The following is a 115,343-nucleotide window of genomic DNA, read 5'->3' as shown; positions in this document are numbered from 1 at the left end:
CGTGCGGCCTTCGGAGGCGTACCGCTTCATGATTTTCACCTGCCCTGTGGGCCTGTACTACAGCAAGCCGCTACGCGTGCGCTTCGAGCAGAAGTACGTGCGCTCGGCCGAGGGCGGCGCGGGCTACGCCAAAAACGCCGGCAACTACGGCGCAGCCATGTACCCCACCAAGCTGGCCCAGCAGGAAGGCTACAATCAGCTCATCTGGACCGATGCCTCGGAGCACCGCTACGTGGAAGAATCGGGCACAATGAACGCCATTTTCGTGATTGATGGCCGCGTGATTACGCCTGCCCTCAGCACCAGCATTCTCGACGGTATTACCCGTCGCAGCGTACTGCAGCTGGCCCGCGACTTCGGCCTGACGGTGGAAGAGCGCAAAGTGAGCAGCCGCGAAATTATTGAGGCCCTGGAGGCCGGTACGCTGGAGGAAGCCTTCGGCGTGGGCACGGCCGCGACCATTGCGCCCATTGCCGTTATCGGCTACGAGGGCCACGACTACGAGCTGCCCGCTGTGCGCCCCGATGCCTTCTCGAAGCGCGTGGGGGCCACCCTGGATGCCATCCGCACTGGCGAAGGTGCCGACGTGCACAACTGGGTAGCGCCTGTGTAATGTTCCGTGGACTTTACGAGTCCGCACGTAAATGATATTTAAACGACCCACTCGCGGACTCGCAACAGTCCACGGTACTAAAAAAGCCGCTTCCTACCGAAGCGGCTTTTCTTTTTTGCCCCACCTTTGCAGCGCAATTCACCTACCCACCCATCCGCTAACCCGTCCAATACATGACCGTGTCCCTGAAAACCGTTACCCTCGATAGCAAGCACCGCGAGCTGGGTGCCAAAATGGTGCCCTTCGCCGGCTACGACATGCCGGTGCGCTACTCTTCCGACCTCGACGAGCACCACACCGTACGCCGCGCCGTGGGCATGTTCGACGTGTCGCACATGGGCGAGTTTCGCCTGCGCGGCCCCCAGGCCCTCGACCTCATCCAGCGCGTGACCAGCAACGATGCCAGTAAGCTCGCCGACGGCAAAGCCCAGTATTCCTGCCTGCCCAACAACGACGGTGGCATCGTGGACGACCTGCTGGTGTACAAGCTGGCCGATGAGGATTACCTGTTGGTAGTCAATGCGTCCAACATCGAGAAAGACTGGAATTGGATTAAGCAGCACAACACGCAGGGCGTGGAGATGGAAGACATCTCGGACCGCACCAGCCTGTTGGCCGTGCAGGGCCCGAAGGCGCAGGCCGCCTTGCAGTCGCTGACCGATGTGGATTTGAGCACCATCCCGTACTACTCCTTCGTGCAGGGCACCTTCGCCGGTGCGCCCGATGTCATCATATCGGCCACCGGCTATACCGGTGCGGGTGGCTTCGAGCTGTACATTCCCAACGAAAGCGCCGCGATGGTCTGGGATAAAATCATGCTTGCCGGCCAGCCCTACGGCATCAAGCCCATCGGCCTGGGAGCCCGCGACACCCTGCGTCTCGAAATGGGCTACTGCCTCTACGGCAACGACATCGACGACACGACGTCGCCCCTGGAAGCCGGGCTGGGCTGGATTACCAAGTTCGCCAAGGAATTCACCAACTCGGACAGCCTGAAAAAGCATAAAGAAGCCGGCGTGAGCAAAAAGCTGGTGGGCTTCGTGATGGACGGCACCGGCATCCCGCGCGGCCACTATGAGCTAGTGGATGCCGACGGCCAGAAAATCGGCGACGTAACCAGCGGCACGCAGTCGCCCTCGCTCAGCAAAGGCATCGGCATGGGCTACGTGAAAACCGAGCTGGCAGCCCCCGGCACCCAAATTTTCGTGCAGATTCGCGGCAAAAACCTGCCCGCCACGGTAAGCAAGCTGCCGCTGACCAAAGGCACGGAGGAATAGAGTTAAAAGTTAGGAGTTAAGAGTTGACAAAGGACTCTAAGGTCTCCAACGGTCAACTCTTAACCTTTAACTCCTAACTCTTAACTCAAACAGTGCCCAAACTAGATATTTGTTTTTCGCCCGAACTGCTGCCTTTGTATGACCTGCGCGGCAAAGTGGCTGTTATCGTGGATATTCTGCGGGCTTCCAGTACCATTGTTACGGCGCTGGGCGAAGGGGTTACGCACGTTTTCCCGGTGGCTTCGCTGGAAGAATGTGCTGCCTACGGCCAGCAGCACGGCAGCCTGACCGCCGCCGAGCGCGATGGCCTGGCCGCCCCCGGCTTCGACCTGGGCAACTCGCCCTTCGGCTTTCTGGATGCTGCCCGGCCGGTGCGCGGCCGCTCCCTTACCATCAGTACCACCAACGGCACGGCGGCTCTGCGCCGCTCGCTGGCAGCCGAGGCGGTAGTGGTGGGCAGTTTCCTGAATCTGGCCGCTGTGGCCGGTTTTGCCCGCCGCCAGCAGCGCGATGTGCTGGTGGTGTGCGCCGGCTGGAAAGGCCAGTTTTGCCTCGAAGACACTGTGTATGGTGGCGCGCTGGCCGCGCAGCTGGCCCCGGATTTCGACGTGCACGGCTCTGATGCCACGCTGGCTGCGCTGCACCTGTGGGAGCACGGCAAGGCTGATTTGTCCGCGTACTTGCTGCAGTCGGCCCACGTCCGGCGGCTCAACTCGCTGGAAGCCAGCAAGGATTTTGAATTCTGCCTGCGGATTGATTCCTACGCCGACGTACTGCCCGTGTGGCAGGAGGACCGGTTGGCTAACGCTTAGAGGCACATCGTGCTGAGCGTAGCCGCGAAGCATGACGTTTTTTGTATTCGCTTATACTACTTCAGCTTTTCGTTATTCTGGTGGCGCTGGCTGTCGCGCTGGGTTTTCTTGGCCAGGTTGCGGGTCATGGCCTCGGTGAGGTCGATGCCGGTTTGGTTGGCCAGGCAGATGACGACGAACAGCACATCGGCCAGCTCGTCGCCCAGCTCGCGGCCCTTATCCGATTCCTTGAACGACTGCTCGCCATACTGGCGGGAGATGAGGCGGGCCACTTCGCCCACTTCTTCCGTGAGGATAGCCATGTTGGTCAGCTCGTTGAAGTAACGGACGCCGGTGGTCGTAATCCAGGTATCGACGGTTTTCTGGGCTTCTGCGATGGTCATGGGTGCGGGTTGGGGAAAGAGGTTAAGCCGGGGAATCGAGCACGATGGTTACCGGGCCGTCGTTGAGCAGGCGGACTTTCATATCGGCCCCGAAGATGCCGGTGGGCACGGGCCGGCCCAGCTCGGCGGCCACCATCGCCACAAACTGCTCGTATAGCGGCTCGGCCACGGCGGGCGGGGCCGCTCCAATGTAGCTGGGGCGGTTGCCCTTGCGAGCATCGGCCAGCAGCGTAAACTGGCTCACCACCAGAATTTGCCCGCTGATGTCCTGCACGCTGCGGTTCATCTGGCCGTTGTCGTCGCCAAAAATGCGGAGCTGCACCAGCTTGCGGCACATCCAGGTGAGCGAAGCCGTGTTATCGGTAGGGGCGAAGCCGGCCAGCACCAGCAGGCCGGGGCCAATCTGGCCCGTAACCTGGCCCTCAACGGTGACCGAGGCTTCGCTAACGCGCTGAATAACGAGACGCATATTTTCTAAAGTGAAACGGGTAAAGTGGGAAATGAAGCCGAATGTTGCGCCAGGCGTGCCGACCTTCGCGCCAATCCGCCCATGACTACCTCTGCTCCCGCAAATAACGCCCCCTTATCTGCCAGCCGCTGCTGGTGGCTGCTGGGGGCGTTGCTGCTGGTGGCCATCAGCCGGCTTTGGCGGCTACCCGAAACCGGTGGGCTCGACTTCGATTCGGTACACAACTGGCAGATAATTCAGCGGTTGGCGCACGGCGACTTTTCCGAGTTCTTCCATCACGGCAGCCCGGCATTTTCCCTGGTTTATCTGCCGGTAGTTGGGTTCACGCACCGGTTTTTGGCGTTTCAAACCATCAATGCGCTGCTGGGGATAACGGGGCTGGGCTTCTTTGTGGCCTGGGTGAGCCGGCAAGCTAACCTCTCCGGCCCCGAAACGGCGGGCCTGACGTTGCTGGGCGGCACCTCACTGCTGCTCACGTTCTCGGGGCGTGACTTCACCATGAGCTCCCTCAACCTGATTCTATTCACTGGCCTGCTGCGGAGCCACTTGGCGCGTTTGCAGCGGCCACAGGCTGCCTCGCTGCCGCACGTAGCCGCCTGGCTGGCCCTGGGCCTGAGCGTGGACCACAAATTTCTGCTCACCATTCCCATTCTGGCGGTGCTGGAAGTGTGGCAGCGCGATGGCCTGTGGTGGCGGCCCGGCGTGTGGTGGCGGGTGCTGGGCATTCTGGCGCTGCCTTATGTGCTGCTGTGCACGTTGGGGTGGCTGAATGGCCTTCCATGGTACCGCTGGCCGGCTTTCTATGTACTTATTGCCTTTCCCAACACCCCCAACCTGGCGGGCCGGCAAGCCGCCCTGCACCCCGATTTTACCTACTACCTGCGCTACCTGCTCAGCTTTGAATCGCCGCTCCTGCTGCTGGGGCTGGTGCTGGCGGGCGGATTGGTGCTGCGGCAATGGACAGGCCGGTTGCAGCGCCAGGCGCGCACCTGCACGGTGATGCCCTACCTGCTGGTGTGGGCAGCCTTGCTGCTGGCCGGCATGTCGCTGCTGGTGAAAGCGCCCCGGGGACTGTTTTTTGCCTACCTGCCGCTGGCCGCACTGGCCGTGCTGAGCGGCCGGCGCATGCTGCCCGGCTGGGCGCTGGCCGTGGTGCTGCTGGCTGCAGTGGGCCAGAATATTTTCCGTATTCAGCGCGAGCTTTATGCGCCGCTGCCCACGCACTACCCGCAGGTGGCGGCGTGGCTGCGGCAGCACGGGGCCACTCGCGTAGCCAGCACCGTGAGCCTGGGCCTGGCGCCCTATCTCGATAACCAGCAAACCCTGACCGTTATCACCGACGAGCGCGAGCTGCCGGCCCTGCGCCGCCAGGGTGTGCAATACGTGCTGCTCGATGGCTACCGGCATGTAACGGGGGTGGCCCGGTTCGATTCGCTCCAGGCCCAGCGTCCGGTGGCGGGCTGGTCTGAGCCGGCGCTGCAGCAGCCGCTGCTGTTTCTGGAGCATTCCGAATACACGGGGCTGGGCTACGCCGAAACCCTAGCCGCCTGGCAGGCCGCTCGGGCCGACTCACTGCCCCTGCGACTGTACCGGCTGAAATAGAGTGCTTTTCAGGTTGGTGCAGTACCTCGTTCAATCGGCCATACATCAAGCTGAAAGCTGCTTCGGAATGAGTTGGATGTTGTGCCAACGAAAAATCTCCGTGGTTCGGTCCTCAAAGGAGGGCTTAACCACGGAGATTTTTTCGGCTGAATAAATGGGCTCAACCCGTCGTACCAACGCTATTGTGCCGTTGCCGGCAGCTTGTTCACGTCGATGGCCGGGATTTTGGTGCGGTAGGCGCGGTTGAGGGCGGCGATGATGGTATTGGCCAGCAGCCCATTGCCGCGCGGCGTGAGCGTATAGTAATCCAGCGAAAAGAAATTGCCCCGCACCACCTCAGATGAGTATTGTACGCCGGCCACCGAAATAATACCGGCTACCTGATTAAAAAGCAGTACTTCCGAATCCAGCGTGCTTGTGCTGGCCGAAGGGGTGAGGATGGGCAGCTTGTAGATGGTGCTGGCCAGGCGGTCAAGCTCATTGTTGTAGCTACTCATCACCCCCGCAATCCGGCTCAGCTCTTCGGAGTTATCGAGTACGTCGGCGTCGCGCACCGGATTGCGGCTGTCGCGGCCGTAGGGCAGCATCAGCGTCGCGCCGTTCACTACCACGGGCGTAGGGCGGCCAATGCGTGCAATGGCCGTGGCCAGTACATAGTCGCCATTGGTAATGGGCTGGGCCCCACGCAGGCCAATCGGGTCTTCGATATAAATGCGGGCGGTGTCGCCAAAGCTGGCTTGCAGGCGGGCCTGCAGGCCAAGGCCCTGGCCGGCCCGCAAAAACGGTAGGCTCGTGAGTGCCGGCAGCCGGATGATGACACCCGGCTGGCCTTTGGCCGTGAGGCGGTCGAGCACTTTGCGGGCATTGTTTCGCATAACGGTTATGCTGGGCAGCGCGGCCGCGTTGGCTCCGCACTGGCCGCCGCTGCGCACGTAGGGCATCAGGTCGTCGAGGCCCTGGAAGTAGGTGAAGAAGGTGGCTGTGGCGGCCGCATCGGTCACGGCTTGCAGATAGGTACGGCTGTCGGCGGCCGGCAGCAGGCGCTCAAAATAAGGGTTGAAAGGCGTGCCAGGCTTGGCGTTGACCTCGTTGCCCAGGCCCACTATTTCCAGCTGCGCCAGGGTGATGCCGGGAATGCCCAGGTTTTGGGGCAGGGCACTGGCCGTGGCAGCGCGCGCCAGCAGGCGCGTCGTGTCGGGAGTACCGCAGGTACCGGGAGTGATAATGAGGTTGCCCCGGAAGGCCTGCCCGGCCACGCGGGTGGTGCGCGCCAACCCTGAGGCGATAAAATCGACAAAGTTGAGGTAGCCGGTGCCCGAGCCCGCTTCCAGCAGCGGCTGGGTGAAGGCCGCCCCGGCCGAGATGCCCTGAAACTGCTGTGCCAGCAGGTTCGGGAAAGAATACTGTTGGCTGGCGCGGGTGAGGCCGCCCGCGCTCACACCGGCCGTGTAGGTGTCGCCCACGGCCAGGTAGTGGCTCAGGTCCAGGCCAGCGGTGGGAGTAGGGGTATCCTGAGCCGGAGCGCAGGCATTCAGCAGCAACGCGGTGGCGGCCACATAGGCAGCGCGGCCCGGGAGCGTAAAAGAAAAATGCTTCATCGCGGAAATCGAAATCGAAAATGCAGAATGAGGGGGTGCGGAGCCGATAGCAGGCTTAGAAGGCCACCGCAATGCCCATCGAGGCCGTATTGACGGCCATGCGGTAGGTGCCGGCTACATTGGACACCTTCGCGTTGGTGGGGGCCACGCGGGCGGTGCGCAGCTGGCTGTAGTCGAAGGCATAGGCCGCCTCCAGCGCCAGGCGGGAACTGAGCTGGTAGCTCAGGCCGGCCGATATGCCCAGGCGGTTAGCATCGAGGAACTCAGGGTTGATGTACTCGTCGCGCACGGGCGTCTCGTCGTAGTGAAAGCCGCCGAGCACGGTCAGCTTGGGGTTGACCTGGTACTCGGTACCTACCCGAAAGCTCAGGGCGTCTTCGTAGCGGCGCACGCTGCTTTGGGTGCGGGCGGGGGTGTTGCCCGTGGCGGCCACGCTCAGCTTCAGCGAATCGACCGAGCTCCAGCCGCTCAGCGAGAAATCGAAGGTGAGTAGCAATTTCTTGGTGATGCGGTCGGCGATGCCCACAGAAAGTGTGCTGGGCATGGTAATGCGCGTGGTGAAGGCCGACGCGGCCGGGGCCAGGCCGGCATCGCGGGCGGGCACGCCGGTGGTGGTGAGGGTGCCGTTGTTCATTTTCAGCTGCACGCTGCTGCGGTAGCTGATGCCGAATGACAGTTTGTCGCCGCTGCGGCCGTACAGGCCCGCGTTCACCCCAAACCCCGAGCCGCTGGTGCTAAGCTGGGTCTGGGCCGCTTGGTCGTCGTACTGGCCCAGGGCGCTGCGCTGGCTGTACTTGCCAAACGCGTACACAAAGCCCACGCCGGCGCTAAAGTTGTCGTTGAGCCGGATGCCCACCGTGGGCTGCACAAAGTAGGTATTGAGCTGGCTTTCCTGAATCACGGAGCGGCCTTCCCAGGTGCTGGGCCACTTGGTGTGGTAGCCGTAGGGAGTGGTGACGGCCAGGCCCAGGGCCACGCGCTTGTTTAGGGCGTGGGTGGCGTAGAGGTAGCCGCCGGGCTGCACCACCAGGTCTTGGTCGGTGCGCTGGTAGGTGTCCTGCCCCACAAAGGAAGCGCGCCGTATCTGGCCCATGCCCCCAATGCTGATGCGGGTGAGGGAGTCGGCCCACTGGCCCAGCAGGCCGGGATTGGTGCTCAGGCTGGCAATGCTGTTGATGTAGGCCGTGCTGGCCCCGCCCAGGCCCAGTACCCGGGCACCCTGCGGGCCGCTGTCATATCCGCTGGCCAGGGCCGACGAAGCCGTTAATTCACAGAAGACAGGAATTAGAAAAAGAAGAGGTTGGCGCATACGGGCGGTTTTGCGGAAAATTGGGAAACAAATGTACACAGCCAGCCGGTAGCAGCCCAGCCCCCGGCCTGTGGCCCACATTAAGAAATGAAATGCGACCACCACTGCCACAGTCGCGCCGGGCTGCTCTGCGCAGGTGCTGTGAAGTGCTCAAGCCCAGGGCAGAGTGTTTGGAAGAGCGGGTTTTAGTTCGGCAAAAAGCTGGCTGGCGGCGCAGGGATTTTTTCAGCGCTTCACCCCCAGGCTGTCTAGCCGGTGCTGGTAGCGACGCGCATTGAGCTTGTGCTGGGCGTAGGTTTCGGCGAAGTCGGAGAAGCCGCTGCCGTCGGGCCGGGCGCAGAAGAACAGGTTCTGGTTGTGCGCCGGCTTGAGCACGGCCAGCAGCGAGCCCGGCAGGGGCGTGGTGATGGGGCCGGGCGGCAGGCCTTTGTGCCGGTAGGTGTTGTAGGGTGAGTCCACTTTTTTGTCCACGTTCAGCACGCGCTTGCGGGTGCCCAGGCCGTGCAGGGGCCAGAGCAGGGTGGGGTCGGCCTGCAGGGGCTGGCCGTTGCGCAGGCGGTTGAGGTACACGGCGGCAATGAGGGGCTTGTCGGTGGGCTGGGCCGTTTCGCGCTGCACAATGCTGGCCAGCACGCTCACCTGGGTGCGCGTCATCTTCAGCGAATCGGCCCGGGCCTGCCGCTCCGGCCGCCAGAATCGGCGGTAGCGGGCGGCCACCGAATCAAGAAAAATCGGGGCACTGGTGTTCCACAGCAACCGGTACTGCCCCGGGATAAACATGGTGCGAATGGTGCAGGTGTCGAGATGGTAGCGGCGTTGCAGGCCCTCGTTATCGCCCAGCAGCAGCTCCAGCTTAAAAGAGTCGGTCTCGAGCCGGCCGCATACTTTGCGCGGCAGCTGGTCGAGGTAATGAAAGGGCTTTAGCTCAAACTTCACCGTATCCTGCCGGCCAAACAGCAGCATCTTTACCAGGTCGATATTACCCATGCCGGGGTCCAGCCGGTAGCGGCCGGGCAGTATGTGGGTGGGGTAGTCGTGGTGCTCGGCCACCCAGCGGAAGGTGGTCGGTTCCAGCAGCAGCTCATGCTTTTGCAAAGAGTCAAGCACCGCCGCATAGCCTGTACCGGTGCGGATGTAGAGGTAGGCCGGGCCTTCGGCGAAGGCTGTGACGTTGGGGCGGTAGGCCACGCGCCAGACCGTGTAGCCGGCGGCGGATGCAAGCAGGGCCAGCAGCAGGAAGTAGGGAAGCAGGCGGCGGGAGCGGGGGGGCAAATGCGTCGGGGCGTGGTGAGGGGTAAAGTTAGGGCCTTGACGCCCTCCGCGTCGGCCTCACCCCCTAGCCCCTCTCCACCGGAGAGGGGCTAGGGGGTGAGGCCGACGCGGAGGGCCACCTACCCCGCCACCAGCTCCGCCACGGCCGCCTCAAACGCGGCGCGTTCGGCCAGCCGCACAATTTCCGTCGGGGCCGCCGCGCGCGACTCGCAGTCGACAATCGGGCAGCGCTCGCAGGTCTCGTTCACGATGCGGAAGGGCAGGGCCGGGTCGGCCAGGAAGCGGATGTGGGACTTTAGGTTGTCGTCGCAGCGCAGGCCCACGGTCACGCTTAGGGCCACCTGGGTGGGAGTGCCGGCACGGGCCAGCGTGAAGCAGAGGTACTCATCCTCGGTGCCGAAATAGCGGGATTTTTGCGCGCCGGCCATCGTCACGGGGGCGTCGTCGGTGTCGGGCAGGGGCAGGGCGCGGGCCTCGTCGAGGAGGCGCAGGCTCACCCAGCGGCGGCAGTAGTGCTCATTCAGCTCGTTGCCGTGGGGGTTGTGCAGGCGGGCCAGGTGCAGCTCTTTAGTCAGTTCGTAGGGCGCGGTGGCGTCGGTCTGGTCGAAGCGCAGGAAGAACAGGCTCTGCAGTCCGAAATGCCGCGGCAATAGGGTGGTGAGGCGCTGCATAAACATTTCGGGGCTCACGTCGTACTGCGTCATCAGGTTCAGCAGCAGCTCGGGCTGCCACTTTTTGGCCCCGAAAAACTTCTTCACGTCGCGCAGTAGGCTTTCCTCTTCCATCAGCAGCGCCCCGGCAAAGTAGGAGGCCTTAAAGTTATTCAGGACCTCATCGAAGGAGCTCACCTGCAGGCTACTGCTCACGTAAGGCCGCTCCGTCAGCTTCAGGTAGTTGAAGGCCACTTCGCGGCCTAGTACGAACGCCTGCTGGCCCCGGCTCAGGCCCGGCCGCAGCAGCAGGCGTTTGGTTTTGGGCTGGAAAACCGACCGCAGCCGGGCCTGGGTGGCCACGGCGTGCCGGCCCAGCGTTTCGCGGTCCAGCGTGTAGCCGTATTCCCCGGTTAGCACGCGCTCCAGCTGGCTGAGGTCGAACGGCGCGGCGGTGCTCAGCTGATGGCTGCCCACGAAGGCGCGCACGTCCTGCTCCAGGTCTTCGAAGTAGTTGTCGTGCATCTCCTGAAACGAGCGTAGCGCGGCCAGAAACAGGTGTTCCTGGCGCATCTCGTAGTTGCGCGCAATCTCGAAGATGGTGCTGATGAAGGCATTCATCCGGGCCGGGGCGTTGGCAATCAGCTCGATAATGCGGGTGGGCTCCAGGCCGTACATCTCCAGCGGAAACTCCTTCAGCATCTTGGAGTTCAGCAGCTCACCGATGGGCTCCAGGCGGCGCGGGAGCTCCAGTGAAGTCAGCTGGTCGTAGCGCACGTCCAGGGCCTTGCTTAGGCTCAGAATCTTGTCGGCCTTGGGGTACTTCTTGCCCTTCTCAATCTCGTTGAGGTAGCTCACCGAGACATCGCAGACCCGCGCCAGCTCGGCCGGGCTCAGGCTGCGCTCCTGCCGCAACTCGCGCAGCTTCAGACCAAAAATGAGGCGAACGACCTGGCCGTGATTGAGCATTTTTTGACTTGAAAATGTGGGGATTTGAAAATGCGAGAAATTTCTTTTGGTTGGATTGGCAAACGCCTGCCGCCGTAAAAAGCCGTTTCAAGCCGTTAAGAAACCGTTTCGTGACGAAGCCAGCTTTCTAACAAAGGTAAGCGAGGAAGCAAATTTTCTGATTTTAGCGAATATTCGCTAGATATTTAAATTCGCTTTACTATGTTTGTGTCGGTTGTCATGCACCAGCCGCGAGAGGAAGACTGAACGAAGTCGTTTTCTCATTTCCACCTTCTCACATTAAAAAAATGACCTTCACCGACGTTGCCCCCACCCCAGCGCCCACCTACCTCACTCCCGAGCGGGTGAAAGTCATCGGCGCATACTCACCGGCGTTTGCCGAAATCCTCACGCCCTCGGCCCTGGCCTTCGTGGCCGAGCTGCACCGCCGCTTCGACCACACGCGGCAGGCCCTGCTGGCCCGCCGCACCGAGCGCCAGGCCGATTTTGAGGCCGGCATCCTCCCGGACTTTCTGCCCGAAACCCAGCGCATTCGCGACCAGGACTGGACCGTGGCCCCGTTGCCCGAAGACCTGCTCGACCGCCGCGTGGAAATCACTGGTCCCGTGGAGCGGAAGATGATTATCAATGCGTTGAATTCCGGCGCCAGCGTGTTCATGGCCGACTTAGAGGACTCCAACGCGCCCACCTGGAACAACGTCATCGAGGGTCAGATTAACCTGCGCGATGCCGTGCGCCGCACTATTTCGCTCAGCACGCCTACGAAAGAGTATAGCCTGAACGAGAAAACGGCCGTGCTTATGGTGCGCCCACGGGGCTGGCACCTGGTCGAGAAGCACATCCTAATTGATGGCGAGCCCATCAGCGCCTCGCTGCTCGATTTCGGCCTCTACTATTTCCACAACGCCCACGAGCTGTGCGCCCGGGGTACGGCCCCGTACTTCTACCTGCCCAAGCTCGAAAGCCACCTCGAAGCCCGGCTGTGGAACGACGTGTTCGGCTTCGCGCAATGGTCGATGAAACAGCCGAAATGCGTCATCAAAGCCACTGTTTTGATTGAAACCCTACCGGCCGCCTTCGAGCTGAATGAAATCCTGTACGAGCTGCGCGAGCACAGCGCGGGCCTGAACTGCGGGCGCTGGGACTACATTTTCAGCTACATCAAGCGCTTGGGCCTGAACCCGGATTTCCGCCTGCCCAACCGCGCCGAGGTGACCATGACGGTGCCCTTCATGGCCGCCTACTCGGCGCTGGTGGTGCAAATATGCCACCGCCGGGGCGTGCACGCCATCGGCGGTATGGCCGCCCAGATTCCCATCAAAAACGACCCCGCCGCCAACGATGCGGCCCTGGAAAAGGTGCGGCAGGATAAAATTCGCGAAGCCACCAACGGCCACGACGGTACCTGGGTGGCCCACCCCGGCCTGGTGCCGGTGGCGCTTGAAGTCTTCAACCGCCTCATGCCCGGCCCCAACCAAATCGAGAACAAGCGCCTGGATGTGCACGTAACGGCCGCCGATTTGGTGAAAGCGCCCACCGGCAGCATCACCGAGGATGGTCTGAAGCTGAACATCGACGTGGCCATTCAGTACCTGGCCTCCTGGCTGGGCGGCAACGGCTGCGTGCCGATTTACAACCTGATGGAGGACGCCGCCACGGCCGAAATCAGCCGGGCGCAGGTGTGGCAGTGGCTGCACACGCCGGGTACCGTGCTGGCCGATGGCCGCCCCGTCACCACGGAGCTGTACCGTGGCCTGGTGCCCGGGCAGCTGGAAAAAATCAAGGCGCAGGTAGGGGAGGAGGCCTACTCAACAGGTCATTTCGTGAATGCCGCCCGGCTTTTTGATAAACTGGTGATGAGCGAGCAGTTCATCGAATTCCTGACCGTGCCGGCCTACGAGCAACTGGCGTAAATACGCAGTAGCGTGGACTCGCAAAGTCCACGCTACATCCCACTTCCGAACTCCCAAAAAAGCCGCCCGATGGGCAGCCCAGTACCTCTTTGCCCAAACCCAACCCACCACCAACCTAATCCCAAGCCCCATGAAGACCAAACCCCAACGCGCCGCCGAAATCGCCCTCGACTGGGCCCACAATCCCCGCTGGATTGGCATTCAACGCCCTTATTCGCCCGAGGATGTGGTGAAGCTGCAGGGCTCCGTGCACATCGAATACTCGCTGGCCCGCCAGGGCGCCGAGCGGCTCTGGGACCTGCTGCACACCCGCGAGTACGTGGCCGGGCTGGGCGCGCTCACCGGCAACCAGGCCGTGCAGGAAGTGCAGGCGGGCTTGCTGGCCATCTACCTCAGCGGCTGGCAGGTGGCGGCCGATGCCAACGGTGCCGGCCACATGTACCCCGACCAGAGCCTGTACCCCGTGGACAGCGTGCCGGCCGTGGTGCGCCGCATCAACAACGCCCTGCTGCGCGCTGACCAGATTCAGCACCTCGACGGGCGGAGCGACATTCACTACCTCGCGCCCATCGTGGCTGATGCCGAGGCGGGTTTCGGGGGTAATCTGAATGCTTTCGAACTGATGAAGATGATGATTGAGGCCGGGGCTGCTGGCGTGCATTTCGAAGACCAACTCTCATCGGCCAAGAAGTGCGGGCATTTGGGCGGTAAAGTGCTGGTGCCCACCCAGGAAGCCATCAACAAGCTGGTGGCCGCCCGCCTGGCCGCCGATGTGATGGGCGTGCCCACGCTCATCGTGGCCCGCACCGATGCCGACGCCGCCGACCTGCTCACCGCCGATGTGGACCCCCGCGACCAACCCTTCATCCTGCAGGAAGCCGAGCGCACCAACGAAGGCTTCTACCGCGTTCGCTGCGGTATTGAGGCCGGTATTGCCCGTGGCCTGGCCTATGCGCCCTACGCCGACCTCATCTGGATGGAAACCTCGCACCCCGACCTGGACGATGCCCGCAAGTTTGCCGAAGCCATTCATGCCCAGTTCCCCGGCAAGCTGCTGGCGTACAACTGCTCGCCGTCGTTCAACTGGGCTTCGAAGCTGAGCGTGGAGCAGATGGAAACCTTCCGGGAGGAGTTGGCCGCTATGGGCTACAAGTTCCAGTTCATCACGCTGGCTGGTTTCCACGCCCTCAATACCAGCATGTTCGAGCTGGCCCAGGCCTACCGCCAGCGCGGTATGGCCGGCTATTCGGAGCTGCAGGAGCGCGAATTCGCCCTGGCCAAAGACGGCTACCAGGCTGTCAAGCACCAGTCATTCGTAGGCACTGGCTATTTCGATGCCGTGCAGAACGTGGTGACCAGCAACCAGACCAGCACCGCCGCCTTGGTGGGCAGCACCGAGGAGGCGCAATTCTAAGTACTGGCGCAGAAGTAACCGTATTCGAGTCGGACCGGTTGAAGCACCAGCGATTTCGGTTTAACGACAGCCGGTCCGACCGCCTAGGACGGTCGGACTGGAGAATACGCTTCATAAAAAAGGCTTGCCGTCAGGCAAGCCTTTTTTATGAAAACCTGATTTAAAACTGGCGCGAAAAGACGACTACAAAATCCGTGAAATCCGCTAAAATCCGCGCTAATCCGTGGTCTAGAATAGCTGCTCAATCGACGCGTAATCCTCGCCGTGCTTCTCAGCCGAACCCTTCAGCAGCTGCTGCTGCCAAGGGCGCAGGGCGGCTTCGGTGCCCAGCTCGATGATGTCGGTGATGAGGCGGTTGCTGAGGACCATGTTGGCCATGGTGCTGCCGTGGTCGGTGGTAAGGTGGCCTTTTAGGGCCATAAGCAGGGCTTCGCGGGCATCGGCACGGGCGGCGGCGGGGCCGTTGAGGCGGCGGCGGAACGGAAACTTACGCTGCTCGAGCGGCAGCGGCGCATCGGGCTCCAAGTCGGTGGTGCCGATGGCGAGGAGCTGCTCGGCGTAGGGCGAGCGTTTCAGCTCGGGGTGCAGGCCGTTGGCGGTGCGCAGCTGGAGCGCGGTTTCGAGCGGATTGCGGGCCAGCTCGGCCAGCCGGTCGTTGCTGAGAACGTGGTAGGGCGGGCGGTCGAGCTGCCGGGCCACGGTATCGCGCAGCATAAACAGCTCCCGGAACATGGGCATTTCCTGGGCCGAAATCTTATACTTAGCGGCGTTGCGCGACCACGGGCGCGGGTCGTCGCGGCCGTAACGCACGGCTTCGAGGGCCAGGTTTTCCTGGGCGGCCCAGTCGGCACGGTCCAGCTCGGTGAGGCGGGCACTGAGGCGGTCGGTGAGCTCGAAGAGATAGAGTACGTCGTTGGCGGCGTATTCCTTTTGGGCTTCGGTGAGCGGGCGCTTCAGCCAGTTCGACTTCTGCTCGCCTTTGTCGACTTCGAAGCCCAGTTCGGCCTGAATAAGGCGGCCCAGCGAAATATTATTATCCTCAGCAGCCAGCAAAGTAAACTGAACGCTGGTGTCCACAATGGTGCGGCAATTAACGCTGAATACCTCGTCAAGCAGCAGAATATCTGACTTGCAGGAGTGGAACACTTTGGCCACGGCCGGGTCGCGGAGCACCGCAAATAGTGGTTCCAGGTCGGCTGCCATGTCAGGCAGGGGCAAAGGGTCAATCAGATACACTTCAGTACCGTCAAATACCTGAATAAGTGCTAGATGGCGCCCGTAACGGTGGCGCATGTCGTCAAATTCCAGGTCGATGCCGATGCGCGGCAAGGTGGCGAAATGTGCGGCGGCGGTAGCAATAGCGTCGGCCGTGGTGAGGTAATGAATGGTTGGCATTGAGGCAAAAAGGGAGTCAGCGAGGCTGGCACTGAGGACAGCACAAGGTTGAGACAGCAAAGGTAGCAGGTATGGCAGTGCCCAACGGAGTAGGGGCTATCCCAATAAAAAACTATTGGAGGAGAAAGGTGTGTAATTATATTTGTTTCAACATCGTGTAGTTGGAGTTAAACTCAATTCATCACTCCGGGTCAACTATTGCGTTTTTTTTAACAAAACGTTTGAAGCACGGTTTTGTCATTTTTTTCGGATTCATTAATCACCATTCAACACGGACATGAAACAAAGTTTATTCGTCCCCATAAGACCAGCCATGATAGCGGCGGCTTGTCTGCTATCGGCTCCGGCCTGGGCGCAGTCGGTGGCCATTAGTGGCCACGTTACCGGCTCCGATGGTGGTGACCTGCCTGGTGCCACCATTCTGGAGCGCGGTACTACCAATGGGGTGAGCACCGGGGCCAACGGTGCTTTCAGCCTGAGCGTGAAGCCAGGTGCTACGCTGGTTATCAGCTCGGTGGGCTACACGGCGCAGACTATTGCGGTGGGCAGCCAAACGGCTATCAACGTGACGCTGGCCGTGGCGGCTACGCAGCTGAGCGAAGCGGTAGTAGTAGGCTACGGCACCCAGTCTAAAACCGACCTCACCGGTTCCGTGGCTACGGTTTCGTCCAAGGAAATTGCCAACACGCCGGTTACGTCGTTCGAACAAGCCATTCAGGGCAAGGCGGCCGGCGTATTTATTGAGAACGGCAGCGGCAAGCTGGGCCAGGCCGTGAAGGTGCGCGTGCGCGGCACTACATCGGTGAGCGGTGATACGCAGCCGCTGTACGTGATTGATGGCATCCCCATTACCTCGGAAGACCAGTCGGGCACCTCGGCCCCTACTAACCCGATTGCCGACCTCAACCCCAACGACATCGAGTCCATCAGCATTCTGAAGGATGCCTCGTCGTCGGCCATTTACGGTTCGCGCGGGTCCAACGGTGTTATCCTTATCACCACCAAGCACGGCAAGAGCGGCCCCACCAAGTTCAACCTGGGCTACCAGACTGGCGTTAGCGAGCCTACCCGCAAAAAGTCGTATCTGAACTCGGCCGACTACGTGATGCTGGAACGCGAAGCTGCCGCGAACGAAAACGTGCGCGACCCTTCGTTCGATTACGTGGCCTACACTGAGGCCCGCCTGCGCCGCTTTTCGGCCGGCAACGATGACTACAAGACGGCGGCCGTGAACACCAACTGGCAGAACGAAGCCTTTCAGCGGGCTCCCTTCAGCCAGTATGACCTGGGTGCCAACGGCGGCGACGAGAAAACCCGCTTTTACATTGCCGGCAACTATACCAACCAGAAGGGCATCCTCATCAACAACAAGTTTGAGAAGATGAGCGCCCGCATCAACGTGGACCACAATGCCAGCAAGCGCCTGACCCTGGGCGTGAACATTAACCTGGCCCGTACCAAAAACAACCGCCTCGACAACGACAACTCCTTCGGCACGCCGCTTCAGCTGGTGGCCTTGTCGCCCATCACACCCCTCATCGACCCCCGCACGGGGCTGCTGAGCGGGGCGCTGGACCCGGCCACCGGCCAGCCCAACACCAACTTTCCGGTGTACTACAACCCGCTGCTGAGCGTGGAAAACGCCTCGTTTGTGACCACGGTATACCGCACGGTGGGCAACGTGTACGGGCAGTTTAAAATCGTCGATGGCCTCTCATTCCGCAGCGAGCTGGGCATGGACCTGCTGAACCAGAACGAGACTTCTTATCAGGGCCGCCTCACGGCCCGCAACACCGACTTCACCAGCAACGGCAACGGCTACAACGCCTATGTGCAGAACAACCGCTTCACAACCAACAACTTTCTGACCTACCAGAAGCGCTTTGCCGAGCTGCACTCGGTGGAGGCCGTGGTGGGTACGTCGTACGAAGAGCGGCGCATCAACAGCAACAGCGTGTCGGGCCAGCAGTTTCCGAGCGATGCCTTCAAGTACATCACCAGCGCTGGTTTGATTAACGCCGGTTCGTCGCGCAGCACGGGCAGCACGCTGGTTTCATACTTCGCCCGCGTCAATTACGCCTTTGCCAGCAAGTACCTGCTCACCCTGAGCGGCCGCGTTGACGGTTCGTCGCGTTTCGGCAAAAACAATCCCTATGGTTTCTTCCCGGCTGCTTCGCTGGGCTGGGTAGTTACCGATGAAGCCTTCCTGCACGACCAGAAAGTGCTGAGCCTGCTCAAGCCGCGCGTCAGCTTCGGCAAAACCGGCAACCAGGGCTTCGGCGACTTCATATCTCGTTCCCTGTACTCGGGTGGCTCCTACGCGGGCGGCCCCACCATCCGGCCCGACCAGACGCTGGGTAACCCCGACCTGAAGTGGGAATCGACCACGCAGGCCGACGCCGGCCTCGAATTCGGCTTCCTCGATAACCGCATTACCGGTGAGGTGGATGCCTACCTGAAAAAGACTACCGGCCTGGTGCTGGCGGTGAACACCCCCAGCGTCACGGGCTACACCAGACAGTTCCGCAACGTGGGCAGCCTCGAAAACAAGGGCCTGGAATTCTCGCTGACTACCCGCAACGCGGTGGGTGCCTTCGCCTGGACCACCACCTTCAACGCGGCCACCAACCAGAACAAAATCACGAACCTGGACAAGCAAATCCTGAACGGCGGCTACGTGAACCGCGCCGTAGAAGGCCAGCCCATCGGCGTGTTCTACACTGTGGAATACGCTGGGGTAGACCGCGCCAACGGCGATGCCCTGTACTGGAAGAATAAGACGAACGACGACGGCAGCACAACCATTGACCACAGCGCTGGCACGACCAGCAACTACAACGATGCCAACCGCGTGGTAGTGGGCAACCCCAACCCGCGCTGGGTGGGCGGCGTAACCAATACCCTGAGCTACAAAGGTGTGGAGCTGAATTTCACGTTCCAGGGCGTGTTTGGTAACAAGATTTTTGACGGTGGCGGGCAGTACCAGGCCGCCAATGCCAGCAACGGCTTCGACAACCAGACCACCGACCAGCTGAACCGCTGGCAGAAGCCCGGCGACATCACCAATGTGCCCCAGGCCCGTCTGTTTGAGGGCAACGGCACCGCCAACTCGACTCGCTACCTCTCCAACGGCGACTACGTGCGCCTGAAGACGACCACGCTGAGCTACACCCTGCCCGCCGCCGTTGTGGGCAAGGCCATGCTTGAGCGCGTGCGCATCTACCTCACTGGTGTCAACCTGCTCACCTTCACGCCCTACAAGGGCTGGGACCCGGAAGTGAACGCCGACTACCAAGCTAGTAACATTGGCCAGGGCAACGACTTCTACTCGGCCCCGCAAGCCCGCACCTACACCGTGGGCATCAATGTGGGCTTCTAAGCCCGGGCTCTTTTCCTCACTTCCGACAGTTCGAACTATATGAAAAAGGTATTTTATCCCCTGGCCCTGGCTGCCGGCCTCAGCGCGGCAATGCTGAGCGGCTGCGGCAAGCGCCTCGATGTGGCCCCCGTGAACTCGGTGCCCGCCGAAACGGCCCTCAACAACTCCAACGACGTGGAAACGCTGCTGAAAGGCGGCTACGAGCTGGCCGGCGACCAGTACCTCTACGGCGGTGGCTTCCAGTACTACTCCGATTTCTTGGGCGACAACGGCGAAATTCAGTTTGGCGGCACCTACAGCCAGCCGAAAGAGATTTTCAACAAGCGCATTCTGGTGAATAACTCCTTCGTGTCCTTCACCTGGATTAATGCGTACCGCACCATCAACGTGGCCAACACGGTGCTGGCCAACCTTGGCAAAGTAACCGCTACCAAGGCCGATGCCGTGGCCGGTGGGGCCAAGTTTCTGCGCGGTTCGCTGTATTTCGACCTCGTGCGCCTCTATGCCCGCGCCTGGAACGACGGCACGCCGGCCAGCAACCCCGGCGTGGTGCTGGTAGTTACCCCCACCGACCCTAATAACCCCGCCAATGCCCTCACGGTGACGGGCTTGGCTAAGCGCAACTCGGTGGCCGAGATTTACACCCAGGTTATCAAGGACCTGCTGGATGCCGAGCGTCAACTACCCGCCTCCAACGGCGTATTTGCTACCAGCGCGGCCGCTTCGGCCATGCTCTCGCGGGTGTACCTGCAGCAGGGCCGCTACGCCGATGCCGCCGCCGAGGCCAACAAGGTAATTCAGACCGGCAGCTACTCGTTGGTACCCCGCTACGCTGATGAGTTTGCCAATAAGGCCAACACCAGCGAAAGCATATTCGACGTTCAGCTCACCACCCAAAGCGGTACCAACGACCTGAATACGTTCTACTCCAGCAACGGCCGGGGCGATGTGGCCGTGCTCGATTTGCACCTGGGCCTCTACAATGCGGCCGATGACCGCCTGAACCTGTTCGACACCAGCAACGGCCCCGACGCGGCGCTTACCCTGAAGTTCGACAACATTCACGGCAACATTCACCTCATCCGTCTGGCCGAAATGTACCTCACCCGTGCCGAGGGCAACTTCCGTGCTAATACCACACTGGGTGCTACTCCGCTGGCCGATGTGAACCGCGTGCGGGCCCGCGCAAAACTGCCGGCCCTCACTACACTCACGCTGCCTGCTATCCTGAGTGAGCGGCACCTGGAGTTGGCTTTCGAAGGCTTCCTGCTGCACGACCTCAAGCGCAACGCCGCGTCCGTTGGCAGCCTGCCCTACAGCTCGCCTAAGCTGATTTTCCCCATCCCCCAGCGCGAGCGCGACCTGAACGCCAACCTGCAACAGAACGACGGCTACTAAACTGCCCACGTTTTCATCTACAAAAAAAGCCCTGGCACACTGCCAGGGCTTTTTTTGTAGATGCAGATATGGTGCTACTTATCGCCAATCAGCAGCTGCGGCGTAGCGCCACGCCCGCCGCCCATGATGATAACCTTGGCATTGGGCGAAGTGGCAATAGCTTGGTTGGCCTTGATGGTTTCGTACTGCAGCAGCTTGTCGCTCAGCTCGGTGTTCACAATCCGCTGGTAGTCAGCAATGCCCTGGGCTTCCACGCGCTTGCGCTCGGCTTCCTGCTTTTCCTTTTGCAGCACAAACTGCATTTTCTGCGCATCCTGCTCGGCCGAAATCTTGCTTTCGATGCTGCGTTTCACCGACTCGGGCAATTGAATGTTGCGGATAAGCAGCTGGTCGAGCTGCAGGCCGTTGGTGCGAAAATCCTTTTCGATGGCGGCCAGAATGCGCGTCTGGAACTCCTCGCGGCGCGTGGAGTACAGCGCCACGGCATCGTAATAAACTGCGTTGTCGCGGATGCGGGTCCGCGAAATGGCCCGTACAATCTTGTCCTGGTAGTCCTCGCCAATGGTGGCCAGGATTTTGGGGGCCTGAGCCGGCAGTACGTGGTAAAGCACAGTGAGGTCGATAATCACTTCCAGGCCGTCGGCCGAGAGGACGCGAATGGCGTCGTCGCCCGCCTGGGAGCCCTCGCCGTGCTGCGCCGACATGGTGTAGTTCTGCGTGCGGGTGTCGAAGCGGGTCACGTCCACCAGCGGGTTCACCGTGCTCAGGCCGGGTTGCAGCACCCGCTTTTGCACCTGCCCAAACAGCGTTTGCACGCCCACTTGGCCCACTCCGACCTGCACGATGGTGCTCAGGGCCAGCCCCAGAATCAGAAACGCGCCGCCCAGGAAAATGAGGCCGCCGCGCAGGCGCTCCAGCCGCTCGGAGAAGCGGCTGGCATTCAGCCCCAGTACCAGAATAATAAAACCAAGAATGGAAAGTGCCATGGGCAGGGGTTAAGAAATGGGGATGGATTGGTAATACTCCGAATAAAAAATGTGGTTTACTCGTCCTCGTCGGAGTCTAAATCGAGGGTGCGGGCCAGGTCCACGCCTTCCTGCGCCACTGCTTCGAGCACTTCGGGTGCGTCGGCATCCAGCGTGCGGCCGAAGAGGTTGAGCAGCTCTTCGCCTTCTTCGTTCACATACAGGTTTTCGTAGAGGCGGTCGAACAAGCGCGCCTCGCGGCCGATAATGCGGTCGATGTCCTCGGGCGAGTGGGCCTCGTTCAGGGCGCGGTGCAGCACATCAAGCACCTGGCGGCTCTCGTCGTGGTCGCCCAGCTCCGATACTAGTTTGAGCAGGCTCAGGGCCAGGCCCAGGCGCACCTGCTCGAAGCGGAAGGGCAGCTGCGCGGGCGGGGCTTTACGCATCAGGTCGTAGGCCTGCAACGCATTGGGGGTGAGATAATACTTCACGTCGTTGGGCGCGGTGAAGGCGAGGTGCAGCAGTTGTTCGTAAGGCGTCATAAAGCGAAGGCGGAATCCGTAGTCGAAACACGGCTCGGTACGGTGCGTAAGCAGAAAGCCGAAAGGTACGTGCTGATAACAGCCCAGAAGCTGAATCGCCGCGCGTGGCTCATCATTACACCCTTATTCCTTTTTTATTCGATGACGCATAAATCAAAATGGCTGATTTTTGCCCCGCTGGGGCTGGCTACCATTGGCGCGGGCGCCAGCATGGTGCACTGGGCCGGCAGCCTGAAAGACCAGCGCCAGCCCGCTTCAAAGTGGCTGGCTGCCGGCACGGCGGCCTTGGTAGTGCTCAACTCGGGCCTCAGCCTGTTTGGGCGCAGCATCGTAGAAAAAGTGCTGCACGAAGTGCGCGAAAAGCCCAGCGCGGAGTAGCCCTTTCGCTTCGCAAGCGGGCAAGAAAAAACCCTGGCCTTGGCCGGGGTTCTTCTTGCTGGAAAGCGGAAAGGAACAGTTCTTGGAAAGGACTATTCGGTTTTGGCTTCTGCCTTTTGAGTAGCTTTTACCGTTTTTTTGCCTACTTTTTGGGTGCCGCGTTTCACAGCGCGGCCGGTTTTGCGCGCGCCGCGCTTGATGGCGCTACCCGTTTTGTGGGCCACGTTGCCGGCGGCATCTTTTGTGTTGTCAAGGGCTTGGCCAACGTTGGTTTTGCCGGTTTTGGTTACCACTTTGGTGGTGCCATTGTCGCGCACTTTCACTTCCGTAGAAGGAGTGGTTTGCGCAAAAGCAGCAGTAGCAAAAGCGGAAAATGCGAGCAATAGGGTTATTTTTTTCATCAGAGTCAGGAGAAGGAAAAAGGGTTGTGAGGGGTTTGTACGCTCCCTACGGGCAAAGGTTGGTGCAAGGGGTATGCCGCAGTTGGGCCAGTCCCTGAAAACCGTTTTTTGCTTCCCTCACGGCAGCAGCAGCGAGCTGTCGCCGTAGCTCAGAAACCGGTAGCCATGGCTCAAAGCATGCTCATATACTGTGCGCCAGCCGGGGCCCAGCAGTGCTGCTACCAGCAGCAGCAACGTGCTTTCGGGCTGATGAAAATTGGTGATAAGCCCATCGACCAGCCGGAACTGGTAGCCGGGCGCAATCAGCAGCCGCGTGCTGGCCTGCAGGGTATCGGTGCCCGTGGCTTCGAGGTGCTGGAGTAGGGCCGTAAGAGCCATTTCGGGGCTGATACGGGCCGCTGCGCCGGCCATTTCGTAGGGTTGCCACTGCGCTACCAGCAGCTCAGTCGCGGGGGCTGGGGCTGGGTCGGTAGCATCGGCGGCGGCGTGCAGCAGGCCCACACCCAGCCAATACAGGGTTTCCAGGGTGCGCAGGCTGGTGGTGCCCACGGCAATCACCGGCCGGGGCCGATGGGCCAGCAGCTGGCGCAACAGTCCGGCCGTGACCAGAATGGGCTCGGTGTGCATGGGGTGGTCGGCCATGTGGTCGGCCTTCACGGGCTGGAACGTGCCGGCCCCTACGTGCAGCGTAACGTGCCCCGTGGCAAAGCCTTTTTCCTGTAGCTCAGCCAGAATTTCCGGGGTGAAGTGCAGGCCAGCGGTGGGGGCGGCCACGGCCCCTTCGGTGGCGGCATACACGGTCTGGTAGCGCACGGCATCGGTAGCGGTGTCGGGTCGGTCGATGTAAGGCGGCAGGGGCAGGTGGCCGGCGGCACGCAGCACCTCGGCAAAAGGCAGCTCGGCCGGCTCCCAGCGAAAATTAATGAGGGCGGTGCCGGCTTCCTGCGCCTGGCGCTCGGCATGCAGCGTGGCGGGCTGGCCATCGGCGGCCGTGAAGTCCAGCATCACGGGGCCTGCCTTCCAGCGGCGGCCATTGCCCACCAGGCAGCGCCACGTACAGTGGTCGGTTTGCTGAAGGGCCAGCTCCAGGCTGCGATGCGGGGCCACTGGCTCCAGGCAAAACAGCTCGACCTGCCCGCCAGTGGGCCGCCGGGCCAACAGCCGGGCCCGCACCACACGGGTGTCGTTGAAAACGAGGAGCGCGCCGGCCGGCAGCTCACCGGGCAGGTCGCGGAAGTTTTTATCGGTAAGCTGGCCGTGGCGGCTCACGAGGAGCTTGCTGGCAGCGCGGTCGGGGAGGGGCTCGGGCGCAATGCGCTCGGCGGGCAGCGGATAAGTGAAATCCTGAATGGAAAGCAGGCGCGGGTCGGGGTTCATTCCGCAAAGGTCGCACTGTACCGTAAGCTTTAGCTTGCGACGAGCGTAGCGAGTGAAACGCCCGCAACGATTGAACTCGCTGCCGCCTGTTGCAAGCTGAAGCTTACGGTGCAAGGGAGGCTACTTTCTGAACAGCAGCAGGTGCTGCTGCGGCAGCGTTTCAATGGAATCGGCCAGAACCATGCCCACGGCGGCCATTTCCTTGCGGGCCTGCCCAATGCTCATTTTATGAATGCGCTTGATGGGCACGCTGGGGTCTTCGGCTCGGTACTCGACCAGGGCCAGCCGGCCCGTGCCGGGGCGCAGCGCCCGCCGAATGGCCCGGCCCATCTCACGCGGATGGTCGAACTCGTGGTACGCATCCACGATGAGTACCAGGTCCACGCTATCGGCGGGCAGGCCGGGGTTGGTGGTAGTGCCCAGCACGGAGCGCACGTTGGTTGCCTTCAGGCGGCGCTTATTGTCCTGCAGCGCCGCAATCATTTCGGGCTGAATATCAACGGCCAACACTGCGCCTTTGGGGACTCTTTTGGCTAATTGAAACGAGAAAAAGCCCGTGCCGGCCCCAATGTCGGCCACCACATCGGTGGGCTTCAGGTTTAGCTCTTTCAGGAGCAGGTCGGTGCCTTCTTCCTGGCGGCGGCCGTTGCGTTCCAGCCAGCTCGCGCCTTCGTGGCCCATTACGTGGGCAATCTGGCGGCCCAGGTAATAGGTGCCAATGCCGTTGGGGTCGCGGGGCGAGGCTGTTTCGTAGCCGCTGGTATCGGCTACCTGCAGGGCCTGCAAGCGCTGCTCATTCCCTATCGACGGGCGGGTTTCGGCCGGGAGCTGCGTGCAGCTCAATACCAGCACTCCGGCTCCCGTTCCTATTCCCACTACGCCCAAAGCCCGTTGCCAGGTAGAAAAACAGTATTTCATACGGTTTGCAAGTAAGCACATCTGGGCTATTCAACAGCAATTTGTTGGGCTGCGTTCAGCCCGGCCGCTACTGGAAACAAGCTGAAGGGTAGCATGAATCGTGCTGAAAACCGATTTTAAAAAGTGATGGGATAAAAAAGTATTTCCAAATAATCGCCTATTTACAATTTTTGCCGTAGAATGGGCATTCAATTTTTTTTACTCCGTAACCTTATGAAGAATTTTTTTCCTCCCTTCGCCAAACTCGTTGCGCTGGCTGCCTGTGCCCTCACGCTGGGTAGCTGCAGCCGTTCCGAGTACGCAATGCTGCCCAAGGGCAGCTCTTACCACGGCGTTACGCGCGTGGCCACTCCCGTGCCCGCCGCCACGCCCGCAACGGCCGTTATGCCCGCTGCCGAGTCCGGTGCCACTGTCGCCCCGGCCGCAGTAGCCACGGTGCAGCCCGCCGCTCTGGCTACAGTTGCTGCCGCGCCAGCAGCTAAAACCATGGCCCGCGTTGCAACGCCCGCCACAGCCGTTCAGGTGCCCGCTGCGGTTGTGGCCGCTCCGGCTCCCAAGCTGAATTTGGTGCAGCGCATGGCCCTGAGCAAGGTGACCCGCAAAATGGACAAGCTGATGCAGAAGTCGGGCTCGGTTCGCCAGCATGATAACACGGCTTCGACGTCCAGCACGGCGGCCATCAGCGGTAACCTGCGCATTGGCATTATCCTGCTGCTCGTGGGCTTGCTGGTGGGCCTGCTCAATGGCCTGATTGGTACCATCATCGCCATCATCGGCTTGATTTTCATCATCCTGTGGTTGCTCGACCAGATGTAATCCCAGCCAGTGATTTATTGCCAAAAAGCCCCGATTGCATTGTGCAATCGGGGCTTTTTAATTTTTGACGGCACATGCTCGCACGTCCACCAAATCCGTAAAATCCGTGGTCACATCGGGTCGACATCGGCCACGAGGCGGGCTTGGCGGAATTCCTTCTGGTCTTTCACCACGTCCATGGCTTCGCAAATCATCTGCTTAGCCTGCTTGAGCACGGTGTGGGCCCGGTCGAGCTTGATGGTGATTTCCTGCAGATAGAAATTACGGATGCGGAAGATGTAGGGTGCTTCCGGACCCAGCACAGCGGCGCGGCCCAGCCGGTCCACCAGCTCCTGGGTTAGCAGAATAGCTGCTGCCTCGCCCACGCCCTGGTCGATGTGCTTCACCGTCATCTTGATGACGCGCATGAAGGGCGGATAGCCGTGCTCGTGCCGCTGCACGATTTCGTAGTTGTAGAACTCGATGTAGTCGTTGCGGATAACCTTGTCGAAAATTACCTGCGTGGGGTCCGAGGTCTGGATGATGACCTTGCCCTTTTTGCCCTTGCGCCCGGCCCGGCCGCTCACCTGCACAAACATCTGGTAGGCCCGCTCGTGCGCCCGGAAATCGGGGTAATGAATGATGCTGTCGGCGTTGATGATGCCCACGAGACTCACGTTGGCGAAATCGAGGCCTTTAGTTACCATCTGGGTGCCTACCAGCACGTTGGTGGTCTGCTTCTCGAAGTCACCGATGATTTGCTGGTAGCTGTTTTTGGCGCGGGTCGTGTCCAGGTCCATCCGTTGGATGTTGGCCTGCGGGAGCATGATTTTGAGGTCGTCCTCAATCTTTTCGGTGCCGAAACCCTGGGTTTTCACGGCCCGCGAGCCGCAGGCAGGGCATTGGGTTACCATGCTGTCGTGGTAGCCGCAGTAGTGGCAGCGCAGCTCGTGGCTGTGCTTGTGGTAGCTCAGGCTCACGGCGCAGTTGGTGCATTTGGGTATCCAGCCGCAGTCCTGGCAGGCCACCACGGGCGCGTAGCCGCGCCGGTTCTGGAACAGAATCACCTGTTCCTGGCGGCCCAGGGTGCGCTCCACTTCGCCCAGCAGGTCGGCGGTGAAGTGGTTGTGCATGGTTTTCTGCTCGCGGGCCTTGCGGGTGTCCACCAGCACCACCTCCGGCATGCCCGCCTCGCCGAAGCGCTTGCTGAGCGTGACCAGCCCGTAGCGGCCCTGCTTGGCCTGGTAGTAGGTCTCCACGGCCGGCGTAGCCGAGCCCAGCAGGGTTTTGGCCCCCTGAAAGTTGGCCATCATCAGGGCTACTTCGCGGGCGTTGTAGCGCGGGGCGGGGTCGTACTGCTTGTAGCTCGACTCGTGCTCCTCGTCTACAATTAGCAGCGACAAATTATCAAATGGTAAAAATACTGCCGAGCGCACCCCCACTACCACCTGAAAGCGGCCCGAGAGCACGCCATTCCATACTTCCACCCGCTCGTTATCCGAGAATTTGGAATGATATACGCCCAGCCGCGAGCCGAACACGCGAATAAGCCGGGTCACAATCTGGGCCGTGAGGGCAATTTCGGGTAGCAGGTACAGCACCTGTCCGCCACCCTCCATGGCCTTGCGGATGAGGTCGATGTAAATCTCGGTTTTGCCCGCGCCGGTCACGCCGTGCAGCAGCACAATTTCCTTCTCGCCGAAGTGCGCCATAATCTCATCCCGCGCCGAGGTCTGGGCCTCCGTCAGAGCGAAATTCAGGTGAATGGCGCCTTCGTTTTCGACCGGAAAGCGGCTTACAATCACATCAAACTGCTCCAGTACGCCATTCTTGATGAGCGTGTTTACCGCCGAGGCCGAAAGGTGCGGGTTGCTGGCCAGGTAGGCCTTTTCAATGCCGTTCTGGTTGGCGTGCTCGTTCTGGTACACGGGCACGCGCTGCATGTACTTCATCAGCACATCGAGCTGCTTAGGCTTGCTGGTGAGCTGCTCAAATAGCTGCTCCAGCGAAGCCTCCGATACGAAATGGTGCGCCAGCCGCACCTTTTTCACCACCTTAGGCGCGTACTTATCTGCCGTGTGTTCGAAGAGGAAAATGACGTCCTTGTGCATCAAGGACTTGATGACCTTGTGGAAGGACGTGATACCCAGCAAGTCGCCAACCTCGGTAAAGGTCAGGGCTTTGCCATCTTCCACTGCGCCCAGCGCGTCCACAATCAGCTCCTCCTGCGTGGAGAGCGGGTACTCGTTTTCCTCCCGCGAAAACCCGGGGTGCAGCTGAATGCGCGACTCCGAGCTGAGCTTGAGCGCCGAAGGCAACGCGGCGTTTATCACCTCGCCGATGGTGCACATATAATAGTCGGCCATCCAGCGAAAGAGCTTGAGCTGTGCCTGCGTGACCACCGGCGCATCATCAATAAATTCGAGAATGTACTTGGCCTGATAGTCCTTGGGCGCGGTTTCGTGCACAGCCGCCACAATGCAGCTAAGCGTCTTTTTAGCCCCAAACTGCACGATGACGCGCCCACCAATCACCACGTTGTCGTTCAGCTCATACGGCACCCGGTAGGTGTAGAGCCGGGGCAGGGGCAGCGGCAGAATAACGTCGGCAAACAGCGTCACCCGGTCGGGCGCGGGCGCGGCGGCCGGGGAAATAAAATCAAGCGTAAGACTCAAAACAGGTATAGCGTAGGGGCGGATAGTAAAGATAAGACCGGCGCACGGGCTAATGGCATGCTGGGGCATGCTGGGGCATGCTGGGGCATGCTGGGGCATGCTGGGGCATGCTGGGGCATGCTGGGGCATGCTGGGGCATGCTGGGGCATGCTGGGGCATGCTGGGGCATGCTGGGGCATGCTGGGGCATGCTGGGGCATGCTGGGGCATGCTGGGGCATGCTGGGGCATGCTGGCCGCAGTTTAGCGCGCCGCGCTAAACTGCGGCCAGCACGCTAAGGCCGGCGCACGGGCTAATGGCGCGCTAAACCGCAGCCAGCATACTACAGCGCCGCCAGCGCATCGGCTACGTTATAAACCGGGGCCTGGCAGGCATAGTTGCGGCAGATGTGCACCGCCGTGCGTCCATCTGTGGGCGTGGGCAGCAGCTTCAGCAGCGGCAGCTCCGAGGTGGCTTCAGTGCCGGCCAGCACGGTATCGAACAGGAAATTGCGGCTCATCCCTTCGCGATACGTGTCCGCTTCCGGGCCCTGAATGGCAATTTCGGCTCCCGGCCGCAGCAGCGCGGCGTAGAGCGAAGCCCAGTTGGTGAGGTGTTGCGGCTCTTTCACCACGAGGTGGCGCAGCTGAAGCAGCATCTCGGCCGCCAGGTCCGTGTATTTCGCCTTCTCAAGATGGCGGCCCAGGCGGCGCAGGTTGTGCGCCATGATGGAGTTGGACGCCGGAATCACGTTGTCGAACAGCTCTTTTTTGCGGGCAATAAGCGGCTCAGCGTTGCTGTCGGTGTAGAAAAACAGCGTTTCGGTGGGGTCGAAGAAGTTGGCCAGCACGTATTCCGTCAGCACCTCGGCTTCGCGCAGCCACTTTTCGGCGAAGGTGACCTCGTAGAGGCTGATATAAGCCTGAATGACCAGCGCATAGTCTTCCAGGAAGCCGCTGATGCTGGCGCGGCCGTCTTTGCAGGTCCGATACAGGCGCGCCCCGTTGCGCAGGTTGGCTTCGATGAAGCGGGCGTTGTGCTCAGCCATGGCCAGGAATTCGGGCTCGCCGAAGGCGCGGTAGGCATCCGTCAGGCCTTGGAGCATGAGCGCATTCCAGCCGGTGAGAACTTTGTCGTCGAGGCCGGGGCGCACGCGGGTGGCGCGCACGGCCATTATTTTCTGTTTCCAGCCCGTCACCAGCTCGGGCAGAATGCCCGGTGCCAGCTGATGAGCGGTTGCAAAGTCTACATCGGTTTCGCGGCGGTGCAGGATGTTGCGGCCGTGTTCCCAGTTGCCCACGGCCGTGCAGTTGTAGTACGCAGAAAACAGCTGCTCCTCATCGCCCAGAATCCCTTGCAGTTCCTGCTTCGTGAAAACGTAAAACTTTCCTTCTTCGCCCTCGCTGTCGGCATCGAGCGACGAATAAAAGCCGCCCTCATCATTGGTCAGCTCCAGCCGGATAAATTCGATGGTATCGTACACCGTTTCCCGAAAAAGCTCGTCCTGCGTCAGCTGGAAAGCCTCGCTGTACAGGCTCACTAGTTGGCCGTTGTCATACAGCATCTTCTCGAAGTGCGGGGCCAGCCACTCGCCATCCACCGAGTAGCGGGCAAATCCGCCGTGCACCTGGTCATAAATCCCGCCCCAGGCCATTTCGCGCAAAGTCAGTACGGCCTGGTCCAGCACGGCCCGGCTGCCGCTAATGGCGTGGGCCCGCAGCAAAAAACGCCAGATGCTGGGCATCGGAAACTTCGGGGCGCGGTTCGTGCCGCCGCGCTCGCGGTCAAAGCTGGTGCTCAGATTGTACACCAGTAGCTTGAATTCCTCTTCGGAAACGCCGGCCGGGCCGGTTTCGGGTGCTACACCAATGGCCTCCAGCGCCGCGTAATCGGCTTCCTGGGCCGCGTTGCGGTTGTGCCCGCCATACTTGGCCAGCTCGCTCTTGCCAATCACCTCCATAAACCGCTCGGCCGACTGTTCTAACTCGGTGCGGTGCTCACCGGCGTAAGCCTGGCCGATGTTGGTGAGCAGTTTGGTCCAATTGCCCTGCGGGAAGTAGGTGCCGCCGTAAAAAGGCTTGGCGTCGGCGGTCAGAAACACGTTCAGCGGCCAGCCGCCCTGCAAACCCATGGCGTGCAGCGCATCCATGTAAATCTGGTCCACATCGGGCCGCTCCTCGCGGTCAACCTTGATGCACACAAAATGCGCGTTCATCACTGCCGCTACGGCCTCGTTCTCGAACGATTCGCGCTCCATCACATGGCACCAGTGGCAGGCCGCGTAGCCGATGCTCACCAGAATAGGCTTTTGCTCGGTTTGGGCACGGTTTAGCGCCTCGGGACCCCACGGGTACCAGTCCACGGGATTGTGGGCGTGCTGTTGCAGATAAGGGCTGGTTTCCTCGGCGAGGCGGTTGGTGTGCGAAGCAGCGTGGGCCATATAGAAGCGGAGTAGGGGAGGTGCTGAAATACCAAACCCGGCGAAAAAAGCCGGGTCTGGGAAATAAATAACGCAACTAGCCGGGTTTCACCAGCCTAAAATCTGAAAGCTAAGCTGACTTTTTAGGTGTTTTGGGTTTAGCCGATGGCTTGGCCGCTGACTTAGCCGCCGGTTTAGCCGCTTTCTCAGTCTTGGCTACTGCTTTTTTCGGAGCAGCTGCTTTGGTCGCTGCTGCCTTCGGAGCCGCTTTAGCCGCCGCCTTTTTGGACACTACCTTAGCTGCCTCCGCTACCTTCTTTTCAACTGCCGCAGCAACAGGCTTCGGAGTCGTTTTAGCTGATTTGGCTTTAACTGCAGCTACCGGGGCCACTTTTGTAGCAGCAACCGGCTCCTGCGCTACGGGCGAAACCGGAGCCGCTACAGCCTTGGCTTTCGCGGCCGGTTTACGCTTCGATGCTGAAGGGGCTGGAGTCGTTGTAGCGGGCGTAGCAACAGCCGCTACTGGTGCGCTAGGCAGGACAGCCGTTGGTGCTACTGCAGCCGCTTTAGCCTGTTTAGCCGGTTTAGCCGGTTTAGCTTTCGGAGCAGCCGTCTTAGCCACGGCCGCTTTAGGCGCTACCGGTGCTACCACTTTAGCCACGGCAGCCTTGGGTACCACCGCTTTGGTCGCGGCCGCTTTCGGCGTGGGAGTCTGCGCTATCAGCGTGGCCGAGGAGCCCATCATGCGGCCGGCGGCTACTTGCGTACGAACAATCGTAGGGTCAATCACCGGAATTACCGGCGTATCAATGGCCGGCTTTTCTGCCCGGCCACCAATAGCGGCCCGGCTCTTACGCCCCGTGCGCTTGGCCGGGGCTGGCTTTGCCACGGGGGCTTCACCAGTATCAGCAGCATCGGCGGCCACCGCTGAAACGGCGGCCATGGCCTGCCCACTTACTGGCAGCGCTGCCACTGTTTCCTGCGACTGCCGCGTATTTCCGCGCTGGCTTTCAACGGCTGGCTCCGATTCGCGGGGAGCAGCAAGCTGCTCGCTACCAGCAACCGGCGATGAATGATTCATTTCCAGTCCAGAAGCACCCGACTCAATGCTACCCGCCGCATTGGTATCAGCCGTTTGTTTGCGGGCCTTTTTCTTGTTCCGATTGCGGCTGTTGCGGGAAGGAGCGCTGGAAGCAGTCAAATCTGCCTCAGCATTACTGCTCACTACCTGCGGTGCATCCATCGTCGAGTCGAAGTCAATCAGTGCCGGCACTTCGGTCTGAATAGCAGATGCTTGCGTAACGAAAGCCCCATCGGCTGCCGGAGCGGCAAACAGCTCTACGCGCGGCACGCGGCCCGGCTCATTGCGTCGGCCGCCCCGTTTCACCGGCTGCGATTTGGTGATAACGCTCGATTTCTGCGCATCCGAACGCCCGCCTGCCTCATTCGGCAATGCGCCGGTCGCCGCTTCCAAAGCCGCTTCCGATGCCGGCAGTTGGCTTTCATCCACCTCCGATTCGGCGGCGAGGCGCAGGGCGTGCTTTCGTGCCGTGCGCTTGGCACCACCGCGCGAGCGGCGTTTCTTCTTGCGGCCGGGCTCCTGGTCATCCGCATCCTGTTCCGAAACGGGCGCACCAATGGTTGCTTCGGGCGCAACTGCCATGGGAGTTAGCTCCGCCGGTGCCGAATCTTTATCGCCGAGGAAGGGCTGTTGCGCAAATTCGTCTGCTTCCCCAAAACTCGCGGCCTGGAATGCCTCCGTTTCGGTAAGCGAAGCCACCTGGCCTTTGCCACGGCCGTCACGCCGCCCGCGCTCAGGTCGGTCCGAACGGCCCGTTCGCTGCGCCCGGAATTCTTCCGGCGACAAACGAGGTGGGCGGCTACTAGCATTATCGTTAGCTGATTGCTGCGTTTCAGCTGTTGCAGCTTCACCAGTCGGAGCTACGCGTGTCGCTATCGAGGCCACCGAACCCTCGCCAATATCAATCCGCTCCTCGTCGTCGTCCAAATCGGCCGCTGCTTGCGGCTGCAACGGCTCCGGAAGTGCCGCAATGCGCGTTTGCACCGTGCGCAGCTCATCGGCCACGTCCACTTTACGTAGGCTCATCTGCTCGAGCTTTTCGCGGGTACTCTCCAGGAATTGCCGGTGCTCGGGTGCGCCCTCATGCAGCGGCCGGTGGCCCAGCGACTGCCGAACCGCCGCCCACTCCTTGCGGAAACGCCCAAAATCAGCGTCGAAATACGTGCGGGCAAATTTCTCCCAGATATAGTCCTCCGCCACTTCCGACGGATGCAGCATATCGGCCGCGTAAAAGCGGTAGTCGCGCAAATCATCCATCAGCAGCTCATAAGCCGGAAAGTAAGCCACGCCCGGCAGCAGGTCGCTCACAATGTGCGTGGCCAGCCGCAACACGGACTTACTCACCGAGTTCAGCGGCAGCGTATCTTTCAGATGCCGTACGGGGCTCACCGTCAGTACAAAGCGAAGCTCCGGGTTAATGCGGCGCAGGTAAGCATGCGTCTCCGCCAAGGCATTGATGATTTCATCTGGCGTCAGCAGTTCGCGCACAAACAGGTCACTCGACTGCTTGTGGCAGTTGCTCACCAGCTCGCCGGTTTCGCGCAGGCGGTAGGCCCAGGCCGTGCCCAGCGTCAGCAATACCACATCGGTATTGCGCAGAAACTCGCCCGTTTGCCGCACCAGGTCCTGAATGTGCTGCAGCAGCTCCACCGGCGAATCGGCCCCGATGCTGCCGTGCAGGTCGTAGCTCTGCCAGCGGCCACGAGCCTGCACAAGATGCCGCTGCCAATCCACGTCTTCGCCAGCGGCGGCTCGCAGCAGCCGCGCCAGCGCTAGTGGCTGGAATACGGTGCCAAACGGGTTCACCCGTGCTTCTATCTTATTGGAAACCAGTCGTGTACCAATGCTGTCGGCGAAGCACGAGCCCATGGTGAGCACCCGCGCCGTGCGCGTCAGCTGGCCGGTGGCCGGGGCAATTGTCAATTCAGTTCTAAACATTAAAGCAAAAATAGCCCGTAACCGGGCTATGGCCCGAGAACCGGAATAAAAAAAGCCCTACCAGCAGGCAGGGCTTTTTCAATCTAGCAAAGAAACCGAGACTACTCGGCTACTACGCGGAAGTTAATCGTGTGCTTCACTTCCTTGTGCAGGTTAGCCGTGGCGGTGTAATCACCAGCCGAAGCAGGCTCTTGGTCGAACGACAAACGCTTACGGTCGATGTCCACACCCTTGGCTTTCAGCGCTTCGGCCAATTGCAGCGTGGTTACGCGACCAAAGATTTTGCCGCTCTCACCCACCTTAGCGGGGATTTCCAGCACCATGTTACCAATCTGGTCGGCAATGGCTTGAGCGTCACCTTTGATTTTATCGGCTTTGTGAGCGGCTTGACGCACGTTCTCGGCCGTGATTTTTTTATTCGTCTTGTCGGCCAGCATGGCCAGACCCTGCGGCAACAGGAAGTTGCGACCGTAGCCCGATTTCACGGTCACGATGTCGTTCTTGTACCCGAGGCCCTTAACGTCGTCTTTGAGGATGATTTCCATGTCTTGTAGAAATTCTGAGTGTTGAATGCTGAGGGTTGAGTTGGAAAATCCACACTCAACATTCAACACTCAACCCTCAACATTCAAAATTTATTTCAGGGCGTCGGCTACGTACGGCATCAGGGCCAAGTGGCGGGCCTTAGCGATGGCCTGAGTCACTTTGCGCTGGAATTTCAGGCTGGTGCCGGTGAGGCGACGGGGCAGCACGCGGCCCTGCTCGTTCACAAACTTCAGCAGGAAGTTCGGGTCTTTGTAGTCCACGTACTTGATGCCGTTCTTCTTGAAGCGGCAATATTTCTTACGAGTGTCCTGCGGCTTGTTCATAGCCGACCGGTCGTTGTTGCGGTTGAATGCGGGAGATGCCATGTCGTTGCTAAATTATTGGGCTACGGCTTCGGTTTCTTTGGCAGCCTTCTGCTGGTTCATTTCGCCGTTGCGGCGGCGGGCGTTGTACTCCACGGCGTGCTTATCGAGCACGGTCGTGAGGAAACGAATAACACGCTCGTCGCGGCGGAAAGCCAGTTCGAGCACGTCTACGATGTTGCCTTCGCCAGTGTACGACAGGCAGAAATAGTAGCCTGTGTTCTTCTTTTGAATCGGGTAAGCCAGCTTGCGCAGGCCCCAGGCTTCGTTTGACAAAAGGGCGGCGCTATTTTCCTTAAGCACCTGAGTGAACTTCTCGACCGTTTCTTGCACCTGGCTCTCGTTCAATACGGGAGTTACGATGAAGACCGTCTCGTAATTTCTTTGTTCCATTACGATGGGGGTGAATTGTGGGTGAAAAAAATTGATTGGGGCGCAAAGGTACTGACTTTCCGGCACATTGCCAAGGCCGCCCTACTCATCCGTCCAAATTGCCTGATACCCGCGCTGCCCATTCCGTAATCCTACCACTCGCCTTCCTCTGACATGGCCGTTGCTAACCTAATAATCGTAAGCAGGAAATGGGATGAGGTAAAAATCAGGGCCCCGCCACTACTCATCACATGAAAAATATCCGTCAAAATACTTGGCGCGAGCTAACAAAAGCGGCTGCTGGTAGTTCAGATTTAGTGCTTTAGAAATCACCTCCTAACTAGTATTCGCCGGTTGCTTTTGATGCTGTCACGGCTCATTCATTCGCTCTCTGCCATTATCTGCCTTGCGGCCAAAAACCTATATAATCGCCAATCCAAACGGCTGCAAATGCCCGGAAATTGCCTTTTACTTTTTGCCGCCTACGATTCCTGACCTACATTTGTGGCCTTGAAATGCCCCTAGCATTTCGTTTTACCGTCTATTTTCTTATGAATAGCATTCGACTTCGTTCGTTACCTCATTTGTTGCTGGCACTAGTGCTCACGTTTGCTGGCATCCAGCAGGCTTCGGCCCAGGCACCCGCCGATGTTAAAAAGGATGGGGTAGTTCCCGGCGCCACCGCCGCAGCTACTCCCGCAACCGCTGTTGCTCCGGCTGCCGGCGGTGGCGATGCTGCTGCCATCGCCGCCGGCGATGCGCTTTTCAAAGGCAACTGTGCCCAGTGCCACGCTGTGAATGAGCAGGTAGTTGGTCCCGCCCTCGGTGGCATCACCAAGCGTCGTCCCATCTCCTGGATTTTGCCCTGGATTAAGAACTCCAGCAAAGTAGTAGCCAGCGGCGATGATTATGCCGTAGCGCTCTACAACAAGTTCAACAAACAGCAGATGCCCTCCTTCGCCCTGTCGGACAAGGAAATCACTTCTATCGTTGCGTACATCACTTCGGAAGAAGGCAAAACCGCTGCTGTAGCCGGTGGTGTTCCTGCCACCGGTGCTGCTGCCGATGGATCTGCTGCTGGCGGTACCGAAGCCGGTGCGGGCAAATACATGGACATCCTCCTCATTGTCCTTGTAGTAGTGCTGATTGTGCTGGTGGTAACCCTCGTTATCATTGGTAACCTGATGAAGGATGTACTGCGTGGTCGCAAAGACCTCGACGGCCGCGACATCGAAATTCTGGAGCAGCGCTTCGACTGGGGTAAGTTTTACCGCTCGCCCGTATTGCGTGGTATTGTAGGTGTCGTTTTCGCGCTTGTTTTACTTTACGAAGGTGTGCAAAGCGTAATGGCCGTTGGCTTGAACCAGGGCTACCAGCCCACGCAGCCCATTGCTTTCTCGCACAAGCTGCACGCTGGCACCAACCAGATTAACTGCGCCTACTGCCACACGTCGGTATACAAGAGCAAATCCGCCAACATTCCTTCGGCCAACATCTGTATGAACTGCCACTCGCAGATTAAGACAGAGTCGCCCGAAATCAAGAAAATCTACCGCGCTATCGAGCGCAAGCAGCCAATTCAGTGGGTTCGTATTCACAACCTGCCTGATTTGGCTTACTTCAACCACTCGCAGCACACGCAGGTGGCTGGCCTCCAGTGCCAGACCTGCCACGGCCCCATCCAGAACATGGAAGTGGTATACCAATACTCGGCCCTCACCATGGGCTGGTGCATCAATTGCCACCGCGAGATGCCCCTCAATACGAAGGACAACAAGTACTACGACAACCTCGTGAAGCTGCACGACACCAAGAATGCCGGCGCTCCCTTCACCGTGTCGTCGAACGGCGGCACCGAGTGCTCGAAGTGCCACTACTAATAATATGATTTCAGTAGGGAGTACTGGGTAGTCAGTATTCTAGCCTGCTCGTTATTAACTACTGACTACCCAATACTGATTACTGATTACCCTCCCAAATGAAGTACTGGAAAGGAATTGAGGAACTGGAAAGCGCCCCGGAGTTCATGCAATCGGCCTTTGCCGAGTTCATGCCGGTAAAGGAAAGCCACGAGAGCAAAGACGATACCTCGGCTCCCCGCCGCGACTTCCTCAAGCTAATGGGTTTCGGCGTAGGTGCCGCCGTACTCGCTTCGTGCGAGACGCCGGTTATTAAGGCCATTCCGTATCTGAACAAGCCCGAGGAAATTGACCCGCTCATTTCCAACTTCTACGCTTCTACTTACTTCATTGGCTCGGACTACAACGCCGTATTAGTAAAGGCCCGCGAAGGCCGGCCGATTAAGCTGGAGGGTAACCCCGAGTCGCCCATCACCAAAGGTGGTCTGTCGGCCCGCGCTCAGGCCGCCGTGTTGAGCCTTTACGACGGTGGTCGTTTGCAGCACTTTGCCATCAAAGGTCAGAAGGCCGAGATGAAGCAGGTGGACCAGGAAATCCGTACGAAGCTGGCGGGTACCACGGGCCGCATTGCCATCGTGTCGCACACGATTATCAGCCCCAGCACGAAGAAGGCCATTGCCGAATTCGCAGCCCGCTACCCCAATACCACCCACGTCATGTATGATGCGCAGTCGGCCACCGGCCTGCTGCAAGCCAACGGCGGTGTGGTGCCCGGCTACGATTTCAGCAAAGCCAACGTCATCGTAAGCCTCGGTGCCGACTTCCTCGGTACCTGGATTTCGCCGGTAGAGTATGCCAAGCAGTACGTAGTCAACCGTAAGGTGAGCACGGACAAGCGCACCATGTCGCGCCACTTCCAGTTCGAGACTGCCATGTCGCTCACCGGCTCCAATGCCGACGTGCGTGTGCCGGTGAAGCCTTCGGAGCAGGGTGCAATAGCACTCGCACTGTACAATGCCGTGGTAAGCGGCGGCAGCGTTTCGACTTCCGTTCCTTATGGTAAGCAACTGGCTACTGCTGCTGCTGAGTTGAAGGCAAGCGGCAGCGCCGGCCTCGTGGTTTCGGGTTCGAACGACCCGGCCGTGCAGTCGCTGGTTACTGCCATCAACCAGGCGCTCGGTAATGCTGGCACCACCATCGATGCTGCTTCGAGCAACGTGCGTCAGGGCGACGACGCTCGTATGGCCGCGCTGGTAAACGACATGAATAATGGCAGCGTAGGTGCTGTTATTTTCTACAATGCCAACCCGGTGTTCAACCACCCGATGGGCGACAAGGTGAAGGCGGGCATTGCCAAAGTGCCGCTCACCATCTCGTTCAACGACCGTTTGGACGAAACCGGCAGCCTCTGCCAGTACGCTACCCCTGACAGCCACTGGCTGGAATCGTGGAACGACTTCGAGCCAAAAACTGGCTTCCTAAGCCTGTCTCAGCCGGTTATTACGCCACTGTTCACCACGCGTCAGGCTCAGGAAAGCCTGCTGCATTGGGCTGGTAACAATACGACTTACTACCGTTTCCTGCGCGCCAACTGGCGTGGTATCACCCCCACAGATGCTGCCTGGGATAAAGTGGTTCACGATGGTGTGGCTATGGGCACCGCCCTGCCCGCTGCTCCGGCCATGACGGCTATGAGCGCCGCCGCCGCTGCCTCGCAGTTGAGCGGCGCCGCCAAGCAGAATGGCGTTGAGCTGGCCCTCTACGAAAAAGTAGGACTTAGTGCTGATGGCTGCGGAGCTAACAACCCCTTCCTGCAGGAACTGCCTGACCCAATTTCGAAAGCAACCTGGGGTAACTATGTAGCCATACCCCGCGCCATGGCTATTGCCAATAAGTGGGAGCAGGGCGACGTAGTAAAGGTGACGGCTAACGGCCACAGCATTGAGCTGCCCGTACTGATTCAGCCCGGCCAGACCAACGGCACCGTGAGCATCGCCCTCGGCTACGGCCGTACAATGGCTGGCAAAGCCGGTGATAGAGTAGGTGAAAATGCTGCTCCGCTGGCATTGATGGCTAATGGTATTCAGTACATGAACGTGGTGACACTGGAAAAGACCAGTGCAACCTCGCCCATCGCGCAGACCCAGACGCACCAGACGCTGATGGACCGCCGCCCGGTAGTGCAGGAGAACACGCTGGCCAATTACAAGAAGAATCCGAAAGAAGTAACTGAGTACGAAAAAGTTTCTACGCCCGATGGCTTGGAAGCGCCCAGCAAAGTATCGCTGTGGCAGGACTACCAGTACAACAACCACCACTGGGGCATGGCCGTGGACCTCAACTCGTGCATTGGCTGCGGCTCGTGCGTGATTGGGTGCCAGACCGAAAACAACACCGCCGTAGTGGGCAAGCAGCAGGTTATCAACCGCCGCGAGATGCACTGGATGCGTATCGACCGCTATTACAGCTCGGATACGCACAAGAGCGACTTCGATACCAAAGGCAAAGTGGCTACTTATGCCGCCATGGAAGACCCTTCGGAGAATCCGCAGGTTATTTTCCAGCCGATGATGTGTCAGCAGTGCAACCACGCACCCTGCGAAACGGTGTGCCCGGTACTGGCTACCACGCACAGCTCGGAAGGCCTCAACCAGATGACTTACAACCGTTGCATCGGCACGCGCTACTGCGCCAACAACTGCCCGTACAAAGTGCGTCGCTTCAACTGGTTCTCGTACTATTCGAATGAGAAGTTTGAAATCGTGAACGGTCATATGTTCACTGACCTTGGCCGTATGGTGCTGAACCCGGACGTAACGGTTCGTGCCCGCGGTGTGATGGAGAAATGCTCGTTCTGCGTGCAGCGCATTCAACTCGGTAAGCTCGAAGCCAAAAAGCAGAAGCGCCGCCCGGTTGATGGCGAGATTGTAACCGCCTGCGCCCAGTCGTGCCCCACCGATGCCATCGTGTTCGGTGATATGAAAGACCCTAAAAGCCGTATCAGCAAGCTCCTCCGTCGCGAAGATGGTGAGCGTGCTTTCCACTCGCTCGACTCCATCAACGTGCAGCCGAACGTGACGTACCTGACTAAGATTCGGAATTCCGAGTCGGAGTTCTTTAGCAAAGAAGCTTAAGAAAACGCTTAATCTATATCAATTATGCAGCACGTATCAGCCGTACGCGAGCCGCTCGTAACTGGCGGTAAGACGTTACACGACGTAACGCAAGACATCTGCTATCAGGTAGAAGCCAAGCCCAACCTCCGTTGGATGGCTGCTCTGAGCGTGGCGCTGTTCTTTCTGGGAGTGTTCTTCTACTCCGTATACCGCACCGTATGGTACGGCATCGGCGAGTGGGGCCTGAACAAAACCGTGAACTGGGCTTGGGACATCACCAACTTCGTGTGGTGGGTAGGTATCGGCCACGCCGGTACGCTGATTTCGGCGGTACTGCTGTTGTTTCGTCAGAAATGGCGGAGCTCCATCAACCGCGCCGCCGAAGCCATGACCATCTTCGCCGTAATCTGCGCCGCCATGTTCCCGGTGTTGCACATGGGTCGTCCATGGTTGGCATTCTACGTATTCCCATTGCAAAACACGCTGGGTTCGCTGTGGGCCAACTTTAACTCGCCGCTGCTCTGGGACGTATTCGCCATCTCGACCTACTTCACTGTGTCGCTGGTGTTCTGGTACATTGGTCTGATTCCTGACTTCGCTTCGATTCGTGACCGTGCCAAGGGGCCTATCGCCAAGTTCAGCTACTCTATGCTGAGCTTCGGCTGGAAAGGCTCGGCCAAAGCTTGGTCGCGTTACGAAACGGTTTCGCTGATTCTGGCTGGTGTTTCGACCCCGCTGGTACTCTCGGTACACACCATTGTATCGATGGACTTTGCTACCTCGGTAGTACCGGGCTGGCACACCACCATCTTCCCGCCCTACTTCGTAGCTGGTGCAATCTTCTCGGGTTTCGCTATGGTGCTTACCCTGATGCTGATTACCCGTGTGGTTTTCCGCCTCGAAGATTACATCACGCTGGAGCATATCGCTCTCATGAACAAAATCATGATGGTAACCGGCTCCATCGTGGGTGTGGCTTACATCACGGAATTCTTTATCGCCTGGTACTCGCAGGTTGAATTTGAGCAGTACGCTTTCATCAACCGCGCTACCGGCCCTTACTGGTGGGCTTACGCTTCGATGATGACCTGCAACGTAATTACGCCGCAGTTGGTGTGGTTCCGCCGCGTACGCTACAGCATTCCGCTCACGTTCGCACTGTCGATTGTGGTTAACATCGGCATGTGGTTCGAGCGCTTTGTAATCATCGTGACCTCGCTGCACCGCGACTACCTGCCGTCGAGCTGGGCAATGTTCTCGCCTACGATTATCGATATCGGCCTGTACGTTGGTACGCTCGGCCTGTTCTTCACGCTGTTCCTGCTCTTTGCTAAGTTCTTCCCTGTGATTAACATGGCCGAGGTGAAAGCCATCTTGAAGTACACCGTTGATAACGGTCCGACTTACAACCCCTCAAAGGCGCACCACGCCCCTGTTCAAACTTCTACGCCAGGTGTGCCTGCTTCGGCTCCCGTAACTTATAACCAGCATGACTAAGCGCTTCGCCCTTGGCATCTTCGAAGACGAGGATGTACTGCTGCACGCCGTTGAGAACGTGCGCGCCGCCGGTGTGAAAATCCACGACGTGTTTTCGCCTTACCCGGTGCACGGCATCGACGATGCGCTCGGCATCGAACGTTCGCGCCTGCCTATTGCTGCCTTCTTCTTTGGCATGACGGGCCTGGCCTTCTCACTGTGGATGCAGATTTACATGCTCGGTTTCGACTGGCCGATGATTATCGGTGGTAAGCCGCACATTTCACTGCCCGCTTTTGTACCGGTGGCTTTCGAATTGACGGTGTTCTTCACCTGTCACGGCATGGCTATTACCTTCTTTACAATTACGGGTTTGTATCCGCGCTTTAAGGTACCGGTGATGGACGTACGCGCCACCGACGACAAGTTCGTAATGGCCATCGAACTGGATGAAACCAGCTCGCAATTTCCCCGGCTGACCCAGCTGCTGCGCGAGAACGGCGCTTCGGAAGTCAACCAAAAAGAAATGACCAACAACTAATGACGCATCCGCTGACCCTGAGCCTGCGCGTTTCGGCGCTGCTGCTGTCCCTGGGACTGGCCACCACGGCCTGCACCCACGACGGAAACGACCCCGGCGTAGAATATGCCCCGGAGATGTACGAATCCATCCCCTACGAGCCCTTGCGCCAGACCACGTTTAACACCGTGAATTCGTTTGGTATCAACGAGCGCACTCCTGCAAACGGAACTGTGCCCCGTGGCAAGCTCAACTATTTCGACCACATCCCGAAGGATAGTGTACGAATTGCGGAGCGGGTGCTTCACAACCCTTATGCATATACCAAGGCTAACCTGGAAGAAGGCAAAGTGCTCTACACGCGCATTTGCTCGCACTGCCACGGTGAGCAAGGCAATGGCCAGGGTCCGGTTGGTATTATCTTCAAAGGTGTGCCAAACTACTCGGCTGGTGCTTATAAGACGATGAATGATGGCCACATCTATCACGTCATCCAGTGGGGCCGCAACCGCATGATGCCTCATGGCTCGCAGGTGAATCCCGAAGAGCGGTGGAAAATTGCCATGTATGTGCACGTTCTGCAACTTGGAGAAGGCCCTGATGCACTCAGCAAGCTGATTTCTAAAGGCCCGACCAACACGACTACCAGCGACTCGACTGAAACGAAAGATGCCACCAACACTGCCCCCGTAGGGCAGGCACAGGCTGGCACCGGAGCTGAAACCCCCGGCGAAGGCAAAACCCAAGCAACTAACGGCACCGCCAACTAACGCACTATGGCAACTCTGACGCACCACGAAAGCGCCACGGCTGAACAGCTCGTCGTTACGGATGGCGCCCGTAAAACATTTATTGCCATCATCGTCACCGGTGTGGTATTACTCATTATTGGTATCCTGGCTCAGGTAATGGGCTGGGGGGCAGCCGAGCATAGCGAAGCTGCAGGTCATGCAGCCGCTGCGCACGGTGCCGTCCATGAAGAGGGTAGTTCCGTGTTGGTTAAGCGCGTGCTTGTAAGCCTCTGGCACAGCAACCTGTTTTTCCTAGGCGTGTCCACCGTTGGTACGGTGTTCATGGCCATCAACTACGTAGCTTACGCTGGCTGGTCGGTAATGGTGAAGCGCATTTCCGAAGCCCTTAGCGCCTGGGTTATTCCGGGTGGTGTGATTATGCTTATTGTTTTTCTGGTTGGTCGTCACGACATTTTCCACTGGACCCACGAGGGCATCATGGACAAAGGCAGCCCGAACTACGATGCTATCATCGCCGGTAAAAGCGGTTTCCTGAACCTGCCTTTCTACCTCATCCGCACTATCATCTACATCGGTATCTGGGCTTACTTCAGCTGGAAGCTGCGTCGGCTGTCGCTGCAAGAGGACCTTAATGGTGGTACTGTTTGGTTTCACAAAAGCATCAATGCTTCAGCGCTGTTTCTGGTACTGTACGCGGTTACTTCGTCGATGTCGGCCTGGGACTGGGTGATGTCAGTTGACACTCACTGGTTCAGCACCATGTTCGGCTGGTACGTTTTCGCTTCGTGGTGGGTATCCGGCATTGCAGCTATTGCACTGACTGCGATTTTCCTGAAGCAAGCTGGTTACCTGCGCGCCTTGAACGCCAGCCATATCCACGACCTGGGTAAGCTGATGTTCGGTTTCAGCATTTTCTGGACCTATGTATGGTTCTCGCAGTTCATGTTGATTTGGTATGCAAACCTTCCCGAGGAAGCCGTTTACTTTAATCAGCGCCTCGGTGGCTTTGAAGGCCGCTACACTTTCCTGTTCTTCTTCAATATCGCAATCAACTTCGTTTTCCCCTTCCTGGGGTTGATGACCCGCGATGCGAAGCGCCAGATGATTATCATGAAAATCGTTGCCATCGCCATTTTGTGTGGCCACTGGTCCGACTTTTATTTGATGCTGATGCCGGGCACTTTGCGTGGTGATAATGGGTTCTTGATTGAGATTGGTATTGCTGCAATCTTCCTTGGGGCGTTCCTCATCTTGTTTACGCGTCGTCTGGCTTCGGCTTCTTTGGTACCGGTTAATCACCCGTTCCTCGACGAGAGCATTCACCACACTACCTAGAATTTAGATTGAAGAACTGAGCGCAGGCTGATAACAAAATCTGCGCTCAGTTCTTAACACTTAGTACTCAATACTAAAAACTCAATGACTGCTCTTACCATTTTGCTGGTGTCGGTGCTGCTGTTGGTCGTATTCGGCCTGCTGTTTCGCCTGCAGATTTTTACCTCTATATTCTCGGGTACTTTCACCCGCGATATTGGCACTAGCAATAGCGTTAACGCTATTCTAATGCTGGTTTTCATGATTGGCGGGGGCGCGTGGTTTGCTTATTCGTTTGTTGAAAACTTCAGTAAGATGAATCCTCCCATTGCTTCCGTACACGGCCATCAGATGGAGCGTATGTTCTGGATTACGATGACAGTGATTGGGGTAGCATTTGCTATCACTCAGGTGTTGCTTTTCTGGTATGCTTACAAGTACCAGCACAAGGAAGGCCGTCGGGCTTATTTCTTTGCGCACAACAACACGATTGAGGTTATCTGGACGATTATCCCGGCCATTGTAATGGCTTCGCTGATTTTCGCTGGTTGGAAAGCATGGACCCGTATTACTGGTCCGGCTCCCAAAAACTCGGTGGTAGTGGAAGTAATGGGCAAGCAGTTTAACTGGTTGGTACGTTACCCTGGCCGCGACATGAAACTGGGTGTTATCAATTACCGCATGATTGATGCCGTGAATGAGTGGGGCTTTGACCTGAGCGATAAGTCTTCGCTTGACGACTTCACTACCAACGAAATTCATGTTCCTAAAGGCGTTCCGGTTTTGATTAAGATTCGCTCGCGCGACGTGCTGCACGCCGTTTATATGCCGCACTTCCGCGTGCAGATGTACGCAGTGCCCGGTATGCCGACCCGTTTCTGGTTCACGCCGACCACCACCACCGATGAGATGCGCGCTAAGCTGGGCAACCCCAAGTTCAACTATGAGCTGGCTTGCAACCAGGTGTGCGGCGGTAGCCACTTCGCTATGAAGGCAACCGTGATTGTAGATGAGCCGGACGATTACCAGAACTGGTACGCCGCTCAGCAATCATTTGCTCAAAAAAACCCAGATGTGTTGGCTGCTTTCAAACAGAAGGTCAAATCGATGGTTACTCCCGTAGCCACCGCGCCTCAGGAAAAAGAAGCTGCTCCCGTGCCTTTGGCTGCTTCTTACTAATAACTACTAACGGTATTCTGCTATGTCAGACATGACACCCAAACCAAATCTTTCTCCAGGCGTGCAAACGCAGGGCGGTATTGGTTCCGCTCCGGTGCCGGCTATCGAGCACGGCGACCACCTGTTACATGATGACCACGAGCACGAGCACCACGACCAGCACTGGATGTGGAAGTACGTGTTCAGTCAGGACCACAAGCAGATTGCTAAGCAGTACCTGATTACGGGTATGCTGTGGGCCATCATTGGTGGTACTCTCTCGAGCTTATTCCGTTTGCAGCTTGGCTGGCCCGAAGGCACGATGGAGTGGTTGAAACCCGTTCTCGGTGGCTGGATTCAGGCTGGTAAGTTGAACCCTGAGTTTTACCTTGCACTGGTAACGATGCACGGTACTATCATGGTATTCTTCGTGCTGACTGCCGGTTTGAGCGGTACCTTCTCGAACTTCCTGATTCCGCTGCAAGTGGGTGCCCGCGACATGGCTTCGGGCTTCATGAACATGCTCTCGTACTGGTTCTTCTTCCTGTCGAGCATTATTATGTTCTCCTCGCTGTTTATTGAAACCGGTCCAGCAGCTGCTGGCTGGACAATCTACCCGCCGCTGAGTGCATTGCCGCAGGCCATTCCCGGCTCCGGTGCTGGCATGACGCTGTGGTTGGTGAGCATGGTGTTCTTCATCGTGTCGCAGCTGCTGGGTGGTGTAAACTACGTGACCACGGTCATCAACATGCGTACCCGTGGTATGAGCATGAGCAAGCTGCCGCTTACCATTTGGGCTTTCTTCTTGACTGCCATTCTGGGTATCCTCGCGTTCCCGGTCCTGTTCGCGGCTGCTTTGCTGCTGGTGTTCGACCGTTCTTTCGGTACCTCTTTCTTCCTGTCGGACATCTACATTGCCGGTCAGGCATTGAGCAACCAGGGCGGTTCGCCGGTATTGTTCCAGCACTTGTTCTGGTTCCTGGGGCACCCCGAGGTATATATCGTAATCATGCCTGCTATGGGTATGGTATCGGAAGTTCTTGCCACTAATGCTCGTAAGCCCATCTTCGGCTACCGCGCCATGATTGGTTCGCTGATTGGTATCTCGCTGCTGTCGTTCGTTGTGTGGGCTCACCACATGTTCGTAACGGGAATGAACCCCTTCCTAGGCTCAGTATTCATGTTCTTGACGCTGATTATCGCTGTGCCTTCGGGTGTGAAGGTATTCAACTGGCTGGCTACGCTCTGGCGCGGTAATATCCGTTTCACGGCGGCCATGTTGTTCTCTATTGGTTTTGTATCGCTGTTTATCTCGGGTGGCCTCACGGGTATCATTCTCGGTAATGCAACGCTGGATATCCAGATGCACAACACCTATTTCGTGGTTGCTCACTTCCACTTGGTAATGGGTAGCGCGGCATTCTTCGGCTTGTTTGCCGGTGTTTATCACTGGTTTCCCAAGATGTTTGGCCGTATGATGGACGACAAGCTGGGTTACATCCACTTCTGGCTCACGTTCGCTGGTGTGTATCTGATATTCATGCCGATGCACTATGTAGGTATTGCCGGTTTCCCCCGTCGTTACTATGCCTGGACTGGATTTGATGCTTTCTCGCAATTCGCGGACATGAACAAGTTTATCTCGGTTGCGGCCATCATTACTTTCTTCGGCCAGTTTATTTTCATCTTCAACTTCTTCTACAGCATCTTCCGTGGCCGCCGGGCTACGGAGAATCCTTGGAACTCGAATACGCTGGAGTGGACGACACCAGTAGTACCCGGCCACGGCAACTGGCCCGGCGAGATTCCAGCGGTATATCGCTGGCCCTACGACTATAGCAAGCCCGGTTCGGATGTGGACTTTATCCCCCAGAACGTACCGTACTCGCAAACGCAGTCGTCTAACCTGCCCTATGAGCAGGAGTTGGCTGATTAGTTAGCAAAAGCCTGATTAACCAAGCTACTTGGTAAAGTCCCGAAGCGGGCCGCCTAACCGGCGGCCCGTTTTTGGTTCATGGGATTTAATCAATCCCTTAAATAATCTGTTTTACTTGTGTCCTGCGGTTGCGTAGGGCAGAGGTAGCCGTCTTTTCACTATGGAGAAATTTCATTTGAGCCCTGCCGTACGGCGTTTCCGTTTTGTGGGCATTCTCACCGTCGTAAGCGTTTACCTGTTGATTCTGGTGGGTGGAGTAGTTCGGAGTACCGGCAGTGGCATGGGATGCCCGGATTGGCCCAAATGCTTTGGCCAATGGGTGCCCCCAACCGAAGCCAGCCAGCTGCCTCCAGATTACAAAGAGATATACACGGCGCAACGGGTGGCCAAAAACCAGAAGCTGGCCCGAACGCTGCAACGAATGGGTTTTGCGCAGGTTGCGGGCAGCATATTTGCCCATCCCACGCAATATATCGAAACGGATTTCAACCCGGTGAAAACCTGGATTGAGTACGTAAACCGATTGTTGGGCGCGCTAATTGGAGTATTTGTTTTTCTTACCGTTGCGTTCGCCCTGCCTTACTGGCGGCGCGACCGCACTATTTTCTGGCTGGCATTTGCTTCGTTTATTCTGACGGGGGTGCAAGGCTACCTTGGTTCATTGGTGGTTTCCACCAATTTGCTGCCCGTGATGGTAACGGTGCACATGGCGCTGGCGCTGGTGATAGTAGCGCTGCTACTGTACGCTGTTGACCGGGCACGGTGGGGGCAAGGCGATGTTACATCGCGATTGCCGGAAGCGGAACTTATTGATGCGAGTGTCGGGATGAAGCGTCCAGCGGCCGCTTTGCAAATATGGCTTTGGGCCGCGCTGCTGCTCACGTTCTGGCAGATTGTGCTGGGGACGCAGGTGCGCGAACAAGTAGACATTGTATCGGCCGCAGCGGACTATGTAGGGCGCGAAAACTGGGTGAGCAAGCTGGGTAGCGTGTTCAGCCTGCATCGTACGGTATCGGCTGCGGTTTTGCTGCTGAACGTGTACCTGGGCTACGAGATTTGGCAGCTTGTCCAAAAACGCCTGCGCAATTTGGTTACAGCTACGCTCAGCCTGATTGGCCTGGAAATTCTGGCCGGAATCGTGCTAGCGTCGTTTGCACTGCCGGCCGTGGTGCAGCCAGTGCATCTTACTCTGGCTACTGTATTGTTTGGCGTACAGTTTCTGACGCTGCTGGCCGTGGTCCGTGCGCGTAAAAGCACGGAAACTATTGCGCCCACAGATGCACCCCGGCGGGTTGTTGCGTAACTTCGCGGCCCCGTTGGGTGCATCTTCGACAAGTTGGACCTCACAACGAAATTATAAGTACAATTGATGGTTAAGGCCCGCGCCTATTTTCAGCTGCTCAAATTCCGGCTTTCGCTCACTGTAGCGTTTTCCAGCGCCATCGGGTATATGCTGGGAGCACACGATTTCAGTTGGAGCCGGGCTTTACTGGTGATGCTGGGTGGCCTGCTCGTGACTGGCTCGGCCAACATTATCAACCAGGTTCACGAGCGGGAGCTGGATAAGTTAATGACCCGCACGGCCAAGCGGCCACTCCCAATGGGCATTCTATCGCCGGGCGAAGCCTGGGTCTTCTGCGTGTTGCTGGGGGTAGCTGGGTTGGGGCTGCTGTGGTATCTGTTCAACCCGCTCACCGCAGGGCTATCGCTTCTGTCGCTTATCCTGTACGGATTCATCTACACGCCGCTTAAAACGATATCGCCTATTTGTGTTGCCGTAGGCGCTGTGCCGGGTGGTTTGCCGCCGCTTATCGGCTGGGTGGCGGCCACTGGCTACATTGGGGTAGAGGCGTGGGTGCTGTTCGGGATTCAGTTCATGTGGCAGTTTCCGCACTTCTGGGCCATTGCCTGGGTGGCCGACGACGATTATAAGCGGGCCGGCTTCAAAATGTTGCCCTCGCCTGGCAACCGCGACCTGCGCACCGCGTTTCAGATAATGACCTACACGCTGCTGCTGATTCCGCTTAGCCTGTTGCCGCTGGAATTCAATATTTCCGGTCGTATATCGGCATTGGTAGCGGTAGTGGCGGGCGTGCTGTTTCTGTTGCTCACGGTGCAGCTGATGCGTACGCAGTCGCGCAAGGCGGCACTGCGCATCATGTTTGCTTCTTTTTTGTACCTGCCCATCGTACAAATTGCTTTGGTACTGGACAAAATATAGTTGTTGGTTGTTAATAGCTAGTTGCCTGCCGGGAATAAAAAAAACGGGCTGTCAGCAACTAAAAAACGTCAACCAATTCCCCTAATATCTAGATTATGAATCCTTCTGAAACGTTATCCGAAAAGGAAGTTGGACTAGGCTGGCACCCTAAGCGCGTGCTGCTTATTCTACTTATTTTCAGCATTGTGATGATGTTCGCGGCTTTTACCAGCGGCTACATCGTGCGCCGCGATGAAGGCAACTGGCGCGAGTTTGACCTGCCCGCTTCACTTCTCATCAACTCCATTCTGATTGCGCTGAGCAGTGCGAGCATACAATGGGCCTATTTCTCAGCACGTAAGGACGAAATCAACCGGGTGAAAATCGGTATGATTGTCACGCTGGTACTTGGGTTGGCTTTCCTGGTGGGACAGTACCATAGCTTCGGCGACCTGGTGGGCGGCAATACGTACTTTGGCGGAGCCGATGCCAATCCTTCCGGTTCATTCGTATACGTTTTGATGGGTGTGCACGCTTTTCACTTGGTTACGGGGCTTGTTTTTCTGGCCGTAGTACTCAGGCGGACGCTTAATTATCAGGTGCATTCGCGTGCCTTGCTCTCCATCGGCAACGCTACTTTATACTGGCACTTCCTGGGCGGGCTTTGGCTGTACCTGTATTTGTTCTTACTTTTGAACCACTAAAACGACATTACGCTGTCTGCTATGGCCCAACCGACCACTTTGCCGCATCCCGCGGCTTCCGCTACTCACGATGCCCCGCGCACCGGCAACTGGGATGGCGGCAACGAACCCTTCAAAGCGAGCTACGGTAAGCTGATGATGTGGTTTTTCCTGCTTTCTGACGCATTTACCTTTGCCGCCTTCCTCACCACCTATGGCATGATTCGCCATAAGCACGAGGTTTTTACGGGTGAAGCTAAAGATTTTGTGTTCAGCACGCGCTGGTGGCCCATCCCTGACCACGTATTCAATGCCTTCCCCGGCATGGGCGAGGCCAACGTTCCGCTCGGTTTCGTGGCCCTGATGACTATGATTCTGATTCTGAGCTCCGTGACGATGGTGCTGGCCGTAGAAGCCGGCCACCGCATGGATAAAGCCGATGTGCAAAAGTGGCTGCTCTGGACCATCCTGTTTGGCTCTGCCTTTTTGGCCAGTCAGGCCTGGGAGTGGGGTCACTTCATCCACGGCCACACCGAAGGCACGGTAATGGCCGACGGTACCGTGTTCCACGGAGCTAATCTGGCAATGAACCAGTACGGGCCAGTGCTATTCGCCGACTTGTTCTTCTTCATCACCGGTTTCCACGGTACGCACGTATTCTCGGGCGTCTGCCTGTTGGTGTGGTGCTTTATTGCTACCACCAACGGTACCTTCGAAAAGCGCGGGCACTACGAGATGATTGAGAAAATCGGCCTCTACTGGCACTTTGTAGACTTGGTGTGGGTGTTCGTATTCACCTTCTTCTACCTCGTTTGAAAAAGAGTTATGAGTTAAAAGTTAAGGGTTATCAGTTGGTCAAATCCACTCGCTAACCCACGCTTTTAACTTATAACTTTTAACTCATAACTCATAACTTACCCAATGGCTTCTCACGCAACTACTGAACACACCCTTGCCCCGGGTGAAATCGCCAAGCCAAACACCGCCTGGATTTGGCGGGTATTCGGCATCCTGGTTGGTATCACGGCCGTCGAATTCGTTTTCGTATTCCTGATGTCCCCGAGTACGCTGCGCAATAGCATTTTCATCGTGCTCACCATCATGAAAGCATTCTTTATTGTGGCTGAGTTCATGCACCTGAAGCACGAAACCAAAGGACTGATTTGGACCATTCTGGTGCCGGTGTCCCTGTTGGTATGGCTGTTGGTGGCGCTGGTTACCGAAGGCTCGTTCATGGGCGAAGTGCTGCAAAGCATGTTTAAATAGCGGATGCGGCCCCGCCAAACCATTTTGCTGGGGCTACTGCTATTGGTGCCAGTACTGGCCTTTCTGTTCCTGTTCCGCTTCGGCTCCAACCGTTACGCGCTGCCAACTTACCTGCCCGACCGCGTGGATTCCACGCAGGTTGGCGGGGAGTGGCAGCGCGATACTGTTTTCCACCAAATAGCGCCGTTTCAATTGTCGTCTGCTAATGGGCGGGATGTGAGCAGCCGGGAGTTGGGCCAGGGGTTATACATCGCCCAGTTTTTTGGTGCCGATGAAGCCAGCGTCCGCGTAGCCCGCCAATTGCTGCGGGTGCAGGAGAAGTTCCGGCACGAGCCCCGCGTGCGTCTGGTCACCTTCGTGCTGAATGGTGAACCCAGCCAGACCATTGCCCTGACGAAGCTGGCCGAGCAATACGGTGCCACTGCGGGCAAATGGTTTTTCCTGACCGGTGCGGCCGATACCCTCAAAAAACTCACGCAGCAGGAGTTTCGCCTCACCGCCGACCCCAAGCGACTGGCTGGGGCCGTGTACACGGCTAACATCCCCGCCGGCCGGCTGTTGTTGGTTGACAATCAGCGACGGGTGCGTGGCATTTATGATGGCACCGACGGACGCGAAATAGACCGCTTACTCACGGAAGTAACGGTGCAGCTCTACGATTATGAACACCCCCACTGAACAACTGCACCCCCCGGTAATGGCCCCCGGGGACTATACGCGCTACAGAATTATCCTTGGTGGCCTGGGCATCGTGGTGCCGCTGCTGGTAGCAATACTGTTTTATTTCAAGGGCATTTTCAAGATTGATGGGGCTGATGCGTACTTGCGCATGCTGCCAGCCGTGAATGCCGGCCTGAACTCACTGACGGCCGTGGCCCTGCTGGTTGGGTATTACTTTATCCGCCGGAAGAACGTGCTGGCCCACCGGGCGGCCATGGGCACGGCCTTCGTCCTGGGTGGGCTGTTTCTGCTGTCGTACGTGGCGTATCATTCGCAGGTAGAAAGCACGCACTTTGGTGGGGTAGGGGCTGCCCGTCTTATTTATTTCGTCTTGCTTCTTACCCATATCAGCCTCGCGGTGGTGACGGTAGGACTCGTGCTGTTTACGCTCTATTTCGCGCTCACGGGACAGTACACCAAGCACAAAGCCATTGCGCGCTGGACCTTTCCGGTCTGGCTGTACGTATCAGTCACGGGCGTTATTGTGTATTTTATGATTTCGCCGTATTATGTCTGATAATAAGAAACTTTGCTTTAATCTCCGTGTTGATTTATTATGAAAAAGACCTTTTTTGCCGCTGCTTTTACCCTGTTCCTGGGTGTGATGCTAAGCTTGGCGCCGCTGGCTGCCCAGGCGCAATGCTCGATGTGTAAGTCGCAAGTAGAAGCGGCCCGGCAGGAGCGTGATGATTACGACGTGGCCGGTCTCAACAAGGGCATCCTTTATATAATGACGGTTCCCTATATTTTGATGGGAGCGGTAGGTTATTTCTGGTATCGTCGCACGCACCCCAAGGCGGTCAAAGCATAGTGCAGCAGCCCACTAAGGCTGTTGCATCTACAGCCCGGGCGCTGTTGGAACTGCGGTGTCCGCGCTGCCATACGGGTAAGCTCTTTACACATGCGGCGTTCAGCACTAGTTTTATGGAAATGCCCGAAGCCTGTCCGGTCTGTCATTAGACTTATGAGCCGGAGCCGGGATTTTACTATGGTGCGATGTACATAAGCTCGGGTTTCTCGACGGCAGCGCTGCTGGGAATTGGGTTTTTGCTCTATTATCTCGCCAACGACTCGCCCCTGTGGGTTTATGTGATAACTGTGGTCGTAGCCGTATTGGCCGTAACGCCGCTACTATTCCGCTATGCGCGGGCCGTGATGCTCTACGGGGTTGGCGGTGCTAGCTTCGACCCGCGTTATCTAAATCGATAGAAATAAATATTTTGAGGACTGCAAAAAGGCTGCCCATGGGCAGCCTTTTTTATTAGGCTTGGATTTTGCGGTTCACTCGAATGAGGGCTCCTTTGCGGGAGGCATCTCATTCGAATGCTGGCACTGCTTCGAAAAGCAAGGCCTCATGACCCGGTAACGTGCTTACTTTGGGTGGGCTGCCTTTACTGCGCCGGATTAACGACTTCATCGCTTCTTTTTTGCACCCGCTTTCTTCCTCCGGCTCAATCCTGAAACCAGCTTACTCACAACGGCGTCTACCCTGGCTGCTGCTGCTGGGGGCGGTTTTGTGTTTTGTAGGTGGTTACCTGGCCAGCCGCTACGCGCAAGCCCCGGGCATGGTGCAGCGTACCGATGTGGTGCGCCTGCAACAGCTGGTGCGGAATGCCGAAACCACGGCCCGTCGCGAAGCCGATACGGTGGCGGCCGAGCTGTCGCGCGGTAACTATAGCTTCCAAAAGCTTATTTCCCAGACTACGTACCCCACTTGCGTATTGGAAAACGGAGCCCTGCGCTACTGGTCCGATGCAACGTTGCGGCCGCAGGAGGATGCGGCCCGCACAGCTGCCGAGCGCCTTGTGGAAACGCCGATGGGCCAGTTCCTGCAGTTGCGCCGTCTGGCGGGGCGGTACCTGGTTCTCGTTTACCTGCCTCTGGAACGGCACTACGGCATCACCAACCGCTACCTGCGGGAGGGCGGCGAGCAGGCACTGATTCGCGGGCTGGAACTGAAAGTGGTGGCGGATAGCTCGGTCCACGGCTCGGCTCGGTTTGACGCACCCGATGGCCACTACCTTTTTTCTATCAAGCGGTTGCAGCCCAATCCGCTCACCGGGCAGTACGTGCCGCTGGCGTTGCTGGCGTTGGGCAGCCTACTGTATGCCATGGGGTGGCTGCTGCTGGCGTGGCGCTGGTGGCAGGCCGGGCGGCCGCTGACCGCCGTGGCCTCATTGGTGATGCCTTTGGTGATGCTGCGGGCGCTACTGTTGTACCTGGGACTGCCATATTCTTTTATCGAACTGCCCTTGTTTGACCCCTGGGTGAGTGCGGCCGCGTGGTGGGCGCCCTCGCTGGGCGACTTATTACTCGATTCCCTGCTGGCTTTGTTGGTAGCCGTGGGCGGTGTGGCATTGTGGCGGTATTTCCAAGTGCCGCAGCGGGTGCGGGCCCCGCGTGCGCTAAGCCGACAGGTTGTGGCCGCAGTAGCGGTGGGGGCGGCTTTTTGTGGTTGGCTGGGACTGTTGTTTAGCTATTATAACACGGTTTTTGGCGGTTCCCAATTGAGCCTCGATGTGAGCCGAAGCGTGCAGATAACGGGTTTCTGGGTGGTGCTGGCACTGGCGGTGCTGTTGCACACCGCCGCGTGGCTGGCCGGACTGTTCGGCCTGACGCAGCTGGCAGGTGCGTTATTGCAGCATGTGCCGCGCCGGCTGCTGCTGCTGGCTCCCGCGCTGGCTACGCTGCCGGTGCTGGGGGCGGGGCTGGTACTGGGTGAGCCGTGGGTGCTGCTGGTGGGGGTTTTACTCTTGTTCGCCGCGCTGGTGCGGGCTATAAACCTACGGGCCGCGCCCACTACCAGTAATTACCAATCGTCGGTGCTGTTGGTACTGCTGCTGGCCCTTACGGCGGCTACCGGGGCACTGGCGCTGTACTCCCGCTTCGAAAAGCAGGTGTTGGTTGATAAGCAGCGTCTGGCGGGTAATCTGTTGGTTGATAACGATTTTCAGGGGGAGTTTCTGCTGAGTGAGCAGATGCACAAAATTGCGCACGACCCGTTTGTCCGGCGGGCGCTCACGGCTGCTTTCGGGCGGCCCGAAGTGGTGCGCGAACGCATTGCCCGGCAATACCTGAGCCACTATTTTGACAAATACGAGAGCAATATCACGCTGTATGACGAGGCGGGCGACCCGTTAGGCGCCCCAACGGGAACTCCCAGCCTACGCGAAACCCGCGCAATTACCGAGCGGCTGGCCAAGCCTACGGGGCAGGCCGGCGTGTTTCTGGTGCAGTCTGATAATCCGTTTGGCTCGCGGCGCTATGTGGCGCACATCACCGTGCCGGGGCAGCGGGTGAACGGAATTGGCTTGCCGCTGGGCGCCGTGCGGGTAGAATTGACGCTCAAGAAGCTCACTTCCTATAGCGTGCTGCCGGAGCTGCTGGTGGACCAGAAATTCTTTGAGCCCGGCCTGGCCACCGAGCTGAGCTACGCCGGCTACAACCACGGCCGGCTGGTGTACAGCGAAGGCGATTTTGACTACGCCAACCGCCTGCCCGCCGCCCTGCTGGCTGAGCCGCGCCTTTACACCACGGGCCTCACGCGCAAGGGCTTCCATCAGTTTGCCGTGCGGGGCTCGCTGGACCGGACCGTCGTGGTGACCACGGCCACGTATTCGCTGGGGGACTGGCTGGCCAATTTTTCGTTTCAGTTCTTGCTATCGACGTTTTTCTGGCTACTGCTGGGCGGCGTGGCCCTGCTGGTGCGCGGCCGGGCGCTGCCCCGGCTCAATTTCAGCACGCGCATTCAGCTGCTGCTGAACGTGGGCATTGTGGTGCCGCTGTTGGTGGTGAGCGTGGCCACGGCCAGCCAGCTTATTGACTCGTATAAGCGCGACCTGGCCCGCACGTATGAGCGGCGCGGCCAGCTGGCCCTGGAAAGCCTGCGCCGGCAGCGCCACCTGCTTTCCGACAGCACGGCCCGCCCCACGCTGGCCGTGCTGGTCAAAAACGTGGCCGCCCTCACCGAAACCGACCTCAACCTTTATGATGCCCACGGCGAGCTGCTGGCCAGCAGCCAGCCCCTCATTTTCGATGCCGGGCTGCTGGGGCCGCTGGTGAACCCGCAGGCCATGGTGGCATTGGGTGAGCGCAACCGGCCCCGCGTCCTGCTCACGGAGCGGGCCGGGTCGTTATCGTTCAATTCGCTGTACCTGCCGGTGCGGGCCGGGGCAGGCGAGGCCGTGGTGACCGATTTGGCCGGGCACGCATTGGGGCACGGCAGCGCCGATGGCCCTCCGAAGAAAGGGCCGGTTTACGCGGTGCATTCGGTATTTGACGATGACGACGGGTCGTCGTTCGACGAAACGGCCTTGCCCACCGGCCCGATTCTGGGCTACGTGGGCATCCCGTTCTTCGACTCGGAGAAAGCGTTGAATACCAAGCTTACAGAGCTGTTTACCACGATTCTCAACATCTTCACGCTGATGTTTCTGCTGTTTTTGGGGCTGGCGTTTGTGGCGGCGCGGCAGCTCACGGCTCCCCTCAAGCTCATCACCGAAAAGCTCACTAAAACCACGCTCACTGGCGAAAACGAGCTGCTGGACTACCACAGCTCCGACGACGAGATTGGCCTGCTGGTGCGCGAGTACAATACCATGCTCACCAAGCTGGAGGCCAGTAAGCGCGAGCTGGCCGCCCAGGAAAAGGAGGCGGCCTGGCGCGAGATGGCCCGGCAGGTGGCGCACGAAATCAAAAATCCACTCACGCCCATGAAGCTGAGTCTGCAGTTTTTGCAGAAAGCCATTGCCGAGCGCCGCCCCAATGCCGAGGAGTTGATTGGCCGAATCAGCCAGACGCTCATCACCCAGATTGACGTACTGAGCGACATTGCCACCAGCTTCAGCACCTTCACCAACCTGCCCACCATGCGCCCCGAGCGGCTGGATATCGCCGCCGTGCTGCGCCGTTGCGCCGGCCTGCACCAGCCCGATACCGACGATGGTACCCTGGCCCTGCACCTGCCGCCAGATGCCGAAACCGGCCGCTACGTGGTGTTTGCCGATGAAAACCTGCTGGTCCGCACCTTCAACAACCTGCTGATAAACGCCCGCCAAGCCGTGCCCGAAGGCCGCGCCCCGTACATTGACGTGTCGTTGGAAGCGGCTGGCGCGGGCAGCGTGCGCGTGGCCATCCGCGACAACGGCGCGGGCATTCCCGAGGAGGTGCGCGAGAAAATCTTCGTGCCCAATTTTACTACCAAGGCCAGCGGCTCGGGCATTGGGCTGGCGGTGGCCCGGCGCGGCATCGAGAGCGCCGGGGGTAAAATCTGGTTCGAAACCAAAGTGGGGGAGGGCACGGACTTTTTTATCGAGCTGCCGCTGGCGGGATAAAACAGTCCGAATGCCCCTGTCACGGCACGAAACCCCCGGTTCGTGTCGTTACCCGCCAAACCCGACCTTTACCGCATGATTCGTCGCTTACGCCTGTGCTTCCCCCTGGTGGGCCTGCTCGTTGCGGCGCTTTTTTTTGTTGATTGGCAGGCGCAGGCCCAGATTCGGCCTGTTTCAAAGGGCGAGGCTCCGCCGCCCAGCACCCGGCGCTGCCGCTGGGTGCGCCTCGCGCCGGGCCGCGACACCACCAGTTTCGCGCTCTTGGATTCGCTGACGGTGGTGCCCTCGTCGGTACTCATCAGTGGGCGCGGGGCCGACTACGATGGACGCACCGACCGCTACCGTTGGGTGCGGCCCGCTCTGCGAGACAGCAGCGGCACCGGCTTGGCCGATTCCATTTTGGTGTGCTACCGGGTACTGCCGCTGCGGCTCACGGCGGCCCGCTTCCGGCGGCCCCGCAGCCTGATGGACAGCCTGGGATTCCGGCAGGTCGTTTCGCGGTTCGAGGATTTTTCGGTGAAAGAGCAGATTCTGAACACGCCGGGCGTGAGCAAAACCGGCAATCTGTCGCGGGGCCTGAGCTTTGGCAATACCCAGAACGTGTTTGTGAACTCGGCCCTGAACCTGCAGCTGGAAGGCCAGCTGGCGGAGAATATCCACCTCACGGCCGCTATTTCGGACCAGAATGTGCCCTTCCAGCCCGAGGGCAACACCCAGCAGCTCCAGCAATTCGATAAAATCTACATCACCCTCACCAACCCCAACTGGAACCTGACGGCCGGCGACGTGGTACTGCGCAACAAGCCCGACTACTTCCTGCGCTACTACAAAAACATCCAGGGCGCGGCCGTGGAGGCCAATTTCGGCCCACCCATTGTGGGGCTGAGCGGCTTCGGAGCGACGCAGGGCGTGGCCAACGCGGTATTTTTGAACGGGGTGGCCGGGCAGGTGCCGGGCAGCGGCGTGGCTGGTCCGTCGCCGGCCACGCTCAACCCGCCGGCCATCAGCCAGCCCCAGCTCACCGACCCCAACCGGCTGCCGGGAGTGGGCAATCAGGCTGGCCTGACCGGCACCACCGTGCGTAGCGCCGGGGTGCGCAAGGGATTGGCATGGCGCTCGTCGACCTCGATAGCGGGCGGGACGGCCAAGGGCAAATTTGCCAGTATAGATGTGCCGCCCATTGAAAACGTGCAGGGGCCGTACCGTCTCAACGGGCCGAACGGGGAGCAGTTCATCATCGTGCTGGCCAATTCGGAGAAGGTGTACCTCGATGGCCGCCTGCAAAGCCGGGGCTTCGATGCCGATTACACCATTGATTACAACCTGGCCGAAGTCACGTTCACGCCGCGCCACCTCATCACCCGCAACTCGCGGATTAAGATTGATTTCGAGTATTCCGACCTCAACTATTCCCGCTCGCTGGTGGCCGCCAGCCACTACCAGCAGCTGGGCCGCCTGAGCGTGCACGCCAACCTTTACCAAGAAGCCGACAACCCCGAAAACGCCCCCAACCTCAACCTGAACGACACCCTGCGCGCCGCCCTGCGCCGGGCCGGCAACGTGGCCGTGGCCACCGCCACCGGCGGCGACTCGATGGCCTACGACCGCCGCATTGTGCAGTACCACCGCGAGTTACGGCTGGTGGGCAGCCAGCGCGTGCCGGTGTTCACCTACGTGGGGGCCGATACGCCGATTGACTCGCTGCGCGGCTCCTATACCGTGCGCTTCACCGACGTGGGCCAGGGCAACGGCGACTACGTGCGCAGCACCAACCCGCGCTTCCTCACCACCAACGGCACCGTGTACGAATACTTGGGGCCGGGCCTGGGCCGCTACCGCCCGGTGCGCCTCATCCCCACGCCGCTGCTGAAGCAGATGGTGACGGCCGGCCTCAGCTACCAGCTGGACAGCAGCACGACGGTGTTCGTGGATGTGGCCCGCTCGCGCCTCGACCGCAACCGCTTCTCGCCCGAGAGTGACCAGGACGGGGCCATGCACGTCGGCTACGTGGTGCAGAACCGGCGGCTGCCCGCCGCGCTGGCCAATGGTGTTTTGAAGGATTACCGGCTGCGCTCCACGCTGGACTACGAGTACACTGGCAAGCGCTTCGCGCCGATTGACCGCTACCGCGATATTGAATTCGACCGCAACTGGAGCAACGTGAGCACCACGGCGGCCACTGGCACCACGCCGGTAGCGAAGGAAGATAATATCTTCAATTTCAGTGTGGGGGCTAATAAAGACGCGAACAATGGCGTCAACTACCGCCTGAGCCGCCGTTTCCGGCCGGGCGAGGTAAACGGGCTCCAGCACTGGCTGGACGCGGCCCAGAAGGTGGGCAACCTGGAGATGCGCGGCTCGCTGTTTCTGCTGAATTCCGATGCCGGGCGCTTCCACTCCAGCTGGGCGCGGGGCGAGGCCACGGGGCGCTTCGTGGGCGGCCGCATTGTGCCCGGCTACACCTACCGGTTCGATAAAAACCGCGTTAGCTCCGCGACTACTGATACCATTCGCTCGGCCAACTATTTCGATGAGCACGACGTGTTTATCCAGAGCCGTGACTCGGCCCGCACCCAGTTTCGGCTCGACTACGCCTACCGCCGCGACCTGACCCCCAACCGCGAGCAAAACGCCCTGCAACGGCGTGGCACTGCCCAAACCTGGCAGGGCACGCTGGCCTCGCGCCTGGGTAAAACCCAGGATATCCGGGTGTTGGGCACTTTCCGCGACCTCGACTCCCTGGGCCTGGCGCGCAACCGTACAGTGCTGGGGCAGGTGTTCTACAACGCCGGCCTGCTGCAAAACCAGATTCGCTCCGAGCTGAACTACAGCGTGGCCACCGGCCGCGAGCTCAAGCGCGACTATTCGTTTTTGGCGGTGCCGGCGGGGCAGGGCACGCACTACTACGCCGGCGACCTCAACGGCAATAAACGCGAGGACAAGGACGAGTTTTTTGAGGCCCAAACGCCGGATGCGCAGTACCGCACTTACATCAAAGTGTATTTGCCCACCACCGACTACATCACCGCCTTCACCAACCGGCTGGCCTACCGCCTCACCACCAGCGCCCCGCGCGGCTGGCGCGAAGCCGGCGGCTGGCGAGCGGTGGCGGCGCGCTTCGCCACGCTCACCAGCATCACGGTAGACCGCCGCACCACCGACCCCGCAGTGCTCAAGCGCCTCAGCCCGTTCAGCTTTGATAAGGAGGATAGTCAGCTGCTGGCTTTCAACCAGCTGTTTCGCAACACGCTGTATTTCAACCGGTCGAATCCCATTTTCGGGGCGGAATTCACGGTGCAGCAGACCCAGCAGAAAACCTTGCTCGCCCAGGGTTCCGATTTGCGCAACCTCACCACGCAGAGCGTGCTGCTGCGCCGCACGCTGGCTACCTCCTTCACGGGCCGCCTCACGGGCTCGCGCGACATCCGCGAAGCGACCAGTAGCTACCTGCTGGCCCGTAACTACCGCCTGCTGATTTACGCCATTCAGCCCGAAATCAGTTACCAGCCCACGCCTTCCCTACGCCTGACGGGCACCTACGCCCACACCTTCAAGCAAAACACGCTCGATGCGCCCTTGGCCACGCTGCCCACGCCCACCCCAGCCGAAACCCACCCCGGCTTCTTCGATGATTTGGGCCTGGAAGCCCGCCTGAGCCAGGTAAGCAAGCGTACCATTTCGGCCGCCACTCACTTCACCCGCGTGCAGTTCGACGTGGACCCCGCCGCCCTTAACTCCGTGGTGGCCATTGAAATCCTTAACGCCCTGCGCCCCGGCAGTAACTTCACCTGGAACCTGAACGTGGAGCAGCGCCTTAGCAACGGCCTCAATATCACGCTGGCTTACGACGGCCGCAAAGCCAGCAACCTCAACACCGTGCACACTGGCCGCATGCAGGTGGCGGTGCTGTTTTAACAGCGGTTAGCCGCGCACCACCTTCAGGCCCAGCGGGCCGAGGTGGTCAAAATCCTTATCCGTAGTGTGTAGTTCCACGCCAAAATAAAGGGCCGTGGCGGCAATCCAAAGGTCATTTTTGCCCATGTTGCGGGCCGACATGCCGGCGGGCAGCGGTTCCAACTCCAGCTTGCCCTGGCTATAGGCATCGATGCGGGCGTAAGCGGTTGTGAAAATGCGCGATATTTCCAATAGCGGATGGTAAGCAAACAGGCTTTGCATGAAATTGACTTTCTGGTAGCCCCAATCAGCTTTTAGCGCAAAGGCTTCGAGTTCGCCAACCACAACCATTGAAGCTGTTTAGAAAGTCCCCGAACGGTCATGCAGAGCGCAGCATCTTGCTCGCATCGTCAGGCCCGTTCAACGATGCGAGCAAGATGTTGCGCTGCGCGCTGCATGACCGTTTGAGTACCTTTTGTGACTTTCTAAACAACTCCAGTGCATAACGCTGTCCCATTATTTCTGGTTTACCAACGTCCTTCAACCCCTGCTTTCGCTACCTGTTTGGCCGCCCGGGCCGCCAGCCCGGCGGTGAGCTCGCGCTGCTTGAAGCACAGCGGCAAGGCCGTGCCCGAGCGGAAGGCGCGCACCGTGATTTCGGCGCAGGCGCGGGCGTCACTCAGCGCATCGTGGTGGTTGAGGGCGATGCCAAACTGCCCGGCTACATGGTCGAGCTTGTGGCGCTCGAAATGGGGCCAGCACAGTTTGGCCAGCTTCACCGAGCATAGGGCGTGGAAGGCGGGAATGGGCAGGCCGAAATCGCGGCAGCTGTATTCGAGCACGCTCACGTCGAAGGCCGAGTTGTGGGCCGCTACGGGCTGCTGGTGCAGGTAGGGCAGGAGCTGGGGCCACACGTCGGCCAGGCTGGGGGCGTGGTGCAGCTCGGCTTCCGAAATGCCGTGCACCTGCTGGTTGCGCCAGTCCATGCGCAGCACGCGGGGGCGCAGCAGGGTGGCGTAGGTTTCCACAATCTGGCCGCCGCGCACCCGCACCACGCCCACGGCGCAGGCGCTGTCGCGGCGCTCGTTGGCGGTTTCGAAGTCGATGGCCGTGAAGTCGAGGTTGGCCAGGGCCCGGGTAATGTCAGCTTGCATAATAAGCAAGTTAGCCGCTGCGGGGCTAATCTGCGCTATTGCATCAGGGCGATTGAGGGGCGGGCAGAGGCGGGGCGGCCGCGTCGCAGCACACGTCGGGTACCTCGAAGTAGCGCTCCATCACGCCGTTAATCGTGCCCGCGCAGCCCGGCGTGAGGTCGATATCAAACTCAATATCCGAGCTGAATTGATGCAGTGGCGCCAGTACCCGGCCGTAGCGCAGGCGTAATGGAGGCAGCGTAACCTGAACCGTACCGATGCTGTGCGCCGCCCGCAACGCGGCAAAACGGGCCTGCATCTGGGCATCGAACGGGGCAGCGCTGGTGACCAGCTCCCGCCAGGCTTCGGGCACATGGCCCGCCCCGAACGCACTCATGAACAGCAGTACAAGCAACAGTCGAAACTGCCATTGCCGCGCCTTGCCCCCGCCACCGGAGCGCAGCGGCTGCTGCCCCACCAGCCACCCCAGCCCGGCCGTGGAAAGCAGGAGCACAAGCAGAATCTCGTTCTGCGCGCGGGGCAATGGCGTACCTACTACTAAGTGCCGGAAGAGCAGGAAACCAATGAAATTCAGCAGCCCAAACGCCAATGCCACCGCCCACCATTGCCGATGCGAAAGAGCACTAGCGGCTTGGTCTTTAATTAATTGTTGCCGCCCAATTAGAAGCCCCGCTACTCCGGCCGCCAGCACGCTCAGCGCAATCAGCGGCTTGCTTAAAAATAGCACCATCGAATACAAAGCGCGGGGGGCGAGTACCAGCCAGCGGTAGGCGTGGTAAGGGTCGGAGGGCGGGGCCATGGCGGCTACGCGGGCCCAGTTGCCGGGAGCCGCCGCCGCCAGCGCGACAGCCGCTAATCCGATGGCCAGCCACAGCAGCAATTTGGGGCGGGCATCTTTGGGCAGCGCGAAGCCCAGCAGCCCGAGTACGGGCACAGCCTGCACCAGCGTCAGCTCGTTGCCGGTGAGGGCCAGCACTAAGGGAAGGCAGGCCAGTCCCGCGTTGCGCCACTGCGTCGGGGTAGGCCCCCAGCCAGCCCGCAGGGCCAGGGCCGTGAAATTCAATAGCCCCATCAGCGGCAGCTGATAGGCCACGATGCCGCTGAACCAGTACAGGAACGAAAACGGCGAGGGCGCGGCATTGCAGAATAGCGCCAGCAGCAACCCCGCCGCCCACAGGGCTTGGCTCCAGGAGCAGGCGCGGCGCAAAGCCGTGTGCCCCAGCACTCGTAGCAAATGCGCCAGACTGGCCCACTGCGCAACAAATGCGGTGGCCGCCACCAATTTCACCCCAGCCAGCCAGTCGTAGGCCACGGGGTTGAGCACTGTCATGATGAAGGTGGTGGTGAAGCGGCCGGTCCAGGTTTGAAACAGCCACAGCTGCACGCCCCAAGTGCCGTGCTCCCGCATCCAATAGGCGTTGCGGAAGTCGTCGAAAAACGGCTGGTTGAAGGAGGTGAGTAGCAGAAAAGGGGCCAGGGCCAGCAGCAGGCCCACGCGCAGTAATGACAGGTACAGCCGGGAACGGTTCAAGGAGCAGGCAGGAATGAGCCCGCAAAGTAACCGCCCGGCCCGCTACATGCTGAGTTTGAAAACCAAGGTGGCCAGCAGCGAAAGTATTACCAGCCACCCTGCCAAGCTATAGCGCTTGGTGAGGCGGTCAATATCTTGGCTCCGCCGGATAACCCATTGCGCGTAGCCCAGTCCACCTATCAGCACCAACCCCGTGCCAGCCGTGACTGTTTTGCTGGGGCTGGTGTAGAGAAAATACATCAGGGGCAGCGTCGGCAGACCCAACAGTGAGGCGTAGGTCTTGTACCAGGTAGGCGCGGGCAGAGCCAGTACCGGCCCAAAGCGGCGCAGTGCTTGCGCTAGCTCGTCGGGGTGCTCCACTTGGGCGGGCATCCAGGCCACTGCGAACAATAAGCTTGCTGCGCAGCTCCCGGAAACTGCCGGGCCGGATGCGAAACGTTGTCATAAAGGCCGAGAAACGAAGAGTGAGTGAAAGAATAAGCTGGCGGCCGTGCGCGCGCCTCTACAGTCCCGCCAGCTTGCGGGCCGCCTTCACCACGGCCAACTCGGCCTGGCCGGCGGGGGCCTGCGCGGCATCAAGGGTGGCGCGGGTGGCGGCCAGCCAGGCCAGCGAGGGCGACTGGTCGGTTTGTAGCTGCGTGAGGCGCTCCAGCACCACCGTCGCCACGGCGGCGAGGCGGGTGGAGAGCGGGCCGTATTCGGTCAGGCTGGGATTGGTGGCCAGCAGGGGTTGGAGCAGGATGTCGTTGGCCTGCCAGCGCACGGCCTGGGTCTGTAATCGAGCCAACTGGCGCAGCGAGGCAGGTAGCCAGTTGGGGGAAGTGGGCTTGAAAGCCACCACGCTATCTACCAGCACGGCAAACTGGCGGGCTACTTCCGACTCGGCCGGGGCGGCATCGGCCAGGCGGTTCAGAACGCTGGCGGTGGTGTAGTCATAGCCCTGAAAATGGCGCTTGTATTCCTTCACCGGCTCAATTACCTCGGCCAGGGTGCGCAACGGTAACATGCTGGTAGTGCCGGCCATTTGCCTGAGCAGCAGCTCGGGCGCGCGGCGGTGGCGCAGGCCCAGCGTTTCAAGCTGCGGCGAAAGCAGGTTGAGCCGGCGGTACATATCGGCTACGTCCTGGGTGGCTGCCTGGGCCGACCACAGCCGCTCGGCCACGGCTGCCGCCCGGGGCCAGATGCGCGAGTCGAGCACCGTCGAGTCGGCGAATTCGGCCCACATGGCGGCCTCGCCGCCCAGCACCAGCCTCTGCTCGGCGGGCGTGAGGGGCGTGTCGGCCGGCAGCGGGTCGGTGAGGTAGGAGCTGGCCGCGCTGTAGTTCAGGTCGAGATAATAGCCGTTTGAAAGCAGCACTGGATGGCCCAGCCTGGCGGCATCGCTCAGGCCTTTTTTGCCGCGCCAGCTCTGGATGACGACTTCTTTGGGCAAGTCGGGCCCCAGGATTTCATCCCAGCCAATCATGGTTTTGCCGCGCTGTTGCAGCAGGGCCAGCACCCGGCGGTTGAAATAGGTTTGCAGCTGATGCTTGTCCACGGTTTTGCCGTCGTCCTTCACCATTTTGTTCGCCTTCATGTACGCCACGATGTGCGGGGTACGCCGCCAGTTGCGGCCATCGTTCTCGTCGCCGCCGGCGTGGAAGTAGGGGTCCGGAAAGAGGCCCGTCATCTCGGTCAGCAGCGAATCGAGGAAGGTATAGGTGGTTTCGCGGGTGGGGTCGATGGCCACGTTGGTGGTGCGCCACTTCTGGTAAGGGGCATAAACCGAGTCGTTGGAGGCCAGGCGCGGGTAGGCCACAATCCAGCTGGTGGTGTGGCTGGGCATGTCGAGCTCCGGCACCACCCGGATGCCCCGCGCTGCCGCGTAGGCCACCACCTCGCGCACCTCGGCCTGGGTGTAGTACAGCCCGTCGGTACTCCCCACGGTCTGCAGGCGCGGAAAAACTTTGCTCTCGATGCGAAAGCCCTGGTCGTCCGTGAGATGCCAGTGCAGCACGTTTAGCTTAACGGCGGCCATGCCGTCGAGGTTGCGCTTGATGACGGCCACCGGCATGAAGTGCCGCGCCGCGTCAATCAGCAGGCCGCGCCAGGCAAAGCGTGGCTGGTCCTGAATATCTACTTCGGGCAGGTAGCGCTGCTTTTTCTCGGTAATGGGCAGCTGCTCCAGCGTGGCCAGTGCCCGCAGCACACCCAGGCTGGTGGGGGCGTCGATGCTTACGCCCACCGGGGTCACGCGCAGGCTATACCGCTCTTCATCAAGCTTCTCGGGCAGGCCCGTGCGGCCGTAGCGGATTTGCAGCACCGGCCCTTTGGCTGGTTCGGCCGGGCCTTGCAGCCGGGCCAGCATGCGGCGGGCCGCCGCCGCTACCGCCGGGTCGGGCGAGGTATTGAGCTGCAATTTTAGCGGTGTTCTCAGGTTCAGGCGGCCCTGGCCCCAGTGCATCTCGGCCGGTAGGGGCAGGAGGCTGGGGCGGGACTGGGCCCGCGAAATATGGCTAAAAAGTGCCAGCAAGGCACCAAGACAACTCCAGAATCTCATCATTTCGACAAAGTACGGGGTTCGCCCATTCTGGAACGGCCATTTCTTCCCAATTTGCCGAAGATTAGACCGATTTGCCCTTTTATGAAATCACCTTCCTGGCTGGCGTGGCTGTTTTGCAGCCTTTTCATTGTGAGCGTGGGGCTGGTGGGAAACCACCTCGTGCCCGGCTCCAGTGACCGTGGCCCCGTCCGGGTAATAGCGTGGGACGTGTCGGGCTACTACCTCTACCTACCCGCCATTTTCATTCATCACGACCTGAAAGAGCTTCGTTTTCACGAGCAAATGCTGCACGACTACGCGCCCACCCCCGACTTTCAGCAGGCCTTTCAGCATCCGGGCAGCGGGCATTACGTCATGAAATATTCGGCGGGCATGGCCGTGCAATACCTGCCTTTTTTCCTGGTGGCGCACGCGCTGGCCGCGCCGCTGGGCTACCCCGCCGATGGATTTTCGCCGCCTTACCAAATTGCCCTGCTGCTGGCCAGCCTGCTGGTGGCAGTGGGGCTGGCGCTGGTGCGGCGGGCGCTGCTGCCGCGCTTCGGCGAGTGGCCCACGGCCCTCACGCTGCTGGCCATCGTGCTGGGAACCAATTACCTGAACTACACGGCCCTGGGCGGAGCCATGACGCATAACTGGCTGTTTACCTGGTACGCGGTGCTGCTGTTGCTCACGCCGGATTTCTACGAGCGGCCCACTCTGGGACGGGCCCTAGCCATTGGGGCCACGGTGGGCATTATGGTCCTCACGCGTCCCAGCGAAATCCTGGCTAGTCTGATTCCGCTGCTGTGGGGCCTGCGCCCCGCCTGGCCGGTGGTGCGCGAGCGGCTGGCGTTCTGGCGGCAGCACGCGGGGCTGCTGCTGGCAGCGGGGTTGGTGGGCGGGGCCGTGCTCAGCATTCAGCCGCTGTACTGGCACTACGTGAGCGGCGATTGGGTGGTGTATAGCTACCAGGGCCAGGGCTTTAGCTGGTTTCATCCGCACCTGTTGCTGGGTCTTTTCAGCTTCAAGAGTGGCTGGTTGGTGTATTCTCCCATACTGGTGGTGGCTTTGGTGGGGTTTTGGGCGCTGCGACGGCAGCAGGCGGCCGCGTTCTGGCCCATGCTGGTACTTATCGCGCTGTTTATATACGTCACCTTCGCCTGGGACGAATGGCTGTATGGCGGCTCGCTGGGCCAGCGGGCCATGGTGCAGAGCTACGCCGTACTGGCCTGGCCCTTTGCGGCGGCCCATTGCTGGCTGCTGACGCGGCGGCCGTGGCTGCTGGCCTACATCGGGTTTGCCGCTTTTACTTGCTACTACAATCTCTGGCTGACTTACCAGGCTCATGGCGGCATGCTGGTGGTGGGGCAAATGTCGCGCGCGTACTGGTGGCGCATACTCGGGCACAACACCGTGCCGGCCGAGGCCCGGCTGCTACTCGATACGGACTACGATTTCACGGGCACGCCGCGCAACTCCCGGCTGCTTTGGCAGCAGGACTTTGAAACCAGCGACGACGGCGCCTGCGGACAGCCGGCGCTGAAAGGTAAATGCTCGCTGCTGCTCGATAATGACCACCCGCACAGCTCCGAATACACGATTGCGGCCCGGTCTGGGCAGTTTAAGTGGTTGCAGGGCAGCGCGTTGGCCAGCAGCACCGAGGGCGAACAGCCGGAAGGCAAAATGACGCAGTTTGTGGTGCGGTTTTGCCAGGGCTCGCGCATTGTCCGTGAGCGCACGGTGCAGTTCCAGCGCGCCCTGCAACCCAACTGGCCACAGGAGCTGCATTTCTACATCAAAGCCCCGCGAGACGAGTTCGACCACATCGCGGTGGTGTTTCTGCATTATGGGCAGGCCACCGTGCGGTTCGATGATGCTCAGCTTACCGGTTTCGATGATTAGGCCGCGGGTCTATATCAGTCCCCGGGCTTTGAATTCCAGGTATTTATTGATGGTGTTCGCCGTCAAATCCTTGGGCGCGGTGAGCAGCGAATAGATGCCATAGCGCTGCAATTCGAGCACAATCTGGCGCTTCTCCTGGGCAAATTTCTCGGCGATGGTCTGGTTGTAAACGTCCTCCGCAGTGGCGGCCGGGGTTTCGAGGAAGGCGCGCAGCTCGGTGTTTTCGAAGAACACCACCAGCAGCAAGTGGTCTTTGGCCAGTCGGCGCAGGTAGGGCAGCTGGCGCTGCATGCCGTGCAGCGTCTCGAAATTGGTAAACAGAATGAGCAGGCTGCGTTGCTTGATGCGCGCCCGCACCGTGGCGTACAGCAGCTCGAAATCGGTTTCGAGGTACTTGGTTTTCTGGCGGTAGAGGATTTCGAGCAGCTTCAGCAGGTGGCCGGGGCGGCGGTCGGCGGCCAAGGCGGCTCCAGGGCGGTTCGAGAAGGTGAGCAGGCCGGCCTTGTCGTGCTTGAGCAGGGCAATGTTGCTGACTACCAGCGTAGCATTAATGGCATAGTCGAGCAGACTCAGGCCGTCGAACGGCATTCGCATCACCCGGCCTTTGTCAATGAGGCAGTATACTTGCTGGGCGCGCTCGTCCTGGAAGTGATTTACTACCAGTGCATCAGCGGCGCCGGTGCCGGCGCGGCGGGCAGTGGCTTTCCAGTTCATGCTGCGTGGGTCGTCGCCGGGCACGTAGGGCCGGATTTGCTCAAACTCCATGCTGTGGCCCACCCGCCGGATGCGCTTCACGCCCACCTCCGTGAGGCGGTTGTGGATGGCCAGCAACTCGTACTGCCGCATTTGCAGGAAGGAGGGATACACGGGCACCACCTTGCCCTGCGCGTAGCGGAACCGCCGCCGCACCAGCCCCAGCGGTGAGGCCGCGTAAATATTCAGCGCCCCAAACGCGTATTCGCCGCGCTTGGTGGGCCGCAGCTGGTAGTCGATAATCTGGGTTTCGCCGGGCCGGATGGCCGTTTTAAACAGCACGTCGCGCCGCTGAAACTGGTGCGGAATCTCGTCAATCGTCTCGGTTTGGATGGCAAAGCGGTAGCGGTTTTCGAGGTAAATCTGCACGTCGTTGTCCGAGCCGTTGGCCAGCTTATCGCCCAGCACCCGCCGCCCAAATACCGGCGCGGTCTGGCCCCTGGCGGGCGCGTAAAGCAATAGCGCATCAAGCAGCGCCAGCACCACGAAGAGGCCGAGGGCGATTTTCATCGGCCCCAGCAGCCAGGGCAGGAAGAAGGCCGCTGTGAAGCCGGCCGTGAGGGCCGCCAGGGTTTGAAAGAAGCGCGACGTAAGAAAAAGGCTCATGAGTTACGCAGTTGGTCCCGGACTTCCATAAGTGCAAAGCCCAGCAGATTAGGGCCTTGCCAGCGGGCGGGGTTTTTGGCATCGGCGGCGTCGGCCGACAGCCCGATGCCCCAGATATTATCCACCGGGCTGGCTTCAACCAGCACACGGTCGTTGGTGGAGAGTAAGAATTTCGCCAGATTCGGATGCTGCCCAAACTTGTGCAGGTTGCCGGCCAGCACGATTTCAACCTTGTGCGCTTCCCATGTTTCGGGCTCGAAATCCTGAATTTCACGGCCCAGCTTCTTGGCTTCGGCCGGGCTTTTGGCGGCCAGAATTTCGGCTAGTATGTTGTCATCATTAAACAGCCGCGCCTTTTCGGCCATCATCCAATGCTCGGTTGAGCGGTAGGTGATGCCGGCCACCACAAAATCGGCCAGCCACCATTGGCTCAGGCAGGCTTTGGTGATGGTGTCGTCCTTACTGGGCTGGTTGCCCCAGAAAAACAGGTACTTGACTCGGGCATCCTGCTCCAGCTGGTTAAGCAGCCACTCGGTAGAGTAAGTCATCGCAAAGGATATTTTAAGCGTTTGGTCAAATCTCAAGGATGGTCGCATCGAGAGGAAGGATTGCCACGGCCTACGGCCTTGCAATGACAGATGCACCTACCGTGGAACTTCCACGCTCTGGATAATCTGCTTCACCACTTCATCGGGCGTGCCGCCTTCCATCTCGCGCTCGGGCGTGAGCATGATGCGGTGGCGCAACACGCTGGGGGCCAGAAACTGCACGTCTTCGGGCGTCACAAAGTCGCGGCCGCGCAGGGCGGCCAGGGCTTTCGCGCCGTTGAGCAGGGCCAGCGAAGCGCGGGGCGAGGCACCCAGGTACAGCGACTTGTGCGCCCGCGTCTGGCCCACTAGTTTGGCGATGTACTCCAGAATATTGGCCTCCACGCGCTGCTGGCGCACTTGCTGGCGCAGCTGGGCCAGGTCGGCGGCCGAGAGGATTGGCTGCACGGCCTCCAGGTTGGTGCTGCCCTGGCCGCCGTGGTGGCCGGTCAGAATCTGCACTTCTTCGGCCAGCGTGGGGTAGTCCACGTGCAGCTTGAAGAGGAAGCGGTCGAGTTGGGCTTCGGGCAGGCGGTAAGTGCCTTCCTGCTCGATGGGGTTTTGGGTGGCCAGCACCAGGAAGGGCTCCTGCATGGCGTAGGTGGTGCCGTCCTGTGTCACGGTACGCTCCTCCATCACCTCAAACAGAGCGGATTGCGTCTTAGCGGGCGCGCGGTTGATTTCGTCAATCAGCACTACGCTGGCGAAAATGGGACCGGGGCGAAACTCGAAATCGGCCTTGTTCTGCCGGAACACCGAGGTGCCGAGCACGTCGGAAGGCATCAAATCGGGGGTGAACTGGATGCGGCTGAATGGCACGGCCAGCGTGCGGGCCAGTAGCTTGGCCATTAGGGTTTTGGCTACGCCCGGTACGCCTTCGAGCAATACGTGGCCGTCGGCCAGTACGGCGGTGAGCAGCAGTTCCAACAAGTCGGTCTGGCCGACGATGATTTTGCCGATTTCATCGCGAATGGCGACCGTCTGGGCCGTGAGGCGGGCGAAGTCGGTGCGCGGGGCAAAGACGTTTTCCGGTTCGGGAGCCGGAGTCAGTTCGAAGGGTGCCGGGGCGGGCAACAGGGGCGTCAGGTCGAGGTTTTCGGGTTCCATCTACAAAGTGCTGGCGTAGCCAAGTAAGGTCTGAGCGGTTTCGTAATCGGCGCAAACGGTGCGCAGGGTGGCGTGAATTTTAACGGATTACTCGTTGGAAACGAGGTTTTTTTGATAAAGCGTGAGGTCCTGCAGGAGCTCGGCCAGGGCGTGCAGGTCGAGGTCGGCCAGCAGCTCTTTCTCCTCGGGCAGGCCCTGCTTATTGAACCGGCGGTAATCCCAGTGGTACTTGATGAGGATGGCGAGCTTGGCTACGGTGAGCATGGCGAACAGGGGTTAGCGGCGGGCTTCGCGCTTAAAGTCAGTCAGTGCCCGGCTCAATTGCAGCAGCTGCTGGTCGTTCATCCGCGGGGCTGTGCGGGCGAAGTTCACCAGCCGTAGCAGCTCATCGACGCGGGGCCGGGTGAGGCCGGATTTCTGGCTGAGCCGCTCCCGAAAATTCTCATCGCCAAAATCCGGGCTCGATTCCTGGAAGCGGGTACGTAGGTAATCCATAAACAGTCCCACTTTTTTTTCCGCAATCAGCGCATGGCTACTGCCCTGACGGTAGAGGCTGGCCACCGTGCGCGTAAACAGCAGCGTGGTATTGGGCAAAGGCTTGATGGTGGGGATGATACGCTGCCGGCGCCGCGCCTCCACCAGTACAAACAGTAGCCCGCCGATAATGAGCAGGTACCAGGCCGTGTTCAGCGCTTCGTGGCTGCTCACGAGGCGCAGCAACGACTGGTTGCCCAAGCGGCCCTGCTTCTGGTACTCGTCCCACCACGTGAGGCGGGCGGTCAGGTAGGAGAGGGCCGTGGCCGCGAACTGGCTGGTGGCCGGCCGCAGCACAAACTGGTTGGTGAAGGCAATGGGCACCGTGCACAGGTACACATGGCCCCGGCCGTAGTCGAGGCGCACGAACACGGGGCGGCCCTGCGCATCGGTGGCCAGGGCGCGGCCCACGCGGCCTGAATCCACCACGAAGCGCACGTTGGCATCGCCGCCGGGCAGGCGGTAGCGCGGCCCGGCCAGGGCGGGGTTGGTAAAGCGCACCGTTACCGAGTCGGGCACGGGTAGGCCATGCGGGCCGGCGTGGGTGGGCAGCTTCACCACGCGCGTGCGGATGCCCAGCGTATCGAGTAGCGCGCTGGTGGAATCGCCAAAGTTCTCGGCCACGATGAACAAGTCGTTGCCGCTGGCGATGAAGCGCAGCAGGGCGTACGCGTCGGCCTTTTCCGCTGCGAATTCAGTGTTCACAAACAGGTAGTTGGCGCGGACGTGGCGCAGGTGTTTGGCCACCAAATCGTGTTGCGGTATATCCTCGTCCTCATCGGCTGAGTTCTCGGTTTGGGCGGGGCTATCCGGTGGCGTGGTTTCGTCGGCATCCGTGACTTCCTCCGAAGTAGCCGGCGTGTCGGCCGAGGCCGTTGCCGTATCGCCGGAATCATTTTCAGAAGTTGAATCTGATGTAGAAGAATCTGATTCGGAAGTGGTTGAATCGGATTCAGTAGTTGTGGCCGAGTCGGGCGCGGGCTCCGGGCGGGCTTCGGTGGTAATGGTGCGCGACTGTGTTTCGGCCAGCGCATCGGTCACTTCCAGGGCCACGCCGGTGAGTTGGTTGTAGATGGGCAGGCGCGTGGCTTCAACGGAATCGGTGCCGAGCAGGCGTGGCAGCTGGTCGTACAGCACATAGGTGCCGTAGGGGATTTTGTCCTTGTTGATGAGCGTGGGGCGCCAGTCCACCGGTTTGGGCCGGTAGTATTCCAGCGCCACGTAGGCCCCAAACAGGGCCAGCAAACCCAGCAGATACCAGCGGAAATTCGAGGTCATGAGACAGGAAAATTAACTCAGGCGGCGCGCCGGGCGGCACTGCCGCCGGCCACCAGCGTTTGGAAGGCGCGGTGCCCGGCCCGCACCCGCTCGTATAGGAGTGCCGACAGGGCCAGCTCGCCGTACCACACAAACTCAAACTGCCGGGTTATTTCCCGGAAATCGGCCCGTAGCGTTCCGGTCGGTGGCAATTCGGCCAGGTAGGTGTGGTTGGTTTTATCGGGCTGCCAGTTGATGAGGCCACGGTCCGACATGGTTTTCAGCAGCTGCAGGTAGCTCAGGCGCACGGCCAGCCGCCAGTTGCCGGCCGCCTCCGCCTCGGCCAGTCGGGTGGTAAAGTCCACTTCGTGAATATTTTCGGCGGCGGTGTCGTAGGCCAGCGGCACGCGGCGGGGCGAGCGGCCCAACATGGCCGTGAAGTCGATTTGCAAAAGCTTGAGTACCACAAATACGCCCGCCCCTAAAAACAGCGCATAAAACACCCAGCGCCAGAAGTGGCCGTAGCTACGGCTGTTCAGCCACTCAATAATCGTCTGCCACACCCGCGCCCAAAACAGGCTCCAGGCGCTTTGCTCGGCGCGGGTCGTGGGCTCAAGGTACTGAAACTCGCGCTGCCCGCGCAGCTCCTGCAGGCGGGCGGCATCGGGGCGGCGCAGGCGCGGGGCCGGGCCGGTATCGGGTGGCAGCGGCTGGGCGGCAGCGGGCCGTTCCGGAGCATCGGGCAGGGCGGCCCGGGCCGGCGCAGTCAGCACCAACAGCAGCAGCAAGACCCGAAACCAGGATGAGAAAGCAGACACGAATAAAGCGGGGAGAAGGTATAAGTTCAGGTTTTCAGCAAGTTGGCTGGTATGGCCACTGCCGAAAGTAATGCTAGTATTCGCCTTCGTCGTCGGGGCGGTAGTCGGTATTGTGCACGGCGGCCGGGGCCTGGCCCAGCTGGTTCACCATGTTGCGCAGGCCCACGCCATCGCGGCGCTCTACCAGGTTAAAATATTGGAAGGCAATGGCCAGTAAGATAGGCGGGTAAATGAGCAGGTTTATCAGGCCGGTAAGAGCCGACGTGATAACGGTGAACAAACCCAATGAGCTGCTGGGGTCAGTGGTCTGAAGAAAGCCAACCTGCTTGGCCGCGAAATACGACACGCCGCCCACTACGCTGCCCACCACGGCTAGCACAATGCCCAGCGCAAACGACATCACCATTATCAGCCCGAACGTAGACCACCACTTGCCCCGCACCAGCTGCAGGCAGCGCCGGCAGGTGCCCATAAAACCCGTGCCCTCCACCACTTTTGTAATATAAAACAAGCTGAAGGCCACCGAAAGGTAGATACCGGGGAAACCAAGTAGAAAAAAGCCAACAATTATCACTATCAGCAAGCCGAAATACGACAGGTAGGAGCCGATGAATTCGCGTTTCACCACCTCCCACACTTCCCCCACAGCGATGGGCGCGGGCGAGGGCACGGGCCGCAGGCAGCAGCGCACGTAGCCGTACACGGTGAGCACCAGAAACATAATGAAAATGCCGCTGATGGCCACGTTTATCCAGTAAATGGGCGATTGGTACATGCCGTTGAGCATCGTCAGCTGTTGCAGCTTGCTCGCGCCGGTGCCAGCTACGTGCAGGGCCTGGGTTAGTATCTGATTTTGGAGCAGGGCTGTCAATATGCCCTGCAAGATGGCCGTTGGCAGCACCAGGTAAAGCATGGCCTGGCCCAGCCCCCGCCAATGAGCGCCGATAAATTCGAAGGTGGCCGAAAACTTCTGGCCGAAATCCCGCAGCTGGCGAAAATCCGACTCCTGGGTGAAGCGCGTGGTAGTACGTGGAATCATAACCGAAAAAAGGAAGGCAAAAAATCAGGATTTAGGTGCGGCCAGCGCCGCGCCCTGCTGCCGCAGCCGCCACGGGTACCACCCGAAATACCACAGAATGAATGCCGCTGAGCCGCCGATAATGGCCACGCTGGCCGCCACCGGCATCTCGGTGTGGCGCGTCACGAAGCTCTCCAGAAAGCCGGCCAGGATGAAAATGGGCACCAGCCCCAGCGCCAGCTTACCGCCCTCGCGGGCCGCGTGCCGGAACGACTCGGCCCGGCCGTGAGTGCCCGGAAACAGGATGCCCTTCGCCATCACAAACCCCGCGCCGCCGGCCAGCACAATGGCCGAAATCTCCAGCGTGCCGTGAATCCAGATGGTAAGCACCGAGGCCGCCAAGACGTGCTGCTTGTAGAAAAAATACTGGAACGAGCCCAGCATCAGGCCGTTGTAGAACAGCGCCGCGCCCGTGCCCAGCCCCGCCGTGATGCCCATTGCAAAGGCCGTGAGCGCCACCTTGATGTTGTTGAAGGTGATAAAGAGAAACATCGACGTTTCCTCGTCGCTCTTGTAAATGGCCATCGGGTCGCCCCGGCGGATGTTTTCCAGCGTTTGGTTCACGTAGCCATCGCCCAGAATGCTGCGCACAAAGGTGTCGTCGTACGCCGCCGAAAGCGCGCCCAGGGCCGTGCACAGCACAAAAAACAGCAGCGTCCAGGCCAGCACGCCCTGGTGGCGGCTCACCACCAAGGGCAGCTCGCGCACCCAGAAATGCCCGAAACGGCCCCGGCCCTCGGCTTTGTTCTTATAAATGGCTTGGTGCAGCTTGCCGGTGAGGCCGTTGAGGTAGGCCGTGGTGGGCGACTCCGGGTAGAAGGTTTGGGCGTAGGCCAGGTCGTCGGTCAGGGCTACGAAGCGGGCGGCCAGCTCGTCGGGATTGGCGGCGGACTGGGTTTCGTATTGCTGCCACCGGGCCTGGTTTTGCCGCAGAAAAAGGGCTTCGCGCATGGGGCGTGGGATAGGACCTTAAAGGTAGCACAAGCGGCTGTAGTCGCAGAATGTTAGAAAAAAAGATGGTGGGCTGAGAGTGTTGCCCAGCTAGTTATATGCCCGGCGCTGGCGTACTTTTCGCGGCCAAATCCTGGCCGCTACTTACCCCACTACTGCCTGCCCGCTCATGAGTACCATCCGCATTCAGACGACCCAGAACGTTTCCCTCGAATATGAGATTGCCAGCATTGGCGACCGCATCGTGGCGTCAATTATCGACTATGGCCTGTATTTCGTGTGGTTCATTGCCTGGAGCGTGCTCAATGGCCAGTACCACCTGAGCCCCGGCGGGCGCGCCGGCCAGGTGATACCCCTGCTGCCCACCACCTTCTACATGCTGGCCTGCGAGGTGTTCCTCAACGGCCAGACGCTGGGCAAAAAAGCCCTTAGCCTGCGCGTGGTGCGGATGGATGGCACCCGTGCCGGCCTCGGCGACTACCTGCTGCGCTGGCTGCTGCGGCCCATCGAAATTGTGGCCACTGCGGGCGTGGTGGCCCTGGTTACCATCCTGCTCAACGGCCGGGGCCAGCGCCTGGGCGACCTCGCGGCCGGTACCACCGTCATCAGCCTCAAAAAGCGGTCCGGCTACGCCACGCCGTTGGCGGCCGAGGTAACGACCATTGCGGGCTACCAGCCGGTATTTGCCCAGGCCGCCGCCCTGTCCGACCACGATGTGGCGCTCATCCGCAAGCTGCTTCACCACGGCAGCAAGCAGGAAAACTATTTGCTGCTGAACGAGGTGGCCAACAAGGTGAAGTCCATCACCGGCATCCAGACCAGCCTGCAGGATGGCCCGTTTCTGAAAACCATTCTGCGCGACCACGCGCATCTGGCCGTGCACGGCTGAGGGCTGAGCGGACTGTTAAAATCAATCGTATGCAAATCTCACCTGCCGGTCTGACCGCCCCAGGCGGTCAGACCGGCAGGTGACTTACTTCCTACGAAAAAGGCCCGCTGAAACTCAGCGGGCCTTTTTAATAACTGGTTAATCAGCGGTTATTCCCGCTCTACGCGCAGCATGGTGCTGCTGCCGTCGGGCAGCTGCAGGCGCACCAGGTAGAGGCCGGCGCGCAGACTGGCGGCTTCGTTCCAGGTGAGGTTGCTGGTGCCGGCGGCCACGCGCTCCACGGTGCGGTGCAGCAGCTGGCGGCCGGCCACGTCATAGAGGGTGAGCTCCATTTGGGGCTGGGCCGAAGGCAGGTTCAGGCGCAGCTGCAGGCCCTGCGAGCCGAAGGGGTTGGGCTGGGCCGTGAACTCGCTGGCCTGCGCCAAACCGGCTTTCTGGGCCGTTACGGCGGCGGGCAGCAGGTAGGTGGTCACCGTTTGCGTGCTTTGCAGGGTGTTGGCACCGTTGCGCAGCTCCACAATCTGGTTGCCACCGCAGCCATTGATAACCTGGATGTCATCGATAAACCAGCCCTCAAACGTGCCAGGGCTGCCATCGTCGGTGCGGGTGCGGAAACGGACGAGCATGGGCATGCCGGCGAAGGAGCGCAGGTCGAGCGCCGAGCGGATGAAACCGGCGGTGCCCGTTACGCTCCGGCCCGAGAAGCACTTCTGGCCGGGGGCGGTGGTGCTGGCATCGAAAGTGCTGTTATAGCCATTCTGCAGCCAGAGGGTGGCCGGGTTCTGCCAGGTGGTGCCGTTGTTGGTGGAAATTTCCACCGTGCCGCCATCGTAGCTGCCCTCAAAGTCGAAGTAGTGATAGATGGAGAGTACCGACAGGCCCGTGGGCGTGAACGGGGCCGACGTCAGCACGAAATCGGTGGGCGTGGCCGGGGCCGTGGCCCACCACGAGGTGGTGCCGCTGTTGGCGTGGGCCGTGCTGGTGGCCCAGGTAGCCGTGCCGGTGATGGGCGTAGCTGCAAAGCCGCCTGCCGTATTGGCCTCGCGGTTGTCGTTCACGGGCGTAACCGGGGCGCAGGCCCCGGCCGTCGTGGCCTGGCTCTGGAAGCGCAGCGTGCGCGTCTGGCCCAGTGCGGTGAAGTTGAGATTGCTGAACGTCACTTTGTTGCCTATCAGCGTGCCGCCGGTGGTGCTGCTTACAAACTGCATGCCCGTGGGCAGCTCGGTGGTGAGGGTGTAGGGAGCGGTGGGCAGGCTGCAGTTGCAGGTCAGCTTGTACTCGTTGCTGAACGTGTTGCCGGAAACCAGCGGCGTTACCTTTTGCAGCGTGACGGGCGGCGGCATGTCGAAAGCCGCCGTTTGGTCGGTAGCACTGCCCGAAGAGCCCTGCACGGCACTGTAGCCCATGCCCCGGCGCGCAAAGGCGTTCCAGATGGTGCAGTGGTACTGGCCCTGATAGAGCAGGGAGTCGGCGGCCAGAATGGCATCGCGCGAATCGAGGAAGCCGGGCTGGCAGGGCTGCAGCTTCAGGCCTTGCATCACGAGCTGCATGGCAACATTGTTGCCGCCGTTGGCAGCGCCGTTATACAGGTTGGGCTCGATGCGGCCGCGCTGCTGAATCACGTTCCAGGTCATGTCCCACAGCACCGCGCACCAGATTTCGCCAATGGCGTGCACCTCGGGGTTGGTGGCCACGTTGGCGTAGGTCAGTGGGTTCACCGTGAGGCTGGTAGAGTAGGGGTAGCGGCGGATGCCCCTGGCCGTAGCGGCCTGGCCGCTGGCGTAGGTGCCCACGGGGCGGGCGTTGGGGCCGTCGGCGAGGGCAGCGGTGGCCCAGTCGGTGGTCATCATCAGGGCCAGGTAGTCGCTCCAGCCTTCGCTGCCTTGCTCAGCGTTGTTGAGGCAGCTGCTGTTGGAGGGGCCGCCCGTGAGGCGGGTCGATACGCCGTGGCCATATTCGTGCACCACAATGCCGTTGTCGAGGTCGCCGTCCAGCATGGGGTTGGGAGCTGGAGCGCGGGGCAGGGTCACTTGCACGTTGTTGGCAATCTGGGCGGCCAGGGCCGCGCCGTCGGCTTGCGAAATCATCACCGAAGGAATGGTAACGGTGTTGTCGGTGCCGCCCATTACCGTGGGGGCGTTGGCCACGTTATTCACCACAATGGCGGCAATGGCACCGGCCAGCTGGGCGTTTTTCACCTTGGGAGCAAAGCTGCAGGTACCCCGGTAAATCAGCGCGATTTTGCCGGTGAGCGCGGTGCCGGTAGCGGCCACGCAGCCCAGGTTACCCGCATCGCCATACAGTGCCAGCTGCCCCGAGATGGGACCCAGCGTGGCCAGGCCATTGGCGGTGCTGAAACCGCCCTCCACGGCCGTGTAGCTGCCGGCCACGGTGCTGGGGGCCGTCACGGTCAGAGCGTAAGCCTGGGCAGGGGCAGTCCAGAGGTACATCTGCATGCGGCCGCTGCTGCCATCGGCCGGCGTGCTGAAGTTGGCGTTGTTGGTGCCGGCGCCGTCCTGGGCTTCGGCCTTCACGTAGTCGTTGCCGCTGCCGCCCCGGCCCAGGTTATCGGCCTGGAAGTTGCCGGCGGCCTCCGTGAAGCCGTACTGATAGGTGATGTCGTGAATGATGTTGTTCCAGTAGAACAGGTTCACCACGGCCGCGTTGCGGTTGATAGCACCGCCGGGCGTAGTCGTAAAGTCAGGCGTGTAGTTGAAGCTGAGGCTCGGAGCCGCCGTTTGCGAGTTGGCGTAGTTGCCGGGCGCGTTAACGTTGGCCGCATCGTCGTAAGCCGCCACGTTGTTGCCCCGCGTGAAGGCATAGTTGGTGGTGCCGTCGAAGTTCCAGCCGTGGGTGGTGGCATTGTTGGTGGCACCAGCCTTCAGCCACGGGTCGGTTTCGGTCTGAAGACCTGTAGCAGCGGGCCGCTCCCGGGGGAAGGGCACCACCAGGTACGATGATGCAGTGGTGGTGGGCGGCGGGGGCGGTGGCAAAAACTGCGCGGCGGCACTCATCGTGCCTTTGGCGGCCGTGGCGGCTGGCTGGGCGCGGTGGGCAGCGGCTTCGCTCACCGTCCAGTTGTCCTGGCTCACGAAGGTACCCGTGGCGGCATCTATCCGTACGTTCCACCAGTCGGGCGAGCCCAGCAGGTCGATATTCACGTTCCAGGTCAGGTGGGGCTTGCCGGCCTCATCAAACGCCCAGGTCAGGCTGGCCACGATGTCGTGCCGGGCCACGCCGCTGGCGGCGAACGTCTGGCGGGCTTCGGGTCCGTTCGCTTCCGTGAGGCGCATCGGGGTAGCGGCAAAGGGCTGGTCCAGGTGCTGCAGGGCGCGGCTCACGGCCACAGTAGCCGTGATGGCCGGCGTGGCGGGCACGGCGGCCAGCTGCTTAGCCGGCACAAACGCCCCGGCGTGGGAGGCCAGTCGCCCGCCCATAAAGGCCAGCGACTGCACCTTATTAAATACCGGAATGCCCTGGTACAATTGCTGCACATACATGTGCTCCAGGCCGTTGGCGTCGGCGTAGGCACTGCTCAGGCGCAGGTCGGCAGGCGCGAAGCCGGGGCCGGCCCACTGGCTGCGCACGGCCAGCACTTTTTCCATGGCCTGCTGGGAGGGTATGGACTGCGCGTGTAGCGCAGACAGCGGTAGCAGGCCGAGCAGGGCCAGGCTCAGCTTTTGAAAAGTAAAAGGTTTACTCACGGGCAAAAAATGGAGTGATGAAATGGTTTGGACTCTGAAAACTAAATGTACAACATTCAACGGAGTTACCCAATAATGGCAAGCATACCAATGTATTAAATACGCTAAAGGCTCTGCTTTTGAAGTGAGCAGGCCGTGTTGGTACCGGCCACCGACGAGTAAATATCCATGTCCAGGCTCGAAGCCGTGGCGTTGGCCGTAATGCCCGAAGCGCCCACCGCATTTAGAGTGCCGTTGTTGGGCGGGTTCTGAGTGGTGAGGATGTTCAGGCTCAGGTCGTAGTTGTAGAGGGTGGTGGCGGTGGCCAGGGGGCCGGCCATGCTGTTGGTATAGGCCACGGCCCCAATGTTGGGCGTAGCAGCGGCGTTGGCATCGGTGGTGGCGTAGGCTAGGTTGCCGTCGGTGGCGGCCAGCGCGCCGTTGGTGGGGTTTAGGCGGAAGTTGCTTTTGTTGTTGTCCGTGAGGCGGATGCGGTCTAAGGTCGGGTTAAAATCGAAGCCGATGCGGGTCGTGTTGGTGCCCAGGTTCAGGGTGAGGGCCGTGCCTACGGTAGTAAGCGCGCCAGTAGTGGCGTTCAGAATATAGAGCTGCACCTGCGTGGTAGCCGCAACGTAGCCCAGGGCAAACAACTGGCCGGTGTTGGGGCGGCTGTCGGGCCCTACCAGCGTTTGGCCGGTCCCCCAGGCCGGTGATGGCCGTCGTGGCCGTGAGCGTGCCCGGAGTCGTGGCCTGAAACGTGACCAGGCAGGCTGGTGGCAGTGGCAGAAGTCTGGAGGCCGTAAACCGTTTGGGTGTGGCCCGGCGCGGCATTCAGCAGAAACAGTCCGGCCGTTGCAGCGGCCAGCTTTAGCGAAGTGGAAAGGTGTTGCATGACAATCAGGTATTTTGTGAAGAGATGGTGAAGAGTATTTAGCTGCGAGGGAGGCGCCAAAGCAGATTTACTTTAATCTGGTTTTAATTCAAATAATCGGCGAGGCACAAAAGCGGCTACTGCCCTGTTGGTCAGGCCAGTATCCGCCCCCAAACCAAAGCACCCCTTACGGCCCGCCTGGCGGACAATAAGGGGTGCGAAAAAAAACCGCTGCGGCTGGACAAGTCCAGTTTCGTGCAGGTGGCTAACCTAGTGATTAATGGTTAGTTGCGGGTCATGAGCGTATTCACCGCCAATTCGGTGGAAGGGATGGGCCACACGTAGTTGGTGCTGGTATTGGGAATGGCCGGTACCGAACCTTTGCCCGGAATGGTGGCATTCAGGCGCATGATGTCGAAGTTGCGCAGGCCTTCGCCCAGAAACTCGATGCGCCGCTCCAGCAACAAGGCATCAATCATCGCGTTGGCCGAGGCGAAGCTGGCTGCCGTGTACACACCGCTCGGGTTCGAGCGCCCACGCACGGCGTTGAGCAGGGCCAGGGCTTGCGGGTCAACCGTGTTGGTGCTGCGTACGCGGGCTTCGGCCAGGTTCAGCAGCACTTCGGCATAGCGGATAACGGGAGCTTTGTCGGTGTAGGGCGTGCCGGTAGGGTATTTTTTCAGAAACGACTCCGTGCCCGAAGTCGTCACCAGGGCCGTGCGCCGGGCATCGGTGGCCGTAAAGCCCGGGTCGGTGAGGATACCGCCGGCAGAAGAGTTCAGGCTGTATTCGCCGTTGCCACCCTGCGAGGCGGGCAGGTAATAATACGCCAGCTGGTTTTGGGTGCCGGGCGCATCCTGCGCGGTGAAGGGAAAAGCCAGAATGGTTTCGGTCGTTTCCTGCGGTGGTGCAAATACGGCGGCAATCGACGGATTAAGCGCGTTGGCCACGCCGGTCGGAGCCACAAACGGGGCCACGGCAGGCACCAGCTTATTGGCCTCCGTGATAACATCGGCGTAGCGGCCCATGCTCAGGTATACCCGGGTTTTCAGGGCGATGGCCGTGTTGCGCTGGGCCCGCGTCGTATTCAGTGTGGCCGCCGTCGAGCCCGTGTAGGACAGGGGCAGGTTGAGCTCGGCAAAGTTGAGGTCCTGCAGAATCTGGTCGTACACCTGCGCCACGGTGCTGCGAACCAGGTTATTGTTAGCGTCGTTGGTTTCGCCTTTCAGCCGCAGGGGCAGGCCGGGTTTGCTGCCGTTGCCGTCGACGAAAGGGCGGGCGTACAGCTGGAGCAGCGAGTAGTAGCTCAGCGCTCGCAGCAGGCGGGCCTCGCCGCGGTAGTTATTGGCCGTGGTGGTGGTGTAGTTGGCCGGAAAAGCCGGAGCCACCATGCTCGCCGCGTTAGCATCGAGGCCATCCAGAAAAACGTTGATTTGGTTGATGGCCGCGTAGCCAAAGCCCCAGGTATTGATAACGTCGTTCTGCGAAGCTTCCGTGAGGGTGTGGTTCCACACGCCCACGCCCGTAACCCCGTTGGACGTGCGGTTGATGAAGTCGTTGGCCCGGATATCGCTGAAAATCTGAAAGCGGCCACCGAGAAAACCGCCGGTTTTGATGTAGCTATACAGGTTGTTGGCCTGCGCGGTGATGCGCGAGGGAGTGGTGAAGACCGCCTGGTCAGACACCGTTGTTTCGGGAATGGGATTGAGGCGATGGTCCTGGCAGGAAACCGAACCGAGGGCCAGCAGGGCCGCGCAGGCAGCCAGGGCGAGGGGATGATGTAAATATCGTTTCATCAGAAGAATCAATTAAAAGCCAATGTTGAAGCCCACGGTGTAGGTGCGGGCCTGTCCCACGGAGTTGCGGTCGACGCCAGCTCCGGTGTTGCTACCACCATTGGTCGAGATTTCCGGGTCGATGCCCGAGTATTTGGTGAGCAGGAAGGCATTCTGCACCTGCACGTAGAGGCGGGCGTTGGCCACGTTGATGCGGGTAAGGAAGGCGGGGGTGAAGGTATAGCCCAGCGATACCTGCCGCAGGCGGGCAAAGTCGCCTTTTTCTACGTTCGACGACATCACCAGTGCCGAGCCGTTCGACACGTTGTCGCCGTAAACCACGCGCGGCCACTCGGCGTTGGTGTTCTCCGTCGTCCAGTGGTTTTTGATGTCGGTCTGGTTGTTCCAGAAGCGCTGGTCATGCAGGCCGGCCTTGGTGCCGTTGTAGATGTAGTTGCCGCCCGAAAACTGCACAAATACGCCCAAATCGAGGAAGCGGTAGCGGAACGTGTTGTCGAGGCCGCCATACCAGGTGGGCAATACCGGGCCGTAATAAACGCCATCCACCAGCTGGCTGGGGGCCGTGGTGGGCTTGCCGTCGAGGGTAGTCCAGCCCGAGCCCAGGTGCTCGTACTGCACCACGGTGCCGTCGGCCTTTTGCAGCATGCGGCGGCCGTTGGCCGGGTTCACGCCCAGCGAAGGCACAGCCAGGATTTCGCCCACCGACTGGCCCACTTTGGTGTAGTTCGCGGTTTCGAGGTTCGAAGTAGCCGTGCCAATGCGTTGGCCTTCAAAAGCCAGGGCCTGCACGCGGTTTTTGAGCGTGGTCAGGTTGCCATTAACGGACCAGGTGAATTTGCCACCCTGGAGCACATTGTAGCGCAGGTTGAGCTCAACGCCTGTGTTCTCCATCGAGCCCACGTTTAGCAGGTAGGAGTTGCCCAGGTTGCCCTGGCCCGCGCTGTTCGGAATGCCTTTGGAAGGTGCCTGGGGCACGTCCAGAATCAGGCCGTCCACCAGGTTGCGGTAGTAGGAGAAATCGCCCGTCAGGCGGTCCTGCAAAAAGCCGAACGACACGCCCAGGTCCGTTTTCTTGCTGGTTTCCCAGGTCAGGTTCGGATTGCCGGCGTTGCCGAAGAACAGCGTTGCGTTCGAGGCGTACAGGCCCGAGCCGTAGGTTTGCTGCGTCACGAAATCGCCGATGCCCTGGTTGTTGCCCACGCTGCCGTAGCTGCCCGTAAACTTCAGGAACGAAAAGGTCTGCGAGAAAGAGGAGTTTTTCCAGAAGTCTTCCTCCGATACCACGTAGCCGAGCGATGCCCCGTAGAAGTTGCCGAATTTCTTGGCGAAGGCCGAGTAGCCGTCGCGGCGCACGTTCAGCGTGGCCAGGTACTTGCGGTTGAAGCTGTAGTTGAGGCGGCCGAAGAACGATACCAGGTAGTTGACGCCCTGGAAGCGGCCCGATTCGGCAATGTTGGTGAAGTTGCCCTGGAAGGTGGTGAAGTACGGGTCGGCTACCGAGGTGCGGGTGGCGCCCCAGCGCTGGATGTCGGTGGCTTGCTGCTCGTTGCCCACCAGCAGCGACAGGTTATGCTTCTCGCCAAAGGTGTGGTCGTATTGCAGCGTGTTCTGCCAGTTCCAGCGGTTGTTGGTGCGGTAGTAGTTGCTGGCCGAGCCGCCCGTCGACTGGCCATCGCCGGCCAGGGCCGTGTAAAACGATTTGTCTTCGAAGGAAATGCGATTCAGGCCGTAGGTGGTGCGCAGGTTCAGGCCCTTCGCCACTTCCAGGTTGGCATACACGCTGCCCTGCACTTCATTGCCGTCGGAGTTGAAGTAGTTATAGGCCAAATCCACCAGCGGGTTGTAGTAGCCCGGCAGTAGGGGCGCGCCGGTCGTCGAGCTGGGGTTGGTGTTGGGTCCCGGGCCCACGCCGGCCCCGCTCACGTTGAAGGTGCCGTCGGGGTTGTAGGGTGAAACGTTGGGCGGCAGCACCAGCGGCAGCCGGCCCAGCCCGCCCGTGCCAAAGGCCCCGTCGGCCACCGAGCCCGAGTTGGGCGAAGCGTTGTGGGTGTTCGAGTAAGCCACGCGCATGCCTACCGTGACCTGGCTAAAGAGCTTGTGGTCAACGTTCACGCGGGCCGAAATGCGCTGGAACTCGTTGCGCTCCAGCATGCCCTTCTGGTTGGTATAGCCCAACGACGAGTAGAAGGTGGTTTTGTCGGTACCGCCCGAAAAGTTCAGGTTGTGCGACTGCGAGAAGCCCGTGCGGTAGATGTAGTCATACCAGCGGGTATCGGCCGTGACGCCGTTGGCATCAGTGGCCTTAAAGCCTTCCACGTTGTTGGGCGTGCCGCCCACCGACGTGCGGTTGGCATTCAGGTTGCGCACGGCCTCATTCTTGATGCTGATGTAGTCGGGGGCGTTGAGGACGTCGTAGAGGCGTACCGGTTTCGACCAGCCCACCCAGGTATCATAGGTGAGATGGCTCTGGCCTTTTTTGCCCTTCTTGGTCGTTACCAGAATAACCCCACCGGCGGCCCGCGAGCCGTAGATGGCCGTAGACGAGGCATCCTTCAGCACTTCCATGCTTTCAATGTCGGCCGGGTTCAGGTTGCTGAGCGGGTTGTTGGGCACGCTGCCCACGGCCGAGGTATTGCCGCTGTAGGCCGGAATGCCGTCAATGACCACCAGCGGGGCCGAGCTCAGGTTAATGGAGTTCGTGCCCCGGATACGAATGACGGGCGGGTTGTTCAACACCCCGTTGGGCGTAGTGATGTTCACGCCCGAAGCGCGGCCCTGCAAGGCCTGGTCGAAGCTCTGCACCGGTGAGGTCGCAATCTCCTTGCCGCTGATGGAGGCCACGTTGCCCGTCAGGTCGCGCCGGCTCTGGGTGCCGTAGCCCACCACCACCACCTCTTCGAGGCTCTTGGTGTCGGTTGCCAAGGAGATGTTGAAGGACGTTTTGTTGCCGATGGCTACTTCCTGCGTGGCATAGCCCACATAGGAAAACACCATGGTGCTAGCCGTGGCGGGGGCTGCCAGGGAAAATTTGCCGTCCGCATCGGTAGAGGTACCTATTTTGGTGCCTTTCACGAGCACCGTCACGCCCGGGATGGAAGCCCCATCCGAGCCCGCTACCGTGCCGGCAATGGTTCGGTCTTGGGCCCTGAGGTCGTGCGCCGCGAAGCCCAGAACCATGAACAGGAATAAGAGTAAGCGTTTTCTCATGTGAGTGATTAAGTGAAAAGTTGAGCAAGTGAATTGTCGAATGTAATTGCGAATTGTTGATTAATGCACGCTGGTCGCTAAATGAAAATAAGAATTGCGTGTTTCAGGCCAATAAACAGGCAGATATTTAAAGGAATTACTATTCAAAATATTTTGTGAGTGCTTTTATATATACTATTGAGATATGCTGATGCCCAGGTAATCAGCCAACTGCCCTGCCCGGAAAATTAAAAGGACCCGTTCCGTTGATTTTCAACGGAACGGGTCCTTTTAATTGGTGCCTTGCGGCTTCCGCCTGGCGTCCCTGTCCTTGCCCACAGCTATTTGAAGGCTGTTTAATGGCGAGCCGTTGCCTCGGTCTGACCGGCCTAAGCGGTCCGACCGGTTGAAGCAAGCACAGTTTCGCCCGTACGACAACCCGTCGGACTGCCCAGGGCGGTCCAACCAGTGCAACGGCCCCGGGTGTGGGTAAGAACAAGGCCGGCGCGCCCGGCTGCTACCACGGCACGGGCTGGCCCTGCCAGGTCACGAAGCTGCCGTTTTCCTCAGTGTGCAGCTGCTCGGCCATGCGGATAATGCCGCGGGCCGAATCGGCCGGCTCCTGGGTGGCATGGTCGCCGCCCATCTCAGTGCGCATCCAGCCGGGGTCTACCAGTACCGAAATCAGGCCCATATGGCCGATTTCGGCCGCCAGGCTGCGCATGTACATGTTCAGGGCGGCCTTGCTGGCGCTGTAGTGGTAGGGGTCGCCGGTGGCTTTCCAGGTCAGCGAGCCCTGGCCCGAGGAGATGCTGAGAATGCGGCCTTTATGGCCGACGCGCAGCAGCGGCAGCAGTGCCTGCGACACCAGCAGCGGCCCAATGGCATTCACCTGCATGGTTTCCATGGCATCGTCGTGGGTGAGCTGGCCCAGGCGCTGGTGCGCATCGCCGGAGCCCGCGTGCGGGTATACGCCGGCGTTGTTAATCAGCACATCGAGGGCGTCGGTTACGGCCTGCACGCCTTGCACGGCCGCCGCGATGGAGGCCGCGTCGGTCACGTCGAGGGACAGCAGCACGAGGCGGTCGGCGTATTGCTGCCTCAGGGTTTGCAGCTCGGCGGCCTGGGCGGGCTGCCGGCTGGCGGCAAATACCTGGTCGCCGCGCTCCAGGTACTGGCGGGTAAGTTCGAGGCCCAGGCCCCGGTTGGCTCCGGTGATGAAAGCGCGCATACGTGTTTGGTGTGATGAAAAAATAACGGGAAGTATCGGGGCCGAAGTTTACACACAAAAGCCCGGCTCGCCGCGCGGGCAAGCCGTTTGTGCAAGCCAATTAGCAGCCGGATGGTTTTCTTGCGCTCCGTATGACTCCTCTCATCACTGCCCTCAGCGCCGCCGAAGCTCGGGCGCTGCTGCCCCAGCTCCATGCCCTGCTGCACGATGCCGTCGACTCCGGTGCGGCCGTCGGTTTCCTGCCTCCACTAGCCGCTGCCGAAGCCCGGGACTACTGGCACAGCGTATTCGGCGCGATGGAAGCCGGCCATCGCCTGCTCCTCATTGCCCGCCAGCCTAGTACCGGTGCGCTACTGGCCACCGTGCAGCTCGACCTGGCCACCCGCCCCAACTCCCTGCTCCGCGCCGAAGTATCGAAGCTGCTGGTGCACCGGCAGGCGCGCCGCCAGGGTCTGGCCCGGCAGTTGCTCCTGGCCCTGGAAGCCCACGCCCGCGCCCTGGGCCGCACCACGCTGGTGCTCGATACCCGCCAGGGCGACATTGCCGAGCAGCTGTATCAAAGCCTGGGCTATGTTTTTGTGGGCGCTATTCCGGCGTATTTCATCAACTTCGACGGGAGGCCGCACGCCACGGCGGTTTATTATAAGCTGATGTAAAGCAGGGCTATTGTCAAAGTGTCGTTGGGGATGTAGCGCGGACTTTGTAGTCCGCGTCCCCGCGCCGTTCGCATCAATCTTAAGTGCTGGTGCAGAAGTAAGCGTATGCTCCGGTCCGACCGCCCTAGGCGGTCGGACCGGAGCAACGACTTTGGGCTGACTTTCCAAACAGCTTCATTGTCAGATTTCAGCCTTGCTACTGCGTAAAACCCTGCCACGCGGCGGTAATGAAGGGCCAGCTCGCTCAGCGGGTGCCTCGCTCGATGCCGAGCGCCGTGACGATAATTTCATGGGCATACCTGGCCCGTACGGGTGCCACGGAAGGGCTAGCTCCATCGGCCGATTGCTGAGCCAGCCGCTTTAGCTCGCGTTGCTGGCGTTCGTGTTCAGCTTCGTTTATCATCTGAAATTTTACCGATAAGTAGAAGCGGCTGGGGGTTGGCCGGCCGGTATAAACGGCTGGTATCCAATTGTCAGGCAGGGTTTTTATAGCTCGCCACACTTCCTGGTCACAGTCGGGGCTCAGGCTGCTTTCCACGGTAAAGTCCCGGGTGTGGCCGGTTACGTCCACCGTGTACCCCATCACCACCGTGCCTTGCAGCTGCTGGCGCAGGGCACTTATCGGGTAGCGCAGGCTGCGAAGCAGGTCATCCAGCCGCTGGTCGGTACTGCCCAGCAGACGCGGCGCACGGGCCATCCGCCGCGGCGTCCATTCCTCGCCGATGCGCACCAGGTAGCGGGTGGTATCGGGCAGCAGGAAATTGATGCGGCTCGAATCGTAATCAAACGTTAGCTCCAGCGCTTGTTTGTTGTTGTAGAAGTTCCATTTGCCGGTGCGCTTGCCTTCGGCCGTCGTGGTGCCTTGCTCCAGCTTTGGCCGGGAGGTAGCCGCGTTTTCCTGCTTTTTTTGAGCATGAATTGGCCCCGCGCTCAGAACAACCAAGCCAACCAGTAGAATAGCTTTCATAAAGAAGGCAGTGTGAATAAGGAAAGGAAGAAAATCAGGAGGCCAAAAATAATTCGGGTTTTGTCAACGAGCCGTACTGTTGGGAAATAAAAAGGGGCCCCACACGTGCAAGTGCGGGGCCCCTTTTAAAAGATGGAGAGACAGCGGGCTTACCCCGCCGCAATGGCCTTGCGGCGCGAGCTGGTTTTGGGCAGCCGCTCCTCGCCCTGGGCCAGTAGCTCGTCGTCGCGCTCGGTTTTCTTTACCCAGCTCACCGAGTACAGGTCCTTGCGGCGGTCGCGCAGGTTGCGCACGGCTCCGCTGCTGTTCAGGTCTTTGAGCAAGTCAAGGTCGAGGTCGGCGATGAGGGTCATTTCCGTGTTCGGGGTGGCTTCGGCCACGATGGCATCGTGCGGGAAGGCGAAGTCCGAAGGGCTGAATACCGCGCTTTGCGAATACTGAATGTCCATGTTCTCGACGCGGGGCAGGTTGCCCACCGAGCCGGTGATGGCCACGTAGCACTCGTTTTCGATGGCGCGGGCCTGGGCGCAGAGGCGCACGCGCTGGTAGGCATTCTTGGTATCGGTCCAGAAGGGCACGAACAGGATTTTCATGCCCTCGTCGCTCAGCATGCGCGAAAGCTCGGGGAATTCCACGTCGTAGCACACCAGAATACCGATTTTGCCAAAATCCGTGTCGAAGCATTTCAGCTTATCGCCGCCGCGCATACCCCAGTAGCTGGCCTCATCGGGTGTGACGTGCAGCTTGTACTGCTCGTCCACGGTGCCGTCGCGGCGGCAGAGGAAGGCCACGTTGTGCAGCTTCTCATCGCGGTACACGGGCATCGAGCCGGCCACGATGTTGATGTTGTAGCTCACGGCCAGCTCCATCATCTTAACCGTGATGGGCTCCGTAAACGCCGCCATGGCCCGGATGGCCACCGCCGGCGAATCCTCGTTGGTGAGAGCCATGAGCGGGGCATTGAAGAATTCCGGAAACATCACGCAGTCAGCCTTATAGCCGCTCACGGTATCCACGAAAAACTCGATTTGCTGGAGCAAATCCTCCAGGCTGCTGGTGGCGCGCATCTGCCACTGCACAATGCCGATGCGGACGTTGGTTTTCTCGTTGCCGATGAGCTTTTCCGTTTCCTCGTAGTACACGTTAATCCACTCCAGCAGCGTGGCGTGGGCTTTCGATTCGGAGTCGTAGGGCAGATAGCCGCGGATGATTTTCCGTACATAGAAATCGTTCGAGAGCTGGAACGTGAGAATGGGGTCGGTCAGCTCCTTGTTGCGCACCTTTTCCACGTACTTGGCAGGTGTCATTTCGTTGGCGTAGGCGGCGTAACCGGGAATGCGGCCGCCTGCCACCATGGCGCGCAGGTTCAGGTTTTCGCACAGCTCCTTGCGGGCATCGTAGAGGCGGCGGCCCAGGCGTAGCGAGCGGTAGGCAGGGTCCACAAATACATCGACGCCGTAAAGCGTATCGCCAGCATCGTCGTGGGTATCGAACTTACCGTTGCCGGTAATTTTGGCGTAAGTGTGCTTGTCGCCGTACTTGCTGTAATCCACGATGATGGCCAGCGCAGCAGCTACCAGCTGGCCGTTGTCCTCGATGCCAATCTGGCCCTCGGGGAACTTGCGAATCAGGGCGCTGAACTCGTCGGCCGACCACGCGCCTTCCATGTTGGAATACACCTGGTCCATAATTTCCTTGATGGCCTTGAAATCGGAGCGGCGCAGCGTGCGCAGCACCAGCTTGTGGGCCGGCACGGCGGTAGGCGTGAGGCGCTCGGCAGTGAGGGCCAGGCTTGCCTTGCCTACCTTTTTGGCGTGTGAGCCGCCGGGGGCGGCGTGGCCATTGGAAGCGGCCGGTTTGCCGTTAGAAGAAGTTGCCATAATATCGAAAAAGCGCTGTGTAAAAAGCCGGGCCGCCAATGGGCCCGGTGGCCGGGCGGGGCCCGGCGCAACAAATTTACCCGTAAAAAAACCCGCTGGCGGCGTTCGCCAACGGGTACTTCAACGGAAAAACTGCCAAAACGGTGCAATGTTCGCCCAATACTACTCGCGCACCAGTCGGCGGGTAGCCGTGCCACGCGCCGTTTGCACCGTTAGCAGCAGCACGCCCCGGAAGGTGCCAAAAGCTTCGGCCTCAATGCGAAGGGTGCCCGAATTGCTGCTAAAGTCGCGCTGAAACAGCTGCCGGCCCACCACGTCGGTGGCCGAAACCGTGAGCGGCCCGCTGCCGGCGGGCACCGTCAGGGTAAGGGACGTGCCGCTGGCCGAGGGATTGGGGGAGGCGGTGAGCACGGCGTTGGTGGCCGCGTCGCGGTTGGCTGTGCGGATAATGCGGCGGTAGCTGTCGCGGTACTCCACGCCGGTCACGGTTTCGGTGCCGCCTATGGTGCGGGTGGTAATGGTGAGCAGTGGTACGTGCTGGCTCTTGGCCAGCCACTTATACTCGCGGGTCAGGGGCACATCGAAACCCTGGCCGGGCGTGCCGCCAATGGCTACACTGTCGTGGTCGATGAGTTTGGTGACCACGCGCACCGTCTGGAACTGGCCAAAGGGCGTGGTGAGCGTGCCCCAGGCATCGGGCTTGTTCACGCGCTTGCGCTTCTGGCTCAGGTAGCCGACCGTAGCAATGGCCGTTGGCGTCGAAAAGTAGGAGTTGCTGGAATCGGGCAGGCTGGCAAAGCTCAGGGGGAAGCGGTAAATCACGTCCTGCTGGGCCGCACTGGCATACGTAACCGGAATGGCCGTGCCATTCAGCGAAGCCCCGAAGCCCACCGAGCGGAAGTTCTGCTGCGCTGCCGCCGCCGCCGAAGTAGCGTAGAACTGGTAAGAATCGGTGAGGGGAATGGGCAGGGCCACGGGCAGCGGCAGCGCCTGCGGCGAAGCCACGGTGGCCCGGTTGGCCCCGCCAAACGGCCCGAATATGAAGGAATACGTGAGCGAGGTAGCCGTCACGCTGCTCACCGATACGAACGATTCGACCCGTTGCGAGGTGGGGGTGAGGGTGCTGTAGTTCCAGGTTTGGTTGGCCCCGCGCCGGCTCAGGGGCGGCACCGTGTTGGGCAGCACCAGGCTGGCCACGCTCAGCCGCAGGCTATCCACAGTAGTCGTGGTGGCCGGCATATCGGACCGGTCAATTATGGGCGAAACCTGGGCCAGGGCCAGCGTGGGAACAGTAGTAAGTAGCAGTAAGGGTAGGAGTTGGCGCATATTGTCGGGGCAAATGGGTGGTCACGAAGATACGGCCGGTAATAGGCCTGAGCCCAAGTGCTATAAGCTTTCGCTTGTGACGAGCGCCGCGAGTAGTATCGTCAGGCGGCGCGGTTGCCATAACTCGCCGCGCTCATCACAAGCTGAAGATTATGATACAGGTAGTTATGCTACAGCGTCATCTCGGGTACTTCGCCTTCGGGCACTACCAGCTTACCGGCGGTGGCAGCAATAATCTGCGCTACGCTCACGCCGGGGGCGCGCTCGCGCAGCACGAAGCCGTCGGGCGTCACGTCGATTACGGCCAGCTCGGTCACTATTTTCTTCACGCAGCGCAGGCCCGTAATGGGCAAGGTGCAGTCAGATAGCAGCTTGCTGGAGCCGTCGCGGGCCACGTGCTGCATGGCTACAATAATGTTCTTGGCCGATGCCACGAGGTCCATCGCGCCGCCCATGCCCTTCACCATCTTGCCGGGAATTTTCCAGTTGGCAATGTCGCCGCGCTCGGATACCTCCATTGCGCCGAGAATGGTGAGGTCGACGTGCTCGCCGCGAATCATGCCGAACGAATCGGCTGAGGAGAAGATGCTGGAGCCGGGTAGGGTGGTCACGGTCTGCTTGCCGGCGTTGATGAGGTCGGGGTCGACCTGGTCTTCGGTGGGGAAGGGGCCCATGCCGAGTAGGCCGTTTTCGGACTGCAGCTCCACGTTGATGCCGGCCGGAATGTAGTTAGCCACCAGCGTGGGAATGCCGATGCCGAGGTTGACGTAGGAGCCGTCTTTCACTTCCTGGGCGATGCGCCGGGCGATGCCGTGTTTGTCTAGCATGAGTCAGTTAAAAATTAAAAGGGAAGGGTTGAAAGGGGGACTGCGCAGTTGTAGTAGTAGGTTATGGTAACTTTTAAAGATAAGCGTATGCTCCGGTCTGACCGCTCTAGGTGGTCAGACCGGAGCATACGCTTACTCATCAACGACTACTGACGCTTCGCTTCCTCCCGCACCGTGCGCTGCTCGATGCGCTTCTCATACTGCTCACCCTGATAGATGCGCTGCACGAAAATGCCCGGCGTGTGAATCTGGTTGGGGTCGAGCTCGCCGGCGGGCACCAGCTCTTCCACCTCGGCCACGGTGATTTTGCCGGCCGTGGCCATCATCGGGTTGAAATTGCGGGCCGTGCCTTTGTAGATGAGGTTGCCGGCTGTGTCGCCCTTCCAGGCTTTCACGAAGGCAAAATCGGCCGTGAGGCCCATTTCCAGCAGGTACATTTTGCTGTTGAACTCGCGGCTTTCCTTGTTTTCGCCCACCTCGGTGCCGTAGCCGGCGGGGGTGAAGAAGGCCGGAATGCCCGCCCCGCCCGCCCGGATGCGCTCGGCCAGGGTGCCCTGCGGAATCAAATCCACTTCCAGCTCGCCGCTCAGCAGCTGGCGCTCAAACTCGGCATTTTCGCCCACGTAGCTCGAAATCATCTTGCGCACCTGCTTGGTTTGCAGCAGCAGGCCAATGCCAAAGTCATCGACGCCGGCATTGTTGGAGATGCAGGTGAGGTCTTTTACGCCGAGGCGGAGGATTTCCTGAATCGAGTTTTCGGGGATGCCGCATAGGCCGAAGCCGCCGAGCATCAGGGTCATGCCATCGGCGAGGCCTTGCAGGGCGGCCTGCACGTTGGGAACGGTTTTGTCTATCATGGGTGGGTTGGGATTGGGGCGGCCGAAGCCGGCGGCAGGTAATTCACGGGTAAAAATTCACCCATTTTTTCGAACCCCCAGTATTCGTCGGTAAATACGGCCATCGGGTTCGTCAATTGGCCGTTGGGTTGAATCTCCACTTCGGGCTCCAGCAGCTTCAGTTGCGACACCTGCTCGGTGGGCGGGTTCATCGCAATCCGCACGTTGCTGACCGCAGACCGCAGGTAATGCGGGTCAGGCGACTCGCGGGAATAAGTCACCTGCAAATAATCGGTAAACCGCAGGAAAACCTGTGCCGCAGGTGCACTCACCCGGCGAAGGCTGTCGATGGGCCGGGCCGCGGTATAAAGCGTGGAATAGATTTCCGCCTCCTTGCCCCAGCGCGCCAGCGAGTCGTTGTCGGCGCGTGAGAGGCCGGTATTGCGGCGCGCACGAAACAGCGACCAGCGCAGACTGTCGGCACGGGCGTAGCGGGAGTTGAGCACCATGCGCAGCCGCTGCACCAAAAAGCCTTCGGCCGATACCTGATTGTCATGCACGCTTTTGAGGAAGTGCGTGAGCGAGCCCCGATAGGCTTTCGCGCGGTTTTGTTCCCACTGGAGCTGCTCTTGCTCGTTGCGCGGGGACATTTCCTCAAATGCTGGCTGCCCGTAAAATTTGACCAGGTTTTTGCTGAAATAGTAGTCGAACTGCAATCCATAGTATTTGATACGATACCCAAGGGCTTGGTTATCGACCTGCACATAGGTGGGCGACGACGCCGTGAGCACGTTTTTGTCGGCGTCGAAGTCCACCAGCACCTCGTCGGGGTTGCGGATGCGGCACTGGCGCGAAAACGTGGTCTGGCCCAGAAATAACGTCACGAACTTCTGGTAGTTTGCCGCCCGGTCGGGGTTGCGTCGGGGTTTGGCACGCACGACCACCTCGCCCAATTGGTTGGGGATGGGCGCGAGCTGCAAGGTGAGCTGCTGGGGCGAGGCACCCATGGTGATTTTTCGCTTGGCCAGGCGGTAGCCCACGTAGGAGCCCACCACGTCGTAGTTTCCGGCCGGCACCCTCGGGAAACTAAACTGGCCCTGCTCGGTGGTGGTCACGCCCAGCGTGGTGTTGGCCAGAAACACGCTGGCAAAGGCCAGCGGCTGCTGCGTCACCGAATCGAGCGCCACGCCGCTCAGGCTACCCTGCGCCCTGGCACCATCGGGCCGCATCAGCAGCAGCAACAACAGCAGAAGCACCGGGGAGAAGCGCATTCGGGCAGACCAGGAATAGTAGTAAACGGAAAAACCGGCCCGGCCCCTACCGGCGCGGCGCGGCCGAAGATACCGTGGGCGGCATGTAGTCGAACGGCAAAAACTCGCCAATTTTCTCGAAGCCCCAGTATTCGCCGTTGTACACGTCGAGCGGGTTTAGCAGCGAGCCGTTGGCCTGAATGGCGGCCTCGCGGCCCTGCAGCTTGAGGCGCGACACCTGCCGCTTGGCCGGATACGGGATTTTGGGGTAGCCCAACGGCGACATCGGCCGCCGGTACAGCGGGTCGGGGGCCTCGCCGAAGTGCGCCACCTGCAGCTCGCCCGTGAAGCGTAGGAACGTGCGCCGCCCGTTGGTTTCCACCCGCCGGATGCTGTCGATGGGCAGCGGCTTCTGGTTGAGCGTGGCGATAACCGGGGCCATGTCCTCCCACTTATCGAGCGAGTCCTGCTCGGCGGCCGTGAATTTATTATCGGGCCGGCTGGTCAGCAGGGCGAGGCGCTTCTCTTCGGCGCGCTCGAAGCGTGGGTTCGCGCCCACGATGATTTGCTGCGTCAGGAAGCCCTCGGCCTGCACGCGGTTGTTGTACACGCTGCGCAGAAAGTGCATAAATGAGCCCGTGTAGGCCGTGAGGCGATTGGCCGCCCACTGCTTGCGCTGGCGCTCATCGCGCGGCTTCAGCTCCTCAAATACGGGCTGGCCGTAGTAAGAAATCGAGCCGTCGTCGTCGTCGGCCGCGAAGTACAGGCCGTAGTATTTCAGGCGGTAGCCCAGGGCCTCGTTGTCAATCTGCACAAATTCCTTGGCCTGGGCGGTCAGGGTTTTGGTCGAGTCGTCGTAGAATACCCGCACATCGTCGGGGTTGCTGATGCGGCACTGCGCCGAAAACGTGCTGCCGCCGATGAATAGTTTTGCGAATTTCTGATACTCCTCCGGCTTGTTGGGCTCCGGTTTCACTACCACTTCGCCCAGCTGGTTGCCGGTGGGGGCCAGCTGCAGCGTGATTTGCTGAGCGGCGGCCGTCATGGTCACCGACTGCTTGGCCAGGCGGTAGCCCACGTAGGAGCCCACCACGTCGTAAGTGCCGGCCGGCACTTTCGGGAACGTGAACTGGCCCTGCTCGGTAGTCGTCGCACCCAGCGTGGTGTTGGCCAGGAATACGCTGGAAAACGCCAGCGGCTCGTGCGTCACCGAATCCAGGACTACGCCGGTCAGCTTGCCTTGGGCGTGCGCCGCGTTCCACGTTCCCAACCAGCAGCAGCAAATCAATAATAAACGCAAATATCTCATTACGAAACAATAAGGTATAATAATAGCGGCCGGCTAAGCCAGCGCGGCCCGCGTGTTCTGCGCATCCAACGCCAATTGGGCAGTTAGCGCGTCCAGGCCGTTGTATTTTTCTTCGCCCCGCAGCCAGGCCACAAACTCCAGCGTCAGCTGCTGGTCGTATAAGTCACCGCCGAAATCCAGGAGATTCACCTCAATTGTCTGAGCCAAATCGGTGCCAATTGTGGGCCGCACCCCAATACTGAGCATGGCCTGATGCCGCGTGCCCGCTGCCGTAGTGGCCCACACCGCATAAATGCCCAAAGCCGGCACCAGCTTCAATGGTTCCAGAATGGCCAGATTAGCTGTGGGATAGCCAATGGTACGGCCGAGCTTCTGGCCATGCACCACCAGGCCCGTGAGCGGATAGTGGTAGCCCAGGTAGCGGTTGGCGGTGGCAATGTCGCCCTCGCGTAGCGCCTGCCGGATGCGGGTGCTGCTCACGCCCACGGCGTCCACGTCCTCGCGCGGGATTTCCTCCACGGTCAGGCCGTAGCGGTCGGCGTTCTGACTAAGGTAGTCGAAGCCGCCTTCGCGGTTTTTGCCGAATCGGTGGTCATAGCCAATCACCAGCTGCTTGGTGCCCACGGTTTTCAGCAGCAGATTCTGAATGTATTCTTCCGAAGTCCACTGCGCAAACTCCCTGGTAAACGGCACGATGAGCAGGTAGTCCACGCCGCGTGCGGCCAGCCTGGCAATGCGCTCATCCAGCGTGTTCAACAGCTGCAAATCCAGCAGTTCGGGGTGGGAGGGGGGCGGGCCCAGCACCAGGCGCGGGTGCGGCCAGTAGGTAATCACCACCGACGGTCCGCCGCTGGCCTGCGCCACCTCGCACAGCCGCGCCAGAATGCGCTGGTGCCCCACGTGCACGCCATCAAACGTGCCGCTGGTAACAACAGCATTGCCAAGAAACGGAAAATAAGCCGGGTCGCGGATGACGTGCATAAGGCGCCGGGGATGCAAATGGAAGGTAAATAGAGCGCCACGAAGGTAGCGGTTATGGCGTTGTACGAGGGTAGAGACGCCCTATTTGGCGTCTCGTCGTTGCTGATGTTGTTTACGCGCTTTATGCGCTTTATGCGGTGCGAACGGTGCGGTTCCGGTCGTTCAACAACGAGCCGCACAATCCTGCGCCTCTACAACCTACTCCGTTGGCGTTTCGGGTGCGTCAGTGGCATCTTTTGCGGCCTCGTGCTCCTTGGCCGCCAGGGCATCGGCCTGGAGCGCGGCAAAATATTGCAGGCCAGCGCGGTTGGGGGCAGTGTGGGGCCGCTCGCGGCGGGGCCGGGCGGGCGTTTCGCCCTCGGGCCGGGGCGGGCGCAGGGCTTCAATGGCTTCGAGCGTAAAGGCATCCTCTACCCGATACTCGCCGATGCGGGTACGCACCAGCCGCGTGAGGTGCGCGCCGCAGCCCAGGGCCACGCCCAAGTCGCGGGCCAGGCTGCGGACGTAGGTGCCCTTGGAACACACCACCCGAAAATCGACTTCGGGCAGCGCGATGCGCGTGAGCTCGAAGGTCTTGATTTCGACCGATTTGGCTTTTATTTCAGCCTCCTGGCCGGTGCGGGCCAGCTCATAGGCACGCTTGCCGTCGATTTTCACAGCCGAGAAAATGGGCGGCGTTTGCTGGATAAGGCCCATGAACTGAGCGGTGGCGGCCATAATCTCCTCATCGGTGAGGTGGGCGTAGGGCCGGGCCATGTCCACGGCGGTTTCCAGGTCGAAGCTGGGGGTGGTTTCGCCGAGGCGGAAGGTGCCGGTGTATTCTTTTTCCTGGGCCTGAATGAGGTCGATTTCCTTGGTTTTCTTGCCCGTGCAGAGGATGAGCAGGCCGGTAGCCAAGGGGTCGAGCGTGCCGGCGTGGCCGATTTTCCTGATGCGCAGCGTGTTCTTCACCTTGCGCACCACGTCGAAGGAAGTCCACGTCAGGGGCTTGTCGAGGAGTAATACTTCGCCCGTTTCAAAGTCGTAATCGGCCAGGGTCTTCGTCATCATACCAGGTTTAAGGGCAGCTTCAATGCCAACATAATCAACAGAATACCGCCTGCGATAATGCGGTAGATACCAAAGGCCCGGAAGCCATACTTCGCTACAAAGCCCACAAACAGCCGGATGGCCAGCAGCGCCACCACAAACGCCACTGCGTTGCCTAGTGCCAGCTGCTTCAGCTCCGTGGCCGAGAACAGGTGCGATACATCGGCCCCGGCCGCCCTGGCGTCTTTGTAGTAATCGTAAATGTCTTTCACCGCCGCCGCTGCCATGGTGGGCATGGCCAGGAAGAAGGCAAACTCCGCCGCTGCCCGGCGCGTGAGCTTCTGGGTGAGGCCGCCGATGATGGTGGCCGCCGAGCGGCTGGTGCCCGGTACCACGGCCAAACACTGGAACAGGCCGATAATCAGCGCTTCCTTAAAGCTGGGATTGGTGACGGGGTGGCCGCCTTCCTGCGGGTCTTCCTGCGGAAACCAGCGGTCGATAAACAGCAGCACCACACCGCCCACCACGAGCATCATGGCCACGGTGGTCACGGATTCGAGCAGCGCGTCGATGTGCTTTTTGAACAGCAGCCCCACCACCACAATGGGTAAAAAAGCCACCAACAGCTTCAGATAGAAGTCAATATTCTGAAAAAAGCGCTTGTAATACACCACAAACACCGATAGAATCGCGCCCAGCTGAATAACCACCAGGTAGAGCTTGAAAAACGGCGTGGGCGGAATACCCAGCAGGGCCGAAGCAATAATCATGTGCCCGGTGCTGGAAACGGGCAAAAACTCGGTAATGCCCTCCACGATGGCGAGGAGCAGCGCGTGCCAATAAGTCATTTAAACAGGTGGTCGGTTAACGGTAAGCAACTAATAACGAGTCGTGGCCAATGCAAATGGAAGAGGCCAACCGCTCGCTGCCAGGCGCTAGTAAGGGCGCTTGTAAGCCGGCGCGGCAGCGGGCGTAGTGGTCGCGCCGGGAGCATCGGTCGTGAAGGCCGGCGTGACCACCGAGGCGGTGGGGGAGGCAACCAGCGACTTATCGCGCACCATAATGGCGGCAAACTCCACGGCAAACCCGGCGATGAGCAGCAACGGCCCAAGCGTGATGCCCACGAAATCCTCGCCGTAATTGGCCTTGTCGCCAAACATCATGGTGATGAAGCCGGCGGCCAGCAGGGCCAGGCCCGCCCACATCAGGCGGTAGTTGCGGGGACCAAAGGCGAAGCGGAAAGCGGGAGAAGGATTCATTTAACAATTAACATTTATCGTTTAACAATCTTTTCATTTATCATTTATCATTTAACAGTCGTTCAATTGGCGCTATTAGTCCCGTCGAACGGCTGTTAAATGGTAATTGATTTAATACAAGTCGTCGAGCGACATTTTGAGGTACTTGTGCACAGCGCGGGCCGAGCTGAAGAAGCCAATCACCACGCCCAGCCCGATAACGCCGAGCAGGAGCAAGCCCAGGCGCAGGTCGTCGCGCAACAGGCGCAGCGGCTCTACTTCGAGGTAGGCGTATTGCAGCAGCGCCACCAGAATCAGGGCCGCCAGCAGGCCACTGGCAAGGCCCTGCCAGGTAGCCCGCCGCAAAAACGGCTGCTGGATAAAGAGCCGCGTCGCGCCCACCAGTTGCATGGACCGGATGAGAAAGCGCTGCGAAAACAGCGCCAGCTTAATCGTATTGTTAATCAGGATGACCACCACCAGCACCAGCACCGCCGCAAAGCCCAGCAGCACGAGGCTCACCCGCGTCAGGTTGTTGTTGATGCTGGCGAACAAATCCTGCGGATACTGCACCTCAAACACGCCGCGTTGGGCCGAAATGTTGCGGTTGAGCTGGCCCAGATGCGTAGTGTCGGTGAATTCGGGCTTGATTTTGAGCACGTAAGCATCGCGCAGCGGGTTGTCGCCGAGGAACTGGCGGAAATCCTCGCCGGTGCTTTGCAGCAGCTGGCGGGCCCCTTCCTCCTTGCTCACAAAGCGAATCTGGGGCTTGCCGTTGCGCTCGGCCACGAAGGGCTGCTGGCCCAGGTCCTGCTGCAGGCGCAGCAATTCCGTTTCGGGCAGGTCGCGGTCGAGGTACACCTGCACTTCCAGGTTTTCGCGCACCACTTCACTCAGCTTCTGGGCGTGTACCAGCAGCAGACCGAACAGGCCAATCACCACCAAGGCCAGCGTAATGCTGAACACCACGAGCAAAGTAGGGTAGGAGCCGAGCTTTTTCTTGCGGGAATGTGAGGTGGTTGGGGCAGCCATATCCGGCAAAGGTAGCAGGGGATAAGGAATAGGGGATAAAGGAATACGGGCAGTATTCTTTTATCCCCTATTCCTTATCCCCCAACTCCTCACAAGTTCGTGCGCGGGTCCTCGTCTACCGTCATCACTTCTTTGCTTTCGCGGGCTTTCTGGGTGTTGCGCTCCTTCTTTCCGGGGTTTTTGCGGGTGAACAGCTCCCCGAACGAGTTGAACTGCTCGGTGTGCAGCAGCGAAAGGCCCGCCCGGGGCTGGTTGATGGTTTCCAGGTCGCGGGGGGTGGTTTCGTAGCGCAGCTTCGCCCGAAACTTGCCATCGGGCCGCAGGTAATATTCCAGGCTGAGGTCGCCGAGCAGGGAGGCCTGGCCGGCCGTGTTGCCGGTGCTGGTGGGGATGGTGGAAGTGCCGCCCGTGGCGCTGTTCACCAGGTTGGGGTTGTTGGTAAAGCCGCCTTCCCGCGTCACGCGCAGGCGCCCATTCAAGAACGAGTAGCTGAGGCGCACTTGCAGGGCCTGCAGCTGCTCGGGGGTGATGCCGTTGATGTTGAAGTCAATTTCCAGGTTCTGGTCGATTTGCGAAGTGAGCAGGCCGAGCTGGGTACTCAGCACCTGGCCCAGGCTTTTGAAGGCCGTGTTGTCCTGCCCCCGAATGGAAATGGTGTTGCCAAATGAGCCCGGCGGCGACAGCTGCTTGAAAACCAATAAGCTAAAAACCTGACGGTTGAGCTCCTGCTCGTCGTTGCGTAGCGAAGTGGTGAAGGCCGCCAGGTCGCCCTGGAGCGTGCCCGGCGTGTCGTTGAACTCCAGGTTGAGCTTGATGGCCGGCAGCAGCAGCGGCCCGGTCAGGTTCATCACGGCCGTCACGGGCACCACGGCCACGCTGCCCGACGAGCCCGCGCCCAGCACCGGGGCTAGCGAGGTACGCTGCGTGTAGGTTGCCGTCACGTTCATCTCGCCGGCCAGCGGGTCGCCGTTCCAGGAAATAATGCCGCCGGGCCGCACCACAAACTCCTTGTTGATAAGGCCTTGCAGCGTGAAATTGTACGCGCCCCGCACAATCTCAACCTGCCCGTACATGTTGAATTCGCCGCGCGTATCAATGGCCATGCGCAACTGCCCGGCGGCCGAGCCGCGAATCACATCCCCCGTGCTTTCATCGAGCAGAATCTCAACATAAGCCTCGGGGGTGATGGTCAGGTTCATGTTGAGCTTGATGCCCGACAGGTCCACTTTGTCCTGCGCGGCTACCACTATGGCCTTTTTCGTGATGACGGTATCGCCCACCGGATTGTTATTCACGAACTTAATGTAGCCGGCCTTCTCGGCCTTGGCCGTGTTGTCGAGGGGCAGGCTGACGCGGGTGCCGGCCTCGCTGCTGGCCCGTACGGTCACGTCCAGGTCATCGGTGGGGCCGGTTATGCGGGCAGTGCCGGTGGCATAGGCGGTGCCGAAATAAAGCTCATTATCCTTGCGCGTGGTGTTGAGTACCTGCATCTTGCGGAAATTAGCCGCAATGTCGAGGCTCATATCCTTGAAGCCGCGGTGGTTCACAATGCCGTCTACGGTGCCGGTGTTGCCCAGCACATCGCGCAGCCTGATGTTGTGGAACTCTATCGACTTGTCAGTAAAGCTGATGCGGTCGGCAAAAGTGTATGTGGTGCCCAGGTAGCCGAAGGTGAGGCGGCCGTTGCTCACATCCACGTAGCCCAGCAGATTGGGCGCGCCAAACAGGCCCGTGAGGCGCAGCTCGCCGCGCCCGGTGCCGCCCAGGTTTTTGAACAGCGACCCCAGAAAAGGCTGCGCCAGCACAATGGGCGCATCGTTCAGGGTGCCGGTGAGGTTGAACTGGTTGGTCTGGTCTCGCGGTGCAATTTCGCCCAGCACGGTCAGTACCGACTGGCCGGCGCGGGCCACGTCCATGTTCACGCGCAACTTGCCGGCGGCGTTGTCCCAGTCGCCGCGCCCTGCCACCTGCCCAATCAGCGTGCCGTCGTATTTCAGCGAGTCCACGCCCAGCGTGCTGCTGATGGCCAGCGGGCCGTACACGCCGCTCACGGTGCCCTGGGCATTCACGCGGCCCGAGAGGTTCTGGCCGGTCAGCGTTTTGAGCGTGGCCAACTCGAAATCCTTGATTTGCAGCTGCAATGGCGGCTGGCTGGCATCGGGCGAGATGATGCCCTGCGCGCCCACAAACTGCTCGCCGTTGCTGAAAGTCAGGTTCTTGATGTCGAATTCCTTGCCGTAGTTCGAAATCCGCACCGAGTTGTTCTCCGCGATGGTCCAGTTCTCATCCAGCAGGTGCACGTCGGATTGCCGAAAAATCACCTCCACCGCCCGGGCCAGGAAACCCAGCGAACCGTTAATGGTGGCCTTGTTGGTAGTGCCCGTCTGAGCCAGCGAGGTCGAGAAGTTGATGCGCTGCTGGTCCCACACGCCTTCCATAATAAATTTCTCGGTGCGGCCCAGCCCCGGCAGTACCTGTCGGTCGCTCGTGATGCTGGCCTGGGCCAGAATATCGGATTTGTAAGGCAGCTTCGAGGTGAGGAAGTCGAAGTCGTCGTTCACCGTTTGCACCGGGCCGTAGCGCAGGCTGTCGAGGTGGCCGCCGAGCTGGAAAATCGACGTGGCCCCGTTCCGGAACGAGCCGTCGATGCGGCTGCCATCGGCCACCCGCAAATCGGGCACAAACAGCGTCAGGAGCGGGTTGGCTTTTTTCAGATTCAGCAGTAAGTCAACCTGGTACACCGGCAGTGTGCGCTGGCGCTTGCGCCGGTAATAATCGGCCGTAGCGGCGGCATTGCTCTCAAAATTGAGGCGGTACTCGGTGATGAGCGTCTGCACGTCGCGCACCACGTCGGAGGTATTGAAGGTGCCGGCCAGGCTGGCGTTCAGCGCCTCCGAGCGCAGCGTTACGCGGCGCTGGTTCAGCCGGCTGCGGGTGCTCACCACGTCCAGCGTATCGAGGTCGAGCTTGCGGCCATCGAACGTGAAGCGCGAGTGGCGCAGGTAGGCGTAGCCAATGAGCGAATCGAGCTGCACGCCCTTAAACTTCACGTCGGCCGTGGTGCTCACGGTTAGCGGCTGGCTCATCAGGCCGAGGGTGCGCAGGTTGGCGAAGTCGATTTTGGTCTTGAGGTCAACGCTTTCGTGCTTGCGCTCCAGGTCGATGTGGCCATCGGCCACCAGGCGCACGGCCGGGTCGTTCACACTCGCGTGGCCGTTGAAGTGCAGCGGCCGGAAGTCGCCATCAAATGCAATATTGTGGTAGCGGTAACCATTCAGCCAGATGGCCGGCACCGTGAGCTTGGCCTTGCCCTGCGCGAAAGCCGGCAGGAAGCCCGTGCCCGCCACACGGCCATTCAGCGTCACGTCCCGGATTACACTTTCATCGCCCAGAAACGTGCCCAGCTCGAACGCATTGGAGCGCACCGTGCCCTCGTAAGTAGCGTGCGTCAGGTCGGTTTTAGTCTTGAGGTTCACGTCCGTCGCCACGAAGCCCAGGGCGGTATCAAACGAGGCATTGGCCACGAAATCGTTGTAGAATCCCAGCACCTGGCCCTGTAATTTTACTTTGCCCAGGCGCTGCACAATCGTGTTGGCCGCCGCCGGCAGCCACTTTTTCAGGTCATTGGCCACCACCACCGAGGGCAGCAGGCGTAGGTCGATAAAGCTCTCCTTGTAGTTGGGCAGGCCGTCGGCGTGGGCGCGCTTGGCCACAATGTGGGTGCCGGTGCCGTAGCGCACGTCCAGGTTGTTCACCTTGAAATCGCGCACGTAGCCTGAGGCATCGCCCGAAATGGCTACCGACTCGTGCATTTCGCTCAGCTGCGGCGCAAACTTGGCAATATCATCCGAATAAACCTTTGAGTTGCGCAGGTGCGCAATGGTCTTCATCGAGTCATTATAATCGGTAAAGTTGCCAAATACCCGAAACTCAAACCGCACATAATCCTTAATCTGGCTGCGGCCCACGCGCAGGCTTAAGTCCTTGAATTCCCAGAAATGCGGCCCATACGTCATATCCGCCGTGATTTCGCGCAGCGGCGTCCGGGAGGGCGTTTCCACGGCGTGCAGCTGGCTGATGCGCATGCGCAGCGTGTCTTCGAGTCGAATTTTGGAGATGTCGGCGTAGATGCTGTCCACCAGCAAATGGTCGTAGTCGATGCTCTGGCCGTAGGTTTTGGCGTGCGGCAGGTCGCCTTTTTCAATGGCGAAATGGCCGTTGCGCAGGGCTACGTTGGCAATCTGAAAATCGAACGGGGCCGACTTACTGGTGTCTGTCGAGGGCCCAATCAGCCGCTTCACCGAGGCCATAAACTGGCTGAAGGTGGTGGAGTCGGGCTGGCCGGGTAGGTTTTTCAGCTCGAAGCGCGGCTCATTCAGCGTGAGCGTGGCAATGTGCAAATGCCTCGGGTCGAATACCGAAAACAACGAAATATCCGCATCGGCCCGGCCAATGCTGAATAGCTCGCCGCCGCGCCGGTCCTTCACGCTCACCCCATCGAGCAGCACGCGGGAGAAGGGCCGGATATCAACCCCGCCAATCGTCACCTGCTGGCCCAGTTTTCGCGTCAGCATGTCGGCCGCCTCGTGGGCCAGCCGTGTTTGCACGCTTGGAATGCGCAACGCCACCAGCGCCCCCACAATAGCCAATACCAGCAGCAGGCCCATGCCCAGTAGTATTTTTAGCAGAATGAAGAGGAAACGACGCACCGGGGCAGGAGGAATGAACGCGGGAAACGCGGGTTAATCCGCAAAGTTGCGGTTTTTTAGTCGTTACCGGCAATCAAAGGTCGGCGTAGCCAACTATCAGGCCAATGGAACGGCCACCATTGGGCCGTGGTTCAACGCTATTGCGCCGTAGTGCGACCTTTGCGCACCCAACTTCGATTAAACCCATGCCCGCTTACCCCATTATCCTCGCCATCGAATCGTCGTGCGACGACACCGGCGCGGCCGTCCTGGCCGGCGGCCAGCTGCTGAGCAACGTCGTGGCCACCCAAAAAGTCCACGAGCAGTACGGCGGCGTAGTACCCGAGCTGGCCTCGCGCGCGCACCAGCAGCACCTGCTGCCCGTCGTCACGGCCGCCCTCAAAGAAGCCGGCATCACCAAAGACGACCTCGATGCTGTGGCCGTTACCCAGGGTCCCGGCCTGCTGGGTTCCTTATTGGTAGGTGGTATGTTCGCCAAGACCTTAGCCCTGGCCCTCGACAAGCCGCTGTTGGCCGTGAACCACATGCGCGCCCACATCCTGGCCCATTTCCTGCGCGACCCCAAGCCGGATTTCCCCTTCCTCTGCCTCACCGTGAGCGGCGGCCACACGCAGCTGGTGGTAGTGAAATCGGCCCTGGAAATGGAAGTCATCGGCCAGACCATCGACGATGCCGCCGGCGAAGCCTTCGACAAAACCGCCAAGCTGCTCGGCCTGCCGTACCCCGGCGGCCCGCACCTCGACAAGCTGGCCCGCCAGGGCAACCCGCTGCGCTTCGCCTTCCCGGTAGGTGCCATGCCCGGCTACGATTTTTCTTTCAGCGGCCTGAAAACGTCGGTGATGTACTTCCTGAAAAAGGAAGTAGCCGCCAACCCCGATTTCGTGGCCGAAAACCTGCCCGACCTCTGCGCCAGCATCCAGCACACCATTGTGGCTACGCTGCTGCGCCAGCTCCGCCGCGCCGCCGCCGATACCGGCCTGACGCAGGTGGCGCTGGCCGGCGGCGTGGCCGCCAATTCCGGCCTGCGCACCGCCCTGGAGGCCGAAGCCGTGGCCCAAAACTGGCAGGTTTTCATTCCCGATTTCGCCTTTTGCACCGATAATGCCGCCATGGTCGCCATGACCGCGCATTTTCAGTATGAAGCCGGCGACTTCGCCACCCAGCTCAGCAGCCCCAACCCGCGCCTGAAGCTGACGTAGGTTTGTGGCATAAGCTTCAGCTTGTGCGGACGAACGTTCAACGATAAAACGCACAAGCTGAAGCTTATGCCACACTGACTACCGAATTCCCATCATGGCCAAAGACGATAAACCTGTTATCATCAACATCAAAAACCGCCGCGCCGGCCACGAATATACCTTCCTGGCCAAGTACGACGCGGGCGTGATGTTGCAAGGCACCGAAATAAAAAGCATCCGCGAAGGCAACGTGAACCTCACCGATGGCTACTGCACCTTCGACCAGCGCGGCGACCTCTGGATTCACAGCATCCGCATCGCGCCCTATTCCTTAGGTACTTACAACAACCACGACGCCATGCGCACCCGCAAGCTCCTGCTCAACAAGCGCGAGCTCAAGCAGCTGGCTGGCAAAGCTGTAGACCAGGGCCTCACCATCATCCCCCTGCGCCTGTTCGTGACAGACCGCGGCTTTGCTAAAATCGAAATCGCCCTCGCCCAGGGCAAAAAGCTCTACGACAAGCGCAACGACCTCAAGGAAAAAGCCCAGAAGCGCGACATGGAAAGAATGTGATGAATGTGGGTGATGTGGAAATGTGATAATTGAATGACTCTGTTTGAGGCGATAGTAGCATCTTTGCAGTCTGTGAAAGCGTGAACAGAAATTAATTTTCACATTTCCACATCACCCACATTCTCACATTATTTTGAATCCCGGCATCTGCGCGCTCAGCGCCGTCCCCGTCCGCGCCGAGCCCAACGACCGGGCCGAGCTCGTTACCCAACTGCTTTTTGGCGAGTGCTACCACATTTTGGTGAAGCAGGAAAGCTGGCTGCAGGTCCAGCTCGCCGCCGACGACTACATAGGTTGGATTGATGCCAAGCAGCACACGCCCGTTTCGCCCGAGTACTACGCCGCCTGGCGCGCCCAGGACCACCCCCGCGCCCTCGACGTAGTGCAGGCCGTGAGCGACGCTACCACCAAAATCCCGCTCACCCTGGGCTGCCGCCTGCCGTTTTTCGATGGCATGAATGTGCGTATCGGCGAGCGCAACTACTTCTACAACGGCACTGCCACCAACCCCGCCGCCGCGCCTGATACCGCCCGCCAGGCGGCTCTGCTGCGCAAAATCGCCGTCATGTACCTGAAGGCACCTTACGTGTGGGGCGGCAAGAGTGTCTTCGGCCTCGACTGCTCCGGCCTCTGCCAGCAGCTTTATGGCCTGCTCGGCATCCAGCTCCCGCGCGATGCCCGCCAGCAAATCGACCACGGCCGCCCCGTGCATTTCGTGCCCCAGGCCAAATTCGGCGACCTCGCCTTCTTTGATAACGCCGAAGGCCGCATCGTGCACGTCGGCATGGTGATGGACGAGGGCCAGATTCTACACGCCCACGGCGAAGTCCGCCTCGACCCGCTCGACCACAACGGCATCTACAACCGCGACCGGCAAAAGTATTCGCACAAGCTGCGGCTGATAAAGCGCCTGTTGCCGGAGTAGGGGGGAGCAAGAGTAAAAAGGCCGTCATGCAGAGCGCAGCGAAGCATCTTGCCTGCCACCACTAATTCATTCGATTGGATTACTGCTGCGAGCAAGATGCTTCGCTGCGCTCTGCATGACGGTCTTGCTTCGTCCCTGATTGCCCAGCTGAACTTAACCCCCACACGCTTGTTTATCTGCTCGGAAACCGCTAGCTTTCGGCGGGTTATCCGAAACCCAACGCGTGTATGGACCAAAAAGTGTTAGTGCTGAATGGCGACTATACCGCCATCACCCTGTGCAGCGTGCAAAAGGCGTTTGTGCTCCTGTTTCTCGACAAAGCGGAAATGGTAGCCAAGTCCGACGGCACGCTCCGAACGATTTCGCAGGCTTACCCCAAGCCAAGCATCATCCGCTTGCAGCGCTACGTGCGCGTGCCCTACAAGGGCATTGCTCTGAGCCGCCACAACATCTTCAAGCGCGACCATTTCGAGTGCCAGTACTGCGGCTCGCCCAAGAATCTCACGCTCGACCACGTCGTGCCCCGCTCGCGCGGTGGAGAATCTTCGTGGACCAACCTGCTCACGGCCTGCGCCCGCTGCAACCACGCCAAAGGCCACCAAACGCCTAATGAAGCGGGTTTGACCATCCGGCAGCAGCCCAAAAAGCCGACCTTGGCGGGCTTCCTCCGCCTCTCGGCCGGCACTATCGACCAGAACTGGCACGCCTATCTAAACTAAGTTTGGTCGGGCAGGGTTGAGGCGAAGTACATTTGTCCTTCATCATCCCCCAATTCCTGTCCATGGCCTTACCCAAATTCGCTGCCACCCGCTCGTTTCACACCGAGCTGAAAACCCGGATAAATCAATACTTTGAAGAATCCGGCCGGCCAATGACGGGTAATGCCAGCCTCTTGTTCAAGGCGATATTGCTGGTCGGCATCATGGTGGCGCTCTACGTGCATCTCGTATTCTTCACGCCTGCTACCGGCTGGGCCTTGCTCGAATGCGCTTTGCTGGGCTGCGTTATCGCGGCTATCGGCTTCAACGTGATGCACGACGGGGCCCACGGTAGCTTCTCGCGCTACCCCTGGATGAACCGCATCGCGGCTTACACGCTCGGCGTGCTCGGCGGCAGCCCCTACATGTGGAACTCCAAGCACAACCTCATCCACCACACCTACACTAACATTGAGGGCCACGACGACGACATCAACATCCAGCCCTGGATGCGGATGACCCCCGACCAGCCCAAGCACCCGTTGCACCGCTACCAGCACCTCTACTTCTGGGCCCTTTACTGCATGCTCTACACGTCCTGGATTTTCGCCATGGACTACCAGAAATACTTCACCCGTCAAATCGGCGCCATCGGCCTCAAACCAATGAATACCGGCGAGCACGTCAGCTTCTGGGGCTTTAAAGTCCTGAACCTCCTGCTCTATGTGGCTCTGCCCATCTACATGGTTGGCTTCCTGCCCTGGTTTGCCGGCTTCATGCTGAGCACTGCCGTTGCTGGCCTGGTCCTGAGTATGGTATTCCAGCTGGCCCACACTGTGGAAGATGCCGCTTTCCCCATGCCCCACGCCACCACCGGCAAGCTCGAAGACGAGTGGGCCATCCATCAAGTACGCACCACGGCCAACTTTGCTACCGATAACAAAGTGGTTAGCTGGCTGGTAGGCGGCCTCAATTTCCAGATTGAGCACCACCTGTTCCCCAAGATTTCGCACGTGCACTACCCCGCCATCAGCAAGATTGTGAAGCAGGTGTGCGATGAGTTCGATGTGAAATACAATAACTACGCCCGTACCCGCTCGGCCGTCGTGTCGCACGTCATGTTCCTGCGCCAGATGGGCCGCGCCGCGTAGAGACGCATATTTGCGTCTCGTCGTTGAACGATAACAGAAGAACAGAAAAGGCCCCGACGCAATTGCGTCGGGGCCTTTTGCATTGTTGCGAAACAGCTTTTGCTAACCAATAAAGGCCAGCAGGTCAGCCGTCAGCTTGTCCTTCTCGGTGAAGAACAGGCCGTGAGGTGCACCTTCATACACCTTCAGCTCCGCGCCAGCCACCATTTTGGCCGTGCGCTCGCCGCTTACCGCGAAGGGCACCGTCTGGTCCTTGTCGCCGTGAATCACGAGCGTAGGCACGGTCACTTTCTTCAAATCGTCGCGGAAGTCCGTACCCGAGAATGAGGTTACGCAGTCGTCCGTTGCATTGGGCGCGGCCAGCGTGGTCACCGTCTGGTTCCAGTTCAGTACCGCCTGGCTCACGGGGTGGCTAATCATGCTCTGGCCGTAAAAATCCTTGGCGAAGCTCTCCAGGAAAGCAAACCGGTCCTTGAGAATGCCCTCGTGCATGCCGTCGAATACTTTCTGCGGCACGCCGTCGGGGTTGTCGCCGGTTTGCAGCATGAAAGGCGTCACGGCGCTCACGAAGGCCACGCGGGCCAGCCGCTCCTGCCCGTAGTTGCCGATGTAGCGGGCAATTTCGCCGCCGCCCATCGAGAAGCCCACCAGCGTCACGCTGGTTAGGTCGAGTTCGGTCAGCAGCGCGTTCAGGTCCGAAGCCAGCGTGTCGTAGTCGTAGCCGCCCCACGGACGCGACGAACGGCCGAAACCGCGCCGGTCGTAGGCAATCACGCGCTTGCCGGCCTTCGCCAGCGCCACCGCCTGATGCTCCCACATGGTATGGTCGAGCGGCCAGCCGTGAATGAGCACTACCGGTGCACCTTGGCCCCAATCTTCGTAAAAAATCTGGATCGGATGCCCAGCTGCGTCGTTGCCTGCTTTGATGTAAGCCATTAGAAGAAGTTTTTTGTGAATTGACTTCTTCCTCTACTCTATGGTATCGAGCTAGGTTGCGTGGTACAAGAGTAAGATTGTGGCTTCCGACAATAATAAGCTGTAGCTCCTTTGTTTGCGCTGCTCAAATTTTTGAAGGATGATTAGCAACAACTTGTTTTCAAATTCCTGCAGGCTTGGGCCCGCATCCTGCCACTGAACACTTATCCTTCGTCCGGTATCCGGGTCTCGCTGCATGATAGAAGACAGGTGTATATCACATCCGAAAGCACCCCGCAGTTCGTTATTTCATAGAAATAGTAGGTCTGACTGATGGGCGAAAACACCACAAAGTCCTGCTGAACAGCAGTTCCGAGCGGATACTTCCGGTACCCATCGCTCGACCACCCATTTGTAGCGCTGTCGAGGGGAAAATTGGGGATGCTACGGCCGATTAGGTTCGTCAGGGAGTCAGCGTTTGTTCGAAATGTGCCTTCCCGGTATAATTGAATAATGCGTGCCTCTGCAAGTCGGTAGCTATTAGTGTGAAGATTATAAAAACTGCGAACGGCACTATTGTACGCACTGCAACCTGTCAGCCCAGCAATAGAGCAAGTGCAGTATGAGAAGATATGGAAGTAGCGCATAGCGGCTGAAAGGGTGCGTAAATGTAGGAATAGCTAGGGTGCTGGCCGAATAAGTTGTTAGCAAAACCGTCTGAAAACCCGTACCTTTGCGCCCCCGCCAGGGTGGCGGGCCTTGCTGCACAACGGCAAGGTGTTCAATAAGAACCGCGAATTGGCCCGGGTACCGGCCTTCTCGTTTATCTAAGCGGTACCCAAAAGCTATTATGGCAGAATTGATTGACGATTTCGACTGGGATAATGTCGGAGCCACCGGTTTTGGTGGAAACTACTCGGCCGACCAGCGCGCCGAGATGGAGCAGATGTACGGCGACACGCTGACCACTGTCCAGGAAGAAGAAGTAGTGACGGGTACCGTGGTTGGCATCACCGACCGCGACGTAATCCTGAACATCGGCTTCAAATCCGATGGTCTGGTGTCGATTACTGAATTCCGCGACCTGCCCGACTTGAAAATCGGTGACACGGTGGAGGTATTCATCGAAGACCAGGAAGACATCAACGGCCAGCTCATACTGAGCCGTAAGAAAGCTAAAATCAAGCAGGCCTGGAAGGCTATTTACGATGCCCTCGAGCTGGATACCATCCTCGAAGGTGTAGTGAAGCGTCGCACCAAAGGCGGCCTCATCATGGAGCTCGACGGCGTAGAAGCCTTCCTGCCCGGCTCGCAAATCGACGTGAAGCCCATCCGTGACTTCGACATTTATGTTGGTCGTCGCATGGAAGTGAAAGTGGTGAAAATCAACTCCGCTTTCGACAACGTAGTGGTTTCGCACAAAGTACTCATCGAGAAAGACCTCGAGAAGCAGCGTGAGGCTATCCTGAACAACCTTGAGAAAGGCCAGATTTTGGAAGGCAACATCAAGAACATGACCAACTTCGGCGTGTTTATCGACCTCGGCGGTGTCGACGGTCTGCTGCACATCACGGACATTTCGTGGGGCCGCATCGCTCACCCGAGCGAAGTGCTGACCCTGGACCAGAAACTGAACATCGTAGTATTGGACTTCGACGAAGCCAAGAAGCGTATCAGCCTCGGTCTGAAGCAGCTGACTCCTCACCCGTGGGATTCGCTGCCGGCCGACCTGCAGCCGGGCTCCAAAGTATCGGGCCGCATCGTGAACGTGGCCGACTATGGCGCTTTCATGGAAGTGGTACCCGGTGTGGAAGGCCTCATCCACGTTTCGGAAATGAGCTGGAGCCAGCACCTGCGCAACCCGCAGGACTTCATCAAGCAGGGCGACACGGTAGAAGCGCAGATTCTGACGCTCGACCGCGAAGACCGCAAGATGAGCCTCGGCATCAAGCAATTGACCGAAGACCCGTGGACCCGTGGCGATTTCGCCGACAAGTACGCCGTGGGCAGCAAGCACAGCGGCCTCGTGCGCAACCTGACCAACTTCGGCCTGTTCGTTGAGCTGGAAGAGGGTGTGGACGGCCTCGTGCACGTTTCCGACCTGTCGTGGACCAAGAAAATCAAGCACCCATCGGAAATGGTGAAGGTGGGCGATAAGCTGGACGTAGTAGTGTTGGAGCTGGACCTCGGCGCTCGTCGCCTGGCCCTGGGCCACAAGCAGCTGGAAGAAAACCCCTGGGATACTTTCCAGACGGTGTTCACCCCCGGCTCGGTACACAAGGCTACCATCACCGAGAAGTCGGAGCGTGGCGCGGTACTCGAATTGCCTTACGGCATCGAGGGCTTCGCTTACCCCAAGTCGTTGGTGAAAGAGGATGGCTCGAACGCCGAGAACGGCGAGCAGCTGGACTTCCGCGTAACGGAGTTCTCGAAGGATGACCGCCGCATCGTGCTTTCGCACACGGCTGTGTTTGACAAGGCTGCCGCTGCTGAAGACGATAGCCGTAACTCCAAGTTCAAGAAGAAAACCAACACCAAAGCGGGCGAAACCCAGGGTGAAGGCAAAATCAGCGACTTGAAGAAGACGGAAGAGAAGTCGACCCTCGGCGACCTCGACGCCCTGAGCGCCCTGCGCGACCAGATGATGGGCAACGAGCGAAAGGCTGGTGAGCAGAAGCTGAAAGCTGCTGCTGCTACCAAGCCTGCCGACGTTCCCGCCGCTGGCCCCGACAACGCCCAGGCGCTGGAGGATGGTGCTGCCGCTGGCAAAGGCGCTACGAATGCTGCCACGCCCGAGGCTGCCGCTCAGGCTGCTGCCACCATCGAAGGCACTGCTCCTGCTGCCGCCGAAGCTGCTCCGGCCGCTGAAGCTGCTGAGGAAGGTAGCCTGCTGGCCGGTATCACCGGTGCTGCTGCTGCTGCCCTCGACACCGTGAAGCACGCCGCTGCCGACGCTGTAGACGCTGTGACGCACTCGGAAGCTTTCCACAAGGCTTCGGAAGTAGCCGGTGACCTGGTGGACAAGGCCAAAGGCCTGGTTGCCGGTGACGACGCTGCCGACAAAAAAGACGACGAAGCCAAAGCCTAACCGCCTAGCTTAGTTGCAGAAAGGAGCCCCGGCGCATGCGCCGGGGCTTTTTTTGTGCCGAAACCTTGCCCAGCCCAAACCGGCTGCTTACCTTTGCTCTCCCAAAAGACCACTACTGGTGACGTGACCGAGTGGCTAGGTAGAGGTCTGCAAAACCTCCTACGGCGGTTCGAATCCGCCCGTCACCTCAGCAGCAATGCTTCGAAAAGCCCCATTTGCCACCCGGCCGATGGGGCTTTTTTCGTGGATAATGGGGCGGGTGGCGGGTTTTGTCCGCATTATGCCTACATTTCGTAGCCAAGCTGGGCCATTGGCCGTACTTGCGCCTGAACTCCGACTTTTACCACCCCATCCCTTATGAAGATTGTTGACCTCCGCACCATGCGCGGGCCGAGCTACTGGTCTGTGAAGCACCATAAGCTCATCGTTGCCAAAGTTGATTTACAGGAGTTTGCCGGCCAGTGGTCGAATGCCGTGCCGGGGTTTGCCGGGCGGCTGATGAAGCTATTTCCCAACATCGGGACCGTGCAGCCGGGCGGCATGAGCGGTAAGCAGGCCGCCAAGCACCAGCCCCTGACCCTGGAGGCGCTGAACGATGGCGAGCCGCTGGGCTACGTTATCCAGCATGTAGCGCTGGAGCTGCAGCGGCAGGCCGCCATGCTCGTGTATTGGGGCAAGAGCTACCCGGCGCAGGAGGAAGGGGTGGAGTACGTGGTATTTGCCTACCAGGAGGAGCGCGCTGGCCGCCGCGCCGCCGAGGCTGCCGTGGAAGTGGTAGAAGCCGTATGTCGCAAGGAAAAGGTGGATTTGAAGCCCATCATCACCGAGCTGCACGAAATCCGGGAAGATGAATTCTTCGGGCCGAGCACCTACAGCATCGTGGCGGAGGCCG

89 protein-coding genes, 1 tRNA gene and 1 pseudogene (2 of these 91 cut by a window edge) are annotated in these 115,343 nt (G+C 60.0%); 40 read left to right on the top strand and 51 right to left on the bottom strand.

The annotated features are described in order from the left end of the window. The 3 genes from KQ659_RS15245 to KQ659_RS15235 form a co-directional block, all read left to right on the top strand. Positions 1-613 carry the 3' portion of a branched-chain amino acid aminotransferase gene (locus tag KQ659_RS15245; RefSeq protein WP_216680270.1) on the top strand. It extends 452 nt beyond the left edge of the window, so the window shows 613 of its 1,065 coding nt (coding positions 453-1,065); the start codon falls outside the window, past its left edge; it ends in the stop codon at positions 611-613. A gap of 173 nt (positions 614-786) precedes the next feature. Beyond that, positions 787-1,890 (top strand): glycine cleavage system aminomethyltransferase GcvT, encoded by a 1,104-nt coding sequence (gene gcvT, locus KQ659_RS15240; RefSeq protein ID WP_216680271.1) that lies wholly within the window; start codon positions 787-789, stop codon positions 1,888-1,890. A gap of 92 nt (positions 1,891-1,982) precedes the next feature. Then, positions 1,983-2,702: a 2-phosphosulfolactate phosphatase gene (locus tag KQ659_RS15235; RefSeq protein WP_216680272.1), complete on the top strand. Its 720-nt coding sequence runs from the start codon at positions 1,983-1,985 to the stop codon at positions 2,700-2,702. A gap of 56 nt (positions 2,703-2,758) precedes the next feature. Here KQ659_RS15235 and KQ659_RS15230 read toward each other — a convergent pair whose 3' ends face one another. Further along, positions 2,759-3,085: a nucleotide pyrophosphohydrolase gene (locus KQ659_RS15230; protein ID WP_216680273.1), complete on the bottom strand. Its 327-nt coding sequence runs from the start codon at positions 3,083-3,085 to the stop codon at positions 2,759-2,761. Between the two features lie 22 nt (positions 3,086-3,107). Next, complete coding sequence (dtd, locus tag KQ659_RS15225) at positions 3,108-3,554, bottom strand: D-aminoacyl-tRNA deacylase (protein ID WP_216680274.1); 447 nt, start codon at positions 3,552-3,554, stop codon at positions 3,108-3,110. A gap of 81 nt (positions 3,555-3,635) precedes the next feature. Here dtd and KQ659_RS15220 point away from each other — a divergent pair, with 81 nt between their 5' ends. Beyond that, entirely contained in the window at positions 3,636-5,156 is a 1,521-nt protein-coding gene (locus tag KQ659_RS15220; RefSeq protein WP_216688286.1) for a hypothetical protein, read from the top strand. Positions 5,157-5,335: 179 nt separating this feature from the next. Here KQ659_RS15220 and KQ659_RS15215 read toward each other — a convergent pair whose 3' ends face one another. From KQ659_RS15215 to KQ659_RS15200, 4 genes are all read right to left on the bottom strand, one after another. Then, a complete protein-coding gene (locus KQ659_RS15215; RefSeq protein ID WP_216680276.1) occupies positions 5,336-6,754 on the bottom strand; it encodes a hypothetical protein in 1,419 nt (472 codons plus the stop codon). A 55-nt stretch (positions 6,755-6,809) separates the two neighbouring features. Further along, positions 6,810-8,063 carry an OmpP1/FadL family transporter gene (locus KQ659_RS15210; protein WP_216680277.1) on the bottom strand — a complete coding sequence of 418 codons (1,254 nt, stop codon included), beginning with the start codon at positions 8,061-8,063 and terminating at the stop codon, positions 6,810-6,812. A gap of 225 nt (positions 8,064-8,288) precedes the next feature. Next, the gene (mltG, locus tag KQ659_RS15205) at positions 8,289-9,335 is read right to left on the bottom strand and encodes an endolytic transglycosylase MltG (RefSeq protein ID WP_216688287.1); all 1,047 of its coding nucleotides are present in this window, start codon (positions 9,333-9,335) and stop codon (positions 8,289-8,291) included. Between the two features lie 119 nt (positions 9,336-9,454). Further along, on the bottom strand, positions 9,455-10,954 hold the full coding sequence (locus KQ659_RS15200) for a helix-turn-helix domain-containing protein (protein ID WP_216680279.1): 1,500 nt from the start codon (positions 10,952-10,954) through the stop codon (positions 9,455-9,457). A 287-nt stretch (positions 10,955-11,241) separates the two neighbouring features. On the opposite strand from KQ659_RS15200, the gene aceB reads away from it, so the two are divergent. Next, on the top strand, positions 11,242-12,867 hold the full coding sequence (aceB, locus tag KQ659_RS15195; protein ID WP_216688288.1) for a malate synthase A: 1,626 nt from the start codon (positions 11,242-11,244) through the stop codon (positions 12,865-12,867). A gap of 130 nt (positions 12,868-12,997) precedes the next feature. Next, a complete protein-coding gene (gene aceA / locus KQ659_RS15190; protein WP_216680281.1) occupies positions 12,998-14,281 on the top strand; it encodes an isocitrate lyase in 1,284 nt (427 codons plus the stop codon). A gap of 228 nt (positions 14,282-14,509) precedes the next feature. Here the strand turns inward: aceA and KQ659_RS15185 are convergent, their stop codons facing one another. After that, positions 14,510-15,676 (bottom strand): ribonuclease D, encoded by a 1,167-nt coding sequence (locus KQ659_RS15185; RefSeq protein ID WP_216680282.1) that lies wholly within the window; start codon positions 15,674-15,676, stop codon positions 14,510-14,512. A gap of 277 nt (positions 15,677-15,953) precedes the next feature. Between KQ659_RS15185 and KQ659_RS15180 the strand changes: the two genes are divergently transcribed. Further along, on the top strand, positions 15,954-19,055 hold the full coding sequence (locus KQ659_RS15180; protein WP_226915772.1) for a SusC/RagA family TonB-linked outer membrane protein: 3,102 nt from the start codon (positions 15,954-15,956) through the stop codon (positions 19,053-19,055). A gap of 39 nt (positions 19,056-19,094) precedes the next feature. Beyond that, positions 19,095-20,453, top strand: coding sequence for a RagB/SusD family nutrient uptake outer membrane protein (locus KQ659_RS15175; RefSeq protein ID WP_216688289.1), 1,359 nt, complete (start codon positions 19,095-19,097; stop codon positions 20,451-20,453). A 74-nt stretch (positions 20,454-20,527) separates the two neighbouring features. Here the strand turns inward: KQ659_RS15175 and KQ659_RS15170 are convergent, their stop codons facing one another. Then, entirely contained in the window at positions 20,528-21,439 is a 912-nt protein-coding gene (locus KQ659_RS15170) for a prohibitin family protein (protein WP_216686198.1), read from the bottom strand. Between the two features lie 56 nt (positions 21,440-21,495). Beyond that, the gene (locus tag KQ659_RS15165; protein WP_216680286.1) at positions 21,496-21,960 is read right to left on the bottom strand and encodes a hypothetical protein; all 465 of its coding nucleotides are present in this window, start codon (positions 21,958-21,960) and stop codon (positions 21,496-21,498) included. Positions 21,961-22,101: 141 nt separating this feature from the next. On the opposite strand from KQ659_RS15165, the gene KQ659_RS15160 reads away from it, so the two are divergent. Further along, entirely contained in the window at positions 22,102-22,338 is a 237-nt protein-coding gene (locus tag KQ659_RS15160) for a hypothetical protein (protein WP_216680287.1), read from the top strand. 92 nt (positions 22,339-22,430) lie between these two features. On the opposite strand, the gene KQ659_RS15155 is transcribed toward KQ659_RS15160, so the two are convergent. From KQ659_RS15155 to KQ659_RS15145, 3 genes are all read right to left on the bottom strand, one after another. Then, the gene (locus KQ659_RS15155) at positions 22,431-22,739 is read right to left on the bottom strand and encodes a hypothetical protein (RefSeq protein ID WP_216680288.1); all 309 of its coding nucleotides are present in this window, start codon (positions 22,737-22,739) and stop codon (positions 22,431-22,433) included. A gap of 117 nt (positions 22,740-22,856) precedes the next feature. Continuing rightward, positions 22,857-24,116 (bottom strand): S-adenosylmethionine:tRNA ribosyltransferase-isomerase, encoded by a 1,260-nt coding sequence (locus KQ659_RS15150; RefSeq protein WP_216680289.1) that lies wholly within the window; start codon positions 24,114-24,116, stop codon positions 22,857-22,859. A gap of 120 nt (positions 24,117-24,236) precedes the next feature. After that, positions 24,237-25,034 carry a class I SAM-dependent methyltransferase gene (locus tag KQ659_RS15145; protein WP_216688290.1) on the bottom strand — a complete coding sequence of 266 codons (798 nt, stop codon included), beginning with the start codon at positions 25,032-25,034 and terminating at the stop codon, positions 24,237-24,239. A gap of 213 nt (positions 25,035-25,247) precedes the next feature. Between KQ659_RS15145 and KQ659_RS15140 the strand changes: the two genes are divergently transcribed. After that, positions 25,248-25,850, top strand: a complete 603-nt coding sequence (locus KQ659_RS15140) for a hypothetical protein (RefSeq protein ID WP_216680291.1) — start codon at positions 25,248-25,250, stop codon at positions 25,848-25,850. A gap of 110 nt (positions 25,851-25,960) precedes the next feature. On the opposite strand, the gene priA is transcribed toward KQ659_RS15140, so the two are convergent. The 6 genes from priA to rpsF all read right to left on the bottom strand — a co-directional run bounded on the left by priA (position 25,961) and on the right by rpsF (position 35,221). Beyond that, positions 25,961-28,504 carry a replication restart helicase PriA gene (priA, locus tag KQ659_RS15135; RefSeq protein ID WP_226915773.1) on the bottom strand — a complete coding sequence of 848 codons (2,544 nt, stop codon included), beginning with the start codon at positions 28,502-28,504 and terminating at the stop codon, positions 25,961-25,963. Between the two features lie 321 nt (positions 28,505-28,825). Further along, positions 28,826-30,922: a thioredoxin domain-containing protein gene (locus tag KQ659_RS15130; protein WP_216688292.1), complete on the bottom strand. Its 2,097-nt coding sequence runs from the start codon at positions 30,920-30,922 to the stop codon at positions 28,826-28,828. Positions 30,923-31,031: 109 nt separating this feature from the next. Then, on the bottom strand, positions 31,032-33,920 hold the full coding sequence (locus KQ659_RS15125) for a GSCFA domain-containing protein (RefSeq protein WP_216688293.1): 2,889 nt from the start codon (positions 33,918-33,920) through the stop codon (positions 31,032-31,034). A gap of 101 nt (positions 33,921-34,021) precedes the next feature. Next, the gene (gene rplI / locus KQ659_RS15120; protein ID WP_216680295.1) at positions 34,022-34,465 is read right to left on the bottom strand and encodes a 50S ribosomal protein L9; all 444 of its coding nucleotides are present in this window, start codon (positions 34,463-34,465) and stop codon (positions 34,022-34,024) included. Positions 34,466-34,555: 90 nt separating this feature from the next. After that, the gene (gene rpsR / locus KQ659_RS15115) at positions 34,556-34,789 is read right to left on the bottom strand and encodes a 30S ribosomal protein S18 (protein ID WP_035561439.1); all 234 of its coding nucleotides are present in this window, start codon (positions 34,787-34,789) and stop codon (positions 34,556-34,558) included. Between the two features lie 54 nt (positions 34,790-34,843). Continuing rightward, positions 34,844-35,221, bottom strand: coding sequence for a 30S ribosomal protein S6 (gene rpsF / locus KQ659_RS15110; RefSeq protein WP_168675107.1), 378 nt, complete (start codon positions 35,219-35,221; stop codon positions 34,844-34,846). 530 nt (positions 35,222-35,751) lie between these two features. On the opposite strand from rpsF, the gene KQ659_RS15105 reads away from it, so the two are divergent. From KQ659_RS15105 to KQ659_RS15015, 19 genes are all read left to right on the top strand, one after another. Beyond that, positions 35,752-37,080, top strand: a complete 1,329-nt coding sequence (locus tag KQ659_RS15105; RefSeq protein ID WP_216688294.1) for a cytochrome c3 family protein — start codon at positions 35,752-35,754, stop codon at positions 37,078-37,080. A 98-nt stretch (positions 37,081-37,178) separates the two neighbouring features. Further along, complete coding sequence (locus tag KQ659_RS15100) at positions 37,179-40,193, top strand: TAT-variant-translocated molybdopterin oxidoreductase (protein ID WP_216680297.1); 3,015 nt, start codon at positions 37,179-37,181, stop codon at positions 40,191-40,193. A gap of 24 nt (positions 40,194-40,217) precedes the next feature. Then, complete coding sequence (gene nrfD, locus KQ659_RS15095; RefSeq protein WP_226915775.1) at positions 40,218-41,672, top strand: NrfD/PsrC family molybdoenzyme membrane anchor subunit; 1,455 nt, start codon at positions 40,218-40,220, stop codon at positions 41,670-41,672. After that, positions 41,665-42,192: a DUF3341 domain-containing protein gene (locus KQ659_RS15090; protein ID WP_216680298.1), complete on the top strand. Its 528-nt coding sequence runs from the start codon at positions 41,665-41,667 to the stop codon at positions 42,190-42,192. Before nrfD ends, KQ659_RS15090 begins: the two co-directional genes overlap by 8 nt. Next, complete coding sequence (locus KQ659_RS15085; RefSeq protein ID WP_216680299.1) at positions 42,192-42,941, top strand: c-type cytochrome; 750 nt, start codon at positions 42,192-42,194, stop codon at positions 42,939-42,941. The genes KQ659_RS15090 and KQ659_RS15085 overlap by 1 nt, the downstream gene beginning before the upstream one ends. Before the next feature lie 6 nt (positions 42,942-42,947). After that, on the top strand, positions 42,948-44,258 hold the full coding sequence (locus tag KQ659_RS15080; protein ID WP_226915776.1) for a quinol:cytochrome C oxidoreductase: 1,311 nt from the start codon (positions 42,948-42,950) through the stop codon (positions 44,256-44,258). Between the two features lie 84 nt (positions 44,259-44,342). Then, positions 44,343-45,416: a cytochrome c oxidase subunit II gene (locus KQ659_RS15075; RefSeq protein ID WP_216680300.1), complete on the top strand. Its 1,074-nt coding sequence runs from the start codon at positions 44,343-44,345 to the stop codon at positions 45,414-45,416. Between the two features lie 22 nt (positions 45,417-45,438). Next, positions 45,439-47,331 carry a cytochrome c oxidase subunit I gene (locus KQ659_RS15070; RefSeq protein WP_226915777.1) on the top strand — a complete coding sequence of 631 codons (1,893 nt, stop codon included), beginning with the start codon at positions 45,439-45,441 and terminating at the stop codon, positions 47,329-47,331. A 160-nt stretch (positions 47,332-47,491) separates the two neighbouring features. Further along, positions 47,492-48,634, top strand: a complete 1,143-nt coding sequence (locus KQ659_RS15065; protein ID WP_216688295.1) for a COX15/CtaA family protein — start codon at positions 47,492-47,494, stop codon at positions 48,632-48,634. Between the two features lie 66 nt (positions 48,635-48,700). Beyond that, positions 48,701-49,552: a heme o synthase gene (cyoE, locus tag KQ659_RS15060; protein WP_216680302.1), complete on the top strand. Its 852-nt coding sequence runs from the start codon at positions 48,701-48,703 to the stop codon at positions 49,550-49,552. Positions 49,553-49,647: 95 nt separating this feature from the next. Continuing rightward, positions 49,648-50,235: a cytochrome c oxidase subunit 3 gene (locus KQ659_RS15055; RefSeq protein WP_216680303.1), complete on the top strand. Its 588-nt coding sequence runs from the start codon at positions 49,648-49,650 to the stop codon at positions 50,233-50,235. A 21-nt stretch (positions 50,236-50,256) separates the two neighbouring features. Then, positions 50,257-51,030, top strand: a complete 774-nt coding sequence (locus KQ659_RS15050; protein ID WP_226915778.1) for a cytochrome c oxidase subunit 3 — start codon at positions 50,257-50,259, stop codon at positions 51,028-51,030. A 105-nt stretch (positions 51,031-51,135) separates the two neighbouring features. Beyond that, positions 51,136-51,480, top strand: coding sequence for a cytochrome C oxidase subunit IV family protein (locus KQ659_RS15045; RefSeq protein ID WP_216680304.1), 345 nt, complete (start codon positions 51,136-51,138; stop codon positions 51,478-51,480). 3 nt (positions 51,481-51,483) lie between these two features. Continuing rightward, the gene (locus KQ659_RS15040) at positions 51,484-52,158 is read left to right on the top strand and encodes a thioredoxin domain-containing protein (RefSeq protein WP_216680305.1); all 675 of its coding nucleotides are present in this window, start codon (positions 51,484-51,486) and stop codon (positions 52,156-52,158) included. Next, complete coding sequence (locus KQ659_RS15035; protein WP_216680306.1) at positions 52,142-52,717, top strand: DUF420 domain-containing protein; 576 nt, start codon at positions 52,142-52,144, stop codon at positions 52,715-52,717. The genes KQ659_RS15040 and KQ659_RS15035 overlap by 17 nt, the downstream gene beginning before the upstream one ends. 39 nt (positions 52,718-52,756) lie before the next feature. Beyond that, on the top strand, positions 52,757-53,011 hold the full coding sequence (locus KQ659_RS15030) for a hypothetical protein (protein WP_216680307.1): 255 nt from the start codon (positions 52,757-52,759) through the stop codon (positions 53,009-53,011). Positions 53,012-53,196: 185 nt separating this feature from the next. Further along, positions 53,197-53,409: a DUF983 domain-containing protein gene (locus KQ659_RS15025; RefSeq protein ID WP_216680308.1), complete on the top strand. Its 213-nt coding sequence runs from the start codon at positions 53,197-53,199 to the stop codon at positions 53,407-53,409. 218 nt (positions 53,410-53,627) lie between these two features. Then, a complete protein-coding gene (locus KQ659_RS15020; RefSeq protein ID WP_226915779.1) occupies positions 53,628-57,533 on the top strand; it encodes a sensor histidine kinase in 3,906 nt (1,301 codons plus the stop codon). Positions 57,534-57,608: 75 nt separating this feature from the next. Beyond that, a complete protein-coding gene (locus KQ659_RS15015; protein ID WP_216688296.1) occupies positions 57,609-61,448 on the top strand; it encodes a hypothetical protein in 3,840 nt (1,279 codons plus the stop codon). Positions 61,449-61,454: 6 nt separating this feature from the next. On the opposite strand, the gene KQ659_RS15010 is transcribed toward KQ659_RS15015, so the two are convergent. The 5 genes from KQ659_RS15010 to KQ659_RS14990 form a co-directional block, all read right to left on the bottom strand. Then, positions 61,455-61,778, bottom strand: a complete 324-nt coding sequence (locus KQ659_RS15010) for a PIN domain-containing protein (RefSeq protein ID WP_216680310.1) — start codon at positions 61,776-61,778, stop codon at positions 61,455-61,457. Positions 61,779-61,954: 176 nt separating this feature from the next. Further along, a complete protein-coding gene (locus KQ659_RS15005) occupies positions 61,955-62,581 on the bottom strand; it encodes a 3'-5' exonuclease (RefSeq protein WP_216688297.1) in 627 nt (208 codons plus the stop codon). Between the two features lie 43 nt (positions 62,582-62,624). After that, positions 62,625-64,112 (bottom strand): hypothetical protein, encoded by a 1,488-nt coding sequence (locus KQ659_RS15000; RefSeq protein ID WP_216688298.1) that lies wholly within the window; start codon positions 64,110-64,112, stop codon positions 62,625-62,627. Between the two features lie 42 nt (positions 64,113-64,154). Then, a complete protein-coding gene (locus tag KQ659_RS14995; protein WP_216688299.1) occupies positions 64,155-64,484 on the bottom strand; it encodes a hypothetical protein in 330 nt (109 codons plus the stop codon). Between the two features lie 130 nt (positions 64,485-64,614). Further along, a complete protein-coding gene (locus KQ659_RS14990; RefSeq protein WP_216688300.1) occupies positions 64,615-66,654 on the bottom strand; it encodes a beta-N-acetylhexosaminidase in 2,040 nt (679 codons plus the stop codon). Positions 66,655-66,735: 81 nt separating this feature from the next. Here KQ659_RS14990 and KQ659_RS14985 point away from each other — a divergent pair, with 81 nt between their 5' ends. Then, positions 66,736-68,535, top strand: coding sequence for a hypothetical protein (locus tag KQ659_RS14985; RefSeq protein WP_216688301.1), 1,800 nt, complete (start codon positions 66,736-66,738; stop codon positions 68,533-68,535). 9 nt (positions 68,536-68,544) lie between these two features. Here the strand turns inward: KQ659_RS14985 and KQ659_RS14980 are convergent, their stop codons facing one another. From KQ659_RS14980 to KQ659_RS14945, 8 genes are all read right to left on the bottom strand, one after another. After that, positions 68,545-69,894, bottom strand: coding sequence for a DUF58 domain-containing protein (locus KQ659_RS14980; protein ID WP_216688302.1), 1,350 nt, complete (start codon positions 69,892-69,894; stop codon positions 68,545-68,547). Beyond that, entirely contained in the window at positions 69,891-70,442 is a 552-nt protein-coding gene (locus KQ659_RS14975; protein ID WP_216688303.1) for an NADAR family protein, read from the bottom strand. Before KQ659_RS14975 ends, KQ659_RS14980 begins: the two co-directional genes overlap by 4 nt. Positions 70,443-70,538: 96 nt before the next feature. Beyond that, positions 70,539-71,588 carry an AAA family ATPase gene (locus KQ659_RS14970; RefSeq protein ID WP_216688304.1) on the bottom strand — a complete coding sequence of 350 codons (1,050 nt, stop codon included), beginning with the start codon at positions 71,586-71,588 and terminating at the stop codon, positions 70,539-70,541. An 87-nt stretch (positions 71,589-71,675) separates the two neighbouring features. Then, positions 71,676-71,852, bottom strand: a complete 177-nt coding sequence (locus KQ659_RS14965; protein WP_216680319.1) for a hypothetical protein — start codon at positions 71,850-71,852, stop codon at positions 71,676-71,678. A 12-nt stretch (positions 71,853-71,864) separates the two neighbouring features. Next, positions 71,865-73,400, bottom strand: coding sequence for a DUF4350 domain-containing protein (locus KQ659_RS14960; RefSeq protein WP_216688305.1), 1,536 nt, complete (start codon positions 73,398-73,400; stop codon positions 71,865-71,867). A 17-nt stretch (positions 73,401-73,417) separates the two neighbouring features. Continuing rightward, positions 73,418-74,197, bottom strand: coding sequence for a DUF4129 domain-containing protein (locus KQ659_RS21900; RefSeq protein WP_216688306.1), 780 nt, complete (start codon positions 74,195-74,197; stop codon positions 73,418-73,420). A gap of 73 nt (positions 74,198-74,270) precedes the next feature. Further along, positions 74,271-75,236, bottom strand: a complete 966-nt coding sequence (locus tag KQ659_RS14950) for a hypothetical protein (protein WP_216688307.1) — start codon at positions 75,234-75,236, stop codon at positions 74,271-74,273. A 24-nt stretch (positions 75,237-75,260) separates the two neighbouring features. Then, complete coding sequence (locus tag KQ659_RS14945) at positions 75,261-76,226, bottom strand: stage II sporulation protein M (RefSeq protein WP_216680323.1); 966 nt, start codon at positions 76,224-76,226, stop codon at positions 75,261-75,263. Positions 76,227-76,395: 169 nt separating this feature from the next. Between KQ659_RS14945 and KQ659_RS14940 the strand changes: the two genes are divergently transcribed. Then, positions 76,396-77,115, top strand: a complete 720-nt coding sequence (locus KQ659_RS14940) for an RDD family protein (RefSeq protein ID WP_216688308.1) — start codon at positions 76,396-76,398, stop codon at positions 77,113-77,115. 149 nt (positions 77,116-77,264) lie between these two features. Here KQ659_RS14940 and KQ659_RS14935 read toward each other — a convergent pair whose 3' ends face one another. The 6 genes from KQ659_RS14935 to KQ659_RS14910 all read right to left on the bottom strand — a co-directional run bounded on the left by KQ659_RS14935 (position 77,265) and on the right by KQ659_RS14910 (position 87,882). Then, complete coding sequence (locus KQ659_RS14935; protein ID WP_216688309.1) at positions 77,265-80,819, bottom strand: M36 family metallopeptidase; 3,555 nt, start codon at positions 80,817-80,819, stop codon at positions 77,265-77,267. A gap of 104 nt (positions 80,820-80,923) precedes the next feature. After that, positions 80,924-81,448 carry a DUF4394 domain-containing protein gene (locus KQ659_RS14930; protein ID WP_235726951.1) on the bottom strand — a complete coding sequence of 175 codons (525 nt, stop codon included), beginning with the start codon at positions 81,446-81,448 and terminating at the stop codon, positions 80,924-80,926. Between the two features lie 29 nt (positions 81,449-81,477). After that, positions 81,478-81,690 carry a hypothetical protein gene (locus tag KQ659_RS14925; RefSeq protein WP_226915780.1) on the bottom strand — a complete coding sequence of 71 codons (213 nt, stop codon included), beginning with the start codon at positions 81,688-81,690 and terminating at the stop codon, positions 81,478-81,480. Between the two features lie 263 nt (positions 81,691-81,953). Next, positions 81,954-83,465 carry a RagB/SusD family nutrient uptake outer membrane protein gene (locus KQ659_RS14920; protein WP_216686230.1) on the bottom strand — a complete coding sequence of 504 codons (1,512 nt, stop codon included), beginning with the start codon at positions 83,463-83,465 and terminating at the stop codon, positions 81,954-81,956. Between the two features lie 12 nt (positions 83,466-83,477). Continuing rightward, entirely contained in the window at positions 83,478-86,672 is a 3,195-nt protein-coding gene (locus KQ659_RS14915; protein WP_216680327.1) for a SusC/RagA family TonB-linked outer membrane protein, read from the bottom strand. Positions 86,673-87,168: 496 nt separating this feature from the next. Further along, positions 87,169-87,882 (bottom strand): SDR family oxidoreductase, encoded by a 714-nt coding sequence (locus KQ659_RS14910; RefSeq protein WP_216688310.1) that lies wholly within the window; start codon positions 87,880-87,882, stop codon positions 87,169-87,171. Between the two features lie 131 nt (positions 87,883-88,013). Here KQ659_RS14910 and KQ659_RS14905 point away from each other — a divergent pair, with 131 nt between their 5' ends. Then, positions 88,014-88,538: a GNAT family N-acetyltransferase gene (locus tag KQ659_RS14905; protein WP_216688311.1), complete on the top strand. Its 525-nt coding sequence runs from the start codon at positions 88,014-88,016 to the stop codon at positions 88,536-88,538. A 244-nt stretch (positions 88,539-88,782) separates the two neighbouring features. On the opposite strand, the gene KQ659_RS14900 is transcribed toward KQ659_RS14905, so the two are convergent. The 13 genes from KQ659_RS14900 to KQ659_RS21895 form a co-directional block, all read right to left on the bottom strand. Then, entirely contained in the window at positions 88,783-89,505 is a 723-nt protein-coding gene (locus KQ659_RS14900) for an energy transducer TonB (protein ID WP_216680332.1), read from the bottom strand. A gap of 149 nt (positions 89,506-89,654) precedes the next feature. Next, positions 89,655-91,193, bottom strand: coding sequence for a carbon-nitrogen hydrolase family protein (locus KQ659_RS14895; protein ID WP_394370840.1), 1,539 nt, complete (start codon positions 91,191-91,193; stop codon positions 89,655-89,657). 354 nt (positions 91,194-91,547) lie between these two features. After that, on the bottom strand, positions 91,548-92,711 hold the full coding sequence (locus KQ659_RS14890; RefSeq protein WP_216688312.1) for a T9SS type A sorting domain-containing protein: 1,164 nt from the start codon (positions 92,709-92,711) through the stop codon (positions 91,548-91,550). A gap of 170 nt (positions 92,712-92,881) precedes the next feature. Further along, positions 92,882-93,538 carry a 3-oxoacid CoA-transferase subunit B gene (locus KQ659_RS14885; protein ID WP_216680335.1) on the bottom strand — a complete coding sequence of 219 codons (657 nt, stop codon included), beginning with the start codon at positions 93,536-93,538 and terminating at the stop codon, positions 92,882-92,884. 146 nt (positions 93,539-93,684) lie between these two features. Beyond that, the gene (locus tag KQ659_RS14880) at positions 93,685-94,395 is read right to left on the bottom strand and encodes a CoA transferase subunit A (protein ID WP_216688313.1); all 711 of its coding nucleotides are present in this window, start codon (positions 94,393-94,395) and stop codon (positions 93,685-93,687) included. Beyond that, positions 94,392-95,645, bottom strand: a complete 1,254-nt coding sequence (locus KQ659_RS14875) for a carboxypeptidase-like regulatory domain-containing protein (RefSeq protein ID WP_216680337.1) — start codon at positions 95,643-95,645, stop codon at positions 94,392-94,394. The genes KQ659_RS14880 and KQ659_RS14875 overlap by 4 nt, the downstream gene beginning before the upstream one ends. A 46-nt stretch (positions 95,646-95,691) precedes the next feature. After that, complete coding sequence (locus tag KQ659_RS14870) at positions 95,692-96,924, bottom strand: carboxypeptidase-like regulatory domain-containing protein (protein WP_226929995.1); 1,233 nt, start codon at positions 96,922-96,924, stop codon at positions 95,692-95,694. Positions 96,925-96,966: 42 nt separating this feature from the next. Next, positions 96,967-97,914 carry a bifunctional riboflavin kinase/FAD synthetase gene (locus tag KQ659_RS14865; RefSeq protein WP_216680339.1) on the bottom strand — a complete coding sequence of 316 codons (948 nt, stop codon included), beginning with the start codon at positions 97,912-97,914 and terminating at the stop codon, positions 96,967-96,969. Positions 97,915-98,112: 198 nt separating this feature from the next. Then, on the bottom strand, positions 98,113-98,964 hold the full coding sequence (gene truB / locus KQ659_RS14860; protein WP_216680340.1) for a tRNA pseudouridine(55) synthase TruB: 852 nt from the start codon (positions 98,962-98,964) through the stop codon (positions 98,113-98,115). Beyond that, positions 98,961-99,791 carry an undecaprenyl-diphosphate phosphatase gene (locus tag KQ659_RS14855; protein ID WP_216680341.1) on the bottom strand — a complete coding sequence of 277 codons (831 nt, stop codon included), beginning with the start codon at positions 99,789-99,791 and terminating at the stop codon, positions 98,961-98,963. Before KQ659_RS14855 ends, truB begins: the two co-directional genes overlap by 4 nt. Positions 99,792-99,878: 87 nt before the next feature. Beyond that, positions 99,879-100,202, bottom strand: coding sequence for a DUF3098 domain-containing protein (locus KQ659_RS14850; RefSeq protein WP_216680342.1), 324 nt, complete (start codon positions 100,200-100,202; stop codon positions 99,879-99,881). 111 nt (positions 100,203-100,313) lie between these two features. Then, positions 100,314-101,213: a cell division protein FtsX gene (locus KQ659_RS14845; protein ID WP_168674455.1), complete on the bottom strand. Its 900-nt coding sequence runs from the start codon at positions 101,211-101,213 to the stop codon at positions 100,314-100,316. 89 nt (positions 101,214-101,302) lie between these two features. After that, the gene (locus tag KQ659_RS21895; RefSeq protein ID WP_216688314.1) at positions 101,303-105,922 is read right to left on the bottom strand and encodes a translocation/assembly module TamB domain-containing protein; all 4,620 of its coding nucleotides are present in this window, start codon (positions 105,920-105,922) and stop codon (positions 101,303-101,305) included. 185 nt (positions 105,923-106,107) lie between these two features. On the opposite strand from KQ659_RS21895, the gene tsaD reads away from it, so the two are divergent. From tsaD to KQ659_RS14815, 5 genes are all read left to right on the top strand, one after another. Then, positions 106,108-107,121, top strand: a complete 1,014-nt coding sequence (gene tsaD, locus KQ659_RS14835) for a tRNA (adenosine(37)-N6)-threonylcarbamoyltransferase complex transferase subunit TsaD (RefSeq protein WP_216680344.1) — start codon at positions 106,108-106,110, stop codon at positions 107,119-107,121. A 94-nt stretch (positions 107,122-107,215) separates the two neighbouring features. Then, positions 107,216-107,674 (top strand): SsrA-binding protein SmpB, encoded by a 459-nt coding sequence (gene smpB / locus KQ659_RS14830; RefSeq protein ID WP_216680345.1) that lies wholly within the window; start codon positions 107,216-107,218, stop codon positions 107,672-107,674. A gap of 133 nt (positions 107,675-107,807) precedes the next feature. Continuing rightward, entirely contained in the window at positions 107,808-108,599 is a 792-nt protein-coding gene (locus tag KQ659_RS14825; protein WP_226915781.1) for a C40 family peptidase, read from the top strand. Between the two features lie 227 nt (positions 108,600-108,826). Further along, the gene (locus KQ659_RS14820; RefSeq protein ID WP_216680346.1) at positions 108,827-109,318 is read left to right on the top strand and encodes an HNH endonuclease; all 492 of its coding nucleotides are present in this window, start codon (positions 108,827-108,829) and stop codon (positions 109,316-109,318) included. Positions 109,319-109,380: 62 nt separating this feature from the next. Next, positions 109,381-110,448, top strand: a complete 1,068-nt coding sequence (locus KQ659_RS14815) for a fatty acid desaturase family protein (RefSeq protein WP_216688315.1) — start codon at positions 109,381-109,383, stop codon at positions 110,446-110,448. A gap of 102 nt (positions 110,449-110,550) precedes the next feature. Here KQ659_RS14815 and KQ659_RS14810 read toward each other — a convergent pair whose 3' ends face one another. Beyond that, entirely contained in the window at positions 110,551-111,384 is an 834-nt protein-coding gene (locus KQ659_RS14810; protein WP_216688316.1) for an alpha/beta fold hydrolase, read from the bottom strand. Between the two features lie 829 nt (positions 111,385-112,213). Between KQ659_RS14810 and rpsA the strand changes: the two are divergent. The 3 genes and pseudogenes from rpsA to cphA form a co-directional block, all read left to right on the top strand. Beyond that, positions 112,214-114,019 (top strand): annotated as a pseudogene (gene rpsA / locus KQ659_RS14805) (30S ribosomal protein S1); the annotation flags it as partial. Between the two features lie 549 nt (positions 114,020-114,568). Continuing rightward, positions 114,569-114,639 (top strand) — tRNA-Cys (locus KQ659_RS14800). Between the two features lie 169 nt (positions 114,640-114,808). After that, positions 114,809-115,343: the start of a cyanophycin synthetase gene (gene cphA / locus KQ659_RS14795; protein WP_216680351.1), read on the top strand. It continues 2,093 nt past the right edge of the window; only the first 535 of its 2,628 coding nucleotides appear in the window; the start codon lies at positions 114,809-114,811; the stop codon falls past the right edge of the window.

The sequence above is a fragment of the Hymenobacter siberiensis genome (genome assembly GCF_018967865.2).
GTDB lineage: Bacteria > Bacteroidota > Bacteroidia > Cytophagales > Hymenobacteraceae > Hymenobacter > Hymenobacter siberiensis.
This window is presented reverse-complemented; position numbering and strand designations above follow the sequence as displayed.

Bases quoted from the DNA above. Each gene is read 5' to 3' on its own strand.
- gcvT (WP_216680271.1), top strand. From the start codon at position 787: ATGACCGTGTCCCTGAAAACCGTTACCCTCGATAGCAAGCACCGCGAG.
- KQ659_RS15230 (WP_216680273.1), bottom strand. From the start codon at position 3,085: ATGACCATCGCAGAAGCCCAGAAAACCGTCGATACCTGGATTACGACC.
- dtd (WP_216680274.1), bottom strand. From the start codon at position 3,554: ATGCGTCTCGTTATTCAGCGCGTTAGCGAAGCCTCGGTCACCGTTGAG.
- KQ659_RS15220 (WP_216688286.1), top strand. From the start codon at position 3,636: ATGACTACCTCTGCTCCCGCAAATAACGCCCCCTTATCTGCCAGCCGC.
- KQ659_RS15215 (WP_216680276.1), bottom strand. From the start codon at position 6,754: ATGAAGCATTTTTCTTTTACGCTCCCGGGCCGCGCTGCCTATGTGGCC.
- KQ659_RS15210 (WP_216680277.1), bottom strand. From the start codon at position 8,063: ATGCGCCAACCTCTTCTTTTTCTAATTCCTGTCTTCTGTGAATTAACG.
- KQ659_RS15200 (WP_216680279.1), bottom strand. From the start codon at position 10,954: ATGCTCAATCACGGCCAGGTCGTTCGCCTCATTTTTGGTCTGAAGCTG.
- aceB (WP_216688288.1), top strand. From the start codon at position 11,242: ATGACCTTCACCGACGTTGCCCCCACCCCAGCGCCCACCTACCTCACT.
- aceA (WP_216680281.1), top strand. From the start codon at position 12,998: ATGAAGACCAAACCCCAACGCGCCGCCGAAATCGCCCTCGACTGGGCC.
- KQ659_RS15185 (WP_216680282.1), bottom strand. From the start codon at position 15,676: ATGCCAACCATTCATTACCTCACCACGGCCGACGCTATTGCTACCGCC.
- KQ659_RS15180 (WP_226915772.1), top strand. From the start codon at position 15,954: ATGAAACAAAGTTTATTCGTCCCCATAAGACCAGCCATGATAGCGGCG.
- KQ659_RS15175 (WP_216688289.1), top strand. From the start codon at position 19,095: ATGAAAAAGGTATTTTATCCCCTGGCCCTGGCTGCCGGCCTCAGCGCG.
- KQ659_RS15170 (WP_216686198.1), bottom strand. From the start codon at position 21,439: ATGGCACTTTCCATTCTTGGTTTTATTATTCTGGTACTGGGGCTGAAT.
- KQ659_RS15165 (WP_216680286.1), bottom strand. From the start codon at position 21,960: ATGACGCCTTACGAACAACTGCTGCACCTCGCCTTCACCGCGCCCAAC.
- KQ659_RS15160 (WP_216680287.1), top strand. From the start codon at position 22,102: ATGACGCATAAATCAAAATGGCTGATTTTTGCCCCGCTGGGGCTGGCT.
- KQ659_RS15155 (WP_216680288.1), bottom strand. From the start codon at position 22,739: ATGAAAAAAATAACCCTATTGCTCGCATTTTCCGCTTTTGCTACTGCT.
- KQ659_RS15150 (WP_216680289.1), bottom strand. From the start codon at position 24,116: ATGAACCCCGACCCGCGCCTGCTTTCCATTCAGGATTTCACTTATCCG.
- KQ659_RS15145 (WP_216688290.1), bottom strand. From the start codon at position 25,034: ATGAAATACTGTTTTTCTACCTGGCAACGGGCTTTGGGCGTAGTGGGA.
- KQ659_RS15140 (WP_216680291.1), top strand. From the start codon at position 25,248: ATGAAGAATTTTTTTCCTCCCTTCGCCAAACTCGTTGCGCTGGCTGCC.
- KQ659_RS15130 (WP_216688292.1), bottom strand. From the start codon at position 30,922: ATGGCCCACGCTGCTTCGCACACCAACCGCCTCGCCGAGGAAACCAGC.
- KQ659_RS15125 (WP_216688293.1), bottom strand. From the start codon at position 33,920: ATGTTTAGAACTGAATTGACAATTGCCCCGGCCACCGGCCAGCTGACG.
- rplI (WP_216680295.1), bottom strand. From the start codon at position 34,465: ATGGAAATCATCCTCAAAGACGACGTTAAGGGCCTCGGGTACAAGAAC.
- rpsR (WP_035561439.1), bottom strand. From the start codon at position 34,789: ATGAACAAGCCGCAGGACACTCGTAAGAAATATTGCCGCTTCAAGAAG.
- rpsF (WP_168675107.1), bottom strand. From the start codon at position 35,221: ATGGAACAAAGAAATTACGAGACGGTCTTCATCGTAACTCCCGTATTG.
- KQ659_RS15105 (WP_216688294.1), top strand. From the start codon at position 35,752: ATGAATAGCATTCGACTTCGTTCGTTACCTCATTTGTTGCTGGCACTA.
- KQ659_RS15100 (WP_216680297.1), top strand. From the start codon at position 37,179: ATGAAGTACTGGAAAGGAATTGAGGAACTGGAAAGCGCCCCGGAGTTC.
- nrfD (WP_226915775.1), top strand. From the start codon at position 40,218: ATGCAGCACGTATCAGCCGTACGCGAGCCGCTCGTAACTGGCGGTAAG.
- KQ659_RS15090 (WP_216680298.1), top strand. From the start codon at position 41,665: ATGACTAAGCGCTTCGCCCTTGGCATCTTCGAAGACGAGGATGTACTG.
- KQ659_RS15085 (WP_216680299.1), top strand. From the start codon at position 42,192: ATGACGCATCCGCTGACCCTGAGCCTGCGCGTTTCGGCGCTGCTGCTG.
- KQ659_RS15080 (WP_226915776.1), top strand. From the start codon at position 42,948: ATGGCAACTCTGACGCACCACGAAAGCGCCACGGCTGAACAGCTCGTC.
- KQ659_RS15075 (WP_216680300.1), top strand. From the start codon at position 44,343: ATGACTGCTCTTACCATTTTGCTGGTGTCGGTGCTGCTGTTGGTCGTA.
- KQ659_RS15070 (WP_226915777.1), top strand. From the start codon at position 45,439: ATGTCAGACATGACACCCAAACCAAATCTTTCTCCAGGCGTGCAAACG.
- KQ659_RS15065 (WP_216688295.1), top strand. From the start codon at position 47,492: ATGGAGAAATTTCATTTGAGCCCTGCCGTACGGCGTTTCCGTTTTGTG.
- cyoE (WP_216680302.1), top strand. From the start codon at position 48,701: ATGGTTAAGGCCCGCGCCTATTTTCAGCTGCTCAAATTCCGGCTTTCG.
- KQ659_RS15055 (WP_216680303.1), top strand. From the start codon at position 49,648: ATGAATCCTTCTGAAACGTTATCCGAAAAGGAAGTTGGACTAGGCTGG.
- KQ659_RS15050 (WP_226915778.1), top strand. From the start codon at position 50,257: ATGGCCCAACCGACCACTTTGCCGCATCCCGCGGCTTCCGCTACTCAC.
- KQ659_RS15045 (WP_216680304.1), top strand. From the start codon at position 51,136: ATGGCTTCTCACGCAACTACTGAACACACCCTTGCCCCGGGTGAAATC.
- KQ659_RS15040 (WP_216680305.1), top strand. From the start codon at position 51,484: ATGCGGCCCCGCCAAACCATTTTGCTGGGGCTACTGCTATTGGTGCCA.
- KQ659_RS15035 (WP_216680306.1), top strand. From the start codon at position 52,142: ATGAACACCCCCACTGAACAACTGCACCCCCCGGTAATGGCCCCCGGG.
- KQ659_RS15030 (WP_216680307.1), top strand. From the start codon at position 52,757: ATGAAAAAGACCTTTTTTGCCGCTGCTTTTACCCTGTTCCTGGGTGTG.
- KQ659_RS15025 (WP_216680308.1), top strand. From the start codon at position 53,197: ATGTACATAAGCTCGGGTTTCTCGACGGCAGCGCTGCTGGGAATTGGG.
- KQ659_RS15015 (WP_216688296.1), top strand. From the start codon at position 57,609: ATGATTCGTCGCTTACGCCTGTGCTTCCCCCTGGTGGGCCTGCTCGTT.
- KQ659_RS15010 (WP_216680310.1), bottom strand. From the start codon at position 61,778: ATGGTTGTGGTTGGCGAACTCGAAGCCTTTGCGCTAAAAGCTGATTGG.
- KQ659_RS15005 (WP_216688297.1), bottom strand. From the start codon at position 62,581: ATGCAAGCTGACATTACCCGGGCCCTGGCCAACCTCGACTTCACGGCC.
- KQ659_RS14995 (WP_216688299.1), bottom strand. From the start codon at position 64,484: ATGCCCGCCCAAGTGGAGCACCCCGACGAGCTAGCGCAAGCACTGCGC.
- KQ659_RS14990 (WP_216688300.1), bottom strand. From the start codon at position 66,654: ATGATGAGATTCTGGAGTTGTCTTGGTGCCTTGCTGGCACTTTTTAGC.
- KQ659_RS14985 (WP_216688301.1), top strand. From the start codon at position 66,736: ATGAAATCACCTTCCTGGCTGGCGTGGCTGTTTTGCAGCCTTTTCATT.
- KQ659_RS14980 (WP_216688302.1), bottom strand. From the start codon at position 69,894: ATGAGCCTTTTTCTTACGTCGCGCTTCTTTCAAACCCTGGCGGCCCTC.
- KQ659_RS14975 (WP_216688303.1), bottom strand. From the start codon at position 70,442: ATGACTTACTCTACCGAGTGGCTGCTTAACCAGCTGGAGCAGGATGCC.
- KQ659_RS14970 (WP_216688304.1), bottom strand. From the start codon at position 71,588: ATGGAACCCGAAAACCTCGACCTGACGCCCCTGTTGCCCGCCCCGGCA.
- KQ659_RS14965 (WP_216680319.1), bottom strand. From the start codon at position 71,852: ATGCTCACCGTAGCCAAGCTCGCCATCCTCATCAAGTACCACTGGGAT.
- KQ659_RS14960 (WP_216688305.1), bottom strand. From the start codon at position 73,400: ATGACCTCGAATTTCCGCTGGTATCTGCTGGGTTTGCTGGCCCTGTTT.
- KQ659_RS14950 (WP_216688307.1), bottom strand. From the start codon at position 75,236: ATGATTCCACGTACTACCACGCGCTTCACCCAGGAGTCGGATTTTCGC.
- KQ659_RS14945 (WP_216680323.1), bottom strand. From the start codon at position 76,226: ATGCGCGAAGCCCTTTTTCTGCGGCAAAACCAGGCCCGGTGGCAGCAA.
- KQ659_RS14940 (WP_216688308.1), top strand. From the start codon at position 76,396: ATGAGTACCATCCGCATTCAGACGACCCAGAACGTTTCCCTCGAATAT.
- KQ659_RS14925 (WP_226915780.1), bottom strand. From the start codon at position 81,690: ATGCAACACCTTTCCACTTCGCTAAAGCTGGCCGCTGCAACGGCCGGA.
- KQ659_RS14920 (WP_216686230.1), bottom strand. From the start codon at position 83,465: ATGAAACGATATTTACATCATCCCCTCGCCCTGGCTGCCTGCGCGGCC.
- KQ659_RS14915 (WP_216680327.1), bottom strand. From the start codon at position 86,672: ATGAGAAAACGCTTACTCTTATTCCTGTTCATGGTTCTGGGCTTCGCG.
- KQ659_RS14910 (WP_216688310.1), bottom strand. From the start codon at position 87,882: ATGCGCGCTTTCATCACCGGAGCCAACCGGGGCCTGGGCCTCGAACTT.
- KQ659_RS14905 (WP_216688311.1), top strand. From the start codon at position 88,014: ATGACTCCTCTCATCACTGCCCTCAGCGCCGCCGAAGCTCGGGCGCTG.
- KQ659_RS14900 (WP_216680332.1), bottom strand. From the start codon at position 89,505: ATGAAAGCTATTCTACTGGTTGGCTTGGTTGTTCTGAGCGCGGGGCCA.
- KQ659_RS14895 (WP_394370840.1), bottom strand. From the start codon at position 91,193: ATGGACCAGGTGTATTCCAACATGGAAGGCGCGTGGTCGGCCGACGAG.
- KQ659_RS14890 (WP_216688312.1), bottom strand. From the start codon at position 92,711: ATGCGCCAACTCCTACCCTTACTGCTACTTACTACTGTTCCCACGCTG.
- KQ659_RS14885 (WP_216680335.1), bottom strand. From the start codon at position 93,538: ATGCTAGACAAACACGGCATCGCCCGGCGCATCGCCCAGGAAGTGAAA.
- KQ659_RS14880 (WP_216688313.1), bottom strand. From the start codon at position 94,395: ATGATAGACAAAACCGTTCCCAACGTGCAGGCCGCCCTGCAAGGCCTC.
- KQ659_RS14875 (WP_216680337.1), bottom strand. From the start codon at position 95,645: ATGCGCTTCTCCCCGGTGCTTCTGCTGTTGTTGCTGCTGCTGATGCGG.
- KQ659_RS14865 (WP_216680339.1), bottom strand. From the start codon at position 97,914: ATGCACGTCATCCGCGACCCGGCTTATTTTCCGTTTCTTGGCAATGCT.
- truB (WP_216680340.1), bottom strand. From the start codon at position 98,964: ATGATGACGAAGACCCTGGCCGATTACGACTTTGAAACGGGCGAAGTA.
- KQ659_RS14855 (WP_216680341.1), bottom strand. From the start codon at position 99,791: ATGACTTATTGGCACGCGCTGCTCCTCGCCATCGTGGAGGGCATTACC.
- KQ659_RS14850 (WP_216680342.1), bottom strand. From the start codon at position 100,202: ATGAATCCTTCTCCCGCTTTCCGCTTCGCCTTTGGTCCCCGCAACTAC.
- KQ659_RS14845 (WP_168674455.1), bottom strand. From the start codon at position 101,213: ATGGCTGCCCCAACCACCTCACATTCCCGCAAGAAAAAGCTCGGCTCC.
- tsaD (WP_216680344.1), top strand. From the start codon at position 106,108: ATGCCCGCTTACCCCATTATCCTCGCCATCGAATCGTCGTGCGACGAC.
- smpB (WP_216680345.1), top strand. From the start codon at position 107,216: ATGGCCAAAGACGATAAACCTGTTATCATCAACATCAAAAACCGCCGC.
- KQ659_RS14820 (WP_216680346.1), top strand. From the start codon at position 108,827: ATGGACCAAAAAGTGTTAGTGCTGAATGGCGACTATACCGCCATCACC.
- KQ659_RS14815 (WP_216688315.1), top strand. From the start codon at position 109,381: ATGGCCTTACCCAAATTCGCTGCCACCCGCTCGTTTCACACCGAGCTG.
- KQ659_RS14810 (WP_216688316.1), bottom strand. From the start codon at position 111,384: ATGGCTTACATCAAAGCAGGCAACGACGCAGCTGGGCATCCGATCCAG.